General features: G+C 43.0%; 71 protein-coding genes and 2 pseudogenes. 26 read left to right on the top strand and 47 right to left on the bottom strand.

Annotated features, from left to right (window positions below; genetic code table 11):
* Positions 1 to 139 (bottom strand): helix-turn-helix domain-containing protein (locus L876_RS22485; protein WP_156029416.1); only part of this gene is annotated, 139 nt, incomplete at its 3' end.
* Positions 140 to 556: 417 nt separating this feature from the next.
* On the opposite strand from L876_RS22485, the pseudogene L876_RS21615 reads away from it, so the two are divergent.
* From L876_RS21615 to L876_RS21610, 6 genes and pseudogenes are all read left to right on the top strand, one after another.
* A pseudogene (locus L876_RS21615) lies at positions 557 to 1,708 on the top strand (Y-family DNA polymerase); the annotation flags it as partial.
* Between the two features lie 757 nt (positions 1,709 to 2,465).
* A complete protein-coding gene (locus L876_RS0111360; protein ID WP_028763927.1) occupies positions 2,466 to 3,071 on the top strand; it encodes a TnsA endonuclease N-terminal domain-containing protein in 606 nt (201 codons plus the stop codon).
* A gap of 2 nt (positions 3,072 to 3,073) precedes the next feature.
* Positions 3,074 to 5,089, top strand: a complete 2,016-nt coding sequence (locus L876_RS0111355) for an integrase catalytic domain-containing protein (protein WP_028763926.1) — start codon at positions 3,074 to 3,076, stop codon at positions 5,087 to 5,089.
* On the top strand, positions 5,077 to 6,063 hold the full coding sequence (locus tag L876_RS0111350) for an ATP-binding protein (protein ID WP_081730686.1): 987 nt from the start codon (positions 5,077 to 5,079) through the stop codon (positions 6,061 to 6,063). Before L876_RS0111355 ends, L876_RS0111350 begins: the two co-directional genes overlap by 13 nt.
* The gene (locus L876_RS0111345) at positions 6,032 to 7,387 is read left to right on the top strand and encodes a hypothetical protein (RefSeq protein WP_028763924.1); all 1,356 of its coding nucleotides are present in this window, start codon (positions 6,032 to 6,034) and stop codon (positions 7,385 to 7,387) included. Before L876_RS0111350 ends, L876_RS0111345 begins: the two co-directional genes overlap by 32 nt.
* Positions 7,388 to 7,454: 67 nt before the next feature.
* The gene (locus tag L876_RS21610; RefSeq protein WP_051413091.1) at positions 7,455 to 7,784 is read left to right on the top strand and encodes a hypothetical protein; all 330 of its coding nucleotides are present in this window, start codon (positions 7,455 to 7,457) and stop codon (positions 7,782 to 7,784) included.
* 830 nt (positions 7,785 to 8,614) lie between these two features.
* Here the strand turns inward: L876_RS21610 and L876_RS0111325 are convergent.
* The 6 genes from L876_RS0111325 to L876_RS22755 form a co-directional block, all read right to left on the bottom strand.
* Entirely contained in the window at positions 8,615 to 8,842 is a 228-nt protein-coding gene (locus tag L876_RS0111325; protein ID WP_028763922.1) for a hypothetical protein, read from the bottom strand.
* Positions 8,843 to 9,306: 464 nt separating this feature from the next.
* On the bottom strand, positions 9,307 to 11,220 hold the full coding sequence (locus L876_RS0111320) for a hybrid sensor histidine kinase/response regulator (protein ID WP_211237661.1): 1,914 nt from the start codon (positions 11,218 to 11,220) through the stop codon (positions 9,307 to 9,309).
* Positions 11,221 to 11,305: 85 nt separating this feature from the next.
* The gene (locus L876_RS0111315) at positions 11,306 to 11,617 is read right to left on the bottom strand and encodes a hypothetical protein (RefSeq protein ID WP_028763920.1); all 312 of its coding nucleotides are present in this window, start codon (positions 11,615 to 11,617) and stop codon (positions 11,306 to 11,308) included.
* A complete protein-coding gene (locus tag L876_RS0111310; protein ID WP_028763919.1) occupies positions 11,604 to 12,821 on the bottom strand; it encodes an EAL domain-containing response regulator in 1,218 nt (405 codons plus the stop codon). Before L876_RS0111310 ends, L876_RS0111315 begins: the two co-directional genes overlap by 14 nt.
* 5 nt (positions 12,822 to 12,826) lie before the next feature.
* Positions 12,827 to 13,672 carry an XRE family transcriptional regulator gene (locus L876_RS0111305; protein WP_211237660.1) on the bottom strand — a complete coding sequence of 282 codons (846 nt, stop codon included), beginning with the start codon at positions 13,670 to 13,672 and terminating at the stop codon, positions 12,827 to 12,829.
* Between the two features lie 25 nt (positions 13,673 to 13,697).
* Positions 13,698 to 13,937 carry a hypothetical protein gene (locus L876_RS22755; RefSeq protein ID WP_156029415.1) on the bottom strand — a complete coding sequence of 80 codons (240 nt, stop codon included), beginning with the start codon at positions 13,935 to 13,937 and terminating at the stop codon, positions 13,698 to 13,700.
* A 1,449-nt stretch (positions 13,938 to 15,386) separates the two neighbouring features.
* Between L876_RS22755 and L876_RS0111295 the strand changes: the two are divergent.
* A pseudogene (locus tag L876_RS0111295) lies at positions 15,387 to 16,196 on the top strand (IS3 family transposase); the annotation flags it as partial.
* Between the two features lie 293 nt (positions 16,197 to 16,489).
* On the opposite strand, the gene L876_RS0111290 reads toward L876_RS0111295, so the two are convergent.
* On the bottom strand, positions 16,490 to 17,338 hold the full coding sequence (locus L876_RS0111290; RefSeq protein WP_028763916.1) for a DUF4852 domain-containing protein: 849 nt from the start codon (positions 17,336 to 17,338) through the stop codon (positions 16,490 to 16,492).
* Between the two features lie 381 nt (positions 17,339 to 17,719).
* On the bottom strand, positions 17,720 to 18,868 hold the full coding sequence (locus tag L876_RS21605) for a multidrug effflux MFS transporter (protein WP_051413090.1): 1,149 nt from the start codon (positions 18,866 to 18,868) through the stop codon (positions 17,720 to 17,722).
* Positions 18,869 to 18,964: 96 nt separating this feature from the next.
* Here L876_RS21605 and L876_RS0111280 point away from each other — a divergent pair, with 96 nt between their 5' ends.
* A complete protein-coding gene (locus L876_RS0111280; RefSeq protein ID WP_028763915.1) occupies positions 18,965 to 19,750 on the top strand; it encodes an AraC family transcriptional regulator in 786 nt (261 codons plus the stop codon).
* 836 nt (positions 19,751 to 20,586) lie between these two features.
* Here the strand turns inward: L876_RS0111280 and L876_RS0111270 are convergent.
* Positions 20,587 to 21,519 carry a GGDEF domain-containing protein gene (locus L876_RS0111270; RefSeq protein ID WP_028763914.1) on the bottom strand — a complete coding sequence of 311 codons (933 nt, stop codon included), beginning with the start codon at positions 21,517 to 21,519 and terminating at the stop codon, positions 20,587 to 20,589.
* A gap of 325 nt (positions 21,520 to 21,844) precedes the next feature.
* On the opposite strand from L876_RS0111270, the gene L876_RS0111265 reads away from it, so the two are divergent.
* Entirely contained in the window at positions 21,845 to 24,253 is a 2,409-nt protein-coding gene (locus L876_RS0111265) for a Lon protease family protein (protein ID WP_028763913.1), read from the top strand.
* Positions 24,254 to 24,317: 64 nt separating this feature from the next.
* Here the strand turns inward: L876_RS0111265 and L876_RS0111260 are convergent, their stop codons facing one another.
* The 3 genes from L876_RS0111260 to L876_RS0111250 all read right to left on the bottom strand — a co-directional run bounded on the left by L876_RS0111260 (position 24,318) and on the right by L876_RS0111250 (position 28,728).
* Complete coding sequence (locus L876_RS0111260; RefSeq protein ID WP_028763912.1) at positions 24,318 to 25,238, bottom strand: manganese-dependent inorganic pyrophosphatase; 921 nt, start codon at positions 25,236 to 25,238, stop codon at positions 24,318 to 24,320.
* 177 nt (positions 25,239 to 25,415) lie between these two features.
* On the bottom strand, positions 25,416 to 27,995 hold the full coding sequence (locus L876_RS0111255; protein ID WP_051413088.1) for a M1 family metallopeptidase: 2,580 nt from the start codon (positions 27,993 to 27,995) through the stop codon (positions 25,416 to 25,418).
* A gap of 178 nt (positions 27,996 to 28,173) precedes the next feature.
* Positions 28,174 to 28,728, bottom strand: coding sequence for a GNAT family N-acetyltransferase (locus L876_RS0111250; protein ID WP_028763910.1), 555 nt, complete (start codon positions 28,726 to 28,728; stop codon positions 28,174 to 28,176).
* A 104-nt stretch (positions 28,729 to 28,832) separates the two neighbouring features.
* Between L876_RS0111250 and L876_RS22315 the strand changes: the two genes are divergently transcribed.
* Positions 28,833 to 29,276 (top strand): HNH endonuclease, encoded by a 444-nt coding sequence (locus L876_RS22315; protein ID WP_051413087.1) that lies wholly within the window; start codon positions 28,833 to 28,835, stop codon positions 29,274 to 29,276.
* Between the two features lie 67 nt (positions 29,277 to 29,343).
* On the opposite strand, the gene L876_RS0111240 is transcribed toward L876_RS22315, so the two are convergent.
* Together L876_RS0111240 and L876_RS0111235 are read right to left on the bottom strand one after the other, a co-directional pair.
* Positions 29,344 to 30,384: a porin gene (locus L876_RS0111240; RefSeq protein ID WP_037428502.1), complete on the bottom strand. Its 1,041-nt coding sequence runs from the start codon at positions 30,382 to 30,384 to the stop codon at positions 29,344 to 29,346.
* A 28-nt stretch (positions 30,385 to 30,412) separates the two neighbouring features.
* Entirely contained in the window at positions 30,413 to 31,765 is a 1,353-nt protein-coding gene (locus L876_RS0111235; RefSeq protein ID WP_028763908.1) for an FMN-binding protein, read from the bottom strand.
* Positions 31,766 to 31,960: 195 nt separating this feature from the next.
* Here L876_RS0111235 and L876_RS0111230 point away from each other — a divergent pair, with 195 nt between their 5' ends.
* The 4 genes from L876_RS0111230 (at position 31,961) to L876_RS0111215 (ending at position 37,394) form a co-directional block, all read left to right on the top strand.
* The gene (locus L876_RS0111230) at positions 31,961 to 33,142 is read left to right on the top strand and encodes an FAD:protein FMN transferase (RefSeq protein WP_037428498.1); all 1,182 of its coding nucleotides are present in this window, start codon (positions 31,961 to 31,963) and stop codon (positions 33,140 to 33,142) included.
* A gap of 209 nt (positions 33,143 to 33,351) precedes the next feature.
* Positions 33,352 to 35,301: a sensor histidine kinase gene (locus L876_RS0111225; RefSeq protein WP_248674579.1), complete on the top strand. Its 1,950-nt coding sequence runs from the start codon at positions 33,352 to 33,354 to the stop codon at positions 35,299 to 35,301.
* Positions 35,294 to 35,893 carry a response regulator transcription factor gene (locus L876_RS0111220; RefSeq protein WP_028763905.1) on the top strand — a complete coding sequence of 200 codons (600 nt, stop codon included), beginning with the start codon at positions 35,294 to 35,296 and terminating at the stop codon, positions 35,891 to 35,893. Before L876_RS0111225 ends, L876_RS0111220 begins: the two co-directional genes overlap by 8 nt.
* A gap of 337 nt (positions 35,894 to 36,230) precedes the next feature.
* A complete protein-coding gene (locus L876_RS0111215) occupies positions 36,231 to 37,394 on the top strand; it encodes a serine hydrolase domain-containing protein (protein ID WP_028763904.1) in 1,164 nt (387 codons plus the stop codon).
* 498 nt (positions 37,395 to 37,892) lie between these two features.
* Here L876_RS0111215 and L876_RS0111210 read toward each other — a convergent pair whose 3' ends face one another.
* The 5 genes from L876_RS0111210 to L876_RS0111190 all read right to left on the bottom strand — a co-directional run bounded on the left by L876_RS0111210 (position 37,893) and on the right by L876_RS0111190 (position 42,649).
* Entirely contained in the window at positions 37,893 to 39,455 is a 1,563-nt protein-coding gene (locus tag L876_RS0111210; RefSeq protein ID WP_028763903.1) for a tetratricopeptide repeat-containing sulfotransferase family protein, read from the bottom strand.
* 157 nt (positions 39,456 to 39,612) lie between these two features.
* Positions 39,613 to 39,849, bottom strand: a complete 237-nt coding sequence (locus L876_RS0111205; protein WP_028763902.1) for a hypothetical protein — start codon at positions 39,847 to 39,849, stop codon at positions 39,613 to 39,615.
* 122 nt (positions 39,850 to 39,971) lie between these two features.
* Positions 39,972 to 40,727, bottom strand: a complete 756-nt coding sequence (locus L876_RS0111200) for a tRNA-uridine aminocarboxypropyltransferase (RefSeq protein WP_028763901.1) — start codon at positions 40,725 to 40,727, stop codon at positions 39,972 to 39,974.
* 264 nt (positions 40,728 to 40,991) lie between these two features.
* Positions 40,992 to 42,305, bottom strand: a complete 1,314-nt coding sequence (pssA, locus tag L876_RS0111195; protein WP_028763900.1) for a CDP-diacylglycerol--serine O-phosphatidyltransferase — start codon at positions 42,303 to 42,305, stop codon at positions 40,992 to 40,994.
* Positions 42,306 to 42,316: 11 nt separating this feature from the next.
* Positions 42,317 to 42,649, bottom strand: coding sequence for a DUF1904 family protein (locus tag L876_RS0111190; RefSeq protein ID WP_028763899.1), 333 nt, complete (start codon positions 42,647 to 42,649; stop codon positions 42,317 to 42,319).
* A 228-nt stretch (positions 42,650 to 42,877) separates the two neighbouring features.
* On the opposite strand from L876_RS0111190, the gene L876_RS22900 reads away from it, so the two are divergent.
* Both L876_RS22900 and dacB read left to right on the top strand, forming a co-directional pair.
* Positions 42,878 to 43,054 (top strand): hypothetical protein, encoded by a 177-nt coding sequence (locus tag L876_RS22900; protein WP_139151927.1) that lies wholly within the window; start codon positions 42,878 to 42,880, stop codon positions 43,052 to 43,054.
* Between the two features lie 115 nt (positions 43,055 to 43,169).
* Positions 43,170 to 44,675, top strand: a complete 1,506-nt coding sequence (dacB, locus tag L876_RS21590) for a D-alanyl-D-alanine carboxypeptidase/D-alanyl-D-alanine endopeptidase (RefSeq protein ID WP_081730683.1) — start codon at positions 43,170 to 43,172, stop codon at positions 44,673 to 44,675.
* Between the two features lie 77 nt (positions 44,676 to 44,752).
* Here the strand turns inward: dacB and L876_RS0111175 are convergent, their stop codons facing one another.
* The 10 genes from L876_RS0111175 to aroA all read right to left on the bottom strand — a co-directional run bounded on the left by L876_RS0111175 (position 44,753) and on the right by aroA (position 54,752).
* A complete protein-coding gene (locus L876_RS0111175; protein ID WP_028763898.1) occupies positions 44,753 to 46,510 on the bottom strand; it encodes an acyl-CoA dehydrogenase family protein in 1,758 nt (585 codons plus the stop codon).
* A 149-nt stretch (positions 46,511 to 46,659) separates the two neighbouring features.
* Positions 46,660 to 47,202 (bottom strand): DUF2058 domain-containing protein, encoded by a 543-nt coding sequence (locus L876_RS0111170; protein WP_028763897.1) that lies wholly within the window; start codon positions 47,200 to 47,202, stop codon positions 46,660 to 46,662.
* A gap of 57 nt (positions 47,203 to 47,259) precedes the next feature.
* Positions 47,260 to 48,066, bottom strand: coding sequence for an SDR family oxidoreductase (locus tag L876_RS0111165; protein ID WP_028763896.1), 807 nt, complete (start codon positions 48,064 to 48,066; stop codon positions 47,260 to 47,262).
* 64 nt (positions 48,067 to 48,130) lie between these two features.
* Positions 48,131 to 48,826, bottom strand: coding sequence for an orotidine-5'-phosphate decarboxylase (gene pyrF / locus L876_RS0111160; RefSeq protein ID WP_028763895.1), 696 nt, complete (start codon positions 48,824 to 48,826; stop codon positions 48,131 to 48,133).
* 32 nt (positions 48,827 to 48,858) lie between these two features.
* A complete protein-coding gene (gene lapB, locus L876_RS0111155; protein WP_028763894.1) occupies positions 48,859 to 50,019 on the bottom strand; it encodes a lipopolysaccharide assembly protein LapB in 1,161 nt (386 codons plus the stop codon).
* 1 nt (position 50,020) lies between these two features.
* Positions 50,021 to 50,341, bottom strand: a complete 321-nt coding sequence (locus L876_RS21585) for a LapA family protein (RefSeq protein WP_051413086.1) — start codon at positions 50,339 to 50,341, stop codon at positions 50,021 to 50,023.
* Between the two features lie 122 nt (positions 50,342 to 50,463).
* Positions 50,464 to 50,751, bottom strand: coding sequence for an integration host factor subunit beta (gene ihfB / locus L876_RS0111145; RefSeq protein WP_028763893.1), 288 nt, complete (start codon positions 50,749 to 50,751; stop codon positions 50,464 to 50,466).
* A 71-nt stretch (positions 50,752 to 50,822) separates the two neighbouring features.
* Positions 50,823 to 52,490 carry a 30S ribosomal protein S1 gene (gene rpsA / locus L876_RS0111140; protein WP_028763892.1) on the bottom strand — a complete coding sequence of 556 codons (1,668 nt, stop codon included), beginning with the start codon at positions 52,488 to 52,490 and terminating at the stop codon, positions 50,823 to 50,825.
* 99 nt (positions 52,491 to 52,589) lie between these two features.
* Entirely contained in the window at positions 52,590 to 53,282 is a 693-nt protein-coding gene (cmk, locus tag L876_RS0111135; protein WP_028763891.1) for a (d)CMP kinase, read from the bottom strand.
* A gap of 189 nt (positions 53,283 to 53,471) precedes the next feature.
* Positions 53,472 to 54,752 carry a 3-phosphoshikimate 1-carboxyvinyltransferase gene (aroA, locus tag L876_RS0111130; RefSeq protein ID WP_028763890.1) on the bottom strand — a complete coding sequence of 427 codons (1,281 nt, stop codon included), beginning with the start codon at positions 54,750 to 54,752 and terminating at the stop codon, positions 53,472 to 53,474.
* A 394-nt stretch (positions 54,753 to 55,146) separates the two neighbouring features.
* Here aroA and L876_RS0111125 point away from each other — a divergent pair, with 394 nt between their 5' ends.
* Entirely contained in the window at positions 55,147 to 56,337 is a 1,191-nt protein-coding gene (locus L876_RS0111125; protein ID WP_028763889.1) for an amino acid aminotransferase, read from the top strand.
* Between the two features lie 129 nt (positions 56,338 to 56,466).
* Here the strand turns inward: L876_RS0111125 and L876_RS0111120 are convergent, their stop codons facing one another.
* From L876_RS0111120 to gyrA, 4 genes are all read right to left on the bottom strand, one after another.
* Complete coding sequence (locus L876_RS0111120) at positions 56,467 to 56,754, bottom strand: hypothetical protein (RefSeq protein ID WP_028763888.1); 288 nt, start codon at positions 56,752 to 56,754, stop codon at positions 56,467 to 56,469.
* 12 nt (positions 56,755 to 56,766) lie between these two features.
* The gene (locus L876_RS0111115) at positions 56,767 to 56,982 is read right to left on the bottom strand and encodes a hypothetical protein (protein ID WP_028763887.1); all 216 of its coding nucleotides are present in this window, start codon (positions 56,980 to 56,982) and stop codon (positions 56,767 to 56,769) included.
* A 160-nt stretch (positions 56,983 to 57,142) separates the two neighbouring features.
* Positions 57,143 to 58,234: a 3-phosphoserine/phosphohydroxythreonine transaminase gene (gene serC / locus L876_RS0111110; protein ID WP_028763886.1), complete on the bottom strand. Its 1,092-nt coding sequence runs from the start codon at positions 58,232 to 58,234 to the stop codon at positions 57,143 to 57,145.
* Between the two features lie 145 nt (positions 58,235 to 58,379).
* Positions 58,380 to 61,022, bottom strand: coding sequence for a DNA gyrase subunit A (gyrA, locus tag L876_RS0111105; RefSeq protein ID WP_028763885.1), 2,643 nt, complete (start codon positions 61,020 to 61,022; stop codon positions 58,380 to 58,382).
* Positions 61,023 to 61,319: 297 nt separating this feature from the next.
* Here gyrA and ubiG point away from each other — a divergent pair, with 297 nt between their 5' ends.
* From ubiG to yfaE, 5 genes are all read left to right on the top strand, one after another.
* Positions 61,320 to 62,036, top strand: a complete 717-nt coding sequence (gene ubiG, locus L876_RS0111100) for a bifunctional 2-polyprenyl-6-hydroxyphenol methylase/3-demethylubiquinol 3-O-methyltransferase UbiG (RefSeq protein WP_028763884.1) — start codon at positions 61,320 to 61,322, stop codon at positions 62,034 to 62,036.
* Positions 62,023 to 62,703 (top strand): HAD family hydrolase, encoded by a 681-nt coding sequence (locus tag L876_RS0111095; protein ID WP_028763883.1) that lies wholly within the window; start codon positions 62,023 to 62,025, stop codon positions 62,701 to 62,703. Before ubiG ends, L876_RS0111095 begins: the two co-directional genes overlap by 14 nt.
* A 451-nt stretch (positions 62,704 to 63,154) precedes the next feature.
* Positions 63,155 to 65,443 (top strand): class 1a ribonucleoside-diphosphate reductase subunit alpha, encoded by a 2,289-nt coding sequence (gene nrdA / locus L876_RS0111085; RefSeq protein ID WP_028763881.1) that lies wholly within the window; start codon positions 63,155 to 63,157, stop codon positions 65,441 to 65,443.
* 77 nt (positions 65,444 to 65,520) lie between these two features.
* Entirely contained in the window at positions 65,521 to 66,651 is a 1,131-nt protein-coding gene (gene nrdB, locus L876_RS0111080) for a class Ia ribonucleoside-diphosphate reductase subunit beta (RefSeq protein ID WP_028763880.1), read from the top strand.
* Positions 66,617 to 67,015: a class I ribonucleotide reductase maintenance protein YfaE gene (gene yfaE / locus L876_RS21580; RefSeq protein ID WP_051413085.1), complete on the top strand. Its 399-nt coding sequence runs from the start codon at positions 66,617 to 66,619 to the stop codon at positions 67,013 to 67,015. The genes nrdB and yfaE overlap by 35 nt, the downstream gene beginning before the upstream one ends.
* On the opposite strand, the gene L876_RS0111070 is transcribed toward yfaE, so the two are convergent.
* Both L876_RS0111070 and L876_RS0111065 read right to left on the bottom strand, forming a co-directional pair.
* Positions 67,012 to 67,458: a YciI family protein gene (locus L876_RS0111070; RefSeq protein WP_248674577.1), complete on the bottom strand. Its 447-nt coding sequence runs from the start codon at positions 67,456 to 67,458 to the stop codon at positions 67,012 to 67,014. The two genes, yfaE and L876_RS0111070, sit on opposite strands and share 4 nt — an antisense overlap.
* A gap of 122 nt (positions 67,459 to 67,580) precedes the next feature.
* A complete protein-coding gene (locus tag L876_RS0111065; protein WP_028763878.1) occupies positions 67,581 to 69,596 on the bottom strand; it encodes an NADPH-dependent 2,4-dienoyl-CoA reductase in 2,016 nt (671 codons plus the stop codon).
* Between the two features lie 155 nt (positions 69,597 to 69,751).
* Here L876_RS0111065 and sppA point away from each other — a divergent pair, with 155 nt between their 5' ends.
* Complete coding sequence (gene sppA / locus L876_RS0111060; protein ID WP_028763877.1) at positions 69,752 to 71,593, top strand: signal peptide peptidase SppA; 1,842 nt, start codon at positions 69,752 to 69,754, stop codon at positions 71,591 to 71,593.
* Between the two features lie 98 nt (positions 71,594 to 71,691).
* A complete protein-coding gene (ansA, locus tag L876_RS0111055; RefSeq protein ID WP_028763876.1) occupies positions 71,692 to 72,705 on the top strand; it encodes an asparaginase in 1,014 nt (337 codons plus the stop codon).
* A 73-nt stretch (positions 72,706 to 72,778) separates the two neighbouring features.
* Here ansA and L876_RS0111050 read toward each other — a convergent pair whose 3' ends face one another.
* The 6 genes from L876_RS0111050 to L876_RS0111025 form a co-directional block, all read right to left on the bottom strand.
* Positions 72,779 to 73,060, bottom strand: coding sequence for a YeaC family protein (locus tag L876_RS0111050; protein ID WP_028763875.1), 282 nt, complete (start codon positions 73,058 to 73,060; stop codon positions 72,779 to 72,781).
* Positions 73,057 to 73,374 carry a hypothetical protein gene (locus L876_RS0111045; RefSeq protein WP_028763874.1) on the bottom strand — a complete coding sequence of 106 codons (318 nt, stop codon included), beginning with the start codon at positions 73,372 to 73,374 and terminating at the stop codon, positions 73,057 to 73,059. Before L876_RS0111045 ends, L876_RS0111050 begins: the two co-directional genes overlap by 4 nt.
* 9 nt (positions 73,375 to 73,383) lie before the next feature.
* On the bottom strand, positions 73,384 to 74,511 hold the full coding sequence (locus L876_RS0111040; RefSeq protein WP_028763873.1) for a M14 family metallopeptidase: 1,128 nt from the start codon (positions 74,509 to 74,511) through the stop codon (positions 73,384 to 73,386).
* A gap of 175 nt (positions 74,512 to 74,686) precedes the next feature.
* Positions 74,687 to 75,367, bottom strand: a complete 681-nt coding sequence (locus L876_RS0111035; protein ID WP_028763872.1) for a response regulator transcription factor — start codon at positions 75,365 to 75,367, stop codon at positions 74,687 to 74,689.
* A 152-nt stretch (positions 75,368 to 75,519) separates the two neighbouring features.
* The gene (locus tag L876_RS0111030; protein WP_028763871.1) at positions 75,520 to 77,286 is read right to left on the bottom strand and encodes a DUF885 domain-containing protein; all 1,767 of its coding nucleotides are present in this window, start codon (positions 77,284 to 77,286) and stop codon (positions 75,520 to 75,522) included.
* A 136-nt stretch (positions 77,287 to 77,422) separates the two neighbouring features.
* Positions 77,423 to 79,354 carry a RecQ family ATP-dependent DNA helicase gene (locus L876_RS0111025; RefSeq protein WP_028763870.1) on the bottom strand — a complete coding sequence of 644 codons (1,932 nt, stop codon included), beginning with the start codon at positions 79,352 to 79,354 and terminating at the stop codon, positions 77,423 to 77,425.
* Positions 79,355 to 79,633: 279 nt separating this feature from the next.
* Between L876_RS0111025 and L876_RS0111020 the strand changes: the two genes are divergently transcribed.
* On the top strand, positions 79,634 to 80,311 hold the full coding sequence (locus L876_RS0111020) for a substrate-binding periplasmic protein (RefSeq protein WP_162148999.1): 678 nt from the start codon (positions 79,634 to 79,636) through the stop codon (positions 80,309 to 80,311).
* Here the strand turns inward: L876_RS0111020 and L876_RS0111015 are convergent.
* Positions 80,308 to 81,159 carry an endonuclease/exonuclease/phosphatase family protein gene (locus L876_RS0111015; RefSeq protein ID WP_028763868.1) on the bottom strand — a complete coding sequence of 284 codons (852 nt, stop codon included), beginning with the start codon at positions 81,157 to 81,159 and terminating at the stop codon, positions 80,308 to 80,310. The genes L876_RS0111020 and L876_RS0111015 overlap by 4 nt on opposite strands.
* Before the next feature lie 162 nt (positions 81,160 to 81,321).
* Here L876_RS0111015 and cls point away from each other — a divergent pair, with 162 nt between their 5' ends.
* Positions 81,322 to 82,788, top strand: a complete 1,467-nt coding sequence (cls, locus tag L876_RS0111010) for a cardiolipin synthase (RefSeq protein ID WP_028763867.1) — start codon at positions 81,322 to 81,324, stop codon at positions 82,786 to 82,788.
* 18 nt (positions 82,789 to 82,806) lie between these two features.
* On the opposite strand, the gene L876_RS21575 is transcribed toward cls, so the two are convergent.
* The 4 genes from L876_RS21575 to L876_RS0110990 form a co-directional block, all read right to left on the bottom strand.
* Positions 82,807 to 83,796, bottom strand: a complete 990-nt coding sequence (locus tag L876_RS21575) for a substrate-binding periplasmic protein (RefSeq protein ID WP_156029414.1) — start codon at positions 83,794 to 83,796, stop codon at positions 82,807 to 82,809.
* A gap of 366 nt (positions 83,797 to 84,162) precedes the next feature.
* Positions 84,163 to 84,777: a DUF3299 domain-containing protein gene (locus L876_RS0111000; RefSeq protein WP_028763866.1), complete on the bottom strand. Its 615-nt coding sequence runs from the start codon at positions 84,775 to 84,777 to the stop codon at positions 84,163 to 84,165.
* 80 nt (positions 84,778 to 84,857) lie between these two features.
* Positions 84,858 to 86,378: a M20 family peptidase gene (locus tag L876_RS0110995; RefSeq protein WP_028763865.1), complete on the bottom strand. Its 1,521-nt coding sequence runs from the start codon at positions 86,376 to 86,378 to the stop codon at positions 84,858 to 84,860.
* 367 nt (positions 86,379 to 86,745) lie between these two features.
* Positions 86,746 to 87,131, bottom strand: a 386-nt coding sequence (locus L876_RS0110990; RefSeq protein WP_028763864.1) for an IS3 family transposase, incomplete at its 5' end; no start/stop codon positions are given.

Below are 87,131 nucleotides of genomic sequence, written 5' to 3'. Positions count from 1 at the left end.
TTCGATTGCGATTGACTTCCCGGCTGATTGTGCTGTGACTTACTTTCAGACGTTTTCCTATCTCCCGATAACTGAAACCCTCGCGTAAATAGGCTTCAATCTGGTATCGTTGTCCCTCGATCAACTGCTTGTAATTCATGGCAACTACTCATGTTTGTTTGGCGACTACAGAGTATCACCAACAGGCAGTTGATCTCTCCTCACCGTTTAACCATGAGTGGTGCACTTATTATCTGAATTCGGGCTGACAACATCCTCCCCTTTCTAAAATCTCATTAGCAGTTAACTTCTTTCACCAACAGATATTCCATAAATAAATCTAATGTTAAGATAAAAGTGCCACTTGCAGAATTTTAAAACTGAAAGATAATGATTTATATCATTAAAAAAAGAAGTGCCACTTAAATCGTGATTATTATTTATGTGTGAAAATTAAGCTTGATGTTGCTCACTTTTCTCAAATTAGAATGATAATGAGTAAAAGATCGACATAAAATCTATTAGGTTGTTATTAATGTAAATTCACACAATTGGTCACAATCTAGTCGTAACAGTGGGCTGTATTGTGGCCGCCAATCGCCAAGCTAAAGAAGCAGGGATAGCTAAGTTTGTCCCCTACTTCCAGGTTAAGTCGCTGTGCGAGCGTAAAGGCGTGATAGCGCTCTCCTCAAACTATGAACTCTATGGCTCGCTTTCATCCGCCATGATGGAAATCATCGGTCGCTTTGCCCCAGAGCAGCACATTTACAGTATTGATGAGTCCTTTCTGTCGTTTAAACACTGTTACCCAGCCATTCCCTGCTTAATCACTCAAGCCGCGCGGATACGGCGAGCGGTCTGGAAAGAATCGCGGTTACCTGTGTGCGTCGGCATGGGGGAATCACTGACCTTGGCCAAAGCGGCTAATCATGCTGCTAAGAAGCTCCCTGGCTATAACGGTGTGTGCGCCATCTCCAGTCACAGCGAAAGAGAGTTCGTGTTGGGGCAGATGGCAACCAGCGATGTGTGGGGGGTCGGTAAACGTATTGCCAAGCGGCTGTCAGCGATGAATATCAACACGGCGCTTGAGTTAGCACGCTTAGCGCCCGGCATTGCTCGCCAACAATTTAATATTGAGGTGGAGCGAACCGTCCGTGAGCTAAACGGCGTACCCTGTAAGGGATGGGATGAAGCCCGTGCTGATAAGTTGCAGATATTCTCGACCAGAAGCATGGGACAGCGCATCATGGACAAAGCATCCCTATTACAGGCCATCACCAAGCACGCCGCGATAGCCGCCGCCAAAGCGAGACACCAAGGTTCATTGTGCAATGCCATGCTGGTGTTTGCCAGCAACTCGCCTTTTGATGAACAGCCCTGTGGATTCAAAGTCACTGTGCGCTTACCTAGTCCAACGAATGATACCTGTGAACTCGTTAAGGCCGCAGTGAGTCTGTGTGAGTCGCGGTTCCAACATGGCGTGCGCTACTACAAGGTGGGTGTCGGGCTGATTGATTTGTGCAACGAAGCCCACTACCAACATGACTTATTCGCCCAACCTAAAAGCCCTGCGCTCATGAATGTGCTGGATGCGCTTAACAATCGCTATGGCACCGATGCTTTGTTTGTTGCCGGACAAGGCATTGCGCCCAAATGGCGAATGCGCCGAGACATGCTCACCCCTCAATACACAACCAATTGGCACGATATCCCGCAAATCAGTTGCTGATAGCACGCCCATCACTGCTACGTAAGAAACGTTCACTGACGCCACAGAAGCGATAAACCTCAATTATTTCATGGTGATGAGCCTGAGATGTAACCGTTAACACTAGCTATGAATCCTTTTCATCATTAGTGGCGTTAAGCGGGATGGCGGTTTACTGGTGCCATGACGGAAAAACCCACGGTTAGACCTCTTTCTTAGTGCTGTAAATCAATAAATGGGGGTAATTAATGTTACAAAAACTACATGTATACAGTTGTTTGGAGAAGTTTGACAAAGATTAACAATAATTAATGCTTGGTTTTAGATGCTGAAAATAGCCGATGAAAATCAAATCAGCTATTGACGGATAAGTCGCTGCTGCATAAGGCCTAAGTTACTGATAGGTTGTTGAGTGGGTGCCTCTTGAGAATAAAACTTAATTTGATTTGTAACAAAGTGTTTCGCGCGATAATTTGACTATAAACCTGTTTTATAACAATGAGGTAATGTTTTTTTTGAGAGGTGGTTTTCAAAAAAAATTTTGCAATTCCAAAAAAATATTTTTCTACAAAAATTTTAAATGTTGGGTGTTTCAGTGAACGCTTTTCTGACTTAATACGAATACTTAAGCGATTTCTAAAAATTCAAAAAAATTCAAATCAATTTTTTGAAGCAAATTTTTTTGAAATGACGAGTTTGATGTTGTAGATACCCCGAAACTTGCACTCTGCCCGGTTCGGCTATTATTCAATCATTAAGAGCTAGTTGAGAGCTAAACATGACTAAACGTGTACCCAATATGCGAAAAGGACGCAATATTACATGGATGTTCAGCCACAAGAATGAGCAATCAGTCTTCATCGATTCTTTTCTTGAGCAGACCTACGCTAACAAGTTAGAACTTTCACCTGAGGTGAAAGCATATGCCACACAACCTGAGAGTATGCACGTCAATGTGGACGGTAAGAAATGTCGCTATACGCCTGGCTTTCTTGTCGTCAATCATGATGGGACTTCAATCTATGTCGAAGTTCATCATAACGCTTTTATTAATGATGAGTATCTCAAGAAGCTTGATGCTGCCGAGCAATACATCAATGAAACGACCTCATCGTCATTTCTTCTGGTAGATGAAGCCGAACTTCCAATGGTCGTGGGTAAAAACATACAAATGATCGTCATGAACCGAAATGCCACTGAGCTTGAACACGTTGATGTTAGCCAACTGCCTGATGTTACAACATACGCAGAGCTTTATCGGCTGCTAAGTGATGACCTTGAAGACCCTGCGGCCGCTATTTATGAACTCATTGCAATCAAAGTCTTTAAGTATGATGAATGTGTGATTTTTGGCCCTTCAACTCAACTCGTGAGGGCGCAATAACAATGCTGGCAAGGCTCTGTAACACTCAATACCAAGCATCCACAGGCGTTATTCTCACGTCTGTGTATCAAGATAGTGATTCTATCCTGCTTAAAGGTGAGCATGAAACAGAACAAAGTGTTTATCTAAAGTCCGAGGAGTTCCACGAGAAGCTTGAACAAGGTGAACTTACTGAAATACTGCCCCCGCCAGTGCATCGTGTACTGAATGATAGGCAGAAAAAAGCGCATCAGCGCAAAATGCTCTATGTACAGACCCTGTGTGAAATTGTTGATAACAGCAATGGGGAACTGAAGCCTAGTACAGAAGAAGCGTATGAACGCTTGAAAGCGGTGTTGATTGAAAGACACCCTGAACTTGTCTATCCGAACATGCCCGCTAAAACGACAATTAATGCGTATTGGCACCAATGGGTCAAAAATGGTTACGACAACAATGTGCTGATGCCCAAAAAGCGCAAGTCTTCAACACGACTCAGTACTGAATCTGAAGAGTTCATGATAAGTCGCATCATCAAAGACTGGTGTGATGGCGTCCATGACAATAAGAAAGCGTGTTACAGAGCGTATAAAGATGATGTAAAGAAGGTCAATGATGAGACGATCCAATTAGCAAGCTACAGCACCTACCTTCGTCGTTTAAAAACCTATAGCGAACACTATAACAAGTTAAATAACGATGCTACATCCGACGCTGAACGAAATCAGTTACTGAACACTATCGGTAAACGAATAAAAACCGACTTCCCACTTGAGCGCGTAGAAGTGGACAGAATGTGCCCAACGCTTCGTTTAATCGATGATGACACTGGGGAGATCACTGAGAATATGGGGATTTATGTCGCGATGGATGCGTACTCGCGTTATCCCATTGGTGTTGTTGTAGAGTTCGGGCAAGGTGAAAACAAAGAGTCGGTGACCAATCTGCTAAGAAGTACTTTTGAGTCGGATGAGTTCTTACCCGCAAAAGGGAGGCCATTTGAACTTGTCACAGATAACGGAGCGGGCTTTAACAACAGCATCATGCGTAAACTTTGCAATAACTTGGTAATAAACCTTAAGCATAACCCAGCAAATAGGCCAACGATGAAGCCCTTTGTTGAGTCGTTCAATAATACATTGCGTAAGCAATTCTTTGAGGGCTATCAAGTCACCTTAGCAAATGGCGAGCGTGTCATCGGTGTTCCCGGGTACCTACCTCCTAGGACGGGAAAAGAACAACAAAGCAAACAACCAAAACAACTCGCAAGCATGTTCGTGAGTGATTTTAAAAAGCACCTCAATAGGTTCTTGAGTGAATATGTCAATACCAAGCACAGTATGACTGGCGAAACACCGCAAGAACGTTGGGATACAAAGGCGATGATGCGCTCATCTAAGCGAGATAATTATGACCATGTCGTCTCTGCGTTTCATGTATACCTAAAACCGAGTCAACACAAGTTACAGGCCAGTGGCTATATTACTTGCTACAACCAGATTTTCAGTAGCAAAGATTTAAAAGACCTCTACAGCCAGATGAAGACCTACGGCAATGAGCTGCCTTCGGTTTCGATTCAGTATTGTCCATTCGATGCTCGCTATGTGACCGTTATCGGTAAGCACCCGAAAACAAAGGCAGACATTTGTTTAGTGGTTCCCAACCGAGAGCTCGATGATATGCCCTTCCCTGTTTCATTTGAAGAGCTTAATGGTCACAAACCGAAGTCATTCAGTGTTTATATGCAAGCACATAAAGGCGAAGTAACCAATCAAGTTGAAAGCGTCCTACAAACCGTCAAGGTCAGGAAAAAGCGCTCTGGTAAGCCCGTGCATTCTTATGAGGTCAATAATGCCGCTAACCTCTCCGCAGCGGAGCGCATCCAACGTTCAAACGAAAAAGTGGTCAATGAGCGCACGGAATATGATGCAAACATTGCGGTTGTAGAAGACAAACCGAAGCATAGCGAAACAAAACAGAGACATCACCAACCGAACGATAATTATGATGAGGGCGCTGAAGATTTATGGAACGACTGATGGCCGAGTTAAATAGCATTGATATGCCTGATAACATTGCTAAACATTGCACGCTAAAAGCAGCATGGAAAGCGATGAATCATGTGCATTACAATTTTACGCATCAAGCTAAGAAGCTGGGACTTCTCATTACGGGGCCATCAGGCATCGGTAAAACGCTACTCGCGGAAACATACGCGAGTCAGATGAAGGGACGCGAGAGTGAAGAGAAAGTCACTATTCCTGTATTGCATCATGAAGTGGCAATCGAAACGAACAGCCCCAGTGCGTTACTTCGCGGAATAATCATGCGGATGGGCGCTCCACTCCCAAGGAAGGCGGTAGACTTTATTGAACTATTTGCTCAGTTCAATCAATTATTGGTCGAACTTGAAGTTGAGCTACTCATCATTGATGAAGTTCAACATACCCTGCCTAAAAATGATGGGATAAAGACGCAACAAATGCTGAAGTGTTTCGCGAGCATGCTTGATAAATCGGGCGTACCGATTGTGTTCATGGGGACCCAAGCCGCCAACCGATTAATGACATTCGGTACAACTAAAAAGGATTATGACGATGATGAGCAATTGTCACGCCGCATGATAAAACCGGTGAAATTGCATCAAATTATTCCGATTAGTAAAGAGTCGTTAAATGTTTTTAATTATTTCATGGCAAGAGAAAATCTGCCGTTGCTGCAAAACAACGAACGTGAACTTATCACACGTTTGAATCTTGCTTATATCAATGGTCACTTCGGTACCTTGGACAAATTATTCAAAGGCTATGACTTTTCATATGTTCGCGATCGCATCATGTTATTAGATGCGCTAAAAGAGAGTTTTGACCTTAATTGCCCTTGTGAGGCTAACCCTTTCAATGAGCAAGACTATAACGCCATAGATGCAACACTTGTGGTCGAAAAGCACAAAGTATGGGTTAACGAATGGAGGGCTGAACATGGGTATCCAACCTCTATGCCTGCCAAATGAGTCTGGTATCGGGTACGCGCTAAGATTTGCCCAACGAAATGGGCTCCAATACTTAGGCTCCTTCCTCAAATCGACACGTATTCAGTGGCTGGTTAAAGGAACGAATTACTCAAAGCTAGTGTTAGGGCGTTTACAGGAACTCAGCCATCCAAATTCGCTCAGTGAGGTATTTAACCCACTGTTCAAGAATAATCGGCTACTGACAGCACGCGTGTGCCTTGATTGTATTGATGAGGCAAAATTTGTGCACCTGGAGGTACAAAACCCATTTGTGGTGAAATGTACCAAACATAACAAAGGGTTCATCGAGCGTTGCACGCATTGTGACACCGCTCTGAACTGGGAGCTGGGCTTACTTGATGGTCGATGTACGAATAGAGACTGCGGCAAACGATTAGTCTCGCCTCCTGGGCCAGAGTTTCCCTTAGAGCTCACCGAGCAACAAGTATCGGATTGCATACTGGCGAGTCACTTCGCGCGAAATACATACTCGATGACAATCAGCGTATCGACATGGCCAACGTTTACTTCATTAGAACAGGAGGTAAACCAAGGCTACAAATTATTGAGCGATAGCGAAACAGCGAAGCAATGGCTGAGTGTCATGGCAAACAGTATGCCGAGTTCCCTCCCTGCATCGTTTCGTAATCACGGCGCAAGTATGTTGGTTAATGCCACCGGCGACTGGAAGAACAGTCAGCTACTGAAAGCCGAATTACCCAACACAGAGCAGACCTCCCTTCCGGGTAAGTTTATGGTTTCAGTGCCGGATGCGAATAAGTTGCTCACGACCAATATAAAGGCGTTAAAGTTGTTACAAGAAGAAGGCTTGATACCACATACGCACAATAGAATACATATTGGCGCTGACGTCGATCTCACCTTGATCCTCTCTATGTTAAAGCGAGCCAATGCTGACGTGTCGCAGCCCCAGTCTCTATCAGAACTCCGTGGTATTTTAGATTACTATGCACTTGATATGGTCGACGTACTATTAGGGATGAAGTGTGGGGTGTTGCACGCAAAGTGCATTGCTAGCGTAGATTTGCATCACTCAATACATGTTAACGCTGATGCACTGAAAGTCTTTGGGCAAAGCAGATTCACACAATTTGCCCCGCAAAATATATCGTTCAAGAAAGCAATGAAGTTGACCGGGCTATCGGAGCTGGCACTGAAACGTTTGCGTAAGACAGGTCAGCTACGCCCTCCTCGCGTCTGGATGCATGGTGGGCATGAGCAATGCTGTTTTGAAGATGTGCTGGCCTTACGACAACAACTCGAAAGCAAGCAACTGGTTCTATGGGATAACTCGGCAGCTTAATTGACTGAGTAAGCGACAGATGCTGTTCGAATCGGACCCATAGAGTAAAACAAGTAGAGGATAAATTATGGAAATCACATCTGAAGGTTGGGTCGTGCTGAAAGTAACAGATACAGACGACACAATCTGGTACAAGATCTTTAGTTCTTGGCGCTTAGGAGATAGGTGGCGCTTATCATCAGGTGCTACAGATAAATCGCAGTTAGTGGATAACGGCGATCACTTTGTTTGGCCGCAGCAATCAGGTACGGTTTACTTGTTGCCAAAAGATTTTGAAGGTGGCATGAGCATTTACACTGCAAGTGTTTTAGATGACCTATCATCTACCGCTCAAGCGTCAGGTGCTCTCGTAGAAAGGATCACTCTGAATGACGCGGAAATAGAGAAAGCGCATTGAGGACCAACCGTTTTTCTATTGCTGTTCAGTGATGCTTAGGTGAAATTTGTCCATAAGACTCGGGGCAGTCCATATAACTCTATGAAGTGTCTATTGTTCTAGGGGCTTACCAGTGCTTTACTGGGTTTAGGTGGGGGGCGATATAGATAGGCTTCAATGACTAGCTGATAAGCACATTCAGATAAAGCCTTCCCTTTCAGGGATAGAAAAAGCTTTTCATAGTAATTAATGCCACTGTCTAACATTAGGGAGTCCATTCTCTATTGATGACGAAAATATACACTTATCAACATGTTTTTAAAACATAATATCTATAAATTTTTAATCTGCATGTTTGGTCGCATATGTGTTGAGTGGGAAATAGTGAGTCAAGAGTGAACTAGTCTGTTTCTAGGTAGCTAGAGGCTTACCAAAAACTGAGATGCTAGATATTTTAGAATACTCATTCGTACTTGTTATATGGTTACTTGGAATGATACAGAGTTTTAATACCATATTTCTTTAAAACCAGTTCTAAGATGCCTGCAATACTGGCGACTAAAAACGACCAAGCAAGAAGACCATAAGTCGACGTTGTTAGCGCACCTAGTGCTGAGTCTGGTGATAACGTAGATTGTGCGAAACCATAAAACATAACTAACACTATTATTGAGTAGAAACATAGTCCAAATTTAGTAAAATGGATTTTTGAAGGATCCTTATTCATTTCTGATACTCCAGAACCAAGTAACGCCCCAACAGGGGCCAAGCGAAACTAGCCCCTGCGTACGTAGTGCGCATTTCCGATTGGGCTTGTTATGTGTAGGCTGAAAGCACAGTGAACAGATAACTTAAGGGCTGCATGAGCAGCCGAGAGTACCGTCACCTTGCTCCCACTCAGTGTATTCTTCTTCTCCACGACAGCTCGACCTCACTTTATTACATTGTAGGGTTCCGTAACCGACCTTTGAATCAGAAATGTCTGTCATTACGTCGCTAGCAATCCGGTTTTGAATTGAGTTAGTCACACTAGAACACCCAAAAATAAGCCCCAAAGCAAAAAATACTAGAAGCTTCATATGTACCTCCTTGCACATAACGCCCTAATCAGCGAGACATCGTTTGGCGTCGGCTGTAGTTGATTGTGTACGCCCAGCATGGGCATGAACAAATGAAGTGAAAGTCCTCGTAGGAAGGTCAGCGTTAAATAACATGCTGTTATTTAAAGTTAACTACTAGCAAATTGCAAGGGTTTGTCCGCGAGGATTGGTCTTAAGGAAGCCGCGAGCTGATGAACAAGAACATCGTATGAGGCGCAGGCTAGAGGTTTGTTGGCACAAGACAACGAAACCACGTGCTTTAATGCCCTTTGGGCTGCGCCGAGTGTAATGGCCAAATGGCTTACCACTGATAACAACACACCAGGTTTCCCCATACAAACGAACTCTCTGATTGATAGGTGCTAACTACTAACAGTTGAAGATATTTACCTAGCAACTGTTCTAACTATATGTATAGTGTTCATTGAAATAAAACAACCACTTTAAAGTATCTTCAATCTAGCTTTTAAGATTTCTAATTCTAATGGTTTCTGAAGAAAGTCGATGTCTTTAAATGACTCCGAATTAGGTATTTCGTCTTTAGTATTAGCAGACAAAATAAAGTATCGTATTTGCCAATATCCCCTATTTTTCATTGTTCTAATGATTGACAGCCCATCAGTATCTGCTAGTTTATAATCCATCAGCACAATGAGGTTCGCGTGGTCTTGGTTAGTTTGAGGCTCTGGCTTAATGTTCAGATCTTTTAATAAATTGAACAAATCGCTCTCGTTTTCTACGGGATATACTATAAATCCTGCAGTCTCAAGCATTGCCTTACATACTTCAAGGTTAAATAGGTTGTCATCAACTAATATCACTCGTTTATCTAAGCCTTGATCATTAGATTTAGCTTTATACTCTCGACTATTAGTTATTTGATTTAGGGGATTTGTTGTGTATTCAGTTGTCTCCTTTATTTCTAGTTTAGTTGTTGATTTTTTGTATGGAAACTTGAATAAAACTAACGTCCCTTTGCCCAACTGGCTTCGAATTTTGATTGATCCACCAACGCTTTCTATCACTTTCTTACAAGTGTATAACCCAATACCTATGCCAGACTTTAAAGCGGTGGCACTTTGGCTATCAATTGTAAACGGTCTGGTTAATGCTAACTTGGATTCAGGCGACATGCCCTTACCGAAATCTTTTACAGCGACCCTTATATACCCATCTACTTCATTATCAGCTGACAATTTTTCAGTATCTAGGTGCTTTTTATTTGGCTTAATGCTGACTTTGACTATCACAGTGTGACCACTGCTATATTTAAATGCATTGTTGATAAAGTTAGTGATCAACTGAAAGAACTTTGTCGTATCAAAGGCAAAAAAATTTTGAGGTAAATCATCTATGTCGAGAATCAGACTTTTCTTGTGAGTACCGCTAAGTGCCTGATAATAATCTTTAATATTTACTAGATATTCTTTTAGGTCAACATCTTCGTAATGCAACACTAAAGGTCCTGAAACTGCTTTTGTATATGTCAAAGTGTTCTGTGCAACACTGTTCAGCAAATTTGCTGACCAGATAATTTTATCTAACGTGACTTGTCCTTCATTGTTACATGATTTCATGTTTTTCAGCATTTGTGCATAACCTAAAACAGCATTGATAGGAGTTCGTATTTCATGGTTGAGCGTAGATAACAGTGCAAATTTTGAATCTGTTTCCGTTCTTTCTCTATCAGATTTAATGCGATTTTGGATAATATAGAACAGCAATAATGAAAATGAGACACCTAGTATACTTGTGGCAAGTACAAGCCCTATCATCTCAAGTAGTTCTTTCCTTGTAGGTATTGTGTCTACTGTTAATGTATAGCTTACATCATACTGTTTGAGTTGAAGCTTCTGTTCTGTATGGGAATTAAGTATTCCCGCTAATCTACTCTGTTTAATAACAGAACAACCAATGTTATCAAGCTTCTTTTCGCCCAAAATAAAGTGTTCACACATATCGATATTTAGATCAATCTTTTGCTGGATTCGTTCGTGAGATATGGCGTAAATAAGATATGGCATTTTGGGCTCATCAATTGGTATGAGAATTGTTTCAAACCCATTTAATATATATTTATCAACCCTGTTATTTATTTTTGTTACTGCACCAGTTCGGATCACATCGGCATAATCTGGATCTGAAATAAAGGCCGGGATAAGCTCTGGCGTAAGAGTGAATGCTACAGCTGACTTTATTTTTAGAAGATCTTTTGAAAAGAGAGAGAATTCCGCATTTGTTACTTCTGATGAAGCATTAAAGAATGACCTTAGCGCATCTATTATGATTCGATGCTGTAACAACATATCTTTCGATGAATTGAATACAGCATCGACCTTTCTTTGATGCTGTTTCATTATTTCGCTTCGTGAATGGTTCCACAAAAGAGCATTGATTGCTATCGTAAACAGCAGTCCAGCAAGTAAAGATATACATGCTAAATTACAAGGTCTCAAGCTTAATTTCCTCTAGTAGGTTTTGTAAAGCATACAAACTCGATAAAAGATCAATCTTGCTTACGCTGTCGTAGCAAAAGATTTCATTCTCAATTTTGAGATACCGACAAATACCCTTGAATTTATGTTGTAGGTCGTTGAGCTCCGTTTGCTGCTCTGAACCTAACAAATGTACTCCTTCAAGCAGTGACGACAATTCATCAGTTAAAAGACTATACATTTTGGCTTTAGTTTGATTGTCATAATGATTAAAAAAATCTTTTATTTTAAGTAGCATATGTGAATTAGCAGGCTGCATAGTTCTCCTCATCACGAAGATTATATTCGTTAATCCAGTTAAGCAAATGCCGCCCTTCTATTGGGGGGCTAAAATAATATCCTTGGGCTGTATCGCAACCCAAATTTTTGAGCTGTTTCAGAACAGCTGCAGTTTCGACTCCTTCGGCAACAACATTAACGTTTAGCTTGTTTGCTAATGCAATAATTGACTCTACAATTACTAAATGCTGATTATTGCTGTCGAGATCTGAAACAAAATCTTTATCGATTTTAATTTCATCAAATGGAATGCTATCTAAACGGTCAAAAGTTGAATAACTCTTTCCAAAATCATCAAGAGAAATCGGGATGTTGTTAATGATTAGCTTTGCGAGTGCCTGAAGGGTTTTGTCTTGGTTTATCGTATCTTGAGATTCAGTTAGCTCAAGCATTAGCTTAATATCTGAGGTATTTAAGTGTTTTTCGATTACATAGTCAATAAAGTCTATAGATAGTAGGTCACTGGCACTGATGTTAACGGACAGGCTGTAATCTTTTAAAATTGGAAACAATTGCCATTGTGAGAGTGCTTGATTTAGCACTAACTTCGCTAATTGACAGTTTAACCCAGCTCTTTCAGCTAAAGGGATGAACTTGTCTGGGTATATAAAACCATCACCTTTGACACATAGCCTTGCAAGTACCTCAAAACCGACTATTTTACCGCTTATTATCTCAATCTTTGGTTGATAGCAAAGAAATAAGTTATCTTCATTAAGTAGTTCTGTGATGTTGTATTCATTGCACAAAACCTGTGAGCCTACCTTTGGCAAATCTTCTTTCTTGTCACGATGTTGAACAAGGTCTTTAAGTAAAGCACCTACCTTAAGCGGTTTTTGGTAAACCCCTACAAAGTTAAGATTAAAACCGTTAATAATATTACTGATTAGTTCCAAAGTCCTAATATCTGAAGAGCTAATGATCGCTAATGGAATCGATTTATTTTTAGTGGTGGCCAGGTGGTTAATGACAGCTAAACCATCACCGTTGTCCATTTTCAAATCAGCTATAACCAAATCGAAAACCTCTAGGCCATGAATAGCGTGCTTCTCCATAAGCTTTATAGCTTCATTACCACCGTCAGCTTCAAAAATTTTAAAATTGTGCTCATTATCTAAGGCTAAGAGTTCATTTTTAATGGACGCACGAATAAAGGCTTGATCATCAACTATTAGTATATTCAATGTTGTTACCCGTTATCTTTTTCTGTAATAAAATTGGCTAAGTGATTAGGTGATATCACCGCGAGCTTTAGCAAAAATCGATTTGCCATTAACTCTGAACGACTTAAAAGGAATGAATGTATTGAAACTTTTTGGTCGCCTAGAGCGATATTCCTAACTTTGAAAGCCTCCAACTTTGCAGTTTGGAGTTTTTTGATAAAGATATCGTCACAAACACTAAAGCAGAGGTACCTCAGTCCTTTGTTATTCGAAAATTGATTTATATACGATGACATAATGCTATTTTCTAACTCGATGGTCGCCCCCGCAGATGATAGAACCAACATTCCATCCGGTGTTTTATTTGGCAACTCTGAAATCAACGCTTTTAGATCGCTTTTAATGTTGACCAATTCAAATATGTTTTGAGAAGACGTTTCTAAAAAAAGGCCATGACCGACAATCTGCCCGTTAAACGCTGTTGCTATACTGATTTTTAAGTTTTGGAGCCCATGAAACGAATCCAAAGGGGGCTTCAATATTAAGCTCGGATTGTTCTCATAGCGCATTATCATTTTTAGTACGAGATAAAAGCTATCGTCGTTGATATCAATAGTTTTTATCACGTATTCATCATTTGAATAGTAGGGGTGATTAGACCTAGTAGATTGGGATTTCGGTATAGAGACTAATGTACGGCATTCATTAAGAAACAGAGGATCTGCACTATATATGCTCGTTAATTCCTTATCGTATAGCTCTACTATCTCAGCTTGTTTAGCTAACGATGGAATGTTGACCCCTCTTTCCCAGCGGCTGACAGTTATTGTATCTAGGTTATAAAACAGGCTGCTGTGTTGTCTTAAATGCATACAAAGTTGTTCTTGAGATAGATCATTATTCAGTCGCAGATGCTTCAAAAACATCGAAAATACGTGATTCTGTTTCTCCTTTGAATAGGAGCAAGTTGTAGATGTCATAACGCGTTCCATTGGTCTTTCTTAGTTGTTCTAATAGCCCCACATACCGCTCTTTGTCGATACCATCGATAGGCTCAGGATAAAGCTCCGTATACATGATCCACATTCGGTGATGAAGTTCGTTGAAATAAAGCCCTGTCACAAGTTCATTAGTCATTGTCTTCACAGCCTATCAAGTACAAATAATTAACTGATAAATCATTGTAAAGCACTATGAAAAACGAAAACATGGCAAGTTAAGTAGACTTTCATTGTTAACGTGCCTAGCTAAGTTTTTAACTTATGTTGCAGTTTACCGGCACTAATTAACTGTAATGTAGCTAAATACTAAATACTCACGCTTCATCAGATTACTTACTAACCCATTTGACTAGTTGTAGTACCCAGAAGGTGATTTGCATTTATAGATTTGATTGAACATTTCCCCTTTTTAGACAGTGTCAACACTCCTTTTTTAGATTCGATTGTTTTGTGCCGACAAGACATCAAACTCAAGTATAGTTCTTACGCCAAGATAAGCCTTAAATTCACCCCATTTTCATAAGGGGAGCCCCCTGTTAGAACGGATGCATCTCGCACCAGTTCTAATGTTTATTGAATCTCAGATTCAGCTCTTAAAATCTGAGTTTGAATGGAACGAAAAAAACTTTTTAGAAGGTGGCTCGATTGCCAAATACATGATTGATGCAGATTGGTAAGCCCCACACTGTTCGACTTCTTGCAATCCGAGTCATGAGTCTTGATAGCTTGGGGCTTCCCACTGAAAACAACACACAAGGTTTAGCCATACAAACGAACTATCTAATTGATAGGTACTAAATACTAAGAGTAGAAGATATTTACCTAGTATCCGTCCTAACTATATGTATAGTGTTCATTGAATTTCAGATTTTGCGCTGAAAATCTGAATTTAAATGAATTGCATTAAAACAACCACTTATCTCGAAAATTCTAGTGGACTCATAGATTACAGAAAATCTGATTTTAAAAGGAATTTTTGGTGAAAAATCTGAATCAAGACGCAATTCAAGCATTGACAGTTAATAGTCTCTCGACCTTAGTTCAGATTGTTCAAATGATGAAAGGCAATTGAATTGATTGAATATTAGGCGTCGCTACGTGCACGAAATCATTGATACCGCACGGTTGCCGAGTTGAATACGCGTAGCGTTATGACAACCTCTTTGGAAAATGTTAATTTCAATTGCACCGGGAATGTACTTTTCTGCACTGGTTTTCTATATCACCAGCCTGATTACTGATTATTCCAAAATGAAAGGTATGGTAAGCCCCTAGAACAGTGAAGTTGGCCGCAACTTTTAGGTCCAATGGGTTCAGATTGATATCTATACGAAGTTATAGTCCTGTCGCGAAGAATAGACGCTAGTACACTTTGGCACTAATGAGTTAAGTCCCCTAACCCATTTTTGGACAGAAACGATTTAGAGTATTGATTCTAGTTAACCTGTATTGGATTAGAATAAGTATCTGATTTTACTCTTCCCCCAAATAGCTAAAGACCAAGACCAAGCTATTCACCACGGAGTTCACAGAGGCCACGGAGAAGAGCGAAATTTTTACCACCGTGGTTTTTCGGGGGGATTACCATCGTAGTAGTTACAAATATTGGAAAAAGCGGCCAACAACCATTAATGCCGATAAAGTTAAACTTCGGAGCCTAGTTAGCGAAGTACACACTGCAAGTAATGGGTCGGCTGGTGCTAGAACCATTGCAGATATGGTTAGCCAGCAAGGTGTCTCGTTAAGCCGCTATCGTGCCACTAAGTTGATGAAAGAGCTTGGTATAGTTAGCTGTCAGGTTCCTAAGCACAAATACCGAAAAGGCACGCTAGAACATATTGAAACCCCTAATCACCTAGGTCGACAATTCGCAGTTACAGCTCCGAATGAAGTCTGGGTTGGTGATGTCACCTATGTGTGGGCAGGTAACCGCTGGATGTACTTAGCTGTTGTGATTGATCTATTCGCCCGTAAAGTGATTGGCTGGGCTATGTCATTATCACCTGATAGCCGTTTAACTGGCAAAGCGCTTACGATGGCCTATGAAGGTCGTGGTAAACCTAAAGATGTTATGTTCCATAGCGATCAAGGGACTCACTATACAAGCAGAAAATATCGACAACTTTTATGGCGATACCAGCTCAAACAAAGTTTATCTCGACGTGGGGATTGTTGGGATAATAGTCCAATGGAACGCTTTTTTAGGAGCCTTAAGACAGAATGGATACCAACAACAGGGTATCGTAATTTTACAGAAGCTCAGAACGAAATTACACGATACATAATTGGATATTACTGCCAGCTTCGTCCACATCAATATAACGGCGGACTGACGCCCAATGAATCGGAACGATTGTTCTGGTTAAACTCTAAGATCGTGGCCAATATTAGTTGACCACTACAAATTAAAAGGTACTTAAGCTAAGGGCTAGAGATGTTCTAAAACGTTTTGGGGCAGAAGTTAGGATTCTTGTATCATAAACAATAAATAACCTCCTCCCACACAAAGTAAGAAGAGGTTTACTGTCTGTTCGGCAGATTGTTGCATTTGCTTAAAGAGATACTTACGCCGCAACACACCATGTCATAAAGAGATGTACCGTCTGTTAAGTGCTAATGGAAAGGTTCTACTCCTTTAGCGTAAATCTCTACAGGCAGTACAAACTTAATAAACAATCGGCGTTTCCATTACCAGCAATATGTAAAATCGTAGTTGCAACCGCCTCCAGGAACAAGGTGGTCATTGTAACTACGTGATTGATATGCGGAAGCTTCATCAAGCACTACGCTTACCTGCTCTGCCTGTATCAATACAGCTTTCTTATCTCTGTTTTTGTAAGTTTTCTCGGTAGCTTCAACTACTTTTCCATATATAGTTACGGTCACTACCCTGCTTTTTCTCAAATGGCCAGAAAGCTCACGTGCCTTATTTTGATCATACGGGAGGTACTCGAATTGCTCTCCGTTTTCAAAAGCAACGACATAATCATCGAATGGAATGTAAGACCACGAGCCCATTCCTGTAGCAAATGCTGATTTATCAAAATCATATTCACCTAAATTAACTTTTGCTTTAACCATCACTCTTTGTGCGGCTTTAGCTTTTTCCATTTCCTTATTAATATACGGTTTTATCTCTTTCAACAAATCGTGACGAGTGAACTCATCTGTAGAGTACCTATAATCCTTTGATACTAAGGGAGCTAAAATATGTGCCGGAGTAGAAATGTTTGAAAAAGCTTCATAATAGAAGATAACGTTACGGCCATTTAGCTTTACGTGTTTACCTTGGCTTCCTTCTTTTGATATCTGAAGTGTCATAACCGTTGCTTCTAAGGGGAGGCTTGAGGTCAAAATTGTCTTATCCGGTTCTTGCGTGCTAGTGCTATTCACATCGTTAGCAGGAGATCCTTCATCACTAAAATAATTTTGAATTGTTTCAGGATTCAACTTATATGTTTCATTACCCAGTTTAGCTGTACAGCCTGTAGCGAGAAAACAGCTTATGACTATCCATGCGTAATTTGGTTTTAACATCGATATATTTACCTCGTAGATACAAACAAATTATTAATAGAAATGGTTACTTTAAGGAAAAAGTATCGATGATATTAGGGCATGCTTATACAAGTCAAATACTACCGAACCCAACCTTTAAGTAACATAGCAAGCGATATCACTTAAATTCTTGTCACAAATCAATTTACAATGAGATTACTTAACCAAAATCTTTAAGATTAGTTATATTTTTTAGAAGTTATTGTGAAAAGATGTAAATTCCAACAAGAGCAAACGCAAGTATCTGAATTTAGAATAGTTACAACAATCACCTGATATTAATTAAATTAATTTGTTATATCGTTCGTTTTTGGTGAAGATAGCTATTAAAGTACAGTTACTAGGTTCAACTTGATGTATTTACCTAACGGTTGAGTTAGAAGCTCTCGAGTCAACCCATGACATGGTCGCTACAAGTGCCATAGCACTGCATGTTACGAGTACAATACCCAAATGCTGAACCACACCGGCTAACGTCAATCCTGCTCCAATCATGAGGTAATAGAGTAATCCAAAGATCGCCCCAGCACTTCCAGTTTGCTGTTTATAGTTGACCAAAGCTGCACTCAGTATATTTGGGATCGCAATACTGAATGAAATGACAACAAGCATCATTGGGGTGAGAAACCAGATGGAATCTAGTATCAAATAAACCCCAAGAGCGCCAATCGTTAGCAGTGAAACGGATACCCATAGTAGCGTGTGAAAAGAGGCTTTCCTTGTCAGAAGAGTTTTGTTTAAATAGCTTCCGAGCAAGGTTCCAATGCCTAATACAACACCGCTGTACCCAAATAGACTCGAATTAAAACCGAGATCAACAAAGATAAATGCGCCTAGTTGGTAGTAAGAAAATAGCGCTACGTTATACAGTGCAACCAAGAGTGCCGACAGCATAACATTTTTATCCTTTATAATACAAAGGCTTAGGCTGAATAATTGTAGCGATTGTTTCTCTTTCTGCGTTTCTGGGAGTTTGGCTAGGTTGTAAGTCAATAAGATAACAGCCATGGCTGCTAGTGCGAAGAAAACATCATGATGGCCGCCAGTTGCACTGAGTTTTCCGCCTAAGAGCATTCCTAATACAGGACTGATTGAGATCCCTATTCCCATTAAGCTAAACACTTTACTTAGCTCTTTGCCACCAAACGCATCACGAAGCATAGTTTGTGTCACAATTGAGCCGACAGCGATGCCAAATGCACTAACGGCCCGAGCGATTAGTATGATGGCAAAGCTCTCAGTTTTCATAGCAACCACTGCTGCGCTAGCATATATGAATAGACCGATAATCATTGTTGGCCGTCTGCCTAGTTTGTCGGCCAATATTCCCCAGGTAACAACACCAATAGCAAAGGCAAAAAAGTATATTGATATGGTTTGCGCTGCTTGAGAGTTGCTTACGGAAAATGATTTGGCAATAGCGCCCAAAGCTGGGCTGTAGATGGTTTCTACGATCTGCGGAAACATCAACATAACTACCATCAGCCATAAGGAAGGTTTTGTGTTCATCTGGTGTACTCATCAATTAACTTGGCGCGTAGTTTAGATGAGGCTACCATTTACCCATTAACAACATTAAAACCCAAAACATTAAGATTCGGACAAATGGCTATTATTGATGAAAACATCCAATTCGATGCAGATAAACTAACTGGTTGCGTTGTTGGCATAGCAGCCGATATAGGCAAACACGACTCGGGCATGCACCAGCACAAGAAAGGTCAACTACTCTATGCGCCTCAAGGATGTATCAGTTTCGCATTAGAGAACTCAATCTGCATTTTACCACCTACAAAGGCAGTCTGGATTCCACCATATACCCAACATCGAGCAATAATGACGAACGTGGTGGCATATCGCTCGCTATACTTCAATTGTTCAGTTTTTGAGTGCCCTACGAGCATCACTATGATTGAGGTGGAAACATTACTAAAAGCGCTTATTGATAAAATGGCACATTGGGAGTGGTTCAAACCAGAACGTGAAATGAAAAATACAACAGCTCTTTTTTGGGAAGAATTTTATGCAGCTAACCGTCTTTCTTTTCAATTACCCTTGCCGTCAGATCGCCGCCTGAAGACATTTTGCCAACAAGTGATTAAAGAATCTTATTTGGTGCCAGCTCTTACTCAAATAGCGCATTCATCAGGTGCAAGTACAAAAACTATCACCCGCTTGTTCAAGGCTGAAACAGGTATGTCTTATCAAGACTGGCGGCAGCAATGGCGTTTGCTAAAAGCGATTGAATTGCTCTCTAGAGAAATGCAAGTTTGCGACGTTGCCAATTGGTTGGAGTTTTCATCCGACAGCGCATTTATTGCCTTTTTTAAAAAACAAACAGGGCAAACGCCTCTAAGTTTTATAAAAGGTCATACCGTTACGCCTAACTAAATTATTTTAAATACTTGGGTGTTTTTTTTGGAGTCAAGTCTATCTCTTACCTAGTAGGTAAGAGATGCCCACCCTAGCCCTTTTTCGAACTTAAATTAGTAGCGCTCACGGCTTAACGTTTTTTAACTCATAGGTTCGTAATTAAACTTACCTAGAAGGAAGTGTACTGTTTCGCTTGTCATTAGTTAGCCTTAAAGCCCAGTTACCGCCGTTTTGTTCATCACAACGCTGTTCTGAGTCGTAATAAACATGCTTTGTAACGTTTTTAAGCCTAATGTGATTGCTTTCAAATTGCTCATGAATAAGTGATGTAAGATAATAATTATGTTCAGAATTCACAAAGTTATTTAGACTTTCATTTGTATCAAATACACATACAACCTTTATGCTATTAGGGTAGTTTGAAAAGTCTACAGTATGCGTTAACCATTGAAATCCCGAGACATGATCAATAGCCTTTTGGCACACATTAGTTAACACTGCACAAAGTAAATTATCTAACTTTTTGTCTGATTTTCGCATATCTGAAAGCTGTTTAAGCCTTTACTCCTAATTAAGTGTTACGGCGCAAACTGTAACATGGTTCCAAGTAGTTATTGAGAATTTTACTCAAAAGTCTGCTAATCCATTTAGGTAATGGGTTTGCACTGAATAGTGCGCAAGTATAAGGGGTTACAATTCTATCTATTTCCATTTCCTGTAGAGCTCTTCAATCTGTTGCTTTGTAGAGCTCACCCTAGTTGATGTGGGGCAGACCGGAATACCAAGTAACCGGAGATCGTAGTGACAATTATTAAGACCATTTGTAGATAAGTGACAGAATTGAGTTCTCATGCTCAAAAAGAAACCGTGTTTCTCCCTTTGTCTTTTGCTCTATATAAGGCTAGGTCGGCATCGTGAAGCAATTGCTCCCAGCTTTTCCCCGTAAAGTAAGCCAAACCGCAACTGATCGTTATGGTCTGCGCTGGTGTGACTTGAGTAAAAGGGGTTTGAACAAGGGTCTGGCGGCACTGCTCGGCAGTCTTTTGTAGATGATGGGCAAATGATTTAGAATCAACAGTACCCGCCATGACGAGTACGATAAACTCTTCGCCGCCCCAACGAATTAAGATTTCATTTGAGGTGATAGATTGGGCTAACGTCATCGCTATGTGACGCAAGGCTTCATCTCCTACTCCGTGGCCATAGTTATCGTTAATCTCCTTAAAATGATCGACGTCTATCATTATTAGCCCAAAATCATTTCCAGTAGCTATTGCGTTATCAAAGCGTTCTAAGCCAATTCGCATTCCTTCGCAGCGATTGAGTAAACCTGTTAAATCATCATAAGCAGCTTTGCGTTGCAACTTCATCTCTAGCTTTTTCTGTTCGGTAATATCAAAAATAACGCCTATAAGCCCTGCTACATTGCCGTTACTGTCGTTAAAGCTGGTTTTATGGAACTTAACATAAACATCCTCACCAACGCTGGTACGTATTTGCTTCTCATATATTTGGATACCAGGGTTACTAAATAGCGCCTGATCTGCAGCCTGATAAATGTCGGCGAGTTCTTTATCGAACAGTTGATGCACACTGAACCCTACCAACTCTTCACGTTTTAATTTGATGAAGTCCTCGAACGCCTTGTTGCAGCCTAAATAAATCCCCTGCACATCTTTATAAAAAATCGGCACAGGCAAGGTATCTATAGTCATTTGCAGCAGGTGAGAGTCACCAGCAATAAATTGGAGTAGGTCTTGAGGGAGCTGTGACTGGATATCATACATGGTCATCTCTCACGTTATTGTTATTCGAATACATTCCCTGTTAATAAAACAAAGTATAGCTGGGTAAAACCTACTACGTTGATCTGGTTAAACATACTGGATAGACCATCAGCTTGGAGAGGAAAGCTTGATATGAATAACTTAACCAAATGGCTTTACCGCATTTCTTAGTCAGTTAATCCGCCAGAAGCGCTTATCTGCCTATATATTAACCGTTTAACTTGATTATCGAGGTAAAAAAGGGGGATCCATCAATTAAGTACTGAAATTTAAAAATCTCATGCCTACACTGAGATCAATATCTGTCATATGAGGTAATTCATCTATGCCAATTTCCCCTCTTACCAGTGACAAACTTTACCGCCACTGTGAACTCAATGGCTTACCGCTTGATATTAAGTCTACTAAGCATTTAACCCCACTGAATGAAATTGTGGGGCAAGAACGCGCCCAGCAAGCTGTTGAGTTTGCTATGTCAATGAAAGATAAAGGTTATAATATCTACGCGATTGGCCGTAACGGTCTAGGAAAGCGTACAATGGTGATGCGCTATTTAGATAGATATGATCCAAATGGCAATGCAACCCCTCTTTATGATTGGTGTTATGTCGCCAATTTTGACGAAGCTAGAACGCCAAAAGTATTAAAATTGGCTCAAGGTGAAGGCACAAAATTTAAAAAAGCTATTGAGCAGCTAATGAAGCGCTTGGTTAAAGCCCTGCCCTTAGCTTTTGACAATGAGATTTACTATTCTCGCGCTGACAAACTCAAATCGCAGTTGGCAGCAAAACAGGAAGCGGCGCTCAATCGGTTAACCAAAGAGGCCAGCTCAAAACATGTCGCCTTGTCGATAACGGCACAAGGCAGTTACGAATTAGTGGCGATGAATGGCGAAGAAGCCCATACCGAAGAGAGTTTTGCCGCATTATCGAATAAAGAGCAAGATCTGTTAGAAGAAAATATCAGTGAGCTTGAGTCTAAGTTACGTGAAGTGGTACGCAAGTTTACTGTGTGGGAAGAAACCTACTCTGATAAGCAGCAAAAGCATGATGAACAGGTAGCCCAAGATGTACTGGTACACCTACTTGAGCCGTTAAAACTGACTTATGCTGATCAAAGTGAGGTTAAGGCCCATCTTAATGATATGCACAATGATATCATTGATAATTTAGATATCTTTCTCGAGCAGAATGAAGAGCAAGTCGCTATCTCTTATGCTTCATTGCAGAAAAAAATGCCACGTCGTTATCAAGTCAATGTATTGGTTAATCATGGCTCTCAAAGTTTGCCTATTGTGGTTGAAGAAAGCCCCAATTATCACAATATCTTTGGCTATATAGAAAATGCGACCTTTAAAGGCACCATTTTTTCCGACTTTTCTTTAATCAGAGCCGGCAGTTTACATAAAGCGAATGGTGGCGTACTGATGATTGACGCCATTAAGGTCCTCGAACAGCCCTATGTTTGGGATGGCCTAAAGCGCGCCTTACGGTCTCGTAAGCTTAGCCTTAGCTCGCTTGAACGTGAAGTAACGCTGTCGGGTACCATATCGCTTGACCCAGAAGCTATCCCTTTGGATGTCAAAATCATTTTGTTTGGTGACTATCAGACCTATCAGCTGTTGCAGCACTATGATCCTGAGTTCAAGGAACTATTTAGAGTCACCGCCGATTTTGAAGATGAGATGGTACGCACTGACGAGTCTGAGGCGCAATACGCAAAGTTTATCTCTAGCATAGTGCATGGTAATAAAATGTTGCATTGCGACAGAGCTGCAATTAAACGTGTCATTGAATTTAGTGCTCGTCAGGCCGATGCACAGAATAAGTTGTCTTTACATTCTGCTGACATCGCTAACCTTTTGCGCGAGGCGAACTATGTCGCAAAAGCGAGTCACTCAAACATGATCCGCGTTGGCCATGTCGATCAGGCGCTGCGCAACCATGAGCACAGAGTCTGTCGTCTCAAAGATAATATTATGCAGAGCTTCGTTAACGGTACCACGTTAATCGATACTCAAAGCAGTGTTGTTGGTCAGATCAACGCATTGTCGGTGTTATCAACTTCCGACCATCAGTTCGGTGCACCAAATCGAATCACTGCAACGGTGGCTTATGGTGACGGTGCAGTATTTGATATTGAGCGCAAAGTTGAGCTCGGTGGTAGCATTCACTCAAAAGGGGTGATGATATTAACCGCTTACTTGGCGACTGTACTGGGCCAAACTGATAAAATTCCGTTAACTACTCACCTGACCTTTGAGCAAAATTATGGTGGTGTTGATGGTGACAGTGCGTCGATGGCGGAGCTATGCACCATCATCTCGGCATTTTCGAAACTGCCATTACGTCAAGATGTCGCAATAACGGGGTCGATGAACCAATTTGGTCAAGCACAGCCTATAGGCGGCGTGAATGAAAAAATAGAAGGCTTCTTTGACGTCTGTTCAATTAAGGGACGGTGCGATAGTCAAGGCGTGATCATTCCCAAATCCAATGCACAAAACTTGATGCTACGAGCTGATATTGTCGATGCCGTCAAAAAAGGGACTTTCTCTATTTGGGCAATAGACCATGTCAGTGAAGCCGTGGAAATATTAACTGGCGTTGTTGCTGGCGAGCGAGATTTTGAGTTTGAAGATTATCCTGAAGAGTCAGTATATGGCATTGCTGACAAAAGGCTAAAGAAGCTCAGAGACCATGTTAAACAGCAGGCAAAGAGTAGCGATAACTAAAACGATTGGCAATTATCAATCAAAACAAAAAAGCCGGTATCAACCGGCTTTTTTCGTATTACGTTTAAGCAAACGCATCCTGTAGTGGCGGTACTACTTGCTTTTTACGGCTAAGTACACCGTCTAACCAAACTCTGCCGTTTTCAGTCGCTTTACCGTAAGCTCGGCTGGTTAGCTCACTGTCGTCTGAAACCACTAACACTTCAGAACCTTCTTTCATGATGTCAGTAAGCAGCAATAATACGCTGTGGCGATTACCTTCGGCTTTTAGTGCTGCAATATCAGCTTCAAGCTCGGCTTTAATGTCGTCAAACACCGAAAGATCGATAACTTCTAGCTGGCCGATACCGACTAAGTTACCGTTCATATTGAAATCTTTAAAGTCACGCATTACAAGATCACGTGCAGGTGTGCCTTCAACAGCAGACTTAACCTTAAACATCTCCATACCAAGGGCTTTGTAATCTTCAACCCCCGCGATTTCTGCCAGTGCTTCGACACACTTGATATCAGCTGTGGTGCAAGTTGGAGACTTAAAGATAACGGTATCACTTAAGATGGCACAAAGCATGATGCCTGCAATATCGGCTGGGATTTCAACACTATAGAAATCGTACATCATTTTTATCACAGTGTTACTGCAACCCACTGGACGGATCCAGCACTCTAGCGGAGTAGATGTGGTCAAGTCGCCAAGTTTATGATGATCAACAATACCAACTATCGTCGCTTGGGCAATATCATCTGGCGCTTGGGTAAGCTCAGAATGATCGACAATATAGACCTCTTCACCAGCGTAGCGCTCTTTAAACTCTGGTGCTTCAAAGCCAAAGCGGTCAAGAATGAAAGCCGTTTCAGGTGATAGTTCACCAAGACGGGCAGCAATAGCCGCTTCGCCGATTTGGTTCTTGAGATAAGCAAGTGCGATAGCGCCGCAAATTGAATCTGAATCTGGGATCTTATGTCCCACAACATACATTGGCATAGTTAACTCTCACTGGAAATTTTGCCGCATTTTACCAAAGAAGAACTAGATTTACATTAGCTAAAGGCTATTAATTCCTTAGACCAATTATTTACTGTTGAGTCATGTGTTATTAGGTTTTCAATCGCCTTAAAATAAAAAGGCCCGCTTAGCGGGCCTTTTCTCGTTCGGTTCTACCTAAAGCTGTTTTAGATAGTGGTCTACGCTTGCTTGCTCACGTATTTTTAACTGAACGCAATTGTTAACTTGTTCATCAAGCTTCGATAAACTGCGCGCATAACCAGGTACTTGCTCAATCTTAGTGCTAAAAAATGTATTGGCACGAGCAAGTGGCGCAAGTTCGCAACCGCCAGCGACAAAAGCTGGCAAACGTGGCAGTGCGAACGGTGGGAGTTTTTCAGCAAGTGCTGGGTAATTTGCATAGGCCCAATCTCTAAATACCACTTCCCGTTCTTTGGTGTAGCTCTGCCCGCTAAACAGATAACTTAAATCTGGCGCCGTTAATTTATCTGTTATGCTGTAAGCCAAAACATCTAGCTGCATTGCTCCTGCAGGCGCATAGCCCAGTGCATAGAGCAGATTGGTTCTTTGCTGCGGATCTTTGGTTGTCTCAAATACCGTCTTAATCTGTTTGATTAATGAGGCATCCCCATTAAAGACAGCAACTTGCAGATATGTTGCAATAAGATATGGGTCAGCGCTGCTTGCCTTGTCTAAGTACGCAGCAGTTTGGGCCTTAGCCGTGTCAATGATTTCAGGGTCTTGACCTTCAAACCCAAGCAATGCAATTAACATAGGGCGCAATTTACTGATCTGTGGGTCTTCACCTGCCTTGGTGGTTAGCCCGTATGTGTCAACGGCTAGTTTGGCCCGCTTAGTGACAAACTTCGCCCACAATTCTCTGTTGCTGTCATCGATAAATGTCCCTTTTTGCGCTTGCAGATAACCCAGCGCATTGGAGACGATTTGTGGATGTGGATCATTAACGAACTCACCTAAAATTTTAAGTAAATCGCCACCTGAGATAAAGCCAGCGTCCAATAAAGCATCTGCTGCTGAGATCAAGGCTTTGCGCTCCCTTGGGTTAAGGGCCGTTTTAGCGTGGCTTAATAAGGTGTCCATCTGCTTAGCTTCAAGCAACCAGCGGTAGTAGCCCATACCTTGTGCATCAGGAAATACCCAAGCTGGTGCAAAGGGTAATTCGAAGGTTTTACTTGGCGCATCAAGCAGCAGTGTTTGTTCACTGGTTAGCTTAGTGCCACCAAATTTAACAGATACGGGAACAGTCCACGTTTGTGCTGGCGCTTCGGTGCCTGCAGTAACAAAGCGTTGCTGTGATAAGGTGAGTCGATTGCCAGACACCTTAGCAGTGATAAGTGGATAAGCGGATTGTTCAATAAAGGTTTTCAGCACTTGTGCGACATCTTTGCCTGAGGCTTTTGCCAAGGCGTTCCATAGATCATCTGCAGTGGTGTTCTTATAGGCATGTGTCTTGATATAATCGCGGATCCCCGCTTTGAATGCCTCTTCGCCTATCCAGTTCTCAACCATTGACAGCACGGCTTCGCCTTTGCTGTATGCTAAGCCTAGGCCATCCATGATATCGGCTTCGGTATTAATGGGTTTGCGGATTGGTTTGGTGGATAGCCGAGCATCGACGCCCATAACACGGTTTTTAGACAGGCGTAGGTTTGATTCAAACTCTGGATGAGTCTGATGGGTAATTTTAGAGGCCATCCAACTTGCAAAGGCTTCGTTAAGCCATAAGTCATTCCACCACGCCATGGTCACTAAGTTACCGTACCACTGGTGTGCCAATTCATGAGCGATTATCGATACCGTACGTTGACGTGCATTTTGGGTCGCGCTGTTATCATCCAGTAGCAAAATATCTTCACGGTAAGTGACCAAGCCTGCGTTTTCCATCGCTCCAAAAGGAAACTCCGGCACCGCAACTGAATCCAATTTAGCGTAGGGATAATCGACACCAAAATACTCTTCTAACGCACCAAGCACCACAGGCATCTGCTGGGCAGCATATTTCGCTAACTCAATTTTTCCTTTAGTGGTGATCACCCTTCCCGGCACTTTCATGCCAGTTACTTCAATCTCTTCAAACTGACCTACAGCAAACGCGACGAGATAAGATGAGATAGGTTTTGTCTGCGCAAAGGTATGGGTAGTCATTTCCCCTGCCACGTTAGTACTGATTTCTGGAGTGTTGCTATAAACCTTGTCACCGCTTGGGGCCGTGATGGTCACCTGAAATGGTATTTTGTACTCTGGTTCGTCAAAAACGGGGAATGCGCGTCGCGCGTCGCTCATTTCAAACTGAGTAAACAGGTACGGCAAATCACCATCTATTGTCTTATAAAGGCCAACCGACTGACGATTATAGGGGGCAGTAAAATCCATCGACAATGTGTACTTGCCGGGGACGATTTCGTTAGCACAATGGAGTTTAACAATGCCAGTATCAAGCATTTTTGATGTCATGTCACATTGGCTGACGCCATCGAGTTTAATATTAGTGGCCGTATAGGCAACGCCATTGATATCGATAGTTTTGGTGTTGTTCAACACTTCAATTTGGATTTGTGTTGATCCAGAAAAGTTATCCAGCGCTGGGTCCAGAGACAGTTTTATCGCTTGAGATATCGGTTTGGCTACTTTACTTAACACAAATTCATTCGCGCTTAACGGTGCACTACTAATGAGCGCCGCAGTCACAAGCCCTGAGGTGACGATACGATACATGGAGTTCCCTTTTATAAGAATAATGTCAATACGTCGCCCATACAGATAGCCCTTAAGGTGATAGTTCACACCGTAAAGGTCGCGTATGTGTGGCGATTTTGTGTCGAATGTTAACAAAGCTAGCAAGGAGAAGGCTAGCTATAGAACACATCTGCTTACTAAATTGGTGTGCTTGCAGCTATTTAACGCGCTTTTGGTAGCAGACGACGTCAACATCACGGCCATGTACGTCATAGGTATCGACTTTAATAAAATCCATGCCGAGTTTTTTCATGATATTAATGGATCCGAAATTAGCGTCATCAGCAATGGCTGAGAGATGAGTCACCTCCGGTTGCGCTGCAATCGCATCAGCCACAGCATGTGCCGCTTCTGTGGCATAACCCTTACCCCAACTGCATCGTTTAAATCGCCAGCCAATTTCAATATCATGACAGTTGGGCTGATCACTGAAGAAATCCATTGGGCGCACTAAAATCCAACCGATAAACTGTGCTGGCCGTGGGTCTTCAGAGGCAAGTGTTGTCACTTTCCATAATCCCCATCCTTTTTCTACGTTAGTAAAGGCCTCGACGCGTGGAATAAATTTTTCCGTGATATCAGACATTGTTGAAGGTGTACCACCATTAATGTAGCGCATGACTTGTGGATCTTGGTCAAGTTCAAACAGTAAATCGGCATCACGATAAGTGATCATCTCAAACTGTAATCGAGGGCTATTGGCTATCTGCATGGTGTGCTCCTAATCCTTGGTTGCTCATGATAACCTTAAACCTGACCATCAAAAAGAGTAACGTGATGAAATAAAGCCGGTTTCAAAAATTTAGCGAGGCAAGTATGGAGCGATTGTTTAGTGTGACGTTTAGGCTCGGTGATAGTATTAGAACCAAGCATTATAAAACTGAGAAAAGCGCTTTACGCAACATCAACAAGTGGTTGCCTAAGCATCGTGAGGAAGTGGACATTAATGCCTCTTTTTTCAGTGGTTCACAAGGTCACTTAAGCTTTAATGCCCCCGCTGAGGACCTACAAACAGATCAAACTGTCGATTTTTATAAAACCAAGGCTTGGCGGGCGCTGCGTCTACAGGCGTTAGAGTATTATGAAAGGCGTTGTGTCTGTTGTGGTGCTACACCAAAAAGTGGTGCCGTGTTGCATGTCGACCACATAAAACCGAGATGCCGCTATCCTGAATTAGCGTTAGATATCGATAATCTGCAAATTCTGTGTGAAGCCTGTAACTTGGGCAAGATGGCAAATGTTGAAATCGATTGGCGATAAAACTAAAGGGGGGCACATCCATGTGCTTAACTGCGGGGGTTACGCAGATGAAATTGCTCAATACGTATTAGAAGTCAAAACGCAAACCTAGGCTAACGATGGTGTCGTCAAAATCATCGTACTGTTTAACGTCAAACTGGCCTACTTCTGTATGAATACGGGTTGATTTTGACAAGCGATACTCAGCACCAACCGCCCATTGCGACACTTCAGGGACCAACAAAGCTGATTCACCTAACGTATCGTACACTCGGCCTGCAATTTTACCGGTTCCCGAATCATCATTACCGTATTGTAGCTTCAGCAACAGCTCATCAATTTGATACGTTGCACTGACAATGAAACATATACCGTCTCTGTCTTGGTAATGTGGCTTAGTCGGGTTGACCAATTCAGTCTGCTGAATAATGGTGCCAAATTTCACTTTATCGAACTTTACATGGCCAACTAAACGGGTTGCTTTAATATCCTCAATACCATCTGAGAAAGCAGCGCCTAGATAGAAATCCCCACTTTTGAAAAACTTATCACCGTATGTCAAGGCAACTTGATAGTTACCATTATCTTTACGAACGTCAGAATCTTTAAAATAGTTATCTTCCATTAGATAGCTAGCGCCAAGCTGCAACTTATTCCATTTAGGGCTCTTGTATTCAAACGAGTCACCATGGCGCTTGTCGCCGGGCATTAAACGATCATGCTTCAAGCTGTAATTATCAAACGCATCGGCAAAGCCCTTACTCATCTTAAATACCGGATCGATGCGCCCAACGGCAAGCTGACCTGCAGCCTGATGCTTAAGGCCAATGAAGGTTGGACGAGCAGAAAATGGGTTATTGCCTTTGTCTTGCGACGCACCATTTACACCCACTTCAACTTTATAGAAAAGAGACCAGTCTTCATTAAGTGCGGATTGACCTTTAACACCGATGCGACTGAAGTTATTTTCTAGAATCGTGCCACTTTTACCATTATGGGTAGCGCTGCCGCTGTCTGAACTCGTCACCGAATAATCGAGCCGACCGTAAACATCAATCAGATCATCGGCTATTACCTGTGGCGCGATAAACATACTGCTAGCTAATATTGTAAGCGTGAAATTTTTCATAATCATCATCTCTATTGGTCTTTTTGAATTATTTAGAAGAAGGCTTTTTGTGCTCAACAATCACCCCATCGGCACGCATCTGGGTATAAAGGATCTCAGCTTGGACTAAATAACGATCCCAAGCGTCTGAACGTTTAGTAAAACCCGTTGCAGCGTAGCTACCGCTGTCACCGGTTGCTGGCAAATCATTGATATCGAACAGCGACCCACCTTCTTGTAGGTGGACATTAAGTGCATCGATCATCACGTTAAAGCCGATTCGCGCAGGCTCTACATAATTGATTGAGTCATACTTAGATTGGCGATAGAACTTCTTAAGTGATGCATCCGAAATTTGGGCTTTTTCATCTGCAAATATCTCGTCAAAGTGGGCCTTTGTTATCTGCTTGGTGTCGGTGTCGACGACGATACGTAACATCGCCGTGACGCCTGTCCATTTGCCTTTTGCATTATTGATTTTTTCAGCATGTTGATAAAACTTATAGTGAGTGCCATTGCTGTGAATATCGTTATAGATCTTCGCGGTAAGCGGGATCATAGATTGTTGAATGCTGTTCGATGCACCGGCCACAACGTCAATGCCTAGGTACTTAAGACGGTTTGGTTCCTTTAACTTATTGGCTAGCTTGGGATCATGATCTGGGTTGGGCTCAAAAGTGAGTTTATCTTGTGTCACCATTAACTTTTCCATGGTCAGCGCCGACTGTACCCAAGCAGTACCTTTTTTCTTGCCCATAGAGAAATTGTATTCAGACATGCGCTTTGGAACGTCTTGGTATAAACGGGTGTAATAGTTGGGACGGCCGCTTTCATTAAATTCGGCCAAAATCACATCATTTATGTCGTCCGAGTTCGTCACTATCGTCATACTACCCATGTGCCCCTGACGGAAGCGGGCCTCTTGGTAGTAGTAATCGCCGGTGATCAACCCAAGTTTTGGCTGAATTGACCACTTAAGTTTAAAATCATCACTGCTTGAATCATCTTTAGCGCCAACAGCAACATACTCTGGTTGAATACCATTGCTACGTGGGATGCGGTTTACGGCTTTCAAAATGCCATTTGATGAGTAGGTCGCACCAGAGACGGCATCTATGCCCTCATGGCCATTGTTTTTAACGATTTGAGGAAGCAAACGTTCAGCATTAAGAAATAGTGATTCTGTTTCATTGTGAGACTTGGTTTTTATAGAAACGATGCTACCTTGCTCGACATTGACTTCCAGCTTGATCTGACTTTTTTTACCTTTGGCTTGTACTTGATGTACGCCATCAACATACTTTCCCTGTGTCGTCTGGTTAGCACAACCAGCAGTGGTCAGTGCTGCGAATGTCATAGCCGTGTAGATAATACTGTGCTTAAAAAAATTAGTCGTTGCCATCTATTTATTACCCTTTTATTTGGTTATTGACTACCAGCATAAAGACACATAAATAAACAACAATTGCGGAAAACCGTAGGTTTTAAGTTTTACTTTAATAAATATGACGCAGTTAACATTTGTTTGTTATACAACTGACCTTATCAGTATATTCGTGGTAATTCTAAGGTAAATTAATAGTGTGAAATCTATATTATGAAATTAATAAATCAACATTTGACTACCTTAGTAATATTGTTAGCAATAAGTTCAACTGTGTTTGCCAGTAGCGACCCATTGGCTAATAACTTGCCACAAAACAAATACCCACCAGCAACGTTATCCAACTTCTATCAATGTGAAAATAATGCTTTGATCAACATTAATGATGATGAAGCCAGCCTAAATACCGTTAATTATTTTGGTACTTCGGTGTCAATAACTCTGTATAACGTAGAGCACAAAAAGGCTAAATCGATGCTGTGCAATGCCTTGTCCGTTATTCAGGAGTACCACTATCTCGCCTCAAATTACAGCACCTATGGGCATGTCACTAACATTAAGACCATCAACGAATCACCAGCAGAAAAACATCAGATTGACCCACTGTTGACAGAGTTAATCGCTGCGGGCATCGATTGGCATCAGCGCAGCGGTGGTTATTTCAATATTGCACTATCGCCAGTGATCGATCTTTGGCGCACTCATCGCTTTGCATGTTTAAAAGGTAATAGTCAGGCCTCAGAATGCTCCATACCTAGCCAAACTGAGTTAAATCATGCTGCACTGTTAACCAACATTGATGATGTCTCATTAGATCGTGTCCATAACACAGTGCGCATGAAACCGGGAATGAGCATAGATTTAGGCGGTATAGCAAAAGGATGGATGGCTGAGAAGGTCTACGATCAATTAAAGGTAGATGGTGCAGAGCAATTTATAATTAATGCTGGTGGCAATATTAGACACTTGGGGTTGCATCCTGAAGGAAGACAGTTTGCCACTGCGGTTGAAGATCCTGTGTGTAAAAAGAGTAACTATCAGCTTGCCAAATGTAATGAACCATCAGGTCAATATCATGAAGTGATCACAGGCAAGGATATTACAGTTGTCAGTAGCGGTAACTATTTGCGTTACTTTGTGGTTAATGGCCAGCAATACCACCACCTTATCGATCCAAAAACGCTTTATCCAAAACCTAAAGGAATCGCTACAACCGTTGTACTAAATAGTCATCAGTTGTACGCTGATGTGATATCGACAATGTTATTTTTAATGCCATTACAAACAGCATTGGACTATGTGAATAAAAGGGATTATATCGAAGCCGTTTGGTATTTAAATGAACAAGGTGATAAAGTTAAATCAAATAAATTTGACTCTTTCACTGGCAATTAGTCCTACTTCATGTCTGTTGATATTAATATTGTTTCGCTAGTAAAGATGAATCCATCAATATTATATATAAATAACACTTGATATTTATATAGCGGTTTACCGCATACATACTTTGTCTGTGAGCAAGATCACCACTGCTAATTAAGGGATTAAGAAAATAGTGAGTTATGCGCCATAATAGATTCAATTCTCCGCTGACGTGAGCACTTATGAATCGACGTGCTATTTCTAGTTTTTGCAGTGTTATCTGCCCCACATTAAGACGAACATCGATGACATTGCTGTTGGTATGCGGTGCTTGTTTCGCCGTCGCACAAGAGGATGCGAGTCATTTTACTAATGCTACCGATACCAATGATGTTGCGGAAAAGCTAGGTGAACACAGCGTCAGTACCACGACTATCATCACGCCTCTAAGAGTTGGTGCATTGGCGTTTGCTGCACCCGATGCCGTTTATAAACGCTGGGCACCAACATTAGCACGCGTCAGCCAGGAAACAGGTATTCCGCTAGAGCTTATTCCCCTTACTCCTAATGAGTTGGTAGAAAAGGTATCAAGGGAAGAACTGGACTTCATTATTGGTAATGCTTTGATAACGGTAGCATTCAAAAAAGATTATGGCGTAAGCCATCTGTTGACCTTGATGCCGCGCAATCAAGTCTCACCTGAACATGCAGTGGGTAGTGCCTTAATCGCTAAGCAATCACTTAATATTCGGCATTTTCAAGATTTGATGCACCTTAAGGTTGTGTCGTCAGATCCTAATGCCTTTGGTGGTTTTCAAATCCTTGCAGGCGAAATGGTGAAACAAGGGCTCAATCCACTTGCTGACTTAAAACACCTAAGTTTTGTTGGATTCCCACAAGATAAACTGCTTGATCAGGTGCTAGATGGTCGTGCCGATGTGGCGATTTTACCAACCTGTGTACTGGAGTCGGCATTAGCTCGTCATCTTATTCCTCCCAACGCTTTACATATTCTGCTCCCCAAAACGGATAGCGATATTGGTTGTCAAACCTCTAGCCAACTATATCCTTCCTACGCATTTTCTAAGTTAGGTAAAACCGATCATAAAGCGGCTTCTGCAATAGTGCGTGCGTTATTAGCAATAACCGCGCAAGACACACAGGCGGTCGCTGGTCATTACAAGTATTGGTCGGTTCCGGTCAATGATAGCCATGTCTTTGCGCTATTAAAAAATCTCCAACGTTGGCCATTTGTGACCAACTGGCAACGTTTGGCAGAAGATGCAACACCTTGGGCATTATTAATCGCTATTGGTTTACTGTTAGGCTACTTTCATCATCTTCGAGTTAAACGCCTCGTGGTTAAACGCACCAAGGCTTTAAGCGATGAGATGGCGCAACATAAACATACCCAAAAAGCCCTGTTTGAGCAGCAAAAGCAGTTCTATAAGGCACAGCGTGTACTCTTAACGGGTGAGATGGCCTCGGGTATCGCCCATGAGTTAAATCAACCATTGGCAGGTATTAGATACTTAACTCAAGGTTGTATCTATCGTCTGGATGAGACTCAAACTGACTTAAAACAAGCGCTCAATAAAACCATTCTGCAGGTCGATCGGGCCCAGAGCACGATCAAGCGTTTTCGCCAGTTTTGCCAGCAGCCAAGTGTTTATCAAAATTGTGATTTAAAGGATCTCATAGATGAGACGTTAAATTTAATGCAGCCAGATTTTAAACGGATGAAATTAGTCCCTCAGTTGGCACTTTGGCCGATAACCGTCTCAGTAGACCAAAGTTTAATGCAGCAGGTTTTGGTTAACCTGATCCGTAATGCTTTAGATGCTATGGAAACCAGTCATAAACCAAGATTACAAATTAGTGTGTTAGATGACGCTGGCCAAGTACATATTGTTATTACAGATTCAGGGGTCGGACTGAACGATGACGCACTACAACGATTATTTTTTCCTTTTGAAACGTCAAAAGCGAATGGCCTAGGATTAGGCATGGTTGTATGTAAGCGTATTGTCGAGGAGCATGGTGGTAAAATTCGGGCCTTCAACAATCAAAAGGCAACCACGGAGTTAGATGATTTAAAAGCCCGTGGCAATCTAACCTTTATTTCAGCCATTCCGCCAAAGGGGTTAACTGTATTAGTTACACTTCCATTAAAGGGACAAATAGATGTGTGATCTTTATCTAGTCGATGATGACCAAGATGTGCTCGACTCACTTAGCTGGATGCTTGAGGCGCTTGGACACAGCACTGAATGTTATATAAGTGCCGATAGGTTTCTCGCGAGTGTCGATTTAAGTCAGCCGGCTATCGCCATTTTAGATATTCAGATGCCAGGAACAGATGGTATCGAGCTACTGACTAAAATTAAATCGGCTAACAGCCCTATCAGTGTCATCATGCTTACAGGCCACGGTACCATTTCGATGGCAGTTCAAGCGATTCAAAAAGGTGCAATTGATTTTCTTGAGAAGCCGGTAGATGGCGATAAACTAAATCATCTACTTGCCAAAGCGCTTGAACAAACCAATAACGCTTTTACTGAACACAACTTGCAAGCCAGTATTGTAGAGCGAATTAACACCCTAACCCCCCGAGAATTACAAGTGATGCACAAAGTACTGCAAGGTAAACTCAATAAAGTTATCGCCAGTGAGCTCAATATTGCCCAGCGTACTATTGAGTTGCATCGACAAAAAGTGATGCAAAAAATGCAAGTCAGTAATATTGCGGAACTTGCCTATCTGATGGCGAACAGCAAGGTGTGATCTTTATATGCGGCCAATACCTCGCCACGCTAGCGCAACTTGAGCGGACTAATTATACGCAAATGAGACTATTCTGGTCAGCAAATAGCCACTCTCATCGTTTTAGCGCGTCAAAGGCTTACATCTTTAACTTCGCTTGGCTAGTATAGCTATGTGTCAAAAGTGTGACATTTAAAAATAATCTGACGCTCAATGGTAGATGTTACACCGATAGAACGCAAAAGCTCTTATGCGCCTAACTCCTTGGTAAACTTGCTAATGCGAAGCAACTAAACGAAAAAACACTGACCAACTATAATAACTAATACCGTATTCATACGGATTTCTGGGTATTTTCATGTCTTTAAAAATGCTGTTTATCTCACTAGCCGTAGTACTGGGTGTAAGTGCTAATAGCTTTGGTGCCCAAACTTCACAATATCAAGCTGTGAGTGATAACTTTAAGCAAGAGTTCCATCAGAGCCTGAAAAAGAACAAGGTGCCAGGCGGTGCGTTTGTCATTGTCGAAGGCGATAAAGTGCTGAAACTCAGTACTTATGGTAAACGCCAGAAAGGCGGTAAGCAAAACATCAACGCCGATACGGTATTTCGGCTCGCGTCGGTATCAAAGACCTTTGCTGGCGCCCTAGCCAGCCTATTAGTGCATGAACACAAATTAAGTTGGCAACAGCCCATTACAGGCTATCTACCTGAGTTTTCCTTAGCGCCACCCGCTAAGAGCGAAGATATTACTATTGGTCACATTATTGGCCAAAGCACCGGCCTGATGCCAAACAGCTATGACAATTTGATCAATGCCAATATCAAGGTTGATAAAATTGTTCCTAAATTTAGTAAGCTCACGCCCATGTGTAATCCCGGCGTGTGTTACAGCTATCAAAATGTCGCGTTCTCTTTTATCGAGCAAGCCATTGAGCAACAAAGTGGACAAAGCTACGAAAGCTTGATCACCCAACGTTTGTTTGAGTCCTTAGGTATGCAAACCGCCTCAATTGGCTATAAAGCGTTTACCCAAATAGAGAATCGTGCAGCGCCGCACATTAAGACTCGCTTTGGTTTTCGGCAAGTGAAGGTGAAACCCAACTACTATCAACTTTCTCCCGCAGCAGGGATAAACGCCAGTATCACAGATATCGCAAAATGGTTAATGGCCAATATGGGACAACGCCCCGATGTCATTAGCCCTGTAGTGCTTGAAGATATCACCACCCCTGGCGTGAGAACCACTAGAGAACTTAGGCGGCGCGAATGGAAAGCTTACTTGGATGACGCCCATTATGGCAAAGGTTGGCGTGTTTATGAGTTTGAAGGTCGACCGCTTATCTATCACGCGGGATGGGTTGCAGGTTATGTGGCTGAAATTGCCTACTCGCCAGAACTGAATCTCGGGATGGCGATGCTCATGAATGGTGAATCTCGTGTCATTGCTGAACTCGGAGCCAACTACTGGCATCAAGTATTTGAACACGCTAAGTCCTTAAACAAAAGTGTAAAAAAGTAAACTAACGGCAAACAGTCATCACCAGTGATCTATTAATTAGCTTGCACAAGAGTGTGCCATAAAACAGTTGCTTTAGTAGGAGATTGGAGCAAATTCTCACGATTAGACAAAAAAAAAGAAGAGACCGGAGGGAGTGGTCTCTTCAAAAGGGTGTCTGACATAACTAGAAGTAGAATACACACGGAGAGCGACGTACTCTAATTCATGTCACACAGTTCTGGCGACGATGGATACCAAAACCATAACAAGTATTACGCCCTGCCTTTTGAAATCGATCACTTAGATTAAAAGTTTTTTTAATGTTAAGCCTTAAACTAAAAAGGCAGTTGGTTAACTCTCTACCGAAAGTGAATAGCTATTTATCTTTATGCACTTTAGAAAGTATAAGCCCCGAGATATTTTTAACGATTATGCAAATAAGTGCGTAAACATGCATCAGGCGAAAGTGGCTTTTGCTATTATTTTCTAAATCACTGCTTTTTTAGGTCGATGCGAGTATCACATTTGCCCTGAAATAAGCTTTTGATAGTGTTGCCATCCTTGATCACCCGCAATGCCTTGGGACTGAACCGCACTATGCGTGATCACCGATTCATCCTCTGGCAATTGGCAAAAGCGCAATAGCGTGCTGAGTTGTTTTTCTGCTTCGCTAATCAAGCGTTCACCATCTAGATCGAACACGACGCCGGGCAATGTTTTGTCCCAATGCGCCATAAGGCTGTTGTAGGCATGCTGATAGTGTTCAAATTCAGTTAGCGAACAAAAATAAGGCTGATTGCCGGCAAAGCAGCGCTGATATACCGCCCATTTTACTGCGTTGGCCTCACGACGAACATTTATCACTTTGGCATGAGGGAACAGTTTATAAATCAGTCCTATGGATTGAAAGTTTGCAGGTAGTCTATCTATGATATGGGTGACTTCGGGATGAAACCTTTGATTACTATGACTGAGCGCATTAGCATCAAATTCTGGGTTCACAAACTGCTTGAGCCGATTGAGATAATGCTCTGCTAGATGATTGAGCTGCTCGGTACTCAGATCAGACAGGCTTCGTGGATAATGTTTAGCAGTAAGTTTATAAGCGGTCGTGAGTACATCGTCAGCTAAATAACTGCACTCCCCTGCACTGTCAACTTGTGGGTGAGCACACAACATCTGCTCAAGTCTTGAAGCGCCGCTGTTAGGCAAGCCTAAAATGAAGATTGGCGTAACATCAAATGTTTGATCACTTTGAATGGCCAACGCATCAGGCCCTGCAAAGGCTTTAATTAAATCAAAGTAAGCGGTTAACTCTGAGGTTGTCACTTTACATTGCTCAAACTGTGATCTATTGGCCTGTTTATAATGGGTTAACGCTTGGGCGTAGTGAGTTTGACGATGAAATTGGTTCGCTAAGGCGTAGTGAAGCCTCACCTTAATGCCATCGACGGAGCTGTGTTGGCGATAGTTTTTATCGCAAAGTTCTAGTAATGCATATGTCTGCGTTTGAATTTGACTATCGAAGTGGGCGTTAGCGCTTTGGCAAGTTAACGGCGCAACCTGTTGTCTATCGAATTGCACTTTTTGTAAGCAACTGAATGACAACAGGCAGTTAGCAAATAGCGATAACGCTTCTATGGAAAACAGATCGGTTGCATCAAGATAACGTTGGGATAATTGTTCAATAGCCAGCTTTAGATGTGCCTTAGCTTGTTCACTTTCCCCCATCAAAATTTGTTGCTGTGCCAATTGATAGCGCAGCGTTGCAGATTCCGGAACAACTTGGTTGGCGTAGTTAAGCACAGTTAGTGCATCTTCGTGAGCGTTGACCATATTAAATGCATCAGCAAGTAAACAGAGCGGCTTTATTTCACCGGACAAAAACTCACAGGCATGACTTAGGTGCTCAACCGCCGCATCCCCTTTTTTTGCCATCAATGCTAGCTGCCCTAACCCCATAAAGGCATAGCCAGTCTCTTTGCTGCTAGGCCGATTATGAGTCAGCTCGGTGAAGGTTTGCTCTGCTAATCGATATTCACCTTTGACCAAATATTGCTCTGCTTGCGATAAAGAAGACACACCCAATTTCCTTGTTCATCTCTTTTTATTAGCAACAACGACTCATCATAACACTGATTAACGTCAGTCAATTGCTTGCTAACAAGTGGTTCTACCATCATCCTTTTTCTATTAAACAATGTTAAGCGCTTGTTGTATATGGAAATGAAATTTTTATTTAGGCTAAACGAGTAACTTCAAAGCTTGCCCAACGTTGACAAAACTCCCAGCGGCGTTGCTTGCAGAAGTAAGTGGCCTGATAACGATTAAAGCTAAGAAGGGAGTCGTTTGCTTGGTCAATAGCGTTTCTAAATGTCGCGTCAGAAGTATTTGGCACTGCGGCGGTTAACAACAAGATTAAGCCAAATAATGTCGTGGTAAAAAAAGCTAACAGATTTGCAAAGATGTGTGACAAACGCGTTCCCTATTCATTGACGTGAGTTATTACTATAGGGAACACGCATGTAAAAGGCAAAGGTGAACGGCTTCGACGCTGTTCTAGGTAGTCATGGCAACGGTTACAGCCTATAACCACAGCTACTTGTGCAGACTTTGATGAAAAGCATAGGTAAGTTGATTAAGCGGTGTTCGGTCTAGCGTGCTCTTACGGCTCCGACTGAACATCGAAGACTCTATAAACAACGCAAACCAGGCATTTAGACTTGCTGCATTATGCGCTTCGCCAGCGACACCTAAGGCCAATGCCGCAACCTCTGCTGTCCCTAACTGAAAGTCTCGACTGCCTTTACGTAAACCATATTTAGCTGCAGTTTCAGGTGTAAAAGATAGCATAGGTAAAGAGTGTAAATAGGGACTCTTATTAAACATCTTTATCGCTTCTCGCCAACTGCCATCGAGCAATACAAATAACGGTCGTTTGTTGACTCCCGCACTACAAGGCCCGATCGGTTCGACCTTTTCTACCACGGTTTGTCCAGGCTGTGCATATTCGCTAGGAAACACCAGATAGGCTTGATACTGCGGGTCGTTAAGTAGCGCCAATAATTTTCGGTTTACTTGGGTGCGTGACCAGATGTATGCATGGGTATCGGGCACTAAATCCGCGATTAAGCGTCCTGAATTGCTGGGTTTTAAGACCTCATCATCATACATGATCAACAAAAAACTGGCATTCGAGGTGAGCTGACGTCGAGATCCACAGGTGCAAAACTGTTTTGCTAACAGACAAGCGTCACAACGGACCAAGTTTTTACCACGCGCATTGTAAGGCCTGGTTGAAATTGCTTTTCTATATTGATAGCGCAGATGCACTGCGTGCGATGGAAAACCCATAGAGGTAGCGGTTGCCTTTAAAATTATTGAACGCTTTATATGTGCCATAATATCAGCCTACCATTCAATTTGTATAGCTTTGGTAAATATTAAACGCTGTCGTGGGTAGATGATTTAATGCAATTAATGATTTAGGTGTGAGATTTTTTGATGGTGCTACTAACGTCACAACTCACAAGCATAATCACATTATGAGCAGATAAGATACAAAAAGGCGGCTTCTAAACGAGCCGCCTTCCCTTTTCGTTAACCACCTACTAGTGGCTAAAGAATACGCCGCAGTAAAAAATCAGCTTTCAATCGACGAATACGATTCATGATCTTCCTCACCGGCGCAGGATAATCATTTAGCGTTTCAAGTTGACTGTAATGATATAGACGCTCAGTGTGTTCAAGAATATGTTGCTGCTCTTGTTCAAACTTATCCGTCCACGCATTTGATTCATCTTGCAGCAGTAGACCATTCTCTAAATCTAGCGCCCAAGCACGTGGATTGAGGTTAGAACCGGTAATAAGGTGCAGTCTATTGTCGGCACTGATCCCTTTTAAGTGATAGCTATTGCGGCCGTGTTTCCACAAGTGAATATTTAACTGCCCCGACTCAATCGCCCACTGTTGGCGCTTGGCAAACTTGCGCAGCGATTGCTCATACATGTATGGCAATGCTCCGATAGTGGAAAAAGTTTCTTCTGGTGGAATAAAGAAGTCGTTTGATGTCTTATCACCCACCACAATATCGATCCGTTTCCCCTGCTTGAGATGCTTCGATAACGCTCTAGACAAAATATAGGGCGGATTAAAGTATGGTGTGCAGATAAACAGTGACTTAGATGACTGCGACACTAAATCTATCACCAGTTTATTGAGCTTATTGCGTTTACGACCTAACCCGATAACCGGTGTGATACGGTTACCAATCTTTGTCGGTTTAAAATCATATTTAGCCTTTGCTAAACGCGCTTTTAACGTACGCACGTCTTGCTTATCCGGTAACTGCTCGCTCTCTTTGGGTTGAGTCAATGATGTTACGGCTTTATCGCCGACGATATAGTCTTGCACCATTTGGCGCATTGAGCGGGCTAGCTCTGCAGATTCAATCACATGGTACCGGTCGAAGCGATACTTATCACCTTGGTGTAGGTAAATATTGTTTAAGCTTGCCCCGCTATATATTACCGTGTCATCAATAATAAAGCCTTTAAGGTGCAGTACGCCCATGAATTCGCGTGACTTCACGGGGACACCCAAAATCTTGATTGGGTGTTTGGCGGCTTCGATGACTTTGCGGTACATAAAATAGTTACCGCTATCGCCTTTGTGGCCAATTAATCCACGACGCGCGCGATGAAAATCGACCAATACAGTTACATCGAGCTGTGGATTATTGGCTTTGGCCTCCATCAGCGCTGTAAGTATTTCGCGCCCCGCTTCATCATCTTCAAGATAAAGCGCTGCTATGGTTATCGCAAATTTAGCCTTGGCTATCTGCTGCAATAATTCGGCTTTAAGTGCCGCGGGCGTTAACAACCAGCGAATGGCATCGGGTTGTAACGCAATTCCACCTAGCTTATCCAGCAAGGCATCCTCCTTTAAAAATGATGTCCATCACGATAGTAGCAACTTGGCGTTAATGCCGTGAACATGATTGAGATATGCTTCGCAGATGAATAAACCGATAATATGGCTTGGCGAATATCTTGCTCAACTACGTGATGCGTTTCAGGGGCTTTGGGAAACCAGAGCACTTCTACTTGTACAAAGTCTCTGTCTACCTCTCCGTGGCGATAACTAATACTAGGTACCCAATCAAGCGTAAAACCTTCTGCGCTGACATTATAGCGAGCGGCTAGCGTATCGAGAAGATCCCTGCTTAAGTCAATAACAGCCTCTTGCGGTAAGCCTCGCATACGAATGTGTGGCATCTCAACCCCGTCCCTAATCTTAAGGGGATAGAAATTACCGATTTAAACCCGATGGAGCAAGGTTTTTCTCCATTAATGAGATTGATAGCGAGGATTTTTGTTTCTAATTTAATCAAATAGTGATGCTTGGTGCTAATTTTAGCCGCTTGGTTGGATATTCAGCTGCAATCACGGCTTTTTTGGTCATAACCCATTACAATCGATCTAGGTCTATTGGGAAGGTGAAACATGAACATTAAAATCTTAATCACATTGGTTGTTACACTGGCGGCTGCTTGGGCAATTTTTCATTTTAAAGCGCAGCTGGGTTTATTCATTCTGCCGCTATTTATGGGGCTCGTCGTATTTGTTACTTTACGTTTATATCGTTTAATGGAAAAAGATGCGCCTTCACAAGATGACTAGAAATAACCATATCCATTTAGTCTAGCTACTGACGTACACTCATATCAAGTTGTTGAGATAGAGGGAAATGTTCATACTTAATCTATATCGCAGTGTTAAAAGGCATCCTACTGCCATGCGTAAAACACGCCATTATTTCGTTACAGCCCCAAGTTTAGCTGTCGCCTTTTTGTGTCAAGCCCCAGCATGGGGAAACGACTATTTTAGTAATCTCATGGGGATTATCGAGCCTCAGCACTCTCAGGTAGCACTCAGCGCCACTGACCTCACGACAGGTGAATTGATCTATCAGCAAAATGCCGACACTTTGCTGCTGCCTGCAAGTACCCAAAAGCTGCTGACGGCTGTGGCTGCGACGGCACAGCTTGGCAATGGATTTAAATTTGATACTCAAGTGTTTTCCCACTTTCCTATTCGGCATGGCAAAATAGCTGGTGATATCTACATCACCTTTAGTGGAGATCCTACCCTGACAACGGATAATTTAAGGGATCTCTTTAAGCAGTTAACTGACCAAGGCTTGTATGAAGTGAGCGGTAATATTTACCTTGTCGGAGAACCTGGTGAGCAAACTAAGGCTCCTGGTTGGGTATGGGACGACCTAGGCATCTGTTATGCAGCGCCTGTATCTGCATTCGTGATCAATCAAAACTGTATACATGGGCAACTCAGGCCTAAAATGGCGAGCAACGAAAGCCAGTTAAGTTTTGCAAGTTATCTTCCCGTAAGTTTATCGACCAGCGCAGTCTTTGATAAGCGGAAACAAGGTTCATTTTGTGAGCTTGAATTAAGTCGGCTGGCAAATAACACCTTTCACCTCTCCGGTTGCCACGCTGGCGACAAACCCATTAACTTAGCCATAGCCATTAACGATCCGGCGCTATTTGCCTCAAAGATGATTGAGCAGGTATTAAAGTCTTCACAGATACGCGTAAAAGGCAAAGTTAAAGTCAGCAGCAAACGGGCTAAATACCATAAGGTGATCGCAAGCCATAGCTCTGAAGCATTACCAGCTCTGGTTGAAACAATGCTACTCAAGTCAGACAATTTAATTGCAGATAGTTTATTTAAGGCAATTGGTAAATCCTATTTTGGAGAGCCTGCTAACTTTAGTCACGGCGCAAAAGCTGTTGAGCAAATTCTAACGGCTGCTGGTGTTGACTTGAGCCATTCGCAAATTGTCGATGGTTCAGGCCTTTCTCGGTATAACCTATTAACAGCCAATCAACTCTCGCAAGTGCTGATGCTCATTTATGAAGATAAGCGTTTTCAGGGACTAATTGAACAACTTCCAGTCGCAGGTATCTCTGGTACGCTCAGGTACAAAGCGCACTACAATAGAGCGCCATTAAAACAACGAGTGGTGGCAAAGACGGGATCAATGCAAGGTGTCGACAACTTAGCGGGGTTTATCTCGTTAAATCAAACTGGCAAGGCACTGTTTGTGGTACTTGAAAATGGTCAAAGCCCAAAAACGAAACATGATCAAATAGCACCTTTTAGTGCGCTGTTTTTACAAACCTTATTGGATAGTGCCCCCTTATCGGCAAAAGAAGAACCGCCTCTAGATACGCCCATTCATCAAAATGAGTCTGTTAAACGACAAACTGAAGCAAAATAGATCTGCTAAATAGGATTCATGTAACAAAAAGCCCAGAATGAAATGCTCATTCTGGGCTTTTTTTCTGCAGTGTTCACTTAAAAAAGCGACTCACCCATCGTCATGATAGTCGCATCGCCTGCCGATACCTGTGCCAGATGGTAATCGACTTTAGGTAGTAGCTTAGCTAAGTAGAACTGAGCAAGATGCTGCTTAGTTGCGGCGAACTGTGCATCTTCATGATTGCTGGCACGATCGGCCATTAATAACCAGAAGTAACCATAGACTAAGTGACCAAAGGCATCGAGGAAATCGACCGCACAAGCATTGATAAGCGCTGGCTGGGCTAACTTATTATCATTGACGCTATTAGCAACGCGGAGGAGCGCTTCGAACCTCGATGAAATCTGTGCCTTTTGCTCATCAGAAATAGATTCTAATGTTGCCAACGTATGCTGATGTTCAGTGACAAACTCTGTCAATGCAGCCACATTGTCACCTGTCGTCTTTCGACCTAGGAAGTCGATGGCCTGAATACCGTTAGTTCCTTCATAAATCTGGGCAATACGTGTATCCCGTACGAGTTGCTCAATACCCGTTTCACGGATATAACCATGGCCACCAAACACTTGCTGCGCCATAATCGCAGCATCGAGACCGCGGTCACTCAAAAATGCTTTTGCAACGGGAGTGAGCAATCCAACATAACGACTTGCTTTGGATTTAACCTCACCGTCACCATACTTGGCGAGGTCAAGCTGTTGCCCTGTGTATACCGAGAGTGCTCTGCCAGCTTCGGTATAACAGCGAATATTTAGCAGCATGCGTCTAACATCACCGTGTACCAAGATAGGATCGCTCAAGGCCCCAGTAGGTGAACCGCCTGCGGCAACACCTTGGGTACGCTCTTTGGCATAGTCTGCAGCCATCTGGTAAGCCGCTTGTGATGTGCCTAGCCCCTGAATACCGATAGCCAAACGCTCATAGTTCATCATAGTAAACATGCAGACTAAACCACGATTAGGCTTGCCGATAAGATAGCCCTTTGCATCGTCAAAATTCATCACACAAGTGGCAGAACCTTTTAGTCCCATTTTGTGCTCAATAGAACCGACTGTAACGCCGTTGGTTTCAGCGAGTTCACCGTTATCATCGACGTTAATTTTAGGGACTAAAAATAAGGATATGCCGTTTGAGTCTGGCAATTTTGCAAGGACCAAATGAATAACGTTCTCAGTTAAATCGTGGTCACCACCTGTGATAAAAATTTTGCTGCCACTAATAAGATAGCTGCCATCCTCTTGAGGGACGGCTTTGGTGCGTATGTTACGCAGATCCGAACCCGCTTGCGGCTCGGTCATGTCCATCGCACCAGCCCATTGGCCACTATAAAGATTAGGTAAATACTTTTGTTTAAGCGCGTCAGTACCATGGGCATTAATACACAATGCTGCGCCAGCCGTTAATGAACCATAAAGGGTAAAAGCGTTACAAGCGCTGTAAGCCATTTCGTCGACTAAGACACCCAGCATTTTAGGCATACCCATGCCACCGAGTTCAGGATCGCCACATAACCCTACCCAACCACCTTCGGCATATTGGTCATATACCGCTTTGTAGCCGTCAGGTGTGATCACTTTATCACCTTGATGACGAACGCCTTGTTCATCGCCATTGCGGTTAATAGGATGAATAAGATCCCGGGCAATTTTGTTGGCTTCATCCATGATAGCTGCAGCGGTGTCCATATCAACAGCTTCAGCTAACGCAGGGATACTTTCCCAGGTTGTCGGTGCATCAAACACCCTTTCTAACAGGAATTTCATGTCGGCCAATGGCGCTTGGTAAGGGTTCATTTATTGACTCTCAAACGTAGGATTAAAACGGTTGTTTTAATTTAACCTAGATAGTCATTAGAATAAAGTCTTTTGTCTTAGATTATCGTGATTTGGCTTGCAGCCTGATATAAAAAAGCCCCGCTAGGTGCAGGGCTTATAAATACTCATTACCACATGAGATCGTCTGGAATCACGTAGTCTGCATAGGGATCATCCTCTTCAACCACTTGTTGATTATCATCTTGTTGCCACAAATAGCCACACCAATCAGGAACCAATAGCTGTACCCGTTCGGCTAGTTTATGGGGAACTAGGTAGCTAACCTCTTCGTGGCGGACAATACCAAGTTGGCCACTAAGCAGTTGGTTTTGTAGTTTATCATTGACATAGAGCGAATAGATTTTAGTGCCCAAGGTGTAGTTAAATTTAACTTCCGCGTCTCTTGGTGTAGCAATCGCTAGACGTTTAAATTCGGTGATAAGCCCTCTTACCTGGCCTTTTTCTGTAGCCTCGGCAAAACGCTGTTCATTAAGTACTTTATCTTTCTCGGCTTGCTGACGCTTCTGATCGGCTATCTGTGCTTTTAGCGCTGCACTGCCATCATCAACTTTAGCCTTGCGGTCACGACGTTTTTGCGTCTTGGCATTTTGAACCTTTTGCTTACTCACTAAGCCCGCTTTTAATAATTGCTCTTGAAATGGGTTTGCCATTGTACTTCTCACTTTCGGTGATGGAACTTATGCCCATCGCTTTTCTATTAATAAAATTTAGCGCATTTGCGCCAACTTACCGAGTTCACTCATTGCCATACTTGCGCCACCTAATGACCAGCCGCCGTCTACAGGTAATACAGTGCCAGTAATGTAATTCGCCATTGGAGAGGCTAAAAACAGTGCCGCATTGGCAATATCTTGACACTGACCATTGCGCTGGAGCGGTACGCTTTGCGCTACGCGCTGTTGCAGGGCTTCACTTGGCGCCAATCGATTAAAGCCTTCGGTATCGGCAATGGGGCCAGGCACTAAAGAGTTAACTCTTATTCCTTCAACGCCCCACTCCAACGCTAAGCTTTTTGTCAACATATCAACCCCTGCTTTTGCAGCGCTGACATGGGCCTGCATTGGCATTGCGATATACGCTTGCGGTGCTGAGATCTGAATAATGCTCGCGCCAGGTCGAGTGAGCAACGGATAAGCTTGTTTTAATACCTGAAAACTGCCCAGTAAATCGATATCCATCACCGACTTGAAGCCGTTCTCACTCAAGTTTGCCGCAGTGGCTGGGAAATTACCTGCCGCACCACTGACCAATATATCGATATGACCAAATTGCTCTGCCACATACGCAAAACCAGCTTTAACTGCCGCTAGGTCTCGCACATCAAAACTAACACCTATCGTTTTACCATGAGGGTTAGCAGCTTGTAGCTGGCTCACCGCATTGTTGACTTTATCTTGGCTGCGGCTAGCAACGGCTACATTGGCCCCCGCTTGCGCAAAAGCGATTGCGATGCCCAAATTGATGCCACTGGTTCCGCCGACAACAACGACGTTTTTTCCTTGGTAATCGAACATGTTAGCTCCATAGGTATTATTTGCGTTAATGCTCTAACCTAAGTGCTTTGAAAATTTAGTCAATCTATTTTAGCGAGTCATGAATCGCTTTGAGTGCAGCCAAAGGATCGGCAGCTTTAGTGATAGGTCGACCAATCACTAAGTAATCAGACCCAGCCAATAATGCCTCTTTAGGTGTCATCACTCGATGTTGATCCCCTTTATCAGCGCCTGCTGGACGTATGCCGGGAGTGACCAATTTAAACTCTTTCCCAAAGGTTTCTTTAAGCATGCTTGCTTCTTGTGCGGAGCAAACAATGCCATGCAAACCCGCTTGCTGAGTGAGTGAAGCTAAACGCTTTACATGCTCTGCGGCTGGCACATTGATGCCAAGTAGTTTGAGGTCATCATCACTCATCGAAGTCAATACGGTCACTGCAATCAGCAGTGGCGCTTTATCTCCGTATGGGGCAAGTGCTTTTTGCGCCGCTTCCATCATGGCGAGTCCGCCACTGGCGTGAACGTTTGTCATCCATACCCCTAACTCTGCAGCAGCAGTCACGGCTTTAGCGACAGTATTGGGAATATCATGAAACTTGAGATCTAGAAACAGATCGAATCCACGATTGTGGATCTCATTCACTAAATCAGGGCCAAATAGGGTAAACATCTCTTTGCCGACTTTTAAGCGACACATGTTGGGATCTAACTTATCAATTAGCTGCAAAGCTTCGGCTTTATTATCATAATCTAAGGCCACTATAATCGGTTTGTCGCTCATTTATCTCTCCTGTTGCTTTGCATTATTGTTTTCTATTCACCGTCTAACCCTTTGATTCGCTTTACTGTGCCCCAGCTTTTACAGGAGGGACAATGCCAATAAAGCGTGTGGGACGGGAAACCACACTCTACACAACGATAACTTGGACGAAATTTAATTTGTTGCTCAACTAGCTCGGCAAGCATATTTAAGCTTTTTTTCGCTTGTCCATCTTCCGCATGTTGAATCTGCATCTTCATCAGGTGTTGAAAACTTTTCATTGTTGGGTGACGATAAAGACCGTCTAGCACCAACTTTTCAGCATCTTGCTTCTCTCCCTGCTCAATCATATGTTGAGCAAGTGTGATGGCGACACTGGCTCCCGCGCCCAGCTCGATGGCTTCTCGCAATAGTTCTCGGTAAGCCTGTTGGTCGCTTTGTGCTTCATAAGCTTGTTTTGCCATTGCTAAGGCTTCGGGAAATAGCTCAATATCAGCCTCTTTTAAACGATGTAACATCTCTTTGGCACGCTCAGTCTGGTGCTGAACCAAATAATGTTTGGTGGCATTTAGCAGTGCACGGCCGCATTTACCATCCTGTTTTAGCGCTTGATTAAGCAATTTAATTTTTTGCTCTATATCTTGCTGCTCATCACTTAACTCACAATATAGATGCGCTGATAGGTGCTTTAATGCTTGCTGACGTTTGCGTTTTAGCGATTTGATAATGTCGAGGGCTTTTTGCCAATCTTTGGTGACTTGATAAATAGCAATAAGTTGATCTTCGGCTTCTTGGCTGTGATCTTCTTGGCGAACCAGATTAAGAAATATCTCTTCTGCGCGATCATAAAAACCCGCAGCTAAATAATCTTTACCTAGCTCCATCATAGCGATATCACGTTGCTCTGTGGTTAAGCTGGGTCTGGCGATGAGATTTTGATGAATTCGAATAGAGCGATCGACTTCACCGCGTTTACGAAACAGTGAACCGAGAGAAAGGTGGGTGTCTATGGTGTCATCGTCGACATCTAACATCGAAATAAACAGATCAACGGCTTTGTCAGACTCATTAGAGAGAAGAAAATTCAATCCAGTAAAGTAATCTCTACTCAGCTGTTTTCTCTTACTATTCTGTTTATGCCGTATACTACGGCGCCCCATATACCAACCATAACCGGCAGCAATAGGGAGTAACAGAAAAAGGATCTCTAACATATTAAGCGTTTAGTTCCTTAGTCTCAGGGCCATTTAGTTGTTTCTTATCACTGGCCAGCGAACTTGGATTTTTAGCTTCAAATTGCTCTATACGCTTATTAGCTTGACGAAGTACCAGCTTTAACTTTGCAATGTGATACATAGCAAAAATCCAACTAACCAGAAACCCAGCTAGAAACACCACACCTAACACGACAGGAAGACGATACTCCCCTTGTGCAACAAAATAGCTGATGGTTACCAGTTGTTCATTGCGAGCACCAAAGACCAATGCTAGGACAAAAAATAGAGCGACAAGTATGGTCGCAATCAATGACTTCACGTCACACTCCATAAACGCGTTGTGGTTGGTTGATTATCTAAGAATTTTAGCTAACTAGCTAGCTATACCTAGAATTTAGACATAAAAAAACCTCCTTTCGGAGGCTTTTAAAACAATGTCATTTACGAGTTGATTGCATCAACGCGCTCACGCAGTTCTTTGCCAGGCTTAAAGTGCGGTACATACTTGCCTTCCAATTCGACTGATGTGCCAGTCTTTGGGTTACGACCTGTACGTGGTGCACGATAATGTAGAGAAAAACTACCAAAACCACGGATCTCTATACGATCACCGCCTTCCAATGTTGTCGCCATCTGCTCCAACATCTCTTTGATTGCACCTTCTACATCTTTTGCCGACAGCTGCGACTGCCTAGTGGCAAGTTTTTCGATCAGTTCGGATTTAGTCATCCTGTACCCTCTATAATCAAGCCAAACACAGTCACCTAACGGGGATGAAACATCCCCGAACTTCAGGCGATTTACTTACGAGCTGCTTTGAACGCTTCAGCCATGGCACTGCTCATAGCAACGTCATCTTGCTTGTTCAAGTTAGCCATCGCTTCCTTCTCATCAGCTTCATCTTTCGCTTTGATAGATAGGCTGATAGTACGGTTCTTGCGATCAACACCCATGAACTTAGATTCAACAGCGTCACCTACTGAGTATACAGTAGACGCGTCTTCAATGCGCTCACGTGAGATATCTGCTACACGTAGGTAACCTTCTACAGTTTCAGCTAGCTCAATAGTAACGCCTTTCGCGTCAACAGCAACTACAGTACCGTTTACGATAGCACCTTTCTTCTTATCTGCAAGGTATGCATTGAAAGGATCATCTTCAGTCTGCTTAACACCAAGGCTGATACGCTCACGCTCTGGGTCAACAGAAAGAACAACTGCATGGATCTCGTCGCCTTTCTTATAGTCAGATACAGCTTCTTCGCCAGTACCGTTCCAAGAGATATCAGAAAGGTGAACTAGACCGTCGATGCCGCCGTCAAGACCGATGAAGATACCGAAGTCAGTGATTGACTTGATCTTACCAGAAACCTTGTCGCCCTTCTGGAAACGCTCTGCAAAGTCATCCCATGGGTTAACTTTACACTGCTTAAGACCTAGAGAGATACGACGACGTTCTTCATCGATGTCTAGAACTAGAACTTCAACTTCATCACCTAGGTTAACAACCTTAGATGGGTGGATGTTCTTGTTAGTCCAATCCATTTCAGAAACGTGTACTAGACCTTCTACGCCTTCTTCAATTTCAACGAAACAACCGTAGTCAGTTAGGTTAGTTACGCGACCAGTCAACTTAGTGTTTTCTGGGTAGCGCTTGCTGATTTCTAACCATGGATCTTCGCCAAGTTGCTTAAGACCTAGTGAAACACGAGTGCGCTCACGGTCATACTTAAGTACTTTAACGTTGATTTCATCACCAACATTTACGATTTCAGATGGGTGCTTAACGCGCTTCCAAGCCATATCTGTGATATGTAGAAGACCGTCAACGCCACCTAGATCTACGAATGCACCGTAGTCAGTAAGGTTCTTAACGATACCTTTAACCGCTTGACCTTCTTGAAGGTTTTCAAGAAGAGCATCACGCTCTGCACTGCTTTCTGATTCGATAACAGCACGACGAGAAACAACAACGTTGTTACGCTTCTGGTCTAGCTTGATAACTTTGAATTCTAGTTCTTTGTTTTCTAGGTGAGCAGTATCGCGAACTGGGCGAACGTCAACTAGAGAACCTGGTAAGAATGCACGAATACCGTTTAATTCAACAGTGAAACCGCCTTTAACCTTACCATTGATGATACCGATTACAGTTTCAGCATCTTCGTACGCTTTTTCTAGAACGATCCAAGCTTCGTGACGCTTCGCTTTCTCACGAGAAAGCTGAGTCTCACCGAAACCATCTTCAACAGAGTCTAGGGCTACGTCAACTTGGTCACCAACTGCGATTTCAAGAGCGCCTTGAGCGTTTTTGAACTGTTCAGCTGGGATTGGGCTTTCAGACTTCAGACCTGCGTCAACAAGTACCATACCGTTCTGGATTGATACTACAGTACCACGAACGATAGAACCTGGACGGAACTCAAGTGTTTCAAGGGATTGTTCAAATAGATCAGCAAAAGATTCAGTCATGTTTAAGTTACTTTCTTTAATAAACCACGGACCATCCTGGACGTGGAGTCAGATTAATAATTTGTCGCATCCATTCGACAAATGATAAAACGCTAGCCTTTACAGACTAACGTTAGGTAATTTTTTGGTGATGTGTGCAAGGCAAAGTGCCAATACTTCATCAATATCTATCGTTGTCGTATCAATAACGAGTGCGTCTTCAGCCGGAACTAAAGGTGCTACGGGGCGATTCATATCGCGCTCATCTCGTTCGATGACCTCGGATAAAAGACGGTCGATATTAACATCGAAGCCCTTGTCCTGCAACTGATTATAGCGTCTTTGGGCCCTTTCCTCAGCAGTCGCCGTTAAATAAAGTTTAGCTGGCGTTGTTGGGAATACCACTGTGCCCATATCACGACCATCAGCGATAAGCCCTGGCACTTCTGCAAACGCGCGTTGACGGCGAAGTAATGCTTCTCTAACCGTAGGAAAAGCCGCTACTTTAGAGGCAGCGTTTGAGCATTCTTGACTACGGATGTCATGGGAAACGTCTTCGCCTTCTAAAACAACTTTAATGCCATTTCCATTAGCCGTGATGAATTGCACATCTAAATGCGCGGCTAATAAGGCCAATGATGATTCGTTGTCGAGTTCTACATTGTGATGGATCGCGGCTAACGCTAATACGCGATATATGGCACCGCTGTCTAGCAGTTTCCACCCTAATCGAGTTGCAAGTAACTGACTAATGGTACCTTTACCTGCACCGCTTGGGCCGTCAATGGTGACGATAGGAGCCCGTTGTGACATATGATTCTCCAAATTAAAATCTATCTTCCCTAAAGATCTTGATATTCATCCACTAAAAAAGAGCGCGCGCATTATAAACCAAATCTGATAACAAAGCGGTAAAAACTTAAGATTATTCAGGTGCAGGTATAAACTCTGTAGATAAATGAGAGGTCAATTAGACTTAACCTCTCATTCTCTTTACCAATTTTATACGGCTAACGCGGCAAATTTTTCAAAGTAGTTTGGAAAGGTTTTTGAGGTGCAGTCAGGGTCGTTGATAGTGATTCCACAGTCGGCAAACGCCAGCATAGAGAAACACATGGCCATACGATGATCGTTATAAGTGTCGATATCGGCAGTGTTAGGAGCCATCGGTGGTGTGACACTGATGTAATCATGGCCCTCATCGACGATGGCGCCGACTTTACGCAGCTCTGTTGCCATTGCTGCAAGTCTATCGGTTTCTTTAATGCGCCAGTTGTAGATATTGCGCAAAGTTGTAGTACCTTGGGCAAATAAAGCGGTTGTTGCGATCGTCATCGCAGCGTCAGGAATATGGTTCATGTCTAAATCGACCGCCTTGAGTTGTGCAACCCGCGAGATAATATAGTCATCCCCCCACTCTATTTCGGCGCCCATTTTCGCTAACACATCGGCAAATTTTACATCGCCTTGAATGCTCTTAAGACCAACGCCGGTTACTTTAACTTCTCCGCCCTTAATGGCGCCAGCCGCTAAAAAGTATGAGGCTGATGATGCATCGCCTTCAACTAAGACGGTTCCTGGTGAGACATAAGCTTGTCCGCTGAGAATTTCGAAGCGTTCATAGTTGTGGTTTTTCACCTCCACACCGAACTGTGCCATTAGTGCAATCGTGATATCGATATATGGCTTAGAGACGAGTTCGCCTTTGATTTTGATATTTACTGTGCTTCTTGCAAGCGGTGCAACCATCAATAAGGCGGTTAAGAATTGACTGGATAGGTCACCCGCTATCTCTACATCACCGCCATTTAAGCCCGTAGCGTTAATGGTCAACGGTGGAAAGCCAGGGTTCTTCAGGTAGGTTACATCCGCACCGAGTTGTGCCAGAGCGTCAACAAGGTCGCCAATGGGGCGCTCTTCCATACGAGGTTCGCCCGTTAAAGTAAACGTACCGCTTCCTAAGGTTAATGCAGCGCATAAAGGACGCATCGCGGTGCCAGCGTTACCAAGAAAAAGCGTTTGGGCATCAGAAGCGTTCATCGCGCCGCCAATACCGTCGAGTTCACAGATCGTTTTATCTTCAGAGAGACGATAGTTCACACCCAGTTGCTTGAGTGATGCAAGCATGTAGCGAATATCATCTGAATCAAGCAGGTTAGTCAGTTTAGTCTTACCTTTGGCTAACGTCGCTAATAACAATACGCGATTAGAAATACTCTTAGAGCCGGGAATATTAATCGTGCCTTGGACTTTACTGATGGGTTCGAGTCGTAGTTGCTTCATGAATCACTTCTTTTATCATTGCATGACGCCTTAACGGCCATGCGGGTTATCATTAACGTTTGTACCATCACGACAAAATGGCGACCTGTTCAAAAAGACTTTGAACCTCGTGGTTATAAAGTTACTGATCGTGGCTCACTATTCAACACTTTTTTGCAATTAATAGGGCTTAATGAGTAATTTTCTTACCTAACAGGTCAAAAGGTGTGGCTTTGTTAGTGAGAGTTGAGCCATTTTGCCGATTTGTTAACCGCTGGCATAAATATTTTCCATTTCTCTTGCGGGGTAAAATCAACACAAGCACTGTTATTTGTCTGCCAAACTGGTTTATCCTAGGTTTTCACGCCCGAGGCCAAGAAAGGCCGATAAACTTAATAAAAAGGTTGTTGGAGCTATGTTCGAAACACTTACCCCTATGCCCGCCGATCCTATCCTTGGATTGATGACCAAATATCGCGAAGATACTCATGCTAATAAGGTCGACCTCGGTGTCGGTGTTTATAAGGATGAGCAAGGTCACACCCCTATTTTGCACTGTGTGAAGATTGCAGAGCAGCATCGCATAGACACAGAGGAAACAAAAGTTTACATAGGCCCGACAGGATCAGCATCATTTAACCAACTGCTTGGTGAGCTGGCTTTTGGTCAAGATAACCCTGCACTGCTGGCTGACCGAGTACGGACAGTATCTACCCCCGGCGGAACGGGGGCACTGCGCGTCGCTGCCGATTTTATCAAACGTCTTAATCCAAACGCCGTTGTATGGGTCAGCGATCCAACTTGGGCAAACCACACTGGTCTGTTTGAAGCGGCGGGCCTATCTGTTAAAACCTACCCTTACTATGATCACGACAATAAGACGCTGAAATTTGACGAAATGCTCTCTGCTTTGTCGCAAGTGGGTAAGGATGATGTTGTGCTACTGCATGCATGTTGTCATAACCCAAGCGGCATGGATTTGACCACACAGCAATGGGACAAAGTGATTGAGTTAACCAAGCAACAAGGGTTTACTCCACTTATTGATATGGCGTATCAAGGTTTCGGTGATGGCGTAGATGAGGACGCCTACGGTGTGCGTCAAATGGCTGCTCAGGTTGATAATATGATCTTATGTAGCTCATGCTCGAAAAACTTCGGTCTATATCGCGAGCGCATCGGCGCCTGCTCTATCCTGGGTCGTGATAGTCAATCGGCTAACGTGGCTTTCTCGGTGCTACTTTATGTGGTGCGTTGCATCTACTCTATGCCACCTGCTCATGGTGCTGCAATTGTCGAAACTATTTTAGGATCAAGTGAACTTAAGCAACAATGGTTAGATGAGCTAAAAGAGATGCGGGATCGGATCAACGGTAACCGAGTTATGTTGGTGAATAAGTTGATAGAAAAAGGTGTCACACGCGACTTTAGCTTTATTGCAGAGCAAAAAGGAATGTTTTCTTTTTTAGGAATTACTCCCCAACAAGTCGCACAATTACAACATGATCACAGTATCTATATGGTTGATTCAAGCCGTATTAGTATTGCAGGGATAGGTGAAGGTAATGTGGATTATCTCGCAGAGTCCATTGCCAAGGTGCTGTAATAGCCATTTATAAGTAGGCCCAATTTATGGGTTAACTAAAGTCGCGCGGCAAATTTGCGTGCGACTTTTTCGATGCAAATAAACATTAAAAATCAGACGAATAGCGAAAATAATCAGCAGGATTGGATTTTAAATATCAAAAACTTCGATACCCAAAACGGCTAGCCAGTCGTCCAGGTTAAAATGGGTATCATCTTCCTTGTGCACTCGCACCACATAATAGATTAGCCTATTTAGCAAATGGTCTCGTTTTGCTAGAGCGACATCGGTAACCACCCCTGTACCGCCCCAACCTAGTTGATGTCCCTGAAGATAGGCATCATGCTGAATAGCATCACAGTCTCTCTCTATTTTATGCCGAGTATCCGCCTCTGAAAGCCCCTCTATATAGGACTCTATCGGAACCAAGTAATCCACAATAAGCGCTGATTATGCCGCTATCGCTTTGGCGACTTTCGTGGTTTCCCCTGTACCCAAGTCGAGGCTATGCTCATCTAATACAGTCTTATGCGCTAAATGAAACTCCATAATTAGCGATATGGGCACTTCTTTTGGCGAAGATTTTTTGTTTAGCCCTACGTCAACACCGTATGCCGATACACTGAGTGGTAGTAACAAAGTTAGAATTAATAACAGCTTTTGCATTAATACTCCCTTTTTCAAAATCGTCATTATTTGTAATTCGACAAGGCAACAAAAAGGATAACCCCGCTAACGATGAATAACTGTCGAGCAAGCATGAAAATAGCGAATAACTCAGGGTATTCGCTATTTATTTACTTATCTAAAGCTGACAGTTATCACGCTAGGCGTTGCGCTGAGCAAACTGTTTCATAAAGTTAACTAACGCTTCAACCCCTTCAATTGGCATCGCGTTATAAATACTGGCTCGCATACCGCCAACACTTCTATGCCCCTTTAGTGCGACTAAGCCTGCCTCCTTCGCCTGGCGAATAAACTGCTCGTTAAGTGACTCATCTTTGAGATAAAAGGTGACATTCATTTGTGAGCGGTTAGCGTTAGCAACTCGACTTTCGTAAAAGTCACAACTGTCGATAAATGCATAGAGTAGTTGTGCTTTTTGTTGATTAATCGCCTCCATTGCAGCCACGCCGCCATTGGATTTTAACCACTTGAACACTTCAGCAGCAAGGTACCATGCAAATGTCGGCGGCGTGTTGTACATCGAATCATGTTTAACTGCCAATCGATAATCCATGATTGATGCTTGTGGCTGTTGTGGCAGCGCAAGTAAATCATCTTTTATGATGACGATACTTAAGCCTGATGGACCAATATTCTTTTGTGCTCCCGCATAGATTAATCCATAGCGGCTGACATCAATTTTACGCGACATAATATTCGACGACATATCGGCAACGATGGGCCAAGGAGCATTTAACTCTTCAAAAATTTCGATACCATCAACGGTTTCGTTTGGACAGTAATGAACATAGCGATAATCTTGGTCTATAGCAGATAGATCAGGTAAAGAAATACTATTGATATTATTATCTTTATTTACAATATTAAGGATGTCTATCTGTTCTTTTCCGGCGAGTTTTACCGCCTCGTCGACAGCCGCTGAAGACCAGCTGCCATCAACAAGATATAGAGCTTTTCCTTTGCTACCTAAAAAATTATTCACAACAGCAGCAAATTGACCCCGTCCACCACCATGCATAAACAGTACATGGTAGTTAGCTGGGATTGCCATCAGCTCTCGGATATCCGCTTCTGCTTCCTCTGTTAGCGCTATAAACTCTTTACTTCGATGGCTGACCTCCATCACTGAGACACCTTGGCCATTCCAATCTAATAACTCCTTTTGTGCCTTTTGCATTACCTCAGCGGGTAACATTGCAGGCCCCGCACAGAAATTATATGTCGCGCTCACTTACTTCTCCTTTGACGCTTAGGGTCAATTGCGTTGATACAATAGTTGTTGCCACTGGCATTATTATAAGAATTATCTGTTTACGTTTTTTGCTTGCAGAAACAAAACGAGCGTCCAAATGGACGCCCGTTAAATTGTTTAACCGTTATTCGTTAGGCTCTTCAGCCTCTGGCGCTTCACCTGGTGTTTGCTCAACTTCACCCTCAATAGCTTCGGCATCAACGATGATAGGATTACCCTCTTCGTCAAGTTCGATCTCATCTTGGATTTCGTCAATACGCTGCAGGCCAACAACACTTTCATCATCACCTGTACGGATAATCGTGACACCTTGTGTGTTACGACCAATCGATGATACGCCTGTTGCTGGTGTACGGACTAAAGTGCCTTTATCACTGATCAGCATGATCTCGTCGTTCTCTAGCACTTGCACCGCGCCAACTACAGCACCGTTACGCTCGCTAACTTTAATTGACACCACACCTTTGGTTGCACGGCTCTTGGCTGGATATTCACCTAGCGCAGTACGCTTACCATAACCGTTTTCTGTCACGGTTAAGATAGGGCCGTCGTTCTTCGGTACGATTAACGATACTACGGTTTGACCATCTTCAAGCTTGATACCGCGTACACCAGTCGCTGTACGACCCATGCCACGAACTTGATCTTCGCTAAAGCGAACGACTTTACCTTCATTAGAGAACAGCATTACTTCGTTATCACCATTAGTGATATCGACACCGATTAGCTGGTCGCCATCTTTAAGGTTAACCGCAATAATACCGTTAGCACGTGGGCGAGAGTATTGCTCCAGAGAGGTCTTCTTCACTGTACCGTGAGACGTTGCCATGATGACATACTTGTCTGCGTCGTATTCACGAACAGGCAAGATGGCAGTAATGCGCTCGCCTTCAGACAGCGGCAATAAGTTAATAATTGGACGACCACGAGCCGTACGGCTAGCTAGCGGCAATTGATAAACCTTCAACCAATACAGCTTACCGAAGTCAGAGAAGCACAAGATGGTGTCGTGGGTATTGGCAACTAATAGTTTTTCGACGAAATCCTCATCTTTCACTTTAGTTGCAGCTTTACCTTTACCACCACGGCGCTGCGCTTGGTAATCAGAAAGTGGTTGATACTTGGCATACCCTAAGTGAGATAGCGTGACAACAACATCTTCTTCATTAATAAGGTCTTCAAGACTCATATCAATTTCGTTAGCGTTAATCACGGTACGACGACTATCACCATACTGCTCTAAAATCTCTTCAAGCTCTTCTTTAATCACTTCCATTAAGCGTTCTGGGCTACGAAGGATCAATAGCAAACCAGCGATTAAGATAAGTAACTCTTCATACTCGGCAAGGATCTTTTCATGCTCTAGACCCGTTAGACGATGCAGGCGTAGCTCAAGAATTGCCTGAGCTTGTTGCTCAGTCAGGTAATATTTGCCGTCGCGGATACCAAACTCAGGTTCTAACCATTCTGGACGCGCTGCATCATCACCTGCTTTTTCAAGCATGCCTTGTACATTACCTAAATCCCAGCCTTGAGCAACGAGTTGCACTTTTGCATCAGCAGGGGTTGGCGATGCTTTAATCAACGCGATAATAGGGTCGATATTAGCTAAGGCAATCGCCAGTGACTCAAGGATATGAGCACGCTCTCGAGCCTTACGTAGTTCAAATACTGTCCGGCGAGTAACCACTTCACGACGGTGAAGAATAAAGCACTCTAGCATCTCTTTGAGGTTAAACAGTTTCGGCTGACCATTGGTCAATGCCACCATGTTTATACCAAACGAGCACTGCATCTGTGTTTGTGCGTATAGGTTGTTAAGTACAACCTCACCCACTTCGCCACGCTTAATTTCGATAACGATGCGCATACCGTCTTTATCAGACTCATCGCGCAGGCCACTGATGCCTTCAATCTTTTTATCTTTAACAAGCTCGGCAATCTTTTCAATTAAACGCGCTTTGTTAACTTGATACGGGATTTCGTGAACAATAATACGCTCACGGCCATTGTCTTCGGTTTCTACTTCGGCTTTAGCGCGCATCACGGCGCGGCCACGGCCAGTCATATAAGCATCGATAATGCCTTTACGACCATTAATACTTGCAGCCGTTGGGAAGTCAGGGCCTGGGATATATTCCATCAACTGTTCGATAGATAGACTTGGCTCTTCAATCAGTGCTAAACAGCCTTGTACTACTTCAGTCAAGTTATGCGGAGGAATATTGGTGGCCATACCGACAGCAATACCCGATGACCCATTAATTAATAGGTTTGGTACGCGCGTTGGCAATACTGCTGGAATAAATTCTGTACCGTCATAGTTAGGTACAAAATCAACGGTTTCTTTCTCTAAATCGGCTAAAAGCGAATGGGCCAATTTCTGCATACGAATTTCGGTATAACGCATCGCCGCTGCAGAGTCACCATCAACAGAACCAAAGTTACCTTGGCCGTCAACTAGGGTGTAACGTAGCGAAAATGGCTGCGCCATACGAACGATAGTGTCATAAACCGCCGTATCACCGTGTGGGTGATATTTACCGATCACATCACCGACAACACGTGCCGACTTTTTGTATGGTTTGTTCCAATCGTTCTTAAGTTCGTTCATCGCGAATAATACGCGACGGTGAACCGGTTTTAGCCCGTCTCTTACATCAGGTAGAGCTCGGCCAACGATTACACTCATGGCGTAATCTAAATATGAATTCTTTAATTCGTCTTCAATATTAATTGGTGTTATAGATGAAGCCAGATCAGTCATAAACTGCTCGATCCCTTGAAATTTAGCTGACAAAATACTGTTCAAAAACCAGACAATATAACGTCAAGCCTGAAAACGTGATTTGGCATTCTAACACAGATATTTAATGTCGCTAGACCCTATTGAAATTTCCCTGAAAATATCTGTTTCGGCCCGTAAACATTGATAGAAATCAATCGCCGAACGGTTAACCAGCGATCTGCTGCTTATCTCGTCAGTCTGTACGCTATTCTCCTTTGTTTCTGAAAAGCGATAGGTATAATGGCGAAAAATAAAATCTCGGCAGAGGTGCTAAACATGTCAGAAAACATCAATGTTGATCCGCAAGAGATCGCTAAATTCGAAAAGATGGCGGAAACCTGGTGGGATCCCGCTGGCGAATTCAAACCATTACACAAGCTCAATCCACTGCGTCTTAACTTTATCGATCAAACTGTTGGTGGGCTATTTAGTAAGCAAGTTTTAGATGTAGGCTGTGGTGGTGGCATTTTATCTGAGAGCATGGCACGTATAGGTGCAAATGTGACCGGTTTAGATATGGGCACTGAACCATTAGATGTGGCTAGGTTGCATGCATTAGAGACTGGCGTAGAGATAGACTACATTCAAGACACTGCCGAAGCGCATCGAGATTCACATCGCGGCCATTATGATGTCGTGACATGTATGGAGATGTTAGAACACGTGCCTAACCCCGCCTCTGTGATTCAAGCATGCGCTGAGATGGTTAAGCCTGGCGGCCATGTGTTTTTCTCTACAATCAATAGAAATATTCGTGCCTATGTTGAAACCGTGTTGGGCGCCGAGTACCTATTAAAGATGCTTCCCGTTGGCACCCATGATCATAATAAGTACATCAAGCCGGCCGAGCTTATCGCCATGGCAGATCGTGTTGACCTTATATGTACTGATGCCACTGGTATCACTTATAACCCTATTACAGACATCTTTCGATACACAAAGAGTTTAGATGTTAACTATATGATAGCCACCGTCAAAAATGACGATGCGTAAATTACCCGCCATCAAGGGCGTGTTGTTCGACCTTGATGGCACCTTAGTCGATACCGCTCCCGATCTGATTGCTGCGCTTAATCTGGCGTTAGTTGAATACGGCTACCCTCAAGTCGCTTTATCGGCAATTCGCGATGAGGCATCTAATGGGAGTATGGCCTTAGTCAATGCGGCGCAACCCTATATAGGCGATGTTGCTCAAACTCAACTGCAACAAGCTTTGCTAAAGCATTACGGTCAGGTCAACGGCCAGCAGGCGATCTATTTTGATGGAGTAAAGAAGCTCATTGATTTTTTAGTCGCCGAGCAGATCCCTTTTGGCGTAGTCACTAATAAAGCGGCTTACTTTGCCAGACCACTGCTTCACCATTTAGGGCTCATACCATTAATGCCTGCGGTGGTTAGTGGCGATTCAGTTCGTTATACCAAGCCCCATCCAGCACCAATGTTACTCGCGGCTCAACAGATAGGGGTTGATGTGGCCCAGATACTCTATTTGGGAGATGCATTACGAGACCTTCAGGCGGCACAAAATAGTGGCATGCAGGGAGGAATTGCACAATGGGGTTATATAGGGCAAGCGGATAACAGTAGCGAATGGCCCCACGACTTTAGTTTTGACAATCCAGATGAGATAATTGCTCTACTGAACGCCAATCTTAAGTAACAAGTTATCGATACATTTTGTGTTAGCGCTTTTGGTCACCATCAGTCACTAGCCTGACAACGATCGTTTTTTGACTAATCGGATCGAAACGATCGTTTATAAAACTGGCGATCTTCACATTTAAATTTGTGTGGTTAAATGTTAACCCAAGGGGGCTATCGTAATTGAAAACAAGGCTTAAAGGTAAGTCGTTACTAACCCTTATTGTTACCCCCAAGATATCCACAAGTTGTCCAGTAAATTCTCTCTTGCAAAATCGCCCAAACCTCACTATCTTGTATCCTATAATTTAAAAAACACCATATATTGTGTGTAGGTGATGGTCGAAGACACTAGAAACTAGGTGTAGTATCGACGTATTTCTTAACCCATCTATTGTTTTTACATGGAAACGTTGGGCCAAAGTAACTCCTCATCTTTATCACAATAGTCAATTCAGGGCTTATCGTTAATGAACAGCAATATGCAAGTCACGAAACGCAGTGGCGAACGCGAAACCATCGATCTTGACAAGATCCACCGTGTCATCACCTGGGCGGCAAAAGGACTTAAAAACGTCTCGGTATCAGAAGTTGAATTACGCTCTCACCTTCAGTTTTACGACGGTATTCCAACAGAAGCTATTCATGAAACTATTATCAAGGCAGCCGCAGATCTTATCTCGCCTGAATCGCCTGATTATCAGTTTTTATCTGCCCGTTTAGCCATTTTCCATTTGCGTAAAAAAGCATTCGGTCAGTTTGAGCCTCCAAAGCTGTACGACCATGTCGTAAAATTGGTAGAGCTTGGCAAATACGATACACATATCTTGAATGACTATAGCCGTGAAGAGATCGATATCTTAGGTAGTTATATCGACCATTGGCGTGACATGAACTTCTCTTATGCTGCGGTTAAGCAGCTAGAGGGTAAATACCTAGTTCAAAACCGTGTAACCCATGATATTTATGAGAGTGCTCAGTTCCTTTATATTCTCGTGGCGGCGTGTTTATTTGCTAAATATCCAAAAGACACTCGTTTGCAGTATGTCAAAGATTTCTACGACGCCACGTCGACCTTTAAGATCTCTTTGCCTACACCGATTATGGCTGGTGTCCGTACACCAACTCGCCAGTTTAGCTCTTGTGTATTAATTGAGTGTGGTGACAGCTTAGATTCTATCAATGCAACCGCGTCATCTATCGTTAAGTATGTATCGCAACGTGCTGGCATAGGGGTCAATGCAGGACGCATTCGTGCGTTAGGTAGCCCAATTCGCGGCGGCGAAGCATTTCATACTGGTTGCTTGCCTTTTTATAAGTATTTTCAAACCGCGGTTAAGTCTTGCTCTCAAGGCGGCGTGCGCGGTGGTGCTGCGACCCTGTTTTATCCGATGTGGCATCTGGAAGTCGAATCACTCTTGGTTCTAAAGAACAACCGTGGTGTCGATGATAACCGTATTCGTCATTTAGATTACGGTGTACAGATCAACAAACTCATGTACCAACGTATGATTCAAGGTGGCGTGATCAGTCTCTTTAGTCCATCAGATGTACCTGGTATGTATGATGCGTTCTTTGAAGACCAACAAGAGTTTGAACGTCTTTACTTAAAATATGAAGCAGACAAGAGCATTCGTAGAAAAGAAGTCAAAGCCGTGGAGCTGTTTGCCTTGATGATGCAAGAGCGCGCATCTACGGGTCGAATCTATATCCAAAACGTGGATCACTGTAATACACACAGCCCGTTTGATTCTAAAGTTGCGCCAGTGCGTCAATCTAACTTGTGTTTAGAGATTGCATTACCAACTAAACCACTGAACAATATCAATGACCCTGATGGCGAGATTGCCTTGTGCACGCTATCGGCATTGAACCTAGGTGCCATCAAGAAGCTTGAAGAGTTAGAGCCATTAGCGGATTTAGCTGTACGTGCGTTAGACAATTTATTGGATTATCAAGATTATCCAATCACGTCAGCACACAAAGCCTCGATGAATCGTCGTACCTTAGGTATAGGGGTGATCAACTTTGCTAATTACTTAGCTAAAGAAGGTGTGCGTTACTCTGATGGTTCAGCAAACGGTATTACTCATAAAACCTTTGAAGCCATTCAATATTACCTATTGAAGGCCTCTGTAAACTTGGCTAAAGAACAGGGTGCATGCCCACTGTTCCATGAAACCAATTATGCTAAAGGTATTTTGCCAATCGACACTTATAAGCGCGATTTGGACAAGATCTGTGATGAACCCTTACATATGGATTGGGAAACGTTACGAGAAGAGATTAAAACTCACGGCCTGCGTAACTCAACACTGTCTGCGTTGATGCCGTCAGAAACCTCTTCACAGATCTCTAACGCGACAAATGGTATCGAACCACCGCGTGGTTTAATCAGCGTTAAGTCAAGTAAAGATGGCCAGTTAAAGCAAGTCGTGCCAGATTTCGACAAGTATCAATACAGCTATGAGCTGCTTTGGCAGATGCCTAACAACGATGGTTATCTTCAACTTGTCGGGTTGATGCAAAAATTTGTTGACCAATCGATCTCTGCAAACACTAACTATGATCCAAGCCGTTTCCCGGGTAATAAAGTTCCTATGCAAGTGTTGCTTAAAGATCTATTAACCGCCTACAAATATGGTGTGAAGACACTTTACTATCACAATACTCGTGATGGCGCTTCAGATAGTCATGACGATATCACTGCCATTGAGAAAGAAGATGACAGTTGCGCTGGCGGCGCATGTAAAATCTAACCAACCCTAGATTTTAATCACCAGTATTTAATGCGAATTAAAGGGGGCTTGCCCCCCATGTATCGGAAGATAGAAAAATGGCCTACTCAACATTTTGTCAGACAGCAAATAACGCTCAACTAGAACCTATGTTTTTAGGGCAGTCAGTTAACGTTGCACGTTACGATCTCCAGAAATATGAAGTTTTCGAGAAACTTATTGAAAAGCAGTTATCTTTTTTCTGGCGCCCAGAGGAAGTTGATGTCAGTAAAGATAAAATTGATTATGCGGCCCTGCCGGATCATGAGAAACATATCTTTATCTCAAACCTAAAATATCAAACCTTGCTTGACTCTATTCAAGGTCGCTCACCTAACGTAGCATTTTTACCACTGGTATCGCTACCTGAATTAGAAACCTGGATCGAAACTTGGTCGTTTTCTGAAACTATTCACTCGCGTTCATACACTCATATCATTCGTAATATCGTTAATGACCCCTCTGTGGTGTTTGACGATATCGTTGAAAACGAGGAAATTTTAAAACGCGCCACTGACATTGCAATCTACTATGACAAGCTTATTCAGCTAAGTCAGGCTTATCACCTGCTTGGCGAAGGTACCCACGAAATCGATGGGAAAATGATTGATGTCACTAAACGTGAAATCAAAAAAGCCCTCTATTTATGTATGGTATCTGTAAACGTACTTGAGGCTATCCGCTTCTATGTCAGCTTTGCCTGTTCGTTTGCCTTTGCTGAACGTAAAGTGATGGAAGGTAACGCTAAGATCATTCGTCTTATTGCTCGTGACGAAGCACTCCATCTAAATAGCACCCAACACATTCTAAAAATCATGCAAGGAGGCAAAGATGACCCTGAGATGGGTGAAATTGCCAAAGAGTGTGAACAGACAGCTATCGACATTTTTGTTAAAGCTGCAGAGCAAGAAAAAGAGTGGGCGAAATACCTATTTAAAGATGGTTCTATGATAGGTTTGAATGAACAGATTTTATGTCAGTATGTCGAATATATTACTAACGAACGCATGAGATCAGTTAACTTCCCAAGTCCTTATGAAGAGCAGAGTAACCCACTCCCGTGGATGAAGAACTGGTTAGAGAGTGATGCAGTACAAGTTGCACCACAAGAAGTTGAAGTCTCCTCCTACCTTGTTGGTCAAATCGATTCATCGATTGACGAAAGCGAATTTGCAGACTTTGACCTTTAATAACGCCACGTTTAAAAAGGCACCTATTGTCAGTCTTCAAGGTCAACCTGCGCTGTTATACACAGCGCAGCACACCAGCTTGTTAGACGCATTAGAACAAAAGAAAGTAAAGATATTCTCAGAATGTCGTAACGGATTTTGTGGTGCCTGTAAGACAAAAATCAATAAAGGCACTGTGCGCTATCACACCGTGCCTTTAGTTGAACTTGAGGCTAATGAATGCCTACCCTGCTGCTGTTCTCCAGAGACGGATCTCGACTTAGCGCTATCGGCTAATGGTGCTGAAGTAGTGACTCCGCGCCAACATTGCCATCAAACAAACAATATTGAGCAAGAACCACAACTGGTCAGCAATGAAAATTAAATCCCTTCCTTAGCAATCTGTTGATGAACAGCATTGACCTGTATCAATGCAGCACTGCCATACCAAGGATGAAGTTCCATCACCAAGCGACCAGCTTTAATGGCAGGATCTGATTCGGTTAATGCAGTTGCCTCTTCCACCGTGGCTACATTAAAAATATAGATCCCCCGTATATCACCTTCGTCCATAAAGGGACCGGCCAGTACTAGCTTTCCAACTTTGGCTAAACGACTAATATTATCTAAATGCGCACGTTGAAGACGTGCAGCCTCAGCTTCAGTCTGTCCTCGATTGGGACCGCGTTTTAAAAACGCCATCACATAACTTTTCATCCCATATTGATCAGCCCCAAGCTGAGCGGCTAATTCATCATCAAACTTCGCTGATGCCTGACTGCCGTACAAAGCCAATATTAATCCGACTAATAATTCGTTTAGTTTCACCAGTATCTTCTCATTCAGTGGTTAACGATTGATGATAACATGGCAATAATATGGCTATTTGGCAAACTCTAGCCCAAAAAAAGGGTCTGTAATCAGACCCTTTTACACTGACTAATACTGAGCTACAACTGTGTTGCTAGCTCAGCACCTTGACGAATAGCTCGCTTAGCATCGAGTTCAGCCGCCACGTCTACGCCGCCAATAAGGTGCACCGGCAAACCCGTGCTTTTCATCTCATCGACCAAAGTACGATTTGACTCTTGCCCTGCACATAAAATGACATTGTCAACGGCGAGCACGCTCGCCTCACCATCCATACTGATATGTAGACCCTGTTCATCAAACGACTCGTAGGTCACCCCAGTCTTCATCTCGACTTGGTGATGTTTAAGCACGCTACGATGGATCCAACCTGTGGTTTTACCCAGTCCTTTCCCCATCTTGCTAGTCTTACGCTGCAACAGGTAGATTTTTCGATGGGGTGAATCAAGCTCTGGCGCTTTGAGCCCACCTCTATCAGCGTAACTTTTGTCTATGCCCCACTGCTTCAACCATTTTTCAGGATGTAGGGTAGATGATTCATCTTCACCTAAGAAATGCGCCATATCAAAACCTATGCCCCCGGCACCAATTAAGGCCACGTGCTCACCAACAGTGACTTCACCACTGAGCACTTGCTGGTAGGTGACAACTCTTTCATTATCAAAGCCTGGCAGATCGATACGGCGCGGCACGACACCTGCAGCAATGACCACTTCATCAAACTGCTCATCCCTCACAACTGACGCATCCAGGCGCGTGTCAAGGCGTAGTTCTACATGGTGACGTTTCATCTGCTCGGTGAAGTAACGAATGGTTTCGTCAAACTCCTCTTTACCCGGGATTTTTCGTGCCAAATTAAACTGTCCCCCCACCTCTGACTTTGCTTCAAACACCACAACTTTATGGCCGCGGCTTGCCGCATAGATAGAGAATGCCATACCTGCAGGACCCGCCCCCATCACAGCAATACGCTTCTTTATCTGCGCAGGGGTGAAGTTAAGCTCAGTTTCATAACATGCTCTAGGGTTAACCAAGCAGGTCGCACGCTTCAGTGAGAAGGTATGGTCGAGACAGGCTTGATTACAACCGATACAGGTATTAATCAGCTGACTCTCGTTTGCAGCGGCCTTATTAACAAATTCAGCATCTGCAAGAAATGGCCGTGCCATAGAGACCATGTCTGCTTGACCCGAGGCAAGAATATGTTCTGCGATCTCTGGCGTGTTGATACGGTTGGTCGCCACTAATGGCAACTTAACCTCGCTTTTCAGTTTTTCCGTTACCCAAGCAAAGGCACCGCGAGGAACACTGGTCGCAATTGTCGGTACTCGAGCCTCATGCCAACCAATACCCGTATTAATAATCGATACACCAGCTTGCTCCAACGACTTAGCAAGCGTTACCACTTCATCCCATGTCGATCCATTGTCGACAAGGTCGAGCATCGACAGACGGAAAATGATAATAAAATCCTTGCCCACTTTCTCCCGAATAGCGTTGACGATTGCTAGTGGGAAACGAACACGATTTTGGTAAGCACCACCCCATTCATCGGTACGTTTATTGGTACGTGCACAGATAAATTGATTGATTAAGTAGCCTTCAGAGCCCATCACTTCAACACCGTCATAACCGGCTTTTTTAGCCAGGGCCGCTGACGTTGCGTAGTCCTTAATTGTGCCTTTAACTTGGCGCGATGACATTGCCGAAGGCGTAAACGGGGTGATGGGTGACTTGATCTTACTTGGCGCTTGTGAAAACGGATGGTAACCATAGCGGCCAGCATGCAAGATCTGCATACAAATTTTGCCGTCTGCTTCATGTACTGCTTGCGTGACTATTTTATGCTTGTTTACTTGCCATGGAAAACTTAACTGGCATGCGTGTGGCGCTAATCTGCCTCGCAGGTTTGGCGATATGCCACCTGTAACGATCAGTCCTACGCCCCCTATTGCGCGCTCTTTATAAAATGCTGCCAGTTTCTCAAAACCGCCCTTTTCTTCTTCTAAACCTGTGTGCATAGAGCCCATTAACACGCGGTTTTTAAGCTGGGTAAAGCCCAAATCTAAGGGTTCTAATAAATGCGGAAACGACATTCAAACATCCTTTTTAAACAAGTGATTTAAATCAGCATACCTCTTGTTGGTTTTAAGCTCAACAGTCAAAAGATAAGATTCATTTACAATTGTGTTTAGCTACGTAATAGAATTTCAGTTAGCATAGAAGCAATGACCTAATATAGGAGTGGAGAATGTCCGCTAAACCTTCAATTTTTAAAAGGATCTTAACCATTTTGTGGAACACCATAAATGGTACCCGTAAAGTGATCCTCAACCTGTTTTTCTTTGGTTTCTTAGCCATTGTCATCGTTGCATTGAGCAGTGATGATATGCCTGTAGTCGAAGATGGTTCTGCTTTAGTATTGGACCTTGCTGGTGCTGTTGTTGAACAAAAACGACAAATTGATCCCATTGAAGCTGTAATGAAAAATGGTAAAGCCAATGACGGAAGCGGAGAAATTCTACTGTCAGAGCTTATTCATACCATTGATAACGCAGCGAGCGACAAACGCATCTCTTCAATAGTGTTAGATGTAGGTCACCTACAATGGACCGGCATCAGTAAATTACAAAGCATTGGTGATGCACTCAGCCGCTTTAAAGAGTCAGGTAAACCGATCACTGCTATAGGTAATTGGTATGGGCAGAATCAATATTTCTTAGCGAGCTTTGCCGATACAATTTATCTCAATACTCAAGGTTCTGTCGAAATTAATGGTTTAAGCCGTTATCGCCAATATTACAAGTCTGCGTTAGATAAGCTAAAAATTAAGGCTCACGTGTTCCGTGTTGGTACCTTTAAGTCTGCAGTAGAACCATTCCTACGAGATGACATGTCAGATGCTGCAAAACAAGCCAATACCGAACTGCTCGGTGATATCTGGTCTAGCTATGAAGCCACAGTCGCGAAAAATCGTAACATCAACCCTGAAGATATAGTGTTGAGTGCCGATCGTTATATCAGTGAATTAGATAAAGCCAAGGGGCGCTCTTCTGATATGGCACTTAATATGGGCTGGGTTGATAAGTTAGTTTCGGCTGAACAATTTCGCTTAGATATGATTGCCCAAGTGGGCGAAGCCAGTGACGGTGACCAGTATAAACAGATTAGCTTCTATGATTATCAAACCTTAGTGCAGGAGCAACCACCGCTTATTATCGAAGATGCCGTTGGCATAGTCGTCGCTAAAGGCAACATTCTTAATGGTAACCAACCAGCGGGCCAAATTGGTGGCGAAAGTACCTCGGCCTTGCTACGTAAAGCTCGTTTCGACGAGACGGTTAAAGCCGTTGTGCTTCGCGTTGATAGTCCTGGTGGCAGTGCTTTTGCATCAGAGCAGATCCGCCAAGAGGTACTCGCACTTAAAGCAGCTAACAAGCCTGTAGTGGTCAGCATGGGAAGCTACGCTGCGTCCGGTGGTTATTGGATATCGGCGAGTGCAGATTATATCTTTGCAACGCCTACTACCCTCACAGGCTCTATTGGTATTTTCGGCATGGTCACCACATTCGAAGATTCCCTCGCCAGTATAGGTATACACACTGACGGCGTAGCAACCTCTGATTGGGCAGGGTTCTCCACCACTAAAGGGATTAGTGAGGACTTAAAAGCGATAATTCAACGTCACATTGAACGCGGCTACCATGACTTTATTTCTTTGGTTGCCAACGAACGTGATATGGACTTAGAACAGGTCGATGGCATAGCGCAGGGCCGGGTTTGGTCCGGTAAAAAAGCGCTTGAGCTTGGGTTGGTCGACGAGCTAGGAGATCTAGACGTTGCCATCACCAAGGCCGCTGAACTCGCAAAACTTGAAAAGTTTGACACTCAACTCATTGAACAGGAGTTAACGCCTCAAGAACAGTTTATTCAAGAGATGTTTGCCACGGTTTCAGTGTACCTGCCGATGAGCAGTCAACAAGGCGGAATGCTAGAGCAACTTCTATCGCAATTTAGTCATATAGCTGAAGAGTTTAATGCCTTTGATGATCCTAATGGCGTTTATCTGTACTGCGATACCTGTAACTTTTAGTAACCATTAAACAAAAGCCCGCTGAAGCGGGCTTTTTTATTATTCCTTTCCTCAGTATAATCGCGCCACCCTCGGCAATAACTATAGTAAGAAGCACAATGAAAAAACGTTCCATCTACGTTGCGTACACTGGTGGCACCATAGGGATGCAGAAAACCGCAAATGGCTTCGCGCCTGTGCCTGGGTTTTTAACCGATTGTGTCAATGATATGCCGGAGTTTTTCCATGAAGAGATGCCCCACTTTGAGATCAGCGAATATCAGCCGCTAATAGACTCTTCCAATATGGCCCCTACCGATTGGCAGATGATTGCCAACGACATTAAAGCCAACTATGACAAATACGATGGATTCGTTATATTGCATGGTACCGACACCATGGCATTCACCGCTTCAGCACTCTCTTTTATGCTTCAAGGGCTGACCAAACCTGTAATTGTCACTGGATCACAGATCCCACTGGCGCAGCTCCGTTCAGACGGTCAAACAAACTTATTGAATGCGCTGTACATTGCCGCCAACTATCCCGTTGCCGAAGTCTGTCTGTTTTTCAACAACAAACTGTTTAGAGGAAATCGCACCACCAAAGCACATGCCGACGGTTTTGATGCCTTTGCCTCGCCAAATTTCCCTATGCTGTTAGAAGCTGGAATCAAGATAAGAATGAAGGCTGGCAAAATCAGTCACACCAGTGAAAATAGATTGGAAGTGGCGACGATTAGCCCGCAACCTATTGGTGTAGTCACTCTTTACCCGGGGATCACCAATCAGATCATCGACAACATTTTACAGCAACCTGTTAAAGCACTTATTCTGCTTACATATGGGGTTGGCAATGCGCCACAAAACCCACAATTACTCGATTGTCTTAGAAAAGCAAATGACCGCGGCATTGTGTTAGTCAATCTCACCCAATGTTTGCAGGGCAAAGTAAATATGGGCGGTTACGCCACTGGCAACGCTCTTGCTAAAGCCGGTGTTATCAGTGGCTTTGATATGACGACCGAAGCTGCACTGACAAAATTACATTATCTGTTATCGACCAAATATAGCGTCGAAGAGATCAGAAGCTTGATGCAGAAAAATCTATTTGGCGAACTTACTGAAGATTAAAAAAAGCCCCTAATATACTGAGCAGTATTAGGGGCTTTATTACTTTCATTGGGCCAATTATCGACGGGCCAAATTACAACTCATCTTCTTTAAAGGCTGCAATATTCTCGCCTTTAAATTGACGCTTAAGCTCCGCTTTAGAGAGCTCATTGACCCCTCCTTGACGATTAATGGTGAAATGATCGGTTTGATTTAAACGCCTGGCTTGGTAAAGCATCACTAACTGCTGAGTAGAATCTCGCTGCTCAGCTGATAACACGCTACCATCTTCCCATTTCCCCAGTTCTACGGCGCTAAGTAAACGCGCGTAAACCTCATCGGGCATCTCATCAATCATCTTATTAATATCTGTCATACACTTTTCCGCTTATGAAGCACAATACGAACTCTAGCTATTAGATAACCCACAAATCCAAAGACAAAACAGGCGCCAGCAACGGTTGCACGCACTCCCTCTGCAGGCTCTCCGCCCCAAAACCATATTACGACGCCAGCAATAAACAGTGTCATGGCAAAAAAACTCTGATTCATTAACTGATTACTGCGCTTAATGTGGCTAATACGGTTAAGCGATTCGTTTTCACCACTCAGTTTAGATGAACAGTGCGGACACGCCTTAGCAACACTTGAAATGCGCTTACTACAACTTGGACATTCAACTAGCGCCATCTTGTTACCCTATTTCAATTGGTCAACAACAGCCAACATCGCAAGTAATGAGGCTTCACCTAGGTAAATTGAACGCTCAGGCGACCAACCAGACATAGGATCAGACATATTGGCGTTGTCTTTAAACGGCATCTCTAAAGTATTGGATAAGCAACCAAAGGTTTCTGCAACCCAATTAGAGGCGACGGTGAGGTTGGCTTTGCCTGGCTCATCCTTGTCATAGCCAAACTCATTTTGAAAATCAGCACTGGCCATCAGTAGAGCATCGACAAATGAGGTTTGTAACGCGGCCATAGACTCTGTGTAACGAGGAACACCTTCACAACCGGCTAAGAAGACATAAGGTAAGCCCTCATCGCCATGCACATCGTAATAAAGGTTAACCCCAGTTTCCTTCATCTTGTTGACCACATGGTAAACTTCAGGACTTTTCTCTAGTGAAGGGCTTTGCCATTCGCGGTTAAGGTTAACCCCTATAGCATTGGTACGCAGATGACCACGAACACTGCCATCTGGATTCATGTTTGGCACGATGTAAAAGTTCGCTTTATCTAACAGCGCTTTTGCTGTTGGGCAATCGCTATCTAACAAGTTATTCAGTAGACCTTCAACCAGCCATTCGGCCATGGTTTCACCTGGGTGCTGTCTTGCTGTGATCCAAATGTTGGCTTTATCTTCATCATCATCACCGACCTTAACTAACGTCAAATCACGTCCATCAAGGGTCAATCCTAATTGCTCAAGTGACACTAATGGATGCACTTGAACCGCACTTAACAAGTCTTGGTGGCGCTCATAACTGTATGGTGCAAAATACGCAATTTGAATTGTTTCACAATCAAGATCCACCTCAATTGTGAGCTTACCATCTTGATAAGAGGTCGGCAGTCTAAACCACTGTTGTCTGTCGTATGTAGCAACAGCTTGGTAATCTTCCCAGCCTTTAGTATATGACGCTTTATCGGCATTAACGATATTGAGCGTGTAACGTTGACCGACATTGCCGTGGAGTTTGAAGTTAAACCATTGAAAAAACTCACCACCTTCATCTGGCCTAATAGCAAGTTGCACATCATTAATATCGTCTTGGTTAATGACTTCTATATTTCCGCCATCAAAGTTAGCAGTGATCAACATATCTATTCCTTTATTAGGGTAAAAACGCAAGGCTCGAAGCCTCGTCAATGCCCATAGGATAAACTAATTAGCTGCAATTTCGCAGTAGCGAACGATAAAAAAACTGCATCTTAGTGTCGAGTGATTATTTATTCCCAAAAGAATATAGTGAGAGCAAAACGCCCAATGCCAAGACTTAAGCACTAAAGCTGTAACCTTGCCCTCGAATCGTATTGATCAGCGACTTGGGTAGCTCGGTCTCCGCCAGTTTACGTCGGGTATTACTAATATGCATATCGAGGTTACGATCATACTGGCCTAACTCTTTATTGAGAACACTACGCTGTAACTCCTGCTTAGTCACGACTTCACCCTTTCGATCAAACAGATAGCGAAACAAGTCAAATTCGGTTTGAGTTAACTTTAGCTTTCTATGGCCCACCATGATGCTGGTATCCACCTCATTAAAATCTATCTCTCCAACCTTAAATCGACTTGAGGTTTCATCATTAGTTTTAACTATGTCTATTCTTCGTATTAATGCGGTCATTCTTGCCGATAACTCCCTGATGCTAAAAGGCTTAGATAAAAAATCATCTGCGCCAAGTTCATATCCCTTTACGCGTCTATCCTCACTATTCTTGGATGAAACAAGAATGACTGGTAGTTTATTGGTTCTTGTTTTTAAGAAACCAAAACCATCGAGTTTAGGCATATCTATGTCTAATAAAATCAGATCAAAGGTATATTGATTAAGCGCTTCTAAAGCTTGTAGTCCATCATCGACACAGTGCACAATATAACCTAATGATAATAAAGAGTTTGCCAACATCTCTCGTGACACCAATTCATCATCAACCACTAACACCTTACACATCACACAACCTTAACGATAATCATTATCATTAAGGTTACCGTTTTTTTTGAGTGGTTGCTAGTAGATTTTTATTATTTGCTTAGGGTTTGAGACCTGTATCAAACGCCCACAAAAAAGGCTGCAATAAGCAGCCTTTTTTTATATTAACGCTTCTAGTTCATCATTAATGTTCTAATGTGCTTAACAGGCGCACTTCCATAGCTTAAGAAGGATTCGTGGAAATTTCTAAGATCAAATTTATCCCCCTCTTTGACTTTCAACTCCTCGCGAAAGTCATAAATCTCGCGATAGCCAGCATAGTAACTGGTTAATTGAACTTGGCTCAATGTCGCACGTCGCCATTTACCTTCGGCTTCAGCACGTTGTTGAAATGCTTCTTCCGTCATCAGTTTTATTGCTTCATCTTCTGTCATGCCATTAACTTGAATGCTGTAATCGAGAATGGTGTTAGCAATCACCCGTAAATTCCATTTGTAGTACATCAGCCACATCTCTGGCTCAAAATTACCATAGCCCTCTTCTAACATCATACGCTCTGTGTACACAGCCCAACCTTCGACCATAGCGCCGTTACCAAACAGGCTTTTAATCAAACTTGGTGATTCATTAGAGTAAACCAACTGAGTGTAATGGCCTGGTATCGCTTCATGGATATTGAGTACCTGCAGTATCCAATGGTTGTATTCACGTAGATAACTCTCCGCAGACTCTTCGCTCATACCATCTAACGGGGTGACGTTGTAATAGGTATTGCTTGACTTCTCATAGGGGCCAGGAGCACTGATAGACGCGCCGGCAAAGCCTCGCATATATTCTGGGGTTTCACGCACAACCAAAGGTTTGGTTGGATCGAGTGTGACCAACTGTTTCTCGTTGACAAACTTAACCAACTCCGGAATTTGCGCACGGACTTCATCGACAAAGTCCTGGCGTTTAACATGTTTAGTCGACAGTTTGTCGATCAGTTGGCGTGTTGCCAGATTAGCATCCGACGGCATAGGGGAACTGAAATACTTGGACCAAAGGCTCGTAGTGATCTTTGCCATTTCACGCTGCACACGATTTTTATCTGCAACCGCTTTCTCATATAACTGCTTTGCCGTCATGCCGGATTGAATATCAAAAGCAAATTTTTGCTCGTACAGCGCCTCTCCGATACGGAAACTACGTGCGCCGTCAGTTTCAAGTTTACTTTCTAGTGACGATAGCCATTCAATGTGTTGTTTAATTGATGTCGTTGCCAACTCAAATCGAGTGTTGAACAGTGCTTTTTCTTCTTTGCTTAGGCCTGACTTATCGACCATCTCTAACAATTGATCGGAGAACACCGAAAATGCACCTTGATTTTGCATGACCGCAAGTTGTGTATGTTCTAGAGTTGGGTTGCTGATATTTTCTCTAGCAGCCACATAATAAGCGGGTACATTTTCCATACGTGCTAAAAATGAGCGCAAACGATCATCGAGCGGTGCAAACTCTTCATTTATCAACTGAGCAAAACCACCTGCAACATTGTATGACGACGGATCCCATTGCCAAGACTTAAATGTCTCTATCTCCCAACGGTCACGTTCAAGAAGGTTTTCAATCAAACGGTAGTCAATTAGATCTTTAGGGCTTAAAGACTGGAGATCAAACTGTTTCAGCTGTGCAAGTTGACCATTGATAAAGGCTAGAGAATCGGTGCGGCTGGCTGAATTTGGCACCTTAAGCACACCATCATATTTATGATAACCACTGTATAGCGCCCAGGTAGGCGCTTCTTGCCAAAATGCTTCGATGAACTGCTCAGAAAAATGGGTAAATGCACTGGCTTGCTCAACACTAGTCACTGCGGCTTCTGGTGCCTTTTTTGACTGACATGCAGTCAATCCAGTTAGACCGATTAGGATGGCTGCCGCCAACATCGTTTTTTTCATTATGCTATTCCCTAATTTATTTTGTTTTTATCATTGTTACTATCGGTGATCTCGCGCCGTAGTTAATCATGTTCGCTTGCAAAATGCAGCTAAAGCCTTGCGCTTGAAAAAGCTTGTTACAAAGTGTTGTATTTGATCAGTTAACATCACCGCGGTGCGCTGTTACCCAATCTCTTACCTCAGAAAATGGATAGCGCTCTAAGAGACCAAAGCCGCTGATTTGTCGCAACCTAAGCTTGGCAAATATTGGTGTAGTCAGTCCACATAGGGCTCTAGTCAGCAAAATGTTACTTGCGGCTGAGCCAAGTTTCGCAATCAAGTCGGCGCAAGTTTGCTTAAAGTCTAAAGATGCCAGAGGCGTGAGCTGGCTACTACGAGGCAGAGTGGCCTGCCCTGATAGACAGACAGAACAATGACCGCAGTTGTGAGTGAGCTGATGATCGGCAAAGTAGTTAGACAGCGCACGACTAAGACAAGCCTCACTGGCTAACATGGCGATCATGGCATCTATACGCGCAATCTCGCTGACCTCTTTATCAATAAATTTTTGGTATAACTGCGCAGAAAGGGACTCAACGTCGATATGTTGTACAAGTACTTCGTAAACTTGGGTCATCTGCTTAGTTTGTAGCTCTATTAGCCCCTGCTCTTCAAAATAGTTGATTGCTGCAACGACTCGACCTCTGTCGCTAGGATAAATGTGGTTTAACGCACCAAAGTCCAAGGTATACCATATTTTTGCTTTCGCGCTGCTAGCAAGTATCGCGGAAATAAATTGGCCTCGCTCTGCGTCAAACTTGGCGACTAACTGTTTTTCATCGATGAGTAATTTAAACCGATACTCTGCAAAATAACTCAATGTGGGCTTAATAAACGCAAGCATCTCTAAGTACACTAATAACGTTTTTAAACTGAGTATTCTGATATTAGTTTTAGCCGACAGGCTGTTAAACATGATTTCCCATCGAGTTCCAGAAGATGCAGCACAGGCTATATCAGCTAATACATCAGCAATGGCGCTTTTTTCTGGCGTATCACCATAAACAAAGTTTTGCAGCACGTTAAGGTTGTCGGTATTGGCTAAGACCAGACAATCTGAGGCTTGCCCGTCTCTTCCCGCCCTACTTATCTCCTGGGCGTAATTCTCAATCGACTTAGGGAGATCATAGTGAACAACAAACCGAATATCACTCTTGTCGACTCCCATGCCAAAGGCAATTGTGGCCACGATAACTGGGCATTCTCCGGTCATGAACGCACCTTGAATAGATTGGCGCCGCTCGTTGTCCATTCCGGCATGGTAGGCCATCGCATTAATACTTGCGCCGCGCAGTGCCTTAGCGACCACCTCAGCAGTTTGCTGTAGAGTGACGTAGACAATGCCACTTTGATTAGCACGTGCTGCGATCCACTTAACCAACACAGATTCTTTGGCGGATTCTTTGGTAGCTTTAACGTGTAAATTTAAGTTGGCTCGATAAAAACCTGTAGTTGTGATATCCGCAGAATCTATTGCAAACTTACGCCCCATATCTTCAATCACTTTTGTCGTTGCCGTTGCCGTCAACAATAACGTCTGTGGGATCCCCAATTCTCTCTGATAACTTGGCAATTTCAGGTAGTCAGGCCGAAAGTTATGGCCCCATTCAGAGATACAATGCGCCTCGTCGACAACTAATAAAGACACTGGAATATTGCCAATAAACTCTCGAAATCGTTCATTGTTAAAACGTTCAACCGAAATCATTAGTATCTTGATTTCCCCAAGCTTAACCCCTTGCATCACCCTCGCCGCTTCTTCTCGTGTTTGAGTAGAGTCAATGCTTGCGGCTGGGATCCCTCTGCTTGCCAAAAAAGATAACTGATCTTGGATTAACGCAAGCAGTGGCGACACGACTAACGTTAGATGAGGCAGGCATAATGCAGGCAATTGATAACAAAGGGACTTTCCAGATCCCGTAGGAAAAATTGCGGCAGCGCTGCGACCAGACATTATGGTGTCAATAACAGCCTGTTGACCTGCTCTAAAATGTTCAAAACCAAAATGCTGTTTAAGGAGTTTTTGCAAGACCTAGTGTCCGTCAGATATTAATGAAACAAGTCTGCCTTGCTGTGCATCCGCGCGCAAGACACATTATGGGATTAAATCTCGGCAAATTAATGGGATCGAATACGTTTAAGCTTTGGGCCAACCATCACCACAGCGGCAACTATCCTTTGACAACCCCCACAAGGTTACTACAATGATCTCAGTGTTCGCCTAATAAAAGCGCGTATTAAATTGATTTTCAATAACCTAATTAGAATTGCTAAACCTTATTGTTACGCACTTTATTCACTATTTTTTGTGAGTGGCTTTGCTACTGCAACAGATTCCGAATTTCCTAACCATATCACCATAGCGACTCAACACTGGCCACCGTATCAACAAGAGGTCAATGGCATACAAACAGGCTTCAGTATTCATGCACTGCGTTGTGTAATGGCTAAGATGAAACAAAGATATAAGGTTGTATTCGTACCATGGGGCCGCGCCCAAAACGGTGTTAAGACAGGCCAATATGATGCATTTTTTGCCGCCTCACAAAATGAGTGGCGCGATGAGTTTGCAGTACTCAGCAACACTTTTATCGAGCAAAAATGGAAGTTCTATCTGCACAAAGATAGCACGCTTAGCACTGACATTGATTCACTCAAAGCCAGCGCAGTATTTGGTACACGAATTCACTCTAATACCGACCACTGGCTGCATAAAAATGAATTTCAAAAAATACGACAATTTGGAAGTATTGAGCAATTGGTCAAATTACTGAGTAATAAACGTATTGACGCCATTATGGAAAATGCACTGCTGTTTGAAGAAGAAGTATTGAAAGCTGGATACACAATGTCCGATTTTAAAGTCATTGAAAATATGGATTACAACTTAGGAGTCTACTTTAGTAAAAGCTTACTAAAAAAACACCCACAGTTTTTATCGACATTTAATAAAAATACCAATGCGTGCATCTATCCGCACGATTAGTGCTCTGAGGCCATCAAGGTAAATTGAGCTACGATAGGGTTATGATCGGATGCGGCTGTTTTGAATGAGGCGGCGTCTACCAAGTTTAAGCCCCTGTAATAAAGGTGATCAAGGGGATATCCAAATACCCTATGGCGAAAATCGCTTTTATAACGGGCTTCTTTTAGTTTCAATCGAGCCGTCAATTCCTCGACAATCTCCAGACGTTCATTGCGCCAAGTATTAAAATCACCCGCAAGAATCACTGGCCCCTGATGTAATGCAATTTTCTTAGCAACAACCTGCCACTGTTGTTCATAACGCTGTAAACGCCAATCAAAATTGATCCCATGAAGGTTTACCACTAGTAAGGTTTGTCCATTAGAGAGTAAATAGCTTGATACCAGCGATGATTTGGCGAATCTAATCCAGGGTTCAATAGCATGAAAGGCACAACTGTGTGAGGGGCTCGCAGTTGAAAGGTTCATCACACCGACAGGTGTACTAAAGAGCTTAAAGGCTTTAGCCATGGCTAAATGGAGGCCATTAGCCGTAATGAACCTATCCAGTTTTAGGGAGAGTTTTGCTTCCTGTAATAAGATTAAATTAGCATCGTTCTCAAGGCTTGTGAGCGTCTGTTGCCACTGCGGTTTTTTCTGTTTATAGATATTCCAAACCGCGAGGTTGAGTACGCCCTTATTATCAATTGGCTGAGTAGAATTATGCTGACCACAGGATGAACTGATTAAATGGGCCTGCTCATCCATCACAACCTCCGCTTTACCGTTCATTAAGGTGACACTGAAAAGATAGCCCACGGTTAGCCATAACACCATCACAGTAGCGGTTTTAACAGACCTGAGTTTCATCCTAGTTCCTTGCACATACCTTAGACACCATACGCGGAGCTAGTGTAAACGAATTCACTGCCCCAAGTTGATTAAAATAGCGATAAACTTATCTATTTAAAGAAAAAGGCTTTACAATTTGATCATTAAAAGCACGTTTTATTCTGGGTATTATTAGCCTCCATGGAAAATGTACATCAATTTATAGCCATCGCTGGGGTCATTCTTTATTGGCTGATTCTTGGCGCCATCTCTATCAGGCTGGTAACCAAGCGGCGTTCGATTGGCGTAGCGTTCTCCTGGCTACTTGTGATCTACTTTATCCCTCTTCTGGGCATTTTTGCCTACATTCTATTTGGCGAGTTAAATTTAGGTAAAACCCGTGCAGATAGAGCTAAGGCAATGTATCGACCTTATGCACTCTGGTTTAAGTCGGTGACTGACAACCATCCGCACCGGCCAACGTTTCATAGCGCCTATGCAGAATCCTTAACTCAACTGTGTCTCAATAGGCTTGGAATACCCGCGCTCCCGTGTAATCATCTAGAGTTACAGACGACGCCAGCACAGATTTTAGGGGCGCTGGTTGACGATATTAATTCCGCCACAGACAGTGTTCATATGGAGTTTTACATTTGGCATCCAGGTGGTATGGCTGACAAGGTTGCACTTGCATCAATTGACGCCGCCACACGCGGTGTTGATGTGAAAATTTTATTGGATGCCGCCGGCAGTCGCGACTTTTTTAAATCACACTGGCCAGAGTCGATGCGCGCGGGCGGAGTGACCATCACTCAAGCCCTTAAAGTTAGCCCTTTAAGGATGTTTTTTCGACGATTAGATCTCCGTTTGCATCGCAAAATTGTTGTTATAGACAATACCATCGGCTACACAGGCTCCATGAACCTTGTGGATCCCGCCTATTTTAAACAAAATAATCATGTTGGACACTGGATAGATATCATGGTCAGGGTAAACGGCCCTGTTGTTCCGGTGTTGAGCGCCGTTAACGCTTGGGATTGGGAAGTAGAAACCAATGAGCGAGCACTACCTACCTCCCCTAAGAGCTTTGACACATTCAAAGAATCTATGTCATACGGTACCAAGATCGTGCAGGTCATCCCATCAGGTCCGGGCATGCCCGATGATTTAATCCATCAAGTACTACTGCAGAGTCTTTACCAAGCGCAAAAACAGATCACCATCACAACCCCCTACTTTGTTCCCAGTGAAAATCTTCAAAAAGCACTAATTAACGCCGCGCATAGAGGTCTTGACGTTAATATCATCGTCCCGCGCAAAAATGATTCAACCATGGTGAAGTGGGCAAGTCGGTCGTTCTTTGGCGAACTATTAGAAGCAGGCGTGAAGATTCATCGGTTTGAGGGCGGTTTACTGCATACAAAGTCGGTATTAATTGACGAAGAACACTGTCTAATAGGCACTGTAAACTTAGATCTACGCAGCCTATGGCTTAACTTTGAAGTCACTCTGCTGGTAGATGATCAAATGTTTGCACACCAACTCGCTAAGCTTCTTAAGGATTATAAAGCCAAATCGCAAACATTAGATAACAAGCGTTGGCAGAAGAGGCCTTTGTACAAACGTTTTATAGAACACCTGTTTTATCTTTTCAGCCCATTGTTATGATTATCACGGATTCATGATTTAAGAGTTATGTCCACGCCACTGTAACTGTTGATAAAAAGGATATTTTTCTAACAACCACCAAGATGATGCCCCATCCGTTGGACGATGCAGTGGATTAGAGAGTTGAATTAAGGTTCTATTATTCCATTTTTTAAGTGGGAACAGATGGCTAGTAACAGCATGCTCTTGCATTAACTTTAGGAAAGAGCCATTAGCAATAGCCATCTCTAATCCATAAGTGAGACGTTCTGCTAATGCATTGTTATCTTTATCGACATAGAACCACATGTTAAACGGATAAGTGATGAGAAAGTCATCAAAAATAACCAAATCATTACCATTAAGCATATGATATTGTTCTATTTCACTGTAACCTTCGTGGATTCCTCTAGGAAAATAGTCACATCGTCCCTTTGATAGCATCAAAAAGTTTGACTCAAACTTATTGACCGTTAACACCGATAACTGTGCAGCTTCAAGTATTGCAGTATCAGGCCAATGTTGACCTTGGCAGGCAGTTAGCCCTTTTAAATCTTCACGGGTTTTTATCGCCAAAAATTTATGTCTATCTGATTTTCTAATAATCACTGCTCGTATACCTAAAATCCCTCCTAATAGATCAACGGGTATCAAACGATAGTCGACATCACGAGAAATACTTGCCCCAGCCCAAACCACATCGAGATAAGCACTGCCATCAAGTAACCGAAACCAACGACCTTGGGTCATCGGCTCTGAACTAACAACAAGCTGTGCTTCACCAAATTTAGGTTCAGATAAGTTCAAAGCTAGCGAAATGAGACTGGTAAAGTAGGAGTGTGCCGTATCGGTGTCAGATTGCGCAGAAACCGTTCTAACAACCTCAATTTTTTTTTCGTTGGCGTCTAACTGCAGTGACATGAGTAAAAACACAAGCAAACCGACAGTAACAAGCTTATTTATCATCATAAAGCAGATCTGGGAGGATTGAATCCCCCAAGTGTAGACCTTTTTACTTTGGTTAGGCATTGATTCTTAGTAACCTTCAACCCCAGATATAATGGGGTTGATGTAGAGATAATGACAGTGATCTGACCCTGATACTCTATATAAATGGAATTCACTTACGTGCTCATCATTAAATTGTTTATGAGGTCTACACAGCGGATAAATAGATAACATTAGCTGAGACGGTTATTTTTCTGCTCACCTATCAGCGATGATATGATGAAAAGCCAGCGGATAAAGTATTAAGTTAATTAAAGGCTTACCACCCAACATGCTTAGCAATTGGTCCAATTTCTTTTGCTGGATGCTCTTTTTTTTTAGATATATTGGCTTAAAAAAAGGAAGATAGTCTCCTATCCTCCCTGGCTTGTCGTTAAGCTCAATTAGCTATTGATAAAGTTCGATATCTGTCGCCCTTATGAGATAACCCGCCTTTAGCTTTTGGTTGCCATCGGATAATGCTATCGAAGTCTCATGGGATTTAGCTTTAATGTCACCTTTAACCATTACTCGTGTATATAAGGTCTTTAGCTCATAGCCTTTTGGAAAATCTATCAAAATAGTTTGGTTAACTGGTGGTGGAGGCGTATGAGTACAAGCCCCTGCACTAGGCACTAGAATAAACCGTGTTCTCTGGACATCTTGCTGCGCCAATGGCACTAGATAGCCTGTCAGCGCAATGTTATCGGCAGCTAAACTGCTAACAATATTTTTTCCTTCGAGCGCGTGTTCATCTCGCTGTTCCAGCAGCTCTCGTACGTTTAAGCCAAGCTTGCGTGCTAAGGCAATACGTTGATGATAACCATCAATTTCCATTGCACTTAACTGACGCGTTCTCTGAACCACTTCATAAGCGTAAATCTCGGAAATAAGCGCTTGATTACCTGGTGAAATAGACTGATATTGAGTCATCACAGGTTTTAGCGATTGCCAAGTGATCGCATCAGTTGCGTGCACGGAGTGGGCAAATAAAACCGCAATGATAAGGAGTAAATGTTTCATTTCAATATTCCCAAGTGGTTATAACGAAGAGTGGTCAGCGGTGCAAAATGGCAGGCCACCGAGCGGTGGCCTGACGATGATTAAAGACTATTTAAGTTGTCCATGAGTTGGTAAAAGAAGCCTATCGAACGGCCGTACTCTTCAACAAGGATACGCTCATTGACACCATGGAAGCCTTCAAATTCTTTGGTATTCTCTAGCTGAATAGCCGTCATTGTATAAACATCAGGTGCAAAATCTCGAGCTTGGAAGTGTTTAGAGTCTGAGCCACCAATCACAAAGAAAGGTGATACGATTAAGTCATTCCCCCAAGTTTGACGAATAGTTTTCTCCAACATTTTGTAACCTTCGCCATTTGGATCAGCAACATTGGTTGCAGGTGTTGAGGCTGAAATATCACGAATAGTGATTCTATCGTCACCAATCGCTTTTCTCACGTGCTCAATAATCACTTCAGGCGTATCACCAGGCATAGGTCTAAAGTTAACAACAGCTGTTGCAGCTGGTGGCAAAACGTTGTCTTTAATACCTGCATTAAACATAGTGACGGCCGTGGTGGTATGGATCATCGCTCGTGTCACTTGATTCTTAGCCATAACATCTAGGAATTTTTTCTCTAAATCGGTCACGGTATCGTCGTTACCATAAGCTACAGCTTTATAAAGTGGTTGCTGTGCTTCTGGAAGCTCTGGCCCCATGAATCGATACTGGTAGCGAACGGCATCGTGAATTTTATAAGGGAACTGAGCAGCCTCCACTTTTTCAACCGCTTTCGCTAGCGCTACAATATTGGACTCTTCAGCGGGTTGTGAGGAGTGGCCACCTACACCATTGATGGCAATTTCTAAACTCACAAACCCTTTTTGCGCGATACCAATTAATGCTGTGTTTTCACGGATGCCAGGGAAGATACCTGGGACAAGTGGCGCGGATTCATCCATCACGAACGCGATTTTGTCATAGCGTTGTTCAATAATATCGGCAGCGTGTTTTGCACCTTCAGGGCCACCGACCTCTTCGTCATGACCAAACACAAATAGAATTGTGCGTTCCGGCTGAAAGCCTTCTTTTAACTTCATTTCAGTCGCTTCTAACAGCGCTTGAAGTTGGTTTTTATCATCTAATGAGCCGCGGCCCCAAATGTAGCCATCTTTAATCGCTCCAGAGAATGGATCCTCTTTCCATTCGCCACGAGATTCTTCAGCGATAGGCACTACGTCTTGGTGCGCCATGAAAATCGCAGGTGGCAGTGTTGGGTCCTTGCCTTCCCAAGTGTAGATTAAGCTGAATGGACGCGGATCACCGACCTCTTCACGTTTTAGCGTTTTATGCACCAAGGGGTAAGATTCTTCAAGAAATTGGTGATAGCTTTTAAACGCCGCTTCATCAAAATCACTACGATCTTGGTTTGAGATAGTTTGAAATTTTACCGCTTGTGATAGACGCTGAGCAGCCCCATCTAGGTCAACTTTTACTTCTACCTTTTCAACGCCTGTCATTTGCATTGAACTGAAGTCCTGATCAGCAGCCCAAACGGACACGCTTGCGGTTAAGGCCAACGCTGAAGCTATACCGGTAAAAATTTTTGATTGCTTTGTCATAACAATGTTCCTTTGGTTGGATACGAAATAGATGTTTTGTTGATGGGGCCATTATTGTTGAATAAAACCCGCTTAACCAATCGCTTTTGTAGCATTGAACCCTTCATAAGCAGGAAACCCTAGCCAAGATAATGTTTAGTACTCAGGTTACCAACGTAATGTTTCCAACTTAAAACTGCTTGCGATGCCCAATACCAAATGACTGGCACTCACGTTTAAGTCGCGTCGGTGTTAACCTCGCATTCGTTTAAGACTGGATTTACGTTTATTTAAAGCAATACGTTACAGCGAGGAGACACTGCAGATGAAAAAGGGACCACTGATGTTATGGATAGTTAATGTCAACTATTAGTAAGCCCCTAATTTATTAGACACTTAACTGTTTCTCAAAGTACTGCTTTTCGAACTGCACAGGAGACAGTCCTTTATTACTACCATGACGACGCACTGGATTATAGAAATATTCTATATAGTTAAATATTTCTGAGCGAGCTTCATCTCTGTTTTTATAGATTTTTCTCTTCACCCTATCTTTCTTTAGCAATGAGAAAAAGCTTTCCGCAACAGCATTATCGTGACAGTTTCCTCGTCGACTCATACTGGCTTCTAAGTTGTGTTCCTTTAAGAAACTACGCCAATCAGAGCAGGTATATTGCACTCCCTGATCGGAATGTATCAGCACTTTAGATTTCGGTGAACGTCGCCAGATGGCCATTAATAGTGCATCAATTACCAAGTCAGCTTTAGGGGTAT

The organism is Shewanella colwelliana ATCC 39565 (genome assembly GCF_000518705.1).
Classification (GTDB): Bacteria; Pseudomonadota; Gammaproteobacteria; order Enterobacterales; family Shewanellaceae; genus Shewanella; species Shewanella colwelliana.
Note: the sequence above shows the minus strand (reverse complement) of the source record. Positions and strands in the feature narration are given on the sequence as shown.

What these genes read in the sequence shown, in the direction of transcription:
- L876_RS0111225 (WP_248674579.1), top strand. Translation starts at nt 33,352, where the DNA reads ATGAATCGACGTGCTATTTCTAGTTTTTGCAGTGTTATCTGCCCCACA.
- L876_RS0111270 (WP_028763914.1), bottom strand. Translation starts at nt 21,519, where the DNA reads ATGTATGATATCCAGTCACAGCTCCCTCAAGACCTACTCCAATTTATT.
- L876_RS0111350 (WP_081730686.1), top strand. Translation starts at nt 5,077, where the DNA reads ATGGAACGACTGATGGCCGAGTTAAATAGCATTGATATGCCTGATAAC.
- L876_RS0111215 (WP_028763904.1), top strand. Translation starts at nt 36,231, where the DNA reads ATGTCTTTAAAAATGCTGTTTATCTCACTAGCCGTAGTACTGGGTGTA.
- dacB (WP_081730683.1), top strand. Translation starts at nt 43,170, where the DNA reads ATGCGTAAAACACGCCATTATTTCGTTACAGCCCCAAGTTTAGCTGTC.
- L876_RS0111000 (WP_028763866.1), bottom strand. Translation starts at nt 84,777, where the DNA reads ATGAAACATTTACTCCTTATCATTGCGGTTTTATTTGCCCACTCCGTG.
- L876_RS0111175 (WP_028763898.1), bottom strand. Translation starts at nt 46,510, where the DNA reads ATGAACCCTTACCAAGCGCCATTGGCCGACATGAAATTCCTGTTAGAA.
- L876_RS21605 (WP_051413090.1), bottom strand. Translation starts at nt 18,868, where the DNA reads ATGAACACAAAACCTTCCTTATGGCTGATGGTAGTTATGTTGATGTTT.
- ihfB (WP_028763893.1), bottom strand. Translation starts at nt 50,751, where the DNA reads ATGACTAAATCCGAACTGATCGAAAAACTTGCCACTAGGCAGTCGCAG.
- L876_RS21575 (WP_156029414.1), bottom strand. Translation starts at nt 83,796, where the DNA reads ATGCCTAACCAAAGTAAAAAGGTCTACACTTGGGGGATTCAATCCTCC.
- L876_RS0111170 (WP_028763897.1), bottom strand. Translation starts at nt 47,202, where the DNA reads ATGGCAAACCCATTTCAAGAGCAATTATTAAAAGCGGGCTTAGTGAGT.
- L876_RS0111325 (WP_028763922.1), bottom strand. Translation starts at nt 8,842, where the DNA reads ATGAAGCTTCTAGTATTTTTTGCTTTGGGGCTTATTTTTGGGTGTTCT.
- L876_RS0111190 (WP_028763899.1), bottom strand. Translation starts at nt 42,649, where the DNA reads ATGCCACACATTCGTATGCGAGGCTTACCGCAAGAGGCTGTTATTGAC.
- sppA (WP_028763877.1), top strand. Translation starts at nt 69,752, where the DNA reads ATGTCCGCTAAACCTTCAATTTTTAAAAGGATCTTAACCATTTTGTGG.
- L876_RS0111230 (WP_037428498.1), top strand. Translation starts at nt 31,961, where the DNA reads ATGAAATTAATAAATCAACATTTGACTACCTTAGTAATATTGTTAGCA.
- L876_RS0111015 (WP_028763868.1), bottom strand. Translation starts at nt 81,159, where the DNA reads ATGAAACTCAGGTCTGTTAAAACCGCTACTGTGATGGTGTTATGGCTA.
- nrdA (WP_028763881.1), top strand. Translation starts at nt 63,155, where the DNA reads ATGAACAGCAATATGCAAGTCACGAAACGCAGTGGCGAACGCGAAACC.
- L876_RS0111200 (WP_028763901.1), bottom strand. Translation starts at nt 40,727, where the DNA reads ATGGGTTTTCCATCGCACGCAGTGCATCTGCGCTATCAATATAGAAAA.
- L876_RS0111320 (WP_211237661.1), bottom strand. Translation starts at nt 11,220, where the DNA reads ATGAAACAGCATCAAAGAAAGGTCGATGCTGTATTCAATTCATCGAAA.
- L876_RS0111315 (WP_028763920.1), bottom strand. Translation starts at nt 11,617, where the DNA reads ATGCAGCCTGCTAATTCACATATGCTACTTAAAATAAAAGATTTTTTT.
- L876_RS0111045 (WP_028763874.1), bottom strand. Translation starts at nt 73,374, where the DNA reads ATGGCGCTAGTTGAATGTCCAAGTTGTAGTAAGCGCATTTCAAGTGTT.
- L876_RS0111250 (WP_028763910.1), bottom strand. Translation starts at nt 28,728, where the DNA reads ATGCAGATAGCCAATAGCCCTCGATTACAGTTTGAGATGATCACTTAT.
- L876_RS0111260 (WP_028763912.1), bottom strand. Translation starts at nt 25,238, where the DNA reads ATGCCAATGTATGTTGTGGGACATAAGATCCCAGATTCAGATTCAATT.
- L876_RS0111095 (WP_028763883.1), top strand. Translation starts at nt 62,023, where the DNA reads ATGACGATGCGTAAATTACCCGCCATCAAGGGCGTGTTGTTCGACCTT.
- pyrF (WP_028763895.1), bottom strand. Translation starts at nt 48,826, where the DNA reads ATGAGCGACAAACCGATTATAGTGGCCTTAGATTATGATAATAAAGCC.
- L876_RS0111115 (WP_028763887.1), bottom strand. Translation starts at nt 56,982, where the DNA reads ATGCAAAAGCTGTTATTAATTCTAACTTTGTTACTACCACTCAGTGTA.
- L876_RS22315 (WP_051413087.1), top strand. Translation starts at nt 28,833, where the DNA reads ATGGAGCGATTGTTTAGTGTGACGTTTAGGCTCGGTGATAGTATTAGA.
- aroA (WP_028763890.1), bottom strand. Translation starts at nt 54,752, where the DNA reads ATGAAGCAACTACGACTCGAACCCATCAGTAAAGTCCAAGGCACGATT.
- L876_RS0111035 (WP_028763872.1), bottom strand. Translation starts at nt 75,367, where the DNA reads ATGTGTAAGGTGTTAGTGGTTGATGATGAATTGGTGTCACGAGAGATG.
- cmk (WP_028763891.1), bottom strand. Translation starts at nt 53,282, where the DNA reads ATGTCACAACGGGCTCCTATCGTCACCATTGACGGCCCAAGCGGTGCA.
- L876_RS0111355 (WP_028763926.1), top strand. Translation starts at nt 3,074, where the DNA reads ATGCTGGCAAGGCTCTGTAACACTCAATACCAAGCATCCACAGGCGTT.
- ubiG (WP_028763884.1), top strand. Translation starts at nt 61,320, where the DNA reads ATGTCAGAAAACATCAATGTTGATCCGCAAGAGATCGCTAAATTCGAA.
- L876_RS0111305 (WP_211237660.1), bottom strand. Translation starts at nt 13,672, where the DNA reads ATGCATTTAAGACAACACAGCAGCCTGTTTTATAACCTAGATACAATA.
- L876_RS0111345 (WP_028763924.1), top strand. Translation starts at nt 6,032, where the DNA reads ATGGGTATCCAACCTCTATGCCTGCCAAATGAGTCTGGTATCGGGTAC.
- L876_RS22755 (WP_156029415.1), bottom strand. Translation starts at nt 13,937, where the DNA reads ATGACTAATGAACTTGTGACAGGGCTTTATTTCAACGAACTTCATCAC.
- L876_RS0111280 (WP_028763915.1), top strand. Translation starts at nt 18,965, where the DNA reads ATGGCTATTATTGATGAAAACATCCAATTCGATGCAGATAAACTAACT.
- L876_RS22900 (WP_139151927.1), top strand. Translation starts at nt 42,878, where the DNA reads ATGAACATTAAAATCTTAATCACATTGGTTGTTACACTGGCGGCTGCT.
- lapB (WP_028763894.1), bottom strand. Translation starts at nt 50,019, where the DNA reads ATGTTAGAGATCCTTTTTCTGTTACTCCCTATTGCTGCCGGTTATGGT.
- cls (WP_028763867.1), top strand. Translation starts at nt 81,322, where the DNA reads ATGGAAAATGTACATCAATTTATAGCCATCGCTGGGGTCATTCTTTAT.
- L876_RS0111360 (WP_028763927.1), top strand. Translation starts at nt 2,466, where the DNA reads ATGACTAAACGTGTACCCAATATGCGAAAAGGACGCAATATTACATGG.
- gyrA (WP_028763885.1), bottom strand. Translation starts at nt 61,022, where the DNA reads ATGACTGATCTGGCTTCATCTATAACACCAATTAATATTGAAGACGAA.
- L876_RS0111040 (WP_028763873.1), bottom strand. Translation starts at nt 74,511, where the DNA reads ATGTTGATCACTGCTAACTTTGATGGCGGAAATATAGAAGTCATTAAC.
- L876_RS21610 (WP_051413091.1), top strand. Translation starts at nt 7,455, where the DNA reads ATGGAAATCACATCTGAAGGTTGGGTCGTGCTGAAAGTAACAGATACA.
- nrdB (WP_028763880.1), top strand. Translation starts at nt 65,521, where the DNA reads ATGGCCTACTCAACATTTTGTCAGACAGCAAATAACGCTCAACTAGAA.
- L876_RS0111255 (WP_051413088.1), bottom strand. Translation starts at nt 27,995, where the DNA reads ATGTATCGTATCGTCACCTCAGGGCTTGTGACTGCGGCGCTCATTAGT.
- L876_RS0111240 (WP_037428502.1), bottom strand. Translation starts at nt 30,384, where the DNA reads ATGAAAAATTTCACGCTTACAATATTAGCTAGCAGTATGTTTATCGCG.
- L876_RS0111030 (WP_028763871.1), bottom strand. Translation starts at nt 77,286, where the DNA reads ATGAAAAAAACGATGTTGGCGGCAGCCATCCTAATCGGTCTAACTGGA.
- ansA (WP_028763876.1), top strand. Translation starts at nt 71,692, where the DNA reads ATGAAAAAACGTTCCATCTACGTTGCGTACACTGGTGGCACCATAGGG.
- L876_RS0111125 (WP_028763889.1), top strand. Translation starts at nt 55,147, where the DNA reads ATGTTCGAAACACTTACCCCTATGCCCGCCGATCCTATCCTTGGATTG.
- L876_RS0111290 (WP_028763916.1), bottom strand. Translation starts at nt 17,338, where the DNA reads ATGTTAAAACCAAATTACGCATGGATAGTCATAAGCTGTTTTCTCGCT.
- L876_RS0110995 (WP_028763865.1), bottom strand. Translation starts at nt 86,378, where the DNA reads ATGACAAAGCAATCAAAAATTTTTACCGGTATAGCTTCAGCGTTGGCC.
- L876_RS0111165 (WP_028763896.1), bottom strand. Translation starts at nt 48,066, where the DNA reads ATGTTCGATTACCAAGGAAAAAACGTCGTTGTTGTCGGCGGAACCAGT.
- L876_RS0111065 (WP_028763878.1), bottom strand. Translation starts at nt 69,596, where the DNA reads ATGTCGTTTCCGCATTTATTAGAACCCTTAGATTTGGGCTTTACCCAG.
- L876_RS0111220 (WP_028763905.1), top strand. Translation starts at nt 35,294, where the DNA reads ATGTGTGATCTTTATCTAGTCGATGATGACCAAGATGTGCTCGACTCA.
- L876_RS0111235 (WP_028763908.1), bottom strand. Translation starts at nt 31,765, where the DNA reads ATGGCAACGACTAATTTTTTTAAGCACAGTATTATCTACACGGCTATG.
- rpsA (WP_028763892.1), bottom strand. Translation starts at nt 52,490, where the DNA reads ATGACTGAATCTTTTGCTGATCTATTTGAACAATCCCTTGAAACACTT.
- L876_RS0111050 (WP_028763875.1), bottom strand. Translation starts at nt 73,060, where the DNA reads ATGACAGATATTAATAAGATGATTGATGAGATGCCCGATGAGGTTTAC.
- L876_RS0111265 (WP_028763913.1), top strand. Translation starts at nt 21,845, where the DNA reads ATGCCAATTTCCCCTCTTACCAGTGACAAACTTTACCGCCACTGTGAA.